At 64.9% G+C, this 114,095-nt stretch carries 105 protein-coding genes, 3 rRNA genes and 3 pseudogenes (2 of these 111 only partly in view); 42 read left to right on the top strand and 69 right to left on the bottom strand.

Annotation, left to right across the window (positions count from 1 at the left end):
• From ACF3NP_RS11345 to ACF3NP_RS11325, 5 genes are all read right to left on the bottom strand, one after another.
• A protein-coding gene (locus ACF3NP_RS11345; RefSeq protein WP_181889231.1) for an iron chelate uptake ABC transporter family permease subunit crosses the window boundary here: on the bottom strand, positions 1-893 show its 5' portion. The gene continues 106 nt to the left of window position 1, outside the view; the window shows 893 of its 999 coding nt (coding positions 1-893); its start codon is at positions 891-893; its stop codon lies off the left edge, out of view.
• Positions 890-1,909, bottom strand: a complete 1,020-nt coding sequence (locus ACF3NP_RS11340; protein ID WP_181889232.1) for a FecCD family ABC transporter permease — start codon at positions 1,907-1,909, stop codon at positions 890-892. Before ACF3NP_RS11340 ends, ACF3NP_RS11345 begins: the two co-directional genes overlap by 4 nt.
• Before the next feature lie 6 nt (positions 1,910-1,915).
• A complete protein-coding gene (locus tag ACF3NP_RS11335) occupies positions 1,916-2,818 on the bottom strand; it encodes a siderophore-interacting protein (RefSeq protein ID WP_181889233.1) in 903 nt (300 codons plus the stop codon).
• A 112-nt stretch (positions 2,819-2,930) separates the two neighbouring features.
• On the bottom strand, positions 2,931-4,151 hold the full coding sequence (locus ACF3NP_RS11330; RefSeq protein ID WP_181889234.1) for an ATP-binding protein: 1,221 nt from the start codon (positions 4,149-4,151) through the stop codon (positions 2,931-2,933).
• 153 nt (positions 4,152-4,304) lie between these two features.
• Positions 4,305-5,894 (bottom strand): cation:proton antiporter, encoded by a 1,590-nt coding sequence (locus ACF3NP_RS11325; protein ID WP_181889235.1) that lies wholly within the window; start codon positions 5,892-5,894, stop codon positions 4,305-4,307.
• Between the two features lie 173 nt (positions 5,895-6,067).
• Between ACF3NP_RS11325 and istA the strand changes: the two genes are divergently transcribed.
• Positions 6,068-7,711 carry an IS21 family transposase gene (gene istA / locus ACF3NP_RS11320; RefSeq protein ID WP_392398695.1) on the top strand — a complete coding sequence of 548 codons (1,644 nt, stop codon included), beginning with the start codon at positions 6,068-6,070 and terminating at the stop codon, positions 7,709-7,711.
• Positions 7,708-8,475, top strand: coding sequence for an ATP-binding protein (locus ACF3NP_RS11315; protein ID WP_271694435.1), 768 nt, complete (start codon positions 7,708-7,710; stop codon positions 8,473-8,475). Before istA ends, ACF3NP_RS11315 begins: the two co-directional genes overlap by 4 nt.
• 303 nt (positions 8,476-8,778) lie before the next feature.
• On the opposite strand, the gene ACF3NP_RS11310 is transcribed toward ACF3NP_RS11315, so the two are convergent.
• From ACF3NP_RS11310 to glf, 3 genes are all read right to left on the bottom strand, one after another.
• Positions 8,779-10,491 carry an RNA-binding domain-containing protein gene (locus ACF3NP_RS11310; protein WP_181889238.1) on the bottom strand — a complete coding sequence of 571 codons (1,713 nt, stop codon included), beginning with the start codon at positions 10,489-10,491 and terminating at the stop codon, positions 8,779-8,781.
• A 277-nt stretch (positions 10,492-10,768) separates the two neighbouring features.
• Positions 10,769-11,020: a hypothetical protein gene (locus ACF3NP_RS11305; protein ID WP_181889239.1), complete on the bottom strand. Its 252-nt coding sequence runs from the start codon at positions 11,018-11,020 to the stop codon at positions 10,769-10,771.
• A 9-nt stretch (positions 11,021-11,029) separates the two neighbouring features.
• Positions 11,030-12,220, bottom strand: a complete 1,191-nt coding sequence (gene glf, locus ACF3NP_RS11300; protein ID WP_181889240.1) for a UDP-galactopyranose mutase — start codon at positions 12,218-12,220, stop codon at positions 11,030-11,032.
• Positions 12,221-12,379: 159 nt separating this feature from the next.
• Between glf and ACF3NP_RS11295 the strand changes: the two genes are divergently transcribed.
• The gene (locus ACF3NP_RS11295) at positions 12,380-14,308 is read left to right on the top strand and encodes an N-acetylmuramoyl-L-alanine amidase (RefSeq protein WP_392398694.1); all 1,929 of its coding nucleotides are present in this window, start codon (positions 12,380-12,382) and stop codon (positions 14,306-14,308) included.
• An 18-nt stretch (positions 14,309-14,326) separates the two neighbouring features.
• On the opposite strand, the gene glpK is transcribed toward ACF3NP_RS11295, so the two are convergent.
• Complete coding sequence (glpK, locus tag ACF3NP_RS11290; protein ID WP_181889241.1) at positions 14,327-15,787, bottom strand: glycerol kinase GlpK; 1,461 nt, start codon at positions 15,785-15,787, stop codon at positions 14,327-14,329.
• Between the two features lie 313 nt (positions 15,788-16,100).
• On the opposite strand from glpK, the gene ACF3NP_RS11285 reads away from it, so the two are divergent.
• The gene (locus ACF3NP_RS11285; RefSeq protein WP_181889242.1) at positions 16,101-16,982 is read left to right on the top strand and encodes a hypothetical protein; all 882 of its coding nucleotides are present in this window, start codon (positions 16,101-16,103) and stop codon (positions 16,980-16,982) included.
• Here the strand turns inward: ACF3NP_RS11285 and ACF3NP_RS11280 are convergent.
• Genes ACF3NP_RS11280 through serS form a run of 3 tightly spaced genes read right to left on the bottom strand, consistent with a single transcriptional unit; the run spans position 16,979 to position 19,911 of the window.
• A complete protein-coding gene (locus ACF3NP_RS11280) occupies positions 16,979-17,818 on the bottom strand; it encodes an HAD family hydrolase (protein ID WP_181889243.1) in 840 nt (279 codons plus the stop codon). The two genes, ACF3NP_RS11285 and ACF3NP_RS11280, sit on opposite strands and share 4 nt — an antisense overlap.
• 6 nt (positions 17,819-17,824) lie before the next feature.
• Positions 17,825-18,658, bottom strand: a complete 834-nt coding sequence (locus ACF3NP_RS11275) for a lysophospholipid acyltransferase family protein (RefSeq protein ID WP_181889244.1) — start codon at positions 18,656-18,658, stop codon at positions 17,825-17,827.
• The gene (serS, locus tag ACF3NP_RS11270) at positions 18,658-19,911 is read right to left on the bottom strand and encodes a serine--tRNA ligase (RefSeq protein WP_181889245.1); all 1,254 of its coding nucleotides are present in this window, start codon (positions 19,909-19,911) and stop codon (positions 18,658-18,660) included. The genes ACF3NP_RS11275 and serS overlap by 1 nt, the downstream gene beginning before the upstream one ends.
• A gap of 104 nt (positions 19,912-20,015) precedes the next feature.
• Between serS and ACF3NP_RS11265 the strand changes: the two genes are divergently transcribed.
• The 3 genes from ACF3NP_RS11265 to ACF3NP_RS11255 are packed head-to-tail and all read left to right on the top strand — an operon-like array spanning position 20,016 to position 22,198.
• On the top strand, positions 20,016-20,744 hold the full coding sequence (locus tag ACF3NP_RS11265) for a GntR family transcriptional regulator (protein ID WP_181889246.1): 729 nt from the start codon (positions 20,016-20,018) through the stop codon (positions 20,742-20,744).
• 9 nt (positions 20,745-20,753) lie between these two features.
• The gene (locus ACF3NP_RS11260) at positions 20,754-21,848 is read left to right on the top strand and encodes a septum formation family protein (protein ID WP_181889247.1); all 1,095 of its coding nucleotides are present in this window, start codon (positions 20,754-20,756) and stop codon (positions 21,846-21,848) included.
• 2 nt (positions 21,849-21,850) lie between these two features.
• Positions 21,851-22,198 (top strand): metallopeptidase family protein, encoded by a 348-nt coding sequence (locus tag ACF3NP_RS11255; protein WP_181889248.1) that lies wholly within the window; start codon positions 21,851-21,853, stop codon positions 22,196-22,198.
• Here ACF3NP_RS11255 and ACF3NP_RS11250 read toward each other — a convergent pair.
• The 4 genes from ACF3NP_RS11250 to ACF3NP_RS11235 are packed head-to-tail and all read right to left on the bottom strand — an operon-like array spanning position 22,195 to position 25,252.
• Positions 22,195-22,611 (bottom strand): hypothetical protein, encoded by a 417-nt coding sequence (locus tag ACF3NP_RS11250; protein WP_181889249.1) that lies wholly within the window; start codon positions 22,609-22,611, stop codon positions 22,195-22,197. The two genes, ACF3NP_RS11255 and ACF3NP_RS11250, sit on opposite strands and share 4 nt — an antisense overlap.
• Positions 22,612-22,613: 2 nt before the next feature.
• Positions 22,614-23,441, bottom strand: a complete 828-nt coding sequence (gene pheA, locus ACF3NP_RS11245; protein ID WP_181889250.1) for a prephenate dehydratase — start codon at positions 23,439-23,441, stop codon at positions 22,614-22,616.
• Complete coding sequence (locus ACF3NP_RS11240; RefSeq protein WP_181889251.1) at positions 23,438-24,328, bottom strand: hypothetical protein; 891 nt, start codon at positions 24,326-24,328, stop codon at positions 23,438-23,440. The genes pheA and ACF3NP_RS11240 overlap by 4 nt, the downstream gene beginning before the upstream one ends.
• A 21-nt stretch (positions 24,329-24,349) precedes the next feature.
• Positions 24,350-25,252 carry a DUF2891 family protein gene (locus ACF3NP_RS11235; RefSeq protein ID WP_181889252.1) on the bottom strand — a complete coding sequence of 301 codons (903 nt, stop codon included), beginning with the start codon at positions 25,250-25,252 and terminating at the stop codon, positions 24,350-24,352.
• A 17-nt stretch (positions 25,253-25,269) separates the two neighbouring features.
• Here ACF3NP_RS11235 and ACF3NP_RS11230 point away from each other — a divergent pair, with 17 nt between their 5' ends.
• Together ACF3NP_RS11230 and ACF3NP_RS11225 are read left to right on the top strand one after the other, a co-directional pair.
• A complete protein-coding gene (locus ACF3NP_RS11230; RefSeq protein ID WP_181889253.1) occupies positions 25,270-25,968 on the top strand; it encodes a CPBP family intramembrane glutamic endopeptidase in 699 nt (232 codons plus the stop codon).
• Between the two features lie 31 nt (positions 25,969-25,999).
• Positions 26,000-27,274, top strand: a complete 1,275-nt coding sequence (locus tag ACF3NP_RS11225) for an LCP family protein (RefSeq protein ID WP_181889254.1) — start codon at positions 26,000-26,002, stop codon at positions 27,272-27,274.
• Between the two features lie 314 nt (positions 27,275-27,588).
• Here ACF3NP_RS11225 and ACF3NP_RS11220 read toward each other — a convergent pair whose 3' ends face one another.
• The 3 genes from ACF3NP_RS11220 to ACF3NP_RS11210 form a co-directional block, all read right to left on the bottom strand.
• A complete protein-coding gene (locus tag ACF3NP_RS11220; protein ID WP_269511641.1) occupies positions 27,589-27,930 on the bottom strand; it encodes a metal-sensitive transcriptional regulator in 342 nt (113 codons plus the stop codon).
• 290 nt (positions 27,931-28,220) lie between these two features.
• A complete protein-coding gene (locus tag ACF3NP_RS11215) occupies positions 28,221-30,557 on the bottom strand; it encodes a heavy metal translocating P-type ATPase (RefSeq protein ID WP_070471924.1) in 2,337 nt (778 codons plus the stop codon).
• A gap of 170 nt (positions 30,558-30,727) precedes the next feature.
• A complete protein-coding gene (locus ACF3NP_RS11210; protein ID WP_034997583.1) occupies positions 30,728-30,937 on the bottom strand; it encodes a heavy-metal-associated domain-containing protein in 210 nt (69 codons plus the stop codon).
• Positions 30,938-31,122: 185 nt separating this feature from the next.
• On the opposite strand from ACF3NP_RS11210, the gene ACF3NP_RS11205 reads away from it, so the two are divergent.
• A complete protein-coding gene (locus tag ACF3NP_RS11205) occupies positions 31,123-31,374 on the top strand; it encodes a type II toxin-antitoxin system prevent-host-death family antitoxin (protein WP_070471922.1) in 252 nt (83 codons plus the stop codon).
• Between the two features lie 241 nt (positions 31,375-31,615).
• A pseudogene (locus ACF3NP_RS11200) lies at positions 31,616-32,215 on the top strand (M23 family metallopeptidase); the annotation flags it as partial.
• 230 nt (positions 32,216-32,445) lie between these two features.
• Here ACF3NP_RS11200 and ACF3NP_RS11195 read toward each other — a convergent pair.
• The 5 genes and pseudogenes from ACF3NP_RS11195 to ACF3NP_RS11175 form a co-directional block, all read right to left on the bottom strand.
• On the bottom strand, positions 32,446-33,195 hold the full coding sequence (locus ACF3NP_RS11195) for an apolipoprotein N-acyltransferase (protein WP_235969955.1): 750 nt from the start codon (positions 33,193-33,195) through the stop codon (positions 32,446-32,448).
• 311 nt (positions 33,196-33,506) lie between these two features.
• Positions 33,507-33,806: pseudogene (locus ACF3NP_RS11190) on the bottom strand (apolipoprotein N-acyltransferase); the annotation flags it as partial.
• 16 nt (positions 33,807-33,822) lie between these two features.
• Positions 33,823-34,059, bottom strand: a pseudogene (locus ACF3NP_RS11185) (TlpA family protein disulfide reductase); the annotation flags it as partial.
• 79 nt (positions 34,060-34,138) lie between these two features.
• Positions 34,139-35,623 carry a multicopper oxidase family protein gene (locus tag ACF3NP_RS11180; protein WP_181889256.1) on the bottom strand — a complete coding sequence of 495 codons (1,485 nt, stop codon included), beginning with the start codon at positions 35,621-35,623 and terminating at the stop codon, positions 34,139-34,141.
• A 71-nt stretch (positions 35,624-35,694) separates the two neighbouring features.
• Entirely contained in the window at positions 35,695-36,270 is a 576-nt protein-coding gene (locus ACF3NP_RS11175; RefSeq protein WP_085957612.1) for a CueP family metal-binding protein, read from the bottom strand.
• 403 nt (positions 36,271-36,673) lie between these two features.
• On the opposite strand from ACF3NP_RS11175, the gene ACF3NP_RS11170 reads away from it, so the two are divergent.
• The 3 genes from ACF3NP_RS11170 (at position 36,674) to ACF3NP_RS11160 (ending at position 38,958) form a co-directional block, all read left to right on the top strand.
• Complete coding sequence (locus ACF3NP_RS11170) at positions 36,674-37,396, top strand: response regulator transcription factor (RefSeq protein WP_181889257.1); 723 nt, start codon at positions 36,674-36,676, stop codon at positions 37,394-37,396.
• Positions 37,393-38,520 (top strand): sensor histidine kinase, encoded by a 1,128-nt coding sequence (locus ACF3NP_RS11165; protein ID WP_181889258.1) that lies wholly within the window; start codon positions 37,393-37,395, stop codon positions 38,518-38,520. Before ACF3NP_RS11170 ends, ACF3NP_RS11165 begins: the two co-directional genes overlap by 4 nt.
• A gap of 111 nt (positions 38,521-38,631) precedes the next feature.
• Positions 38,632-38,958 (top strand): heavy-metal-associated domain-containing protein, encoded by a 327-nt coding sequence (locus ACF3NP_RS11160; protein WP_181889259.1) that lies wholly within the window; start codon positions 38,632-38,634, stop codon positions 38,956-38,958.
• Positions 38,959-39,147: 189 nt separating this feature from the next.
• Here ACF3NP_RS11160 and ACF3NP_RS11155 read toward each other — a convergent pair whose 3' ends face one another.
• Positions 39,148-40,701, bottom strand: a complete 1,554-nt coding sequence (locus ACF3NP_RS11155) for an amino acid carrier protein (protein WP_181889260.1) — start codon at positions 40,699-40,701, stop codon at positions 39,148-39,150.
• 190 nt (positions 40,702-40,891) lie between these two features.
• Here ACF3NP_RS11155 and ACF3NP_RS11150 point away from each other — a divergent pair, with 190 nt between their 5' ends.
• Positions 40,892-42,400 carry a YjiH family protein gene (locus ACF3NP_RS11150; RefSeq protein ID WP_181889261.1) on the top strand — a complete coding sequence of 503 codons (1,509 nt, stop codon included), beginning with the start codon at positions 40,892-40,894 and terminating at the stop codon, positions 42,398-42,400.
• 11 nt (positions 42,401-42,411) lie between these two features.
• On the opposite strand, the gene hutG is transcribed toward ACF3NP_RS11150, so the two are convergent.
• Entirely contained in the window at positions 42,412-43,362 is a 951-nt protein-coding gene (gene hutG / locus ACF3NP_RS11145) for a formimidoylglutamase (protein WP_181889262.1), read from the bottom strand.
• A 37-nt stretch (positions 43,363-43,399) separates the two neighbouring features.
• On the opposite strand from hutG, the gene ACF3NP_RS11140 reads away from it, so the two are divergent.
• The 8 genes from ACF3NP_RS11140 to ACF3NP_RS11105 all read left to right on the top strand — a co-directional run bounded on the left by ACF3NP_RS11140 (position 43,400) and on the right by ACF3NP_RS11105 (position 53,762).
• Positions 43,400-44,134: an IclR family transcriptional regulator gene (locus ACF3NP_RS11140; RefSeq protein ID WP_181889263.1), complete on the top strand. Its 735-nt coding sequence runs from the start codon at positions 43,400-43,402 to the stop codon at positions 44,132-44,134.
• 33 nt (positions 44,135-44,167) lie between these two features.
• Entirely contained in the window at positions 44,168-45,709 is a 1,542-nt protein-coding gene (gene hutH, locus ACF3NP_RS11135) for a histidine ammonia-lyase (RefSeq protein WP_181889264.1), read from the top strand.
• Between the two features lie 344 nt (positions 45,710-46,053).
• Complete coding sequence (locus ACF3NP_RS11130) at positions 46,054-47,220, top strand: acyl-CoA dehydrogenase family protein (protein WP_181889265.1); 1,167 nt, start codon at positions 46,054-46,056, stop codon at positions 47,218-47,220.
• 20 nt (positions 47,221-47,240) lie between these two features.
• Complete coding sequence (locus ACF3NP_RS11125; RefSeq protein ID WP_181889266.1) at positions 47,241-48,371, top strand: CaiB/BaiF CoA transferase family protein; 1,131 nt, start codon at positions 47,241-47,243, stop codon at positions 48,369-48,371.
• A gap of 21 nt (positions 48,372-48,392) precedes the next feature.
• Positions 48,393-49,793: a YjiH family protein gene (locus ACF3NP_RS11120; RefSeq protein ID WP_236883432.1), complete on the top strand. Its 1,401-nt coding sequence runs from the start codon at positions 48,393-48,395 to the stop codon at positions 49,791-49,793.
• 220 nt (positions 49,794-50,013) lie between these two features.
• On the top strand, positions 50,014-51,705 hold the full coding sequence (gene hutU, locus ACF3NP_RS11115; RefSeq protein ID WP_181889268.1) for a urocanate hydratase: 1,692 nt from the start codon (positions 50,014-50,016) through the stop codon (positions 51,703-51,705).
• 92 nt (positions 51,706-51,797) lie between these two features.
• On the top strand, positions 51,798-52,991 hold the full coding sequence (gene hutI, locus ACF3NP_RS11110; RefSeq protein ID WP_392398693.1) for an imidazolonepropionase: 1,194 nt from the start codon (positions 51,798-51,800) through the stop codon (positions 52,989-52,991).
• Complete coding sequence (locus tag ACF3NP_RS11105; protein WP_181889270.1) at positions 52,992-53,762, top strand: amidohydrolase family protein; 771 nt, start codon at positions 52,992-52,994, stop codon at positions 53,760-53,762. It abuts the gene before it with no gap.
• 93 nt (positions 53,763-53,855) lie between these two features.
• Here the strand turns inward: ACF3NP_RS11105 and ACF3NP_RS11100 are convergent, their stop codons facing one another.
• The 7 genes from ACF3NP_RS11100 to ACF3NP_RS11070 all read right to left on the bottom strand — a co-directional run bounded on the left by ACF3NP_RS11100 (position 53,856) and on the right by ACF3NP_RS11070 (position 60,953).
• A complete protein-coding gene (locus ACF3NP_RS11100) occupies positions 53,856-54,986 on the bottom strand; it encodes an ABC transporter ATP-binding protein (protein WP_181889271.1) in 1,131 nt (376 codons plus the stop codon).
• Between the two features lie 34 nt (positions 54,987-55,020).
• Positions 55,021-56,343: an ABC transporter substrate-binding protein gene (locus ACF3NP_RS11095; protein WP_181889272.1), complete on the bottom strand. Its 1,323-nt coding sequence runs from the start codon at positions 56,341-56,343 to the stop codon at positions 55,021-55,023.
• Positions 56,344-56,386: 43 nt separating this feature from the next.
• Positions 56,387-57,196, bottom strand: a complete 810-nt coding sequence (locus tag ACF3NP_RS11090) for a carbohydrate ABC transporter permease (protein WP_236883554.1) — start codon at positions 57,194-57,196, stop codon at positions 56,387-56,389.
• Between the two features lie 186 nt (positions 57,197-57,382).
• The gene (locus ACF3NP_RS11085; protein WP_181889274.1) at positions 57,383-58,336 is read right to left on the bottom strand and encodes a carbohydrate ABC transporter permease; all 954 of its coding nucleotides are present in this window, start codon (positions 58,334-58,336) and stop codon (positions 57,383-57,385) included.
• 201 nt (positions 58,337-58,537) lie between these two features.
• Entirely contained in the window at positions 58,538-59,461 is a 924-nt protein-coding gene (locus ACF3NP_RS11080) for a DUF5926 family protein (protein WP_181889275.1), read from the bottom strand.
• A gap of 37 nt (positions 59,462-59,498) precedes the next feature.
• A complete protein-coding gene (locus tag ACF3NP_RS11075; RefSeq protein WP_392398692.1) occupies positions 59,499-60,188 on the bottom strand; it encodes a glycerophosphodiester phosphodiesterase in 690 nt (229 codons plus the stop codon).
• 9 nt (positions 60,189-60,197) lie between these two features.
• A complete protein-coding gene (locus tag ACF3NP_RS11070; protein WP_338025182.1) occupies positions 60,198-60,953 on the bottom strand; it encodes a glycerophosphodiester phosphodiesterase in 756 nt (251 codons plus the stop codon).
• 64 nt (positions 60,954-61,017) lie between these two features.
• On the opposite strand from ACF3NP_RS11070, the gene ACF3NP_RS11065 reads away from it, so the two are divergent.
• Positions 61,018-62,937, top strand: a complete 1,920-nt coding sequence (locus ACF3NP_RS11065) for an alpha/beta-hydrolase family protein (RefSeq protein WP_392398691.1) — start codon at positions 61,018-61,020, stop codon at positions 62,935-62,937.
• Here the strand turns inward: ACF3NP_RS11065 and msrA are convergent.
• The gene (msrA, locus tag ACF3NP_RS11060) at positions 62,934-63,587 is read right to left on the bottom strand and encodes a peptide-methionine (S)-S-oxide reductase MsrA (protein WP_181889278.1); all 654 of its coding nucleotides are present in this window, start codon (positions 63,585-63,587) and stop codon (positions 62,934-62,936) included. The genes ACF3NP_RS11065 and msrA overlap by 4 nt on opposite strands.
• Positions 63,588-63,677: 90 nt before the next feature.
• Here msrA and ACF3NP_RS11055 point away from each other — a divergent pair, with 90 nt between their 5' ends.
• Together ACF3NP_RS11055 and ACF3NP_RS11050 are read left to right on the top strand one after the other, a co-directional pair.
• Complete coding sequence (locus tag ACF3NP_RS11055; RefSeq protein WP_181889279.1) at positions 63,678-64,280, top strand: superoxide dismutase; 603 nt, start codon at positions 63,678-63,680, stop codon at positions 64,278-64,280.
• Between the two features lie 180 nt (positions 64,281-64,460).
• On the top strand, positions 64,461-65,633 hold the full coding sequence (locus ACF3NP_RS11050) for an MFS transporter (protein WP_236883433.1): 1,173 nt from the start codon (positions 64,461-64,463) through the stop codon (positions 65,631-65,633).
• Between the two features lie 5 nt (positions 65,634-65,638).
• On the opposite strand, the gene ACF3NP_RS11045 is transcribed toward ACF3NP_RS11050, so the two are convergent.
• A complete protein-coding gene (locus ACF3NP_RS11045; RefSeq protein WP_338026621.1) occupies positions 65,639-67,114 on the bottom strand; it encodes a TM0106 family RecB-like putative nuclease in 1,476 nt (491 codons plus the stop codon).
• 88 nt (positions 67,115-67,202) lie between these two features.
• Between ACF3NP_RS11045 and ACF3NP_RS11040 the strand changes: the two genes are divergently transcribed.
• Complete coding sequence (locus tag ACF3NP_RS11040) at positions 67,203-67,838, top strand: DUF6474 family protein (RefSeq protein WP_181889281.1); 636 nt, start codon at positions 67,203-67,205, stop codon at positions 67,836-67,838.
• A gap of 4 nt (positions 67,839-67,842) precedes the next feature.
• Here ACF3NP_RS11040 and ACF3NP_RS11035 read toward each other — a convergent pair whose 3' ends face one another.
• Positions 67,843-68,481 carry a LuxR C-terminal-related transcriptional regulator gene (locus tag ACF3NP_RS11035; RefSeq protein WP_181889282.1) on the bottom strand — a complete coding sequence of 213 codons (639 nt, stop codon included), beginning with the start codon at positions 68,479-68,481 and terminating at the stop codon, positions 67,843-67,845.
• On the bottom strand, positions 68,459-69,736 hold the full coding sequence (locus tag ACF3NP_RS11030; protein WP_181889283.1) for a sensor histidine kinase: 1,278 nt from the start codon (positions 69,734-69,736) through the stop codon (positions 68,459-68,461). The genes ACF3NP_RS11035 and ACF3NP_RS11030 overlap by 23 nt, the downstream gene beginning before the upstream one ends.
• Here ACF3NP_RS11030 and ACF3NP_RS11025 point away from each other — a divergent pair.
• On the top strand, positions 69,735-70,280 hold the full coding sequence (locus tag ACF3NP_RS11025; RefSeq protein ID WP_392398690.1) for a DUF2020 domain-containing protein: 546 nt from the start codon (positions 69,735-69,737) through the stop codon (positions 70,278-70,280). The two genes, ACF3NP_RS11030 and ACF3NP_RS11025, sit on opposite strands and share 2 nt — an antisense overlap.
• On the top strand, positions 70,277-71,230 hold the full coding sequence (locus tag ACF3NP_RS11020) for a TIGR00730 family Rossman fold protein (protein ID WP_239356147.1): 954 nt from the start codon (positions 70,277-70,279) through the stop codon (positions 71,228-71,230). Before ACF3NP_RS11025 ends, ACF3NP_RS11020 begins: the two co-directional genes overlap by 4 nt.
• A 4-nt stretch (positions 71,231-71,234) precedes the next feature.
• Here ACF3NP_RS11020 and ACF3NP_RS11015 read toward each other — a convergent pair whose 3' ends face one another.
• The 6 genes from ACF3NP_RS11015 to ACF3NP_RS10990 form a co-directional block, all read right to left on the bottom strand.
• Entirely contained in the window at positions 71,235-71,387 is a 153-nt protein-coding gene (locus ACF3NP_RS11015; RefSeq protein WP_035000279.1) for a hypothetical protein, read from the bottom strand.
• A gap of 2 nt (positions 71,388-71,389) precedes the next feature.
• The gene (locus tag ACF3NP_RS11010) at positions 71,390-72,196 is read right to left on the bottom strand and encodes a class E sortase (RefSeq protein ID WP_181889285.1); all 807 of its coding nucleotides are present in this window, start codon (positions 72,194-72,196) and stop codon (positions 71,390-71,392) included.
• A 24-nt stretch (positions 72,197-72,220) separates the two neighbouring features.
• Complete coding sequence (locus ACF3NP_RS11005) at positions 72,221-72,847, bottom strand: TetR/AcrR family transcriptional regulator (RefSeq protein WP_070475886.1); 627 nt, start codon at positions 72,845-72,847, stop codon at positions 72,221-72,223.
• A 112-nt stretch (positions 72,848-72,959) separates the two neighbouring features.
• Positions 72,960-73,229 carry a GlsB/YeaQ/YmgE family stress response membrane protein gene (locus tag ACF3NP_RS11000; protein WP_181889286.1) on the bottom strand — a complete coding sequence of 90 codons (270 nt, stop codon included), beginning with the start codon at positions 73,227-73,229 and terminating at the stop codon, positions 72,960-72,962.
• 104 nt (positions 73,230-73,333) lie between these two features.
• A complete protein-coding gene (locus ACF3NP_RS10995) occupies positions 73,334-74,230 on the bottom strand; it encodes a universal stress protein (protein ID WP_181889287.1) in 897 nt (298 codons plus the stop codon).
• Positions 74,231-74,288: 58 nt separating this feature from the next.
• Complete coding sequence (locus tag ACF3NP_RS10990; protein WP_181889288.1) at positions 74,289-74,435, bottom strand: hypothetical protein; 147 nt, start codon at positions 74,433-74,435, stop codon at positions 74,289-74,291.
• 22 nt (positions 74,436-74,457) lie between these two features.
• Between ACF3NP_RS10990 and ACF3NP_RS10985 the strand changes: the two genes are divergently transcribed.
• Complete coding sequence (locus tag ACF3NP_RS10985) at positions 74,458-75,438, top strand: pseudouridine synthase (RefSeq protein WP_236883434.1); 981 nt, start codon at positions 74,458-74,460, stop codon at positions 75,436-75,438.
• Positions 75,439-76,384: 946 nt separating this feature from the next.
• Here ACF3NP_RS10985 and rrf read toward each other — a convergent pair.
• From rrf to ACF3NP_RS10955, 6 genes are all read right to left on the bottom strand, one after another.
• Positions 76,385-76,502: ribosomal RNA gene (gene rrf / locus ACF3NP_RS10980) — 5S ribosomal RNA — on the bottom strand.
• Between the two features lie 170 nt (positions 76,503-76,672).
• A 23S ribosomal RNA gene (locus ACF3NP_RS10975) occupies positions 76,673-79,759 on the bottom strand.
• A 403-nt stretch (positions 79,760-80,162) separates the two neighbouring features.
• Positions 80,163-81,678: ribosomal RNA gene (locus ACF3NP_RS10970) — 16S ribosomal RNA — on the bottom strand.
• The 16S, 23S and 5S rRNA genes sit together here, the layout of an rRNA operon.
• 563 nt (positions 81,679-82,241) lie before the next feature.
• Positions 82,242-83,240 (bottom strand): hypothetical protein, encoded by a 999-nt coding sequence (locus ACF3NP_RS10965; RefSeq protein ID WP_181889290.1) that lies wholly within the window; start codon positions 83,238-83,240, stop codon positions 82,242-82,244.
• Positions 83,240-83,998: an ATP-binding cassette domain-containing protein gene (locus ACF3NP_RS10960; protein ID WP_181889291.1), complete on the bottom strand. Its 759-nt coding sequence runs from the start codon at positions 83,996-83,998 to the stop codon at positions 83,240-83,242. The genes ACF3NP_RS10965 and ACF3NP_RS10960 overlap by 1 nt, the downstream gene beginning before the upstream one ends.
• Entirely contained in the window at positions 83,995-84,369 is a 375-nt protein-coding gene (locus ACF3NP_RS10955) for a GntR family transcriptional regulator (protein WP_181889292.1), read from the bottom strand. The genes ACF3NP_RS10960 and ACF3NP_RS10955 overlap by 4 nt, the downstream gene beginning before the upstream one ends.
• Before the next feature lie 183 nt (positions 84,370-84,552).
• Between ACF3NP_RS10955 and ACF3NP_RS10950 the strand changes: the two genes are divergently transcribed.
• The gene (locus ACF3NP_RS10950) at positions 84,553-85,959 is read left to right on the top strand and encodes an NYN domain-containing protein (RefSeq protein WP_392398689.1); all 1,407 of its coding nucleotides are present in this window, start codon (positions 84,553-84,555) and stop codon (positions 85,957-85,959) included.
• A 316-nt stretch (positions 85,960-86,275) separates the two neighbouring features.
• Here the strand turns inward: ACF3NP_RS10950 and ACF3NP_RS10945 are convergent, their stop codons facing one another.
• Both ACF3NP_RS10945 and ACF3NP_RS10940 read right to left on the bottom strand, forming a co-directional pair.
• Positions 86,276-87,241, bottom strand: coding sequence for a PspA/IM30 family protein (locus ACF3NP_RS10945; RefSeq protein WP_181889293.1), 966 nt, complete (start codon positions 87,239-87,241; stop codon positions 86,276-86,278).
• An 88-nt stretch (positions 87,242-87,329) separates the two neighbouring features.
• Entirely contained in the window at positions 87,330-87,701 is a 372-nt protein-coding gene (locus ACF3NP_RS10940; protein ID WP_181889294.1) for a thioredoxin family protein, read from the bottom strand.
• 121 nt (positions 87,702-87,822) lie between these two features.
• On the opposite strand from ACF3NP_RS10940, the gene ACF3NP_RS10935 reads away from it, so the two are divergent.
• Genes ACF3NP_RS10935 through ACF3NP_RS10920 form a run of 4 tightly spaced genes read left to right on the top strand, consistent with a single transcriptional unit; the run spans position 87,823 to position 91,893 of the window.
• The gene (locus ACF3NP_RS10935) at positions 87,823-88,023 is read left to right on the top strand and encodes a heavy-metal-associated domain-containing protein (protein WP_070472153.1); all 201 of its coding nucleotides are present in this window, start codon (positions 87,823-87,825) and stop codon (positions 88,021-88,023) included.
• A 12-nt stretch (positions 88,024-88,035) separates the two neighbouring features.
• Positions 88,036-88,236: a heavy-metal-associated domain-containing protein gene (locus ACF3NP_RS10930; RefSeq protein WP_181889295.1), complete on the top strand. Its 201-nt coding sequence runs from the start codon at positions 88,036-88,038 to the stop codon at positions 88,234-88,236.
• Between the two features lie 34 nt (positions 88,237-88,270).
• The gene (locus ACF3NP_RS10925) at positions 88,271-90,538 is read left to right on the top strand and encodes a heavy metal translocating P-type ATPase (RefSeq protein ID WP_181889296.1); all 2,268 of its coding nucleotides are present in this window, start codon (positions 88,271-88,273) and stop codon (positions 90,536-90,538) included.
• 41 nt (positions 90,539-90,579) lie between these two features.
• Entirely contained in the window at positions 90,580-91,893 is a 1,314-nt protein-coding gene (locus ACF3NP_RS10920; RefSeq protein WP_181889297.1) for an MFS transporter, read from the top strand.
• A 312-nt stretch (positions 91,894-92,205) separates the two neighbouring features.
• Here ACF3NP_RS10920 and dnaB read toward each other — a convergent pair whose 3' ends face one another.
• On the bottom strand, positions 92,206-93,723 hold the full coding sequence (gene dnaB / locus ACF3NP_RS10915) for a replicative DNA helicase (RefSeq protein WP_181889298.1): 1,518 nt from the start codon (positions 93,721-93,723) through the stop codon (positions 92,206-92,208).
• 587 nt (positions 93,724-94,310) lie between these two features.
• Between dnaB and ACF3NP_RS10910 the strand changes: the two genes are divergently transcribed.
• Positions 94,311-94,505 carry a hypothetical protein gene (locus tag ACF3NP_RS10910; RefSeq protein WP_269952892.1) on the top strand — a complete coding sequence of 65 codons (195 nt, stop codon included), beginning with the start codon at positions 94,311-94,313 and terminating at the stop codon, positions 94,503-94,505.
• Here ACF3NP_RS10910 and ACF3NP_RS10905 read toward each other — a convergent pair.
• Positions 94,494-96,554 carry a RecQ family ATP-dependent DNA helicase gene (locus tag ACF3NP_RS10905; RefSeq protein ID WP_181889300.1) on the bottom strand — a complete coding sequence of 687 codons (2,061 nt, stop codon included), beginning with the start codon at positions 96,552-96,554 and terminating at the stop codon, positions 94,494-94,496. The genes ACF3NP_RS10910 and ACF3NP_RS10905 overlap by 12 nt on opposite strands.
• A gap of 60 nt (positions 96,555-96,614) precedes the next feature.
• Here ACF3NP_RS10905 and ACF3NP_RS10900 point away from each other — a divergent pair, with 60 nt between their 5' ends.
• Positions 96,615-96,749, top strand: coding sequence for a hypothetical protein (locus ACF3NP_RS10900; protein ID WP_269508601.1), 135 nt, complete (start codon positions 96,615-96,617; stop codon positions 96,747-96,749).
• Here the strand turns inward: ACF3NP_RS10900 and ACF3NP_RS10895 are convergent, their stop codons facing one another.
• The 12 genes from ACF3NP_RS10895 to ACF3NP_RS10840 all read right to left on the bottom strand — a co-directional run bounded on the left by ACF3NP_RS10895 (position 96,750) and on the right by ACF3NP_RS10840 (position 106,143).
• A complete protein-coding gene (locus tag ACF3NP_RS10895; protein ID WP_181889301.1) occupies positions 96,750-97,424 on the bottom strand; it encodes an AAA family ATPase in 675 nt (224 codons plus the stop codon).
• A 163-nt stretch (positions 97,425-97,587) separates the two neighbouring features.
• Complete coding sequence (locus tag ACF3NP_RS10890) at positions 97,588-98,286, bottom strand: AAA family ATPase (protein ID WP_392398688.1); 699 nt, start codon at positions 98,284-98,286, stop codon at positions 97,588-97,590.
• Positions 98,277-98,675, bottom strand: a complete 399-nt coding sequence (locus tag ACF3NP_RS10885; RefSeq protein ID WP_181889303.1) for a type II toxin-antitoxin system VapC family toxin — start codon at positions 98,673-98,675, stop codon at positions 98,277-98,279. The genes ACF3NP_RS10890 and ACF3NP_RS10885 overlap by 10 nt, the downstream gene beginning before the upstream one ends.
• Positions 98,676-98,683: 8 nt before the next feature.
• Complete coding sequence (locus ACF3NP_RS10880) at positions 98,684-98,971, bottom strand: antitoxin (protein ID WP_181889304.1); 288 nt, start codon at positions 98,969-98,971, stop codon at positions 98,684-98,686.
• A 54-nt stretch (positions 98,972-99,025) separates the two neighbouring features.
• A complete protein-coding gene (locus tag ACF3NP_RS10875; protein ID WP_181889305.1) occupies positions 99,026-99,787 on the bottom strand; it encodes a chymotrypsin family serine protease in 762 nt (253 codons plus the stop codon).
• 127 nt (positions 99,788-99,914) lie between these two features.
• Positions 99,915-100,367, bottom strand: a complete 453-nt coding sequence (gene rplI, locus ACF3NP_RS10870) for a 50S ribosomal protein L9 (protein ID WP_181889306.1) — start codon at positions 100,365-100,367, stop codon at positions 99,915-99,917.
• A gap of 48 nt (positions 100,368-100,415) precedes the next feature.
• Positions 100,416-101,060 (bottom strand): single-stranded DNA-binding protein, encoded by a 645-nt coding sequence (locus ACF3NP_RS10865; RefSeq protein ID WP_181889307.1) that lies wholly within the window; start codon positions 101,058-101,060, stop codon positions 100,416-100,418.
• 51 nt (positions 101,061-101,111) lie between these two features.
• On the bottom strand, positions 101,112-101,408 hold the full coding sequence (gene rpsF / locus ACF3NP_RS10860; RefSeq protein ID WP_181889308.1) for a 30S ribosomal protein S6: 297 nt from the start codon (positions 101,406-101,408) through the stop codon (positions 101,112-101,114).
• A 286-nt stretch (positions 101,409-101,694) separates the two neighbouring features.
• Positions 101,695-101,883 carry a hypothetical protein gene (locus tag ACF3NP_RS10855; protein WP_259351729.1) on the bottom strand — a complete coding sequence of 63 codons (189 nt, stop codon included), beginning with the start codon at positions 101,881-101,883 and terminating at the stop codon, positions 101,695-101,697.
• A gap of 3 nt (positions 101,884-101,886) precedes the next feature.
• Complete coding sequence (locus tag ACF3NP_RS10850) at positions 101,887-103,416, bottom strand: glycosyltransferase family 87 protein (protein ID WP_392398687.1); 1,530 nt, start codon at positions 103,414-103,416, stop codon at positions 101,887-101,889.
• A complete protein-coding gene (locus ACF3NP_RS10845) occupies positions 103,417-105,678 on the bottom strand; it encodes a transglycosylase domain-containing protein (protein WP_392398686.1) in 2,262 nt (753 codons plus the stop codon).
• Between the two features lie 102 nt (positions 105,679-105,780).
• Entirely contained in the window at positions 105,781-106,143 is a 363-nt protein-coding gene (locus ACF3NP_RS10840) for a DUF5318 family protein (RefSeq protein WP_239307182.1), read from the bottom strand.
• A 67-nt stretch (positions 106,144-106,210) separates the two neighbouring features.
• Between ACF3NP_RS10840 and ACF3NP_RS10835 the strand changes: the two genes are divergently transcribed.
• The 3 genes from ACF3NP_RS10835 to ACF3NP_RS10825 all read left to right on the top strand — a co-directional run bounded on the left by ACF3NP_RS10835 (position 106,211) and on the right by ACF3NP_RS10825 (position 108,190).
• Positions 106,211-106,675 (top strand): MarR family winged helix-turn-helix transcriptional regulator, encoded by a 465-nt coding sequence (locus ACF3NP_RS10835; protein WP_311389932.1) that lies wholly within the window; start codon positions 106,211-106,213, stop codon positions 106,673-106,675.
• A gap of 71 nt (positions 106,676-106,746) precedes the next feature.
• Positions 106,747-107,721 (top strand): universal stress protein, encoded by a 975-nt coding sequence (locus ACF3NP_RS10830; RefSeq protein WP_269952725.1) that lies wholly within the window; start codon positions 106,747-106,749, stop codon positions 107,719-107,721.
• Positions 107,722-107,731: 10 nt separating this feature from the next.
• On the top strand, positions 107,732-108,190 hold the full coding sequence (locus tag ACF3NP_RS10825; RefSeq protein ID WP_181889313.1) for a hypothetical protein: 459 nt from the start codon (positions 107,732-107,734) through the stop codon (positions 108,188-108,190).
• On the opposite strand, the gene trhO is transcribed toward ACF3NP_RS10825, so the two are convergent.
• From trhO to ACF3NP_RS10805, 4 genes are read right to left on the bottom strand one after another with little or no spacing between them, the layout of a single operon-like run.
• A complete protein-coding gene (gene trhO / locus ACF3NP_RS10820) occupies positions 108,180-109,070 on the bottom strand; it encodes an oxygen-dependent tRNA uridine(34) hydroxylase TrhO (RefSeq protein ID WP_239307183.1) in 891 nt (296 codons plus the stop codon). The two genes, ACF3NP_RS10825 and trhO, sit on opposite strands and share 11 nt — an antisense overlap.
• 38 nt (positions 109,071-109,108) lie before the next feature.
• The gene (locus tag ACF3NP_RS10815) at positions 109,109-109,807 is read right to left on the bottom strand and encodes a PIG-L deacetylase family protein (RefSeq protein WP_239307184.1); all 699 of its coding nucleotides are present in this window, start codon (positions 109,805-109,807) and stop codon (positions 109,109-109,111) included.
• A 1-nt stretch (position 109,808) separates the two neighbouring features.
• Positions 109,809-110,144: a helix-turn-helix domain-containing protein gene (locus ACF3NP_RS10810; protein ID WP_181889315.1), complete on the bottom strand. Its 336-nt coding sequence runs from the start codon at positions 110,142-110,144 to the stop codon at positions 109,809-109,811.
• A gap of 54 nt (positions 110,145-110,198) precedes the next feature.
• A complete protein-coding gene (locus tag ACF3NP_RS10805) occupies positions 110,199-111,692 on the bottom strand; it encodes a DUF1846 domain-containing protein (protein ID WP_392398685.1) in 1,494 nt (497 codons plus the stop codon).
• A gap of 25 nt (positions 111,693-111,717) precedes the next feature.
• On the opposite strand from ACF3NP_RS10805, the gene ACF3NP_RS10800 reads away from it, so the two are divergent.
• Both ACF3NP_RS10800 and ACF3NP_RS10795 read left to right on the top strand, forming a co-directional pair.
• Positions 111,718-112,524: an Fpg/Nei family DNA glycosylase gene (locus tag ACF3NP_RS10800; protein WP_392398684.1), complete on the top strand. Its 807-nt coding sequence runs from the start codon at positions 111,718-111,720 to the stop codon at positions 112,522-112,524.
• 21 nt (positions 112,525-112,545) lie between these two features.
• Positions 112,546-114,095, top strand: the 5' portion of a protein-coding gene (locus ACF3NP_RS10795; protein ID WP_392398683.1) for a bifunctional ADP-dependent NAD(P)H-hydrate dehydratase/NAD(P)H-hydrate epimerase. 22 nt of this gene lie beyond the right edge of the window; 1,550 of the gene's 1,572 nt are visible here — the first part of the coding sequence; its start codon is at positions 112,546-112,548; its stop codon lies beyond the right edge, outside the window.

Below are 114,095 nucleotides of genomic sequence, written 5' to 3'. Positions count from 1 at the left end.
CGCACCGCGAGGTCCGCACCGGCGACGATCAGCGCGCCGGCAATCATGGCGGTGCCAAGTGGGGGCGTGGGGGCATGTGCTAATCGACGGCCCACGTGCGGCGCCACAAACGCCACAAAAGCAATCGGACCTGAAGCCGCCACCGCCGTCGATGTCAACGCCACGGCAAGCACCATGAGCACAAGCTGGGTGCGGCGCGGATCGACGCCCAGCCCCGCAGCCGTGTCGTCCCCGAGAGAGAGGGCCTCGAGCTGGAATGACGCCCAGCGCAGCAACGGCACAACCAGCGCAAGCGCCACCAACACAGCGGCGGCGTCACCCCAACCCGAGGATCCGACAGAGCCGGTCACCCACGCCTGGGCTTTGCCCACATCGCGGTAGTCGGCGCGGACGAGGAGGAACGAGTTGTACGCCACCGCTAGGGCGTTGAGGATGATGCCGGCGAAGATGAGCTGAAACGAACCCAGGCCGCCGGCGCGGCTGAGCCACCACATCGCCACGGAGACCGCTATCCCGCCAACAAACGCGCTCAGCGGCACCCCGAGCGCGCTGAGCAGCACCCCGGTACCGCCACCCGCGAGCAGCGCTGTAAGTGCGAACGCCGACGCACCTGAAACAACGCCCAGGATGTCTGGGCTGGCCAGCGGGTTACGAGTGATCGTCTGAAAGATCGCGCCCGCGAATCCGAGCGCGGCCCCCACCGCCAGCGCCGTGGCAACACGCGGCAGGCGCCACTCGACGACCACGGTGTGGGCCATTCCGGTGGACTGTCCGGTAAGGGCGGCGAGGACGTCGTGAAGCCCAAGCCCGAATTCACCCACCATGATGCCTCCGAGCGCGACGGCGAGCCCACACGCCGCGAGCACGACATTGACTGCGAACGTGCGGGTCACAGCTTCGCCCCCTTCCGCAGCAGGTACAGAGCGAACGGGGCGCCGACGAAAGCAAGGGTGATGCCAACTTGCAGCTCACCGGGGCGGGCGATGACTCGGCCGGCGACATCCGCGAAGAGCAGCAGCGTCGCACCGGCAAGCGCCGAGCACGGCAGCACCAGCCGGTAATCCGGCCCGGTCAGGGAGCGGACGATATGCGGTACGACCAAGCCGACAAACCCGATCGGGCCCGCCCCCGCCACAGCTGCACCGGCAAGCAGGGCGACCAGCAGGATCCCCACCGCGCGTGCAGCCGCGACGTTGACGCCGAGAGAGTGCGCGACGTCATCGCCCAGGTTCACCATGTTCACCCGGTTCGCCGTGGCGAACGCAGCCACCAGGCCGACCAGTATGACCGGGGCGACGGCGGCGACGATGTGCATGTCCCGGCCCGCGACGGAGCCCGCCGTCCAAAACCGCATGTCATTGAGACTTTGCGTGCTGGTGAGCACGATGCCGCTGGTCAGCGCGGAACACACCGCCCCGAGCGCGGACCCGCCGAGTACCACCGTGATCGGAGTGGAACCGCGGCTTCGCGCGCTCAATACGAAGACGAGCGCTACCGCCATTGTCGCGCCGAGGAAACCGACCCCCACCGCGACGAGCACCGGCAGCGAGCCGAAGACGGCGGTTGCTGCAGCCACCGCAAGCGCCGCCCCCGGGGCGATGCCCAGCAGGTTTGTGTCAGCCAGCGGGTTGCGCGTGTGCCCCTGGAGCAGAGCTCCCGCTGTGCCTAGCGCCGAGCCAGCGAGCAGGCCGAGCAGCGTGCGCGGTACCCGCAGTTGGGCAACCACTTGCGCTTCCTCACTGACCTGCCCAGATTCGGCGTGGAACGCGAGGGCAAGCCCGTCACGCACAGCGCTGACGCTTTCGGCCACGCTCATCTGCCGCGCGCCGACGGCGAGCGAGAGCAACACCGCGACGACAGCCGAAATCCCGAGCACAATGGCGAGTCCCGCGTGTCTAGTCGCACTCATGGTCTGTCACCGCCAATACCCCATGAACGAGACATGCTGGCGCGGCAACCCCGCCTCCTTAACCAACAGACGGCGCATCGCTTTCACCGAAGTGTTCTTGCCGGCGATCCAGTAGTAGGTGTGGCCGGACACGCCCGCCCCACCGTTGATGGGTTCCCCGCTTCCTGAATACGTCGGGGTTTCCCAGACATTGTCTCGCTGGTCCTCACCGTCGTTATCGGGCTCATCGGTGGTGGGAGCTACTGGGCCCCGCAGCGGCTCAATGTCCTGTTTGAGCTGCGTGTAGAGCATGTCCCCATGCCCGGCTTCGGGCTCGGTGCGGAAGTGCCAGCGGACGTCAACGTGGGCAGGCGCATCGATTTGGAGGCTGTTGCCCGCCGGCACCTCAATGTCGGCGGAACCGGCGAGGTTTTCGGGCCAGTCCTCCAGCACTCGGGAGATCGCCGGGAGAGCAGTTTCATCGCCGTACAGTCGAGCTGCCGCGGCAGCGCCGGGAGCGAATTCGATGCCGACACCGGACGCGTCATCGCGGGTCGGCCCGATGATCCACAGCGCCTGCCCGGGCAGTGCGCTTTCCGCCCACGCGGAGGCCGGCCCAGCGTTGTGGCCGTGCAGCACGAAATCCACATCGAGCTCGTCCGGGTCACCGTCGTTGCGCCGGAGGTCGCGAATGGAGTAGGTGCGGAGATGCCCGCGCGTGTGTTCCGGCATAGTGCGCCAGAGGTCCCACCATCCCTCGGCCGGCAAATCAACAAGCCCTGCCGCCGACGGGATGATGAGCTTGATCCGCAGATCCATGATGGGCACAGCGGGGCCCATTTCGTCGACACCGGTGAACGTCACACGTTGAAAATTCGGTGCGATGCGCTCGCTGCGCACGACTGTTGCAAGGAAGGGCCGGAAACTCACCGCACGGACTATATAGGATTGCCTAACTTAACAAAAGTGGGGGGCTTGTCGATTAGCAAAGGTTCTTACTGCTGCCACACAAATGGGCCACTCCTCCGAAACTAGCATTTAGCTACGGACCCAGAGCCCCAATAGGAATTACTGCCACACCGTCGTTGCGGCGTAGCGCGGGGCCTCCCGAGGTGATCACCACCAAGGCTGGGTCGTCACTAAGGTGCCCTGCGAACCGCTTGAGTGTGTCGGCCGCATGCTCAATCACCTCTGGGGTGTAGCCCAGTTTCACTTCGACTAGCACGTCCCGGCCGCCGACGTTCGCGACCGCGTCAACCTCCAGCTTCGTGTTAAGCCGGGCGTGGTACACCGTTCTGCCCGTGAGCGCACGTAGTTCGTGCACAACGAGTGACTCAAAAAGTTGGCCGAAATAAGCCGGGTCCCGAAGTAGATGCTCCGGCCCTCGATCCAGCGCTGCCATAGCAAAAGAGGGGTCAGCGAGATGGCGCTTCGGCGCTTTCCTCAGCGTCGCTTTAGAGCGCAGGTGCGTGAACCACGCAGGCTGGTCCACAGAGACGAAGATGCTCGCGAGAGCATCGAGATAGTCCCGGGTTGTTTCCCGCGAGGTATCGGCATCGGTCGCGATGGTTTGCAGCTCGAGCTCGGTACCCACGCCACGAGCTAACGAACGGATCATCCGCCTCACCCGCTCTGAATCACGATTCACTCTGCCAGGGGCGTGGACATCCACGGCCGCAACGGTTTGTACGTAGTCTCGGACGTTTTCAAGCGCATCTTCAAACGGGAGACCAACGTTGTAAGGAAGGCCACCCCGGCACACTCGTTCCGCCAGCTGCGGCAGTGTCAAGGCCGGTGTCGAAAACGGCAACGGGTCCCCTGCAACTGCCGCGGCAAGCGAAACCGACCCATCCGATTCTCCGGTTTCAAAAAGGGTCATCGTCGACATCGTCATTCGTGCGAACCGGCCGGCACCCGAGTGGCTCGTCGCGTCCGCCCCTGGGGCCGTAGAACCGGTGAAGATGAACTGCCCCTTCGCCTGACGCTCGTCAATGGCGTGCCGCGCGAAATCCCACAGTCTCGGCTGCAACTGCCATTCGTCGATGAGGCGCGGCGTGGCACCTTCGAGCAGCAGCCGCGGGTCATTATCCATAGCGAGAGTGACGCCAGGGTCCGTTTCTACGTTAAGAAAACTCGCAGCTTGCTGTTTTGCCGTCTCAGTTTTCCCGCAGCCTTTCGGCCCCTGAATAAGGACACCGCCCTGCCTGCGGAGCGATCGCTCTAATTCAGCATCCGCCAGTCGTGGAATATACCCATTTTCCATACCGCTGCATATTACCAGCTAAACGATCTAGGTTGTCGTTTTGAAAACGATTTGGTTGGCATTTTGAAAACGGTTTGCTTGGCGTTTTGAAAGCGATCTGCTTGGCATTTTGAAAACGGGGTGGGTCAGGGCTCGTCGATAGGCAAAAGCCCCTTACTTCGGCTCCCACAAGCTGCTCGGGCCGGTGAGAGCCTTGCGGTCGCGCGCGAGGATGAGGCGGTCCAGGTCGGCGAGCACCGCGTCGACATCGGACGGGTTGTAGCGGCGCTCGCGGCGCGCCTGCTGCAGTTCGCGGCTGGCGGCGCGCAGGGCAACCTCCTGCATCTGCACCGCCCCAGCGCGGGCCCGCAGAAACGCCTCCTTGCGTTCCTCAGAGCCCTCCGGATCCTGCAAGCGCTTCTCCGCAATCGAGTCCAGCCACTCCTGCACCATCTTGTACGCCTCGGGCTGGTACTCCTCGCCGTGCTCGCGCACCGCCTTACGCGCAGCCGCGTACGCCCGCTGGTTCAGCTCCTCGAGCGCCTTGTCGGCGCCAGGCCCGTTTTGCAGGTCAAGCTTGTCCACGAGCCACGGCAGCAACAACCCCGGCACCACCATCGTGCAAGTGAGCACGGTCAGCGCGATGACCGACAGTTCGTGGTGGTAGCTCGTCGCTGATGCCGGGATTGCCAGCACGAGCGCCAACGTGACCAGCCCGCGCATGCCTGCCCACGCCATGAGCAGAACCTCCTGCAGCCGCAGCGGAGAGACGTTCGTTCGGTGCTTTTTCTCGTTGAGCTTGTACAGCACCCACATCCACACGAAGCGCACAGCAAACGCGACGACGGACAGGACAACGCCCACCTGCACCGCCTGCCAGATGTGCGTGCCGGCGGTGTCCAGCGCGTCACGCACGCTCATGCCGATCAGGCCGAACGCCACGCCGGTAAACAGCAGCTCCACCGTCTCCCAGAAGAAGTGTCCGGTCAGGCGGTCCTCGGCGGTCATGGTGGAGCGCGAGGACATCTCCACCGCGGCGATGACAATCGCGATGACGCCGGAGGCTTCGATGGCCTCGCAGCCTGCGTAGATGGCGAACGGGAGTACCCAGGTAAACGCTGTGCGGATCACGGAATCGGGCACGGAGTTGGCGAAGACAGCGGCCAACCTGCCCACAACCAGGCCGATCAGCACCGCGGCGATGGCGGCGTAGAGGAACTGCAACACGCCCTTGCCAAAGTCGACCTCGCCGTTCGCGACCGCGGCCGCCATCGCGACGTTGAAGGTCACGATGGAGGCGGCGTCATTGAACAGCCCCTCCGTCTGCAGCGTGCCGGTGATGCGTTTCGGGATACCGGCCGGGCCAGCCACAGCGTCCACCGCCACCGGGTCCGGCGGAGCAATCGCGGCGGCGAGCACCATCGCGGTGGCCAGGCTAAGCCCGGGCAGCATCCACATCGCCGTGGCGGTCAGCGCGGCGATGGTGAGAAACACCAGGATGATCGACATGGTCAGCACCACGTTGAGCTGCGAGCCGATCTGCCCCCAGCTCGTGCGCCGGGCCAGCGACCACAGCAGCGGCGGCAGGAAGATCGGCAAGATCAAGTGCGGATCGATGGAGACGGTGTCGATGCCGGGGATGAAGATCACCGGTGCGACCACCACGGTCAGAAGCGCCGGCCACGGCAGGCCGGTGCGTTCACCGATCGCGGCGACGAGGACGGTGGCCAGCAGCAGGCCGATAAGTGCTATGAAAGTTCCCACGATGGGTCAGTGTACGGGGCACCACGGGTGTTGCGACCGGCTAGTTGGTAGCGGTGTGGTGACTTTCGGGTAGCGGTTCAGTGGGTTTCCGGTAGCGGGGTTGGCGGTGGCGGGTGATGCTTTCGGGTGGTTGCGCCACAGGGGTGTAGCCGGTTACCGGAAGGAGTCCGCTGATGACGGATTACCGGGCGGTGATGAAGCTGCTTGTGCAGCAGCGTTCGTACCGCCAGATTGAACAACAGCTCGGGTGCTCGCACCGCACGATTTCCCGGTCGAATCAGGTGCTTCGATCCCTTGGGATTCGCACCGTCGACCAGGTTTTGGCGTTGACGGATGATGAGCTCGACGAGTTATTCGTCGATGGGCGAAGCACCGGCCAGGGCGAATTCGTCCCTATCGATTTTGATGCGGTGGTCAAAGCCCGCACGGGGCGTGACAAGCAGACACTGCAAGTGCTGTGGGCGCGCTACACCACCACACCTGCTTTACCCGGCCAGCTCCATTACAGCTACGACCGGTTCCGCCAGTTGGTGGCGTCTCATGTCGATGCGGCCGGTTTGACCGCACGCATCACCCACACACCGGGGCACACCATGCAGGTGGATTGGGCAGGCACCAAGATGCGCCTGTTCGACCCTTATGGCGCACCGGGGGTAAAGGTCAGCGTGTTTGTCGCCTCAATGCCGTATTCAGGGATGATTTTTGCCCTCGCATGTCCGGATGAGCGCCAGCATTCCTGGCTTGATGCCCACCACCACGCGTTCGCCTACTTCGGGGGCGTGCCTGAGGTTGTGGTGCCGGATAATGCCTCGACTGCGTCGAACGCGATCAGCGCGGCGGATCGAAACCGCAAGGTCAACGACACCTACGAGCAGTTTTTGGAGCATTACAACACCGCAGCACTGCCCACGAGGGCGAAACGGCCGAAAGACAAAGCCAATGTCGAAGCCGCAGTCAAGATCGTCACCCACAAGGTCATCCACGCACTCGATGGCCACCAGTGCGTCGACCTTGACGAACTCAACTCGCGAATTCAGCAGCTGGTTGACCAGATCAACCAGGCGGTACCGTTTCGTCACCAGCAGTCAAGCCGCAAAGACATTTTCGATGCGCATGAAAGGCACCTGTTGACAGCACTTCCCGATACCCCGTGGCAGCGCACCGAGTGGAAACGCGCCAAGATCGCCCCAGATTTCCACATCACCGTAGCCAGCGTGCGGTACTCCGTGCCGCACCAGCTCGTTGGCCGCACTGTCGATGTGCGCATCACCGGGCAAGTGCTCACGGTCTTCGATGGTGGCCGTGCCGTTACAACCCACACGCTTGCCCACACCCGCGGGGCGTATGTCACCGATGCCGACCACATACCGGCGAACATGGATCACACCCAGGGCCTGTGGACGAGCGATTACTTCCTGCGCGAAGCCCAAAAAATCGGCCCGGCGACACGCACCGTCATCGAGGAAATGATCACGGCGAAAGCAATCCCGGCCCAGGCGTACCAATCGTGCAGGAACGTGCTGTCAATGGGCAAACACGCCAACAAGCCCGTGCTGGAAGAAGCATGCCAGCGTCTGCTCTCCTGCGACGGGACCCGCCGGGCGGTGTCCTACACCGCGGTCAAAAACATGATGGCCGCCGTACGCAAAGAAGCCGCAACCCGACCACACGGCTTCGACCAACCGGCACCGGCCACACCTGGGCATCCGGCCCACGCACCCGCCGCTGCCACACGCGACACCAGCGGCGCCTACCTCGGTGGCGCAGCACAGTTCAGCCTGGACAACCTCATCAAGAAAGGAACCACAACGCCATGACCCCACCGACCCCGCCTCAAGAGCGTTTCCTCGACGAATCCGTCCTCGCGGACTTCACAGCAATGCGCATGACAGCCTTCGGCAAAAGCGTCATCGACATCGCCAACGACCCAGCCTTCGACACGTGGACCTTCTCCCAAAAGGTGCTCTACGCACTCGACAAAGAAGTCGCGGCCAGACGCGAACGCCGCATCAACAAACTGCTCAAGGCATCACGATCGCCAAACCCCGATGCCTGCCTCGAAGACGTCGTCTACGCACCTGACCGCAACATCAACCCAGAACAAGTCAGCCGACTCGCTCACGGACAATGGTGCCACCTGGGCCAAAACATAGTCATCTTGGGCAAATCCTCAGTCGGCAAGACCTACCTCGCCCAAGCACTGATCACCGCAGCATGCCGCAACGACTACTCCGCCAGGTTCTACCGCACCGACATGCTTGCCGCGCACTTCGCAGTGATGCCACTCGACGACCCAGCCCGGCTCAAACTCACCCGCGAGTTGATCAGCGTCGACGTGTTAGTCCTCGACGACTTCCTCACCACCCCAGTCGACGCCGCCACCGCACACCTGCTCTTCAACATTCTCTCCGAACGAGAAGGCAACCGATCAACAATCGTGACCTCACAGTTCACCCCGCAAGACTGGTACAGATCCATCCCGGACGCAGTCATCGCCGAATCCATCCTCAACCGACTCATCGCCGGCGCCGAAATCATCACCCTCGAAGGACCAAACATGAGACTGGAAGCTAACCAGTAACACACAAAGCGCCTGAGCAGGGACCCGCTACCGGATCCCCACTCAAGCGCTACCACAAACTCACCACACCGCTTCCATTTCGATCTTCTAAACAACGGGCGGCAGCAGGTGTCGCCGAAGCTGATCCTCCATCTCAACGTTCGTCGACATCAACCGGTACCTCGTTTCGACCTTCGTCGCCCCGGCCCTGAGCGCCTAACCAACCCTTTTCGGAGTTGTTTGAAACAACTCCGAAACAACTCGCCGTAAAACTGACCCGAAATCAACCCATCTGAGCAGGTCAGGATAGTTGTTTGGAGTTGTTTAGAGGGAAACCCACCGAACACTCGGACCTCGAGTCGGGCTACCGTCGGCAATCTTCGCTTTACCCAAATCTCGAAGGTGGCGAAGGATTCGGCTCACTGATTCACGCTCTACGCCGAGTTCATTCGCAACCTCACGAGCGTTCAGGGACTGCCCCTCGCGCAACTGAGCAATGATCCAGTCCTCGGTAGTCACGGATGCAATCCCAGTAGATTCGTTCCCCTCAAAGGCCGTCCGAGCTCGAGCGGACAGTATCCACTCAGGAGCATCCCGCAAAGGTTCTAGGAAGCCCTGACTTGCGTACCACCCCAAGGTTTCTTGGGCCTGCGCTTCCGGGACTTGCATGAGTCGAGCTGCCGTGGACGTCATCAAAATCTGGTTGTTCGCTAGATGACGCGCAACCAAAAGCCCATCCACACTCTTGAAGATCGCTTCACCAAACTCAGTACGCAACAGGTACAGCGTCTTAATAAACGCCGAATCGACATTTCCGGCGGGCAACGTGACCTCAACAAACGGCCCATCGGCATTCAGACTGGGGGCTTGCCTACCACTAGCAAGCATGGAGACCCACATGCGATCGAAGCCTCGCGAAGATTCTTCAGCAAGTCCTAACTGTCGCAGTGCACCCATCAGAATCGGGTTGCGCGGAATCGATTGGGTGGTCAGAATCCTCTCCTCGGGCACGCCTACGGGGAGGCCACCAGGAGACCATACGGTCAGACTGGTCGGAGACTGATCAACGACGATTGCAGTGGTCGCTCCCCAGTCGCGGTGCGCGAATGCGTTAGAAACAATTTCATCTACAGCAGCCGCAGGAAACGCCGGAATGGGAAACTCTTGCCCGTTCGGGAGCTGCACTCGCGCAATCTCCTGCGACGTGTGAGCCTTAATCAACGCACGTAGCTGTTCTGACGCAGTAATCAACGGTGCGGAAATCTCGGTTACTTTCGGATCGCCACTGGGCACGTCGCGAAGCAAATGTCTCACGACCGTCCGGTTGTGCAGCGGCTGCATGAAGAGAATTTCTGCCGCAAATGTCAGCGCGCCATCGGCCGTAAGCAATCCCAACTCACTGCAGAGTTGAAGACTCGTCTGGGGTACAGGCGAGTCATCACCCAAGGCATGCTTCCGGTTGGCAAGGAGTGCTTTAGCCTGCTCGATTGCCTTAGGGTCGAGATCTTCAGGGCTTCGTCGAGACACAGTAGCGCTCAGGTCAGGGTTCGAACGGGACAGGTGAATACTGCGACGCTCATCCTCCCCTAAAGGAACACAGTTTTTCCCGACGCGTTTACTGGCCTGGCCTTTGGAACGCTGATACAACGCCATCCCCCGCGGGATGCGCAACGCAATCAAACGCTTGCCACAGCGCTCGATTTCAGAAGCTTCGACCTGAATATGAGGCTGCGTCTTGCTGTAAATCTTTTCCACCAACCAATCGCATGAGCGATCAGTACCAGTGAACGCAACAGGGCCTGCCTTCTTGTCATTGACGCCAAGGACAATGTAGGCAACTCCGCCGTCGGCGTTGGAGAAACAAATAACTTCGTCGATGAGAAACTCCACAAGACCCGCATCGGGGTTCTTGTTCATCGGGTGGACGGCAGGATCCTCCTTGAAATCCAGTACCTGGGATTCCCAGATATCAGCGCTATCTCCGGCCTCAATTGCCGACAGTGCTTCCTCCACACCCTCAAAACCCGAATCGAGCATGGGCTCAGAATAACAAAAGTTGTTTAAAAGTTGTTTGAAACAACTCCGAAACAACTTACCGCAAAAATCGCCTAAAATCAGTCCATCGACGCAGTTCAGGATAGTTGTTTGGAGTTGTTTCGAGTTGACTATAACTCGACCGGAGCTACCATTCTCGTTATAATCCCGTTCATCAGCTGGCCAGGAGGCGTGGTTATTTTCCACAACCTGGTCGGCGTTTTAATTGGTCGGCCGGGCAGCGGTGCCGGGCGGCCACGGCACCGCGCCGCCGTGGCCGCTACACCGCGTCGAAGAACTCCACCGTGGTGCCGTCGAGCACCTTCGAGGGCACCCCGATCTTGCCGGCGTCCCGAGCGGCGGCGTAACCGGACAGCCGGTCACGGTAGTGCAGGAAACGCTTCAGACTGCCGAGCTCGGTGACGTCGACAAGCTCCGCGTCGCCGAAGCTGTTCGGGTTGTCGTTATACTCGGCGATGACGCCCACGCAGTCCGGGCAGTCGGGGTGAACGAAAATCTCTTGCATTGCCATGCCGCCCCCCTAGTGCCCGCGCGGCTGGCTCAGCGGCTCGCCGTTTTCGAAGAACGGGCGCAGCTGGTTGTCAAACAGGGTCAGCGCTGCGGCGATAGCCATGTGCATGTCCAGGTACTGGTAGGTACCCAAGCGGCCGCCGAACAGGACGTTGTTTTGCTCGGCTTCGGTGGCGGCGAGGCGTCGATAGGCTTCGAGCTTCTGGCGGTCCTCGGGGGTGTTGATCGGGTAGTACACCTCGTCATCGTCAGAGGCGAAGCGGGAGTACTCCTTCACAATCACCGTCTTGTCGGTGGGGTACTCGGAGCGCTCCGGATGGAAGTGGCGGAACTCGTGGATGCGGGTGTACGGCACGTCGGCGTCGTTGTAGTTCATCACCGGGGTGCCCTGGAAGTCGCCGACCTCGAGGACTTCCTGCTCGAAGTCGAGGGTACGCCAGCCCAGGCGGCCCTCGGCGTAGTCGAAGTACTGGTCCAGCGGCCCGGTGTAGACCACGGGCGCGTCCGGGGATTCCGCACGGATCTCGTCAGCGACGGCGAACCAGTCGGTGTCCGTGCGGACGTCGATAAGCTCATGCTCCGCCATCTTCTCCAGCCAGACGGCGTAGCCGTCGACGGGCAGACCCTCGTAGGTGTCGTTGAAGTAGCGGTTGTTGAAGGTGTAGCGCACCGGCAGGCGCGAGATGATCTCCGGCGGCAGGTCGGTGGGGTCGGTCTGCCACTGCTTGGCGGTGTAGTGCTTCACAAACGCGTCGTAGAGCGGCTTGCCAATCAGCGCGATGCCGCGCTCCTCCAAGTTCGTCGCGGCCGTGGGGTCGAGGCCTTCGCGCTGCTCCTCGATGAGCTTCTTCGCCTCTTCCGGCGAGTAGTAGCGGCCGAAGAACTGGTTGATCAGGCCGAGCCCCATGGGGAACTGGTAGGCGGTGCCGTCGTGCATCGCGAAGACGCGGTGCTGGTAGTCCGTGAAGTCCGTGAAGCGGTTGACGTACTCCCACACCCGCTCGTTGGAGGTGTGGAACAGGTGCGCACCGTATTTGTGCACCTCAATGCCGGTTTCCGGCTCGTTTTCGCTGTACGCGTTGCCGCCGATGTGGCTGCGCTTTTCCACCACCAGCACGCGTTTGCCCAGCTCGCTCGCCGCCTGCTCGGCCACGGTGAGGCCGAAGAAACCCGATCCAACAACAATGAGGTCGTATGCCATGAGGCCTATTCTCGCACAGTTGCCTATCGACGGAGCTCCGCCACGACACGCCACAGAAGTCTCAAGTCTTTCTTGAGACTTGAACTTGCACTACACTTCGTTTCTGTCACATTTGCCACTGCTCTCGCAGCGAACCTCAAAAACCCCAGGAGTATTACTGTGCAGCAACGTCGCAGCATTCAGGGCGGCGCGGCCCGACCCGCCCGGGCCGCGATCATGCCCGTGATCGTGTCCGTCCTCCTCGTCACAGCACTTGTTGCCGCCAACGCGTTCAGCGGCAACCGCATCCTGCAGGTGCAGTCCCTCGGCGCAGGCGCCCCGGAGGTCTACACCACCACCTCGTCGTTCGCGGCCGGCGACAACATCACCGTCGACGACGCCGCCATCCGCACCCAGGGCGGCGAAGAAGATCACGTGCGCCGCGTGGTCAAGGAATTCTCCAACGACCGCGAGTTCTCCATCGTGGGCCTAACCTGGACCGGCGAACGCGACATCGCCGCGTACGTGCGCTCCCAGAAGGCCGATGGCGCCTGGTCCGAGTGGTTCGAGATGGACCCGGCAGACCCGCAGGCGGGCTCCGACAAGTTCGGCACCGAGCCGATCTACGTCGGCCGCACTAAGCGCATCCAGGTCTCCACCGGCAACGTGGACCTGCTCGAAGGCGGCCGCGCCGCCTCCGACGCCCCCACCACCGCCAACGACATTGAAGCCGTGTTCCTGGACGGCGGCACCGGCACCGCGCAAGGCGGCATCCAGCCGGTCGCCGATTCCTACACCCGCGGCATGCCCGAGGTGGTCACCCGCGCGCAGTGGGGCGCCGGCCGCAGCAGCACCCCGTACTACTCCGAGCCCACCACCGCCGCCACCGTGCACCACACGGCCGGTTCCAACAACTACTCCGAGGCCGAGGCACCGGGAATCGTGCGCGGCATCTGGAACTACCACACCAACAACCTGGGCTGGGGCGACATCGGCTACCACGCGCTCGTCGATAAGTACGGCAACATCTACGAAGGCCGCGCCGGCGGCATGGACCGCGGCCCGCAGGGCGCCCACGTCGGCTCCTTCAACCAAAACACCTGGGGCGTGTCCATGCTTGGCGACTACCAGACCGCCGAGCCCACCCCGGCCGCCCTTCGCGCCATGGGCGAGATCATCGGCTGGAAGGCCGCCGTCGCGGGCTTCGACCCCACCGGCTCCAGCTACCACTTCGCCGAGGGCAACTTCCGCGACTCCAAGTACGCAGCCGGCCAGGGCGCGATGTTTAACAACATCAACGCCCACCGCGACTTCCACTACAACACCTGCCCGGGCGACAACCTGTACTCCAAGCTGCCCGTGATCCGCGCGACCGCGGCCACGAAGTACCGCTCCCTGGGCGGCGGCCGCTCCGGCATCGGCTCCGTCTTGGACCGCTTGGGCAGCAACGACAACACGTCCACCACCACGACCCCTGCTGCAACGGCGACCGACGCCGCCACCGCGACGGCTACCGCCCCGGCGCCAACACCGAAGCACGAGGGCAGCCCAAGCAACGGCACCCCCGACGGCACCCTGGCCGCACTTTCCTCCGGCGACCCGAACACCATCGCCACCGTGGCAGGCACCGCCATCGGTTTGGTGCTGCTGTTCCTGGCCGCTCAGGACCAGCTGCCCACCGTCTCCAACGACGGCGACACCCAGGTCTTCGAGGGCTTGACGCTGGCGCAGGCAGCCAACCTGGCAAAGCAGATCAGCCCGGCCGTCGCGCCCACCCTCAACGCGTTCGGCTCCAGTGAGGCAGCCCAGGTCTGGACCACGCTCGAGCCCACCCTGGGCAAGCTCGTCGCCGGCGTCGGCGGCCCGACCGGCCCGGCCGTGGCGCTGTACTCCAACGGCATCGGCGCCCGCAACAACGAAGGCGAGATCATCGCACTGGTGGGCAAGATCGCGGAGGCCTGGCTGCAGCAGGGCTTGGACGCCGGCCCGCTGGGCATGCCGGTGACGCAGCAGTTCAACCCCACCGCCGACACCGTGCGCGTGGACTTCGAAGGCGGCTTCATCACCTACAACCCGTCCACCAACGCGGTGGACATCAACACGAACTAGGCCCTCGCAAGCTCGGGCCTAGGCAAGATCCAAACAGCGCGACACCGCGTCCTCCCACGCGGCGACAAGCCGGTCCCTTTCGGGGCCGGCCATTTCGCTTTCCCAGGTGGTTGCGGGGCCGAGCGTGAGCGGTTCGTCGATAAGCGAAATGCCCATGCCCGCCGCCGACGCCGCACCCATCACCGTGGTCTCCGTGTTCGCGGGGCGCTCGACGGTCAGGCCGAGGATGTCGGCCTGCATCTGCATGAGCAGGTCGTTCGTGGTCATCCCGCCGTCGACCTTCAGCGCTTTCGGCTCCCCGCCCATCGCGCCCACCACCTCGCGCGCCTGCAAACACGTCGCCTCGAGGGCGGCCCGGGCAATATGCCGCCTATCGACGAACCGGGTCAACCCCACGATCACCCCACGCGCATCAGGGCGCCACCTGGGCGCGAACAGGCCCGAAAACGCCGGGACGATCACCACTCCCCCGCTGTCCTCGACCTGGCTGGCCAGCGTTTCCGACTCCGCGGCGGTGCTCAGGATTCCCAGCTGGTCGCGCAGCCACTGGATCAGCGAACCGCCCACCGCCACCGAGCCCTCCTGTGCGTACACCGGCGGCTGGCCTTGGATCTGGTACGCCACGGTGGTGAGCAGGCCGTTCTCGCTGAACTTCGGCGTCGCACCAGAGTTGAGCAGCATGAATAGCCCCGTGCCGTAGGTCATCTTCGCGTCGTTTTCGCGGATGCCGCCCTGGCCGAACAGGGCGGCCTGCTGGTCGCCGAGCACGCCGGTAATCGGCACTCCTGCCAACGGACCGCGGGGGCGGATCTTGCCGAAGTTGCCCACCGACGGGCGGATCTCGGGGAGGATTTGCGGCGGGATGCGGAGCTCGTCGCAAAGCTGCATGTCCCACTGCAGCGTCTGCAAATCCATGAGCAGTGTGCGCGACGCGTTGGTCACGTCCGTCAAGTGCAGCGCGCGGTCCAAGTCCTTCGCGCCGCCGGTGAGGTTCCAGATCAGCCACGTGTCGATCGTGCCCGCGAGCAGCTCGCCGTTTTCCGCGCGCTGCCTTGCGTTTGGCACGTTGTCCAGGATCCACGCCCACTTCGGCGCCGCCGGGTACGAGTTGTGCAAAAGCCCCGTCTTGCGCAGATACTTCGCGGCGTCGCCGTCGTGGTTCGTGCGGGTGTCCTGCCAGACAATGGCGTTATAAATCGGCTTGCCGGTGGCCTTTTCCCAGATCACCGCCGTTTCTCGCTGGTTGGTCAGCCCGAGCGCGTCAATGTCCTGCTCGCTGATGTCCTCGTCCGCAAGCGCCTCGCTCAACGCCCGGCGCGTGTTGCGCCAGATCTCCATCGGATCGTGCTCCACCCAGCCCTTTTGCGGCATGTACTGGGTGTGCTCGAACTGCGACTGGGCAACAACCTTGCCGTCTGTGCGTGTGATGCACACGCGCGTCGACGTCGTGCCCTGGTCAATCGCCGCAATCAAAGCCATGCGCGCGATTTTACGGGTGGGGGTGGGGTGCGCTGGCTGTGGTGGGTGCTTGAGGGCAGGTTTCGCACCAAAACGTCTGCTCGGATCGTCTAGCAGCACGGATCGTCTAGCAACAGCCGCAGCTTGCTAGACGATCAGCGTACTACTGGCACTGATGTTCATTACGAACTGGGGAAACGCGTGCGTCAAAAGCGGATCGTCTAGCAGCAGTTCCCACCGTGCTAGACGATCCGTACATCACCACCCCAGACACCCCACTCGACCCACGGCGCTCGCGTGGACGAGCAGCACAGACCGTGCAATACTCCCTGCCATGGGGGGAATTCAAGAGAAACGTCAGGCTGAGCTGGATCTGATCAAGAAGGTCGCAGCACAGTGCAAAACCGCAGCAATCACGGGCCCGGCCGCTGCACGGTGGCTCGACCTTTCCACATACAAATGGGTGACCACGGTAGATCTTGCGATGCCTGGGTCGTCCCGGGCCTGGGGCAAGAAGTACCCGGACAGGATCTACCGCAGCGGCCTCCTCCGCGACGCGGAGTTCGTCGAGCACAACGGCATCCGCACCGCGACAGCGATCCGTGCCATGTTTGACTCGTTCCGCTACTACGGCGCGCTCGAGGCGCTGGTGCAGATCGAGTCCGCGCGGTTCAAGCACGAGCATCTCACCACGGACTACCTGCTGGAAAAGACCGAGATTCTCACTCGCGCCCGCGGCATGAAGGCCTTCCGCGAGCTCATCTGCCACTCCGCCGACACGTCCGCGAGTGCGTTGGAGACCATCGTGCGCGATGCGATTCTGCGCGCGATCGCCGACGGCCGCCTCACGGGCGTGGAGACCATCGAGTTCCAGGTGGGGTTCCGCATCACCGAAGCGGATGGATGGCCCACCGTTGCCTGGGCGGACGTGCTCATCAACGGCTTCCTCGTGCTCGAGGCGGACGGGCTGGAGAAGAACAGCGGGGTGTTCGGGGATGCAGCAGAAGCTTTACGACGTGAACGCCACCGCGAAACCCAACTCCAGAATCAAGGCGCCGTGGTGCGCAGGGTGGGGTGGGATAACGCGCGCACCGACGGGTTCATCGCGCAGATCCAGACCGCCATTGACCAGCGCCCGGGGGTGCACCAGCTGCCCAACCGGATTGCCACGCCGTACCGCACCTGGCTCGCGGGCCTGGAGCAGCAGGCGAGCTAGAACCAGCGCTCGAGCACTTGCGCGACACCGTATTCGTCGTTGGTGGCGGTGACGTGGTCGGCTGCGTCGTGAAGCATGGGCGCCGCGTTAGCCATGGCAACGCCGCGGCCGGCCCAGCGCAGAAGCTCCAGGTCGTTGGGCATGTCGCCGAATGCGATGGCGTCGGCGGCGGTGACGCCGTAGCGCTCGGCCAGGTAGCGCGCGCCGGCGGCCTTGTCCACGCCGGGGCAGGACACCTCGATCAGGCCTTCGTCCATGGAGTAGGTCACGTGCGCGAGCTCCGGGTCTACCTCTGGCGCGATGAGTTCGAACATCTGCGCTGAGGTCATGGACGAGCAGCGCACCAGCAGCTTCGCGGCGGGCTGGCTGATCAGGGTTTGGGTGTCGGTGACGCCGAATTGGCTGTCCCAGGCGTCCCGGTTGTACTCGGGGGTGATGATGAAGCACTCTTCTTCGGGGTCGAGCGCGGACGAGCCGACGCGCTCCACGCCGTAGCCGTGCGGCACATCGGCGAGGACGCGCTCCGCCGCCTCGACGACCTCGGCCATCGCGGACGGGGAGAGCTCAAAGGCGTGCAGCACCCGGTCTGTGGCTGGGTCGTAGACCACGGCCCCGTTGGCGCACACGCACACCGGTGCGAGCGGAAGTTGCTCCAGCACGGGGATGAGCCAGCGGTGCGGACGCCCCGTGGCCAGGCCGAAGTGGGCGCCGGTTTCGACGGCGCGCACGATCACTGCGCGCAGCCTGTCGGTGACGCGGCCGGCGGAGGTGATGAAGGTGCCGTCGATGTCGGAGATGATCAGGCGCGGGGCGTCACCGGTGGCGTCGACAGGCATGAAGCATCAAACCTTCTTGCGCTGCTTCTTCGCCTCACGCTCGGCACGTTCCCGAGCGTAGAGCTCCTCGGCCTCCTCCGGCGTGGGCGCGGTGCCGCCGAGGGCGACCGGCATCCATGCCTCGCCCGCGCCGTCGGTGTAGAGGGAGGCGTATTCGGACCGTGAGGCGTCGAGAAGCAATTGCATCTGTCGCTTCAGCTCGGCGGTGTCCGCCTCGGCATCGCCGGTGAGGTGGACGGGCTCGCCGTAACGCACGATGACGGGCACGTTGCGGAAGTGTTTCGGCAGATCCTTGGTCCAGATGCGCTGCGAGCCCCACATCACGCACGGCACGAGCGGCACCCCGGCCTGGTGGGCGATGCGGGCAGCGCCGGTTTTGAAGTTTGCCAGCTCAAACGACCGCGAGATGGTGGCCTCGGGGAAGATGCCCACGAGGTTGCCTTCGCGCAGCATCTCCACAGCCGGCGCGATGGAGGCGCCGCCGCGGGCGCGGTCCACCGGCACGTGCTTCATCAACTTGAGCAGCCAACCCAAAACGGGCACCTCGAAGACGGATTTTTTGGCCATGAACCGCACCAGCCGCTCGCCGTGCAGATACGGGCCAGTGCCGAGCAGGATGAAGTCGGCGTAGCCGGTGTGGTTGCCGGCGAGCATCGCGCCGCTTTCCGCAGGGATGTTTTCGGCGCCGATGACCGTGACGTCGATGTTCGTCGCGCGCATGACGCGGCGGGCGAACCGGACGAGGCCCTGGTAGAACTTCTCCACGGCCTCGTCGCGGTTGGCGGAGATGCCTTCGTAGAGCCGCGGGACGGTGAAGCCGCGGTATCGGCGCGTATCCATTACGGCGTGAGCACTTCCTTGCCCACCCACGGGCGCAGCGCCTCGGGCACGCGCACGGAGCCGTCGGCCTGCTGGTTGTTTTCCAGGATGGCCACCAGCCAGCGGGTGGTGGCCAGGGTGCCGTTGAGGGTGGCGGCGGTCTGGGTTTTGCCGTCGGCGTCGCGGTAGCGGGTGTGCAGGCGGCGGGCCTGGAAGGTGGTGCAGTTGGAGGTGGAGGTCAGCTCGCGGTACGTGCCTTGCGACGGCACCCACGCCTCCGTGTCGAACTTGCGGGCAGCGGAAGAGCCGAGGTCGCCGGCCGCGACGTCGATGATGCGGTAGGGCACCTCCACGGCGCCGAGCATCTCGCGCTCCAGACCGAGCAGCTTCTGGTGCATCTCCTCGGCGTCCTCGGGCTTGCAGTAGGCGAACATCTCCAGTTTGTCGAACTGGTGGACGCGCAGGATGCCCTTGGTGTCCTTGCCGTAGGAGCCGGCCTCGCGGCGGAAGCAGGAGGACCAGCCGGCGTAGAGCAGCGGGCCGTCGGACAGGTCGATGATCTCGTCCTGGTGCAGGCCGGCTAGCGCCACCTCGGAGGTGCCCACCAGGTACATGTCGTCACGCTCGAGGTAGTAGATCTCCTCGTCGTGCTCGTCCAGGAAGCCGGTGCCCTGCATGACCTCCGGGCGCACCAGCACCGGCGGGATCATCACCTTGAAGCCGGCTTCGCGCGCCTTCTGGGCGGCGAGCATGAGCATGCCCAGCTGCAGCCAGGCGCCGTCGCCCGCCAGGTAGTAGAAGCGCGCGCCGCCGACCTTGGTGCCACGCTTCATGTCGATGATGCCGAGCGCCTCGCCGAGATCCAGGTGGTCTTTGACCTCGAAGTCGAACTCGGGCACTTCGCCGACGTGCTCGATTACGACGAAGTCCTCCTCGCCGCCGGCCGGCGCACCCTCGATGATGTTGGCGATGGAGTATTGCAGCTTCTCCAGCTTCTCCTGCGCGGCGGCCTCCTCCGCCTCGGCCTCCTTCACGCGGGCCTTGAGCTCGTTGGAGCCTTCCAGCAGCGCCGGGCGGTCCTCGGGGGCGGCCTGGCCGATCTTCTTGCCAAACGCCTTCTGCTCGGAGCGCAGCTCGTCCGCCTTTTGGATGGCGGAGCGGCGGGCCTCGTCGGCGGCCAGCAGCTCGTCCACAAGCGCAGGGTCTTCGCCGCGGGCCCTTTGGGACTCGCGGACGGCCTCGGGGTTTTCGCGCACACGCTTCAGATCAATCACGCTTGTTCACCTTACATTGTCTGCCGACCCTGCAACCGACCCTGAAACCGACACTGCAACGGCACAACGGCGTCCGGTCATAACCAGTGCGCTATGGTGGGCGTATGACACTCCCGATCGCAGACGGCCCTGTGCCCAAGCACGAGCAGCTCCGCTCGCTTTTGGAGTCCCGCATTGCCGAGGAGTTCTCCCCCGGCGACCCGCTCCCGGGCGAGCGCGCGCTGGAGGAGGAGTACGGCGTCTCCCGCATCACGGTGCGCCGCGCGATCGGGGATTTGGTGGCGGCGGGCCGGCTGCGCCGCGTGCGCGGCAAGGGCACGTTCGTTGCTCCGGCGCCGTTGGTGTCGCGCCTGCACCTGGCAAGTTTCTCGGATGAGATGCGGGCGCAGCGCGTGGAGGCGTCGTCACGCATCTTGCTGTGCGAGCGCACCACCCCGCCGGAGGAGGTCGCGCAGTTTTTCGGCACCGCCCCCACCGCAACGCACATACGGTTGCGCAGGCTGAGGCTTGGCGACGGCGAACCGTACGCCGTGGACGACGCCTGGTACAACGCCACCCTGGTGCCGGACCTTCTGGAAAACGACGTCTACCACTCCGTCTACACCCTGCTGGACAAGCATTACGGCCTGGGCGTCACGGAGGCGGAGCAGACCGTCACCGCGGTCACCGCCGGTCCGGACAATGCCCCGCTGCTAGACGTCGAACCGGACACAGCCCTGCTGCACATCGTGCGTTTCGCCCGGTCAGGAACGCACAACGTGGAGTTTTGCTCCTCGGTGTACCGCACGGATCGCTACCGGCTGACTACTCGGGTAGCGCGAGAAGTGGAATAATGGGCCGCCATGGCTTCGAAACAGAGCGCGCTGCGTTCCTTCCTCATCGCCGCACTGGCGGGTGCCGTCGGCGCGGGCACGTACACGCTCGCCGCCGACCCCTCGGAGACTGACACTGGGGACCAGGCCTCCTCCACCACCGCCAGCTCCACCGTCTCGCCCGACCAGGCGGCGACGTTCACCACCGCCGACGCCGGGGCCTGCCTGACCTGGCAGGTGGCCGAAGACGGCACGATCACCGGCTTCGAGCAGGCGGACTGCGAGGGCGAGCACCGCTTCGAGGTGTCCCTGCGCCAGAACCTGGCCACCTACCCCACCTCCGAGTTCGGCCCGGAGGCGCCGATGCCGAACCCGACGCGCCAGGCCCAGCTGCGCGAGGAGCTGTGCGGCGCCGGCACGCTGCGTTATCTGGAAGGCAAGTACGACCCGAACGGCCGCTACTCCATCGCACCGATCCTGCCGCCGGCGGACGCGTGGGCCCGCGGGGACCGCACGATGCTGTGCGGGCTGCAGGAGACCGACCGCGCCGGCGCGCCGATCCTGACGTCTGGGCGTGTGGTGGACCAGGACCAGGCCCGCGTGTTCGAGCCCGGCCAGTGCGTGTCCATCGACGCGTCCAACACGCTCACCGCGGTCAAGTGCGCGGACCCGCACCAGCTGGAGATCACCAGCACGGTCTCGCTCGATGAGGTTTTCCCGGACCACACCCCGGCCGTTGAGGAGCAGGACAAGCACCTCCAGGACGTGTGCACCCAGGCCGCGCAGGAGTACCTCGGCAGCGAGGAGAACCTCTACCAGATCGCGCTGCGCCCGTTCTGGACCACGCAGTCCCCCGCCGCCTGGGAGGGCGGCTCTCACAGCGTCAACTGCGCGTTGATGTTCTCACGCCCGGAGGGTGGCTTTGCCAACCTCACCGGGTCTGCGACGCAGGGCCGTGGGCAGTTGCTTATCGACGACGCTCCGCCCCCCGAACGCCCCCAGCGCCGCCCCTTGAGGGACCAGCAGACCCCGGCTGCCCCAGCGCCCACCGCCGGCGCGGCGCAGGACCCCGCCCCCGCCAACGCTGGCGCTGCGCAGGACCCGGCACAGGCTCCGGTGCAGTAGCCATGCTCCCGGTCAGCGACGAGGCGTTCGAGGAGATGATCAACGACGCGTTGGACACCATCCCCGACAACTTCGCCCAGCACATGACAAACATGGTGATCCTGGCGCGGGACTACAACCCGGACAATCCGGCCCTGCTCGGCCTGTTCGAGGGCGTGCCGCTGACGAAGCAGCACTCGAACCACTCCGGGTTCTTGCCGGACGCGGTGTTCGTGTACAAAAACGCCCTCGAGGCGATCTGCGTGGATGAGGAGCAGCTGCGCCACGAGGTGAAGGTGACCGTGCTGCACGAGGTGGGCCACTACTTCGGGTTAGAAGAGCACGAGCTCCACGCCCTCGGCTGGGGCTAACTCTCCGAAGCGAGCCCGCCCATCTCCTTGGCCACCCGCTGCACCTCCAGCGCGCGCTCTTCATCTCCCATGGCGCCGAGGCCGTCGAGGCCCCGGTACTGGATCTCGTCCGCGTCCGGGTCGTAGTGCACTGCAAGGCCCCAGCACGGGTCCTCGTCCGGGCGGCGCTGAAGCAGCACCTCGTACATGAGGCGGTGCAGCTGCTCCTCAAAGTCGAGCTCCACCAGCCCCACCTGGCCGTCGCTTTCCCCGAGGACGAAGAAGAACACTTGCCCTCTCGGGTTGCACCCCATGAACAAGCTCAGCGGGAACTTCTCCGACACATAGTGCATCTGGCTGCGCACTTCGTACTCGAAGCGCTCAACCGCGTTACCCGCCCATGGGTACCTGTCCGTCGGCATAGTAAATGCCATAGCTATCGTCCCTCCCGCGGCCAGGTGCCTAGCGGCCGCATCTCGGTAGTGCGTTCGGCGCCGGCCTCAAGCGCCGCCGCCACCGCCGCGTCGCTTGCATGGCCCGCCAGGTCCACGAAGAAGTCGTAGGTGTTCGGCTCTTCGCGCGTGGGCCGCGACTCGATGCGCGTCATGTCCACCCCGCGCGCCGCGAATTCCTGCAGCACGCGCACCAGCGCGCCGGGCTCGTTCTTCGTGCGGAAGACAATCGCGGTGCGGTCGTTGCCGGTGGGTTGCGGCGAAGCAGCCTGCTTTGCGACGAGCACGAACCTGGTCCGCGCCGTCTCCGCGTCAGCGACACCGCGGGCGTGCACCTCCAACCCGTGCAGCTCCGCCGCCCGCTCCGGAGCAACGGCGACGTCGGCGGCGCCGTCAGCCACCATCTTCGCCGCGGCGGCGTTGGACGGCGCCGGGATGAACTCCGCTTTCGGTGCGTGCGCTCCGATCCAGCGCTTAACTTGTTGGTGGGCGACGGGGTGGGTGGCCAGCCGGAGGGCGTCGTCAAGCTTGTGCCCCTGCCTGGTCATTACCGCGAACGCGATCGCGAGCTCGGTCTCGCCCACGATGCGCGCGCTTTCGGTGGCGGCGAGCGCGTCCATGGTGGTGGTCACCGCGCCGTCGATGGAGTTCTCGATTGCGCACACCGCGTACTCCGCCTCGCCCGCGTCCAGGGCGGCGAGAGCCGCGGCCGGCGACTCGACGGGCACGTACTGCGCGCCCTCGATGCCGAAGCGGCGCGCGGCTTCTTCCGTGAACGTGCCCGCAGGGCCCAAATAGGCGACGCGGGTCATGGCTGCCTCTGCATCAGCGGGTGGGTGTCGTTGGCCACGTCTCTCCAGTTCTCTGCGGTCGTGCGGATGCGCTCGGCCCAATCGTCCCAGGACACGCTGCTCGTGAACTCGCCGTTCTGCCTGTTCACGGTGATCTGCACCTGCGCGTGGTGGAACGGTTTTCCGTCCGCCACCGCGTCGATGTAGGCGGTGGCGAAGGGCTCAAGCTCGGCGCGGGAGAACACACCGTAGATGTAGGAGAGGTTCTCCATGTAAAAAATCGCGTCCACCTGCTCGAGCTTCGTGCCGTCTGGACCGGAGGAAAGCGCGAAGAAGGCGTTCAGCGCGGCCCAATCTGCGCCGAAGTACTTCGCCTGCTCGTTGACTTCGTAGCCGAGCCGGGTGAACAGCTCCTCGGTGAGGTGGGCGCCCGAGGGGCGGTACGCGGGCTTCATGGCTGAGCGCTCCATGAGGTGGGCGTGCACCATTGTGTTGATGTGCGCCCCGTGAAGTCCCTGGGCGAAGCGCTGCAGCGCAGCTGCGTCCGGCACGCCCTGGGCTGGGTCGTACGGGTGGCTGCCGTGGTAGACAAACGAGTTGGACTTGGGCGCGAAGCTGGCGGCGTAGATCTGCGTCGGCCCGCCCTGGCCGGTCTCCGCGACCTCCTGCCAGAACACCTCGTAGAACAGCTCGCGGTGCTCGTTCTCGTAGTCGATCGTCGCGGTCTGCGGCGGTTGGCCCGCAAGCTGGACCATCGCGGCGACGTAGGTTTTGCCCTCGTGGGCGATCACGACGGAGTAGAACGCCTCCACCGGGACGTGGTTGGAAATCTGCTCGACAATGGTGCGCACCAGCTGCTGGTACGGCTCTTTCGGGCTGCCCGCCCGGGGGTTCTCACCGGCTCCCATAGCCACGTTTGTACACGAATGTCACGCTCCCGGCGCGTCTTCGGCGAGCAGCGCGTAGGTGATCAGCCAGTGCGTGGCCATGAAATTCTGGCCGGTCAGGTGGGGCGAAGCTGCGTCGATAAGCTGCTGTGTACCTTCCGGTTTCCCAATTTCGCGCAGCAGCCACGCGCGGGTGAGCATGAGCCCGATGAGGTGGGCCTGCTGGCCGTCCTCCGGGTCCGCGACCGGAATCGGCGCGGTGTAGAACGCGAACGCCTCTGGCGTGAGGAAGCCGTCTAGCCAGGCGGCGAACTCGCCGGCAGGCAGCACGCGGCGCATCAGGGCGGCCTCCGCCAGGCCGTTGGAGACAAAGTCGTGGCCCGAAACTTCCCAGGTGTGCGGGTAGGCGCGGTCGGCGCCGAACCAGGCACGGGCGGTGCGCTCCACCGGCTCGCGCAAGGCCGGTGCGGCGTCGTGGATGAGCAGCAGCGCCAGCGCCGAGTTCGAGTGCACGCCGTGGCGCACCGGCCACTGCTGTGTGCTCAGCCAGGCGGCGATGCTGCGCTCCAGCTGGGCCTCAAGCGGCGCGAGCGCGTCCTCCCACCTCGTGCCGCGGCACACCTTGACCAGCTGCATCGCCCACGCCCAGCCGTAGGGCCGCTCATAGACGGGGTGGGCGCGCAGATACTCGGCCTCGGCGGCGATGTTGTCTGCGGTCAGGCGGGCGTCGAGGAGGTCGGCGAGCCTTTGGTCGTCGATACGCACATGCAGCTTCACCGCGGTACAGAGCATGTGCACGCACGAGTGCCAGTCGTACGAGCCCCAGAACGCCGGATGCAGCACCCGCGGGTCGGGGTGGCCGGGGCCGGCCTGCTCATGGTGCATGGCGGCGGGGTACTCCTGGCCGACAACCTGCTCGATAGTGCGCGCCCACGAATCCTGCATGGCGTTAAAGTTAGCGCATGACTCGGCGCCTGAAGCTCGAAATCGTGCTCGTCCTCGCGGTCACCTTCGGCACCGCGGGGCTGCGCGCGGCGCTGCGGCTTGTGGACTCGCTGTTGCAAGCCCCACTGAACCAGCAGAGCACCACCATCCACGACGCGGCCTCGACAGTCCCCTGGCTGGACCTGGCACTGCAGGCGACTTCCGCGCTGACGCTGTTCGCGTGGGGCGGGCTGGCGTGGTTCCTCTTGGACGAGCGTTGGCGCTGGCCCCGCTGGGCCGACGCCGCGCGCGGGGTGGGGTTCGCCGCGCTGATCGGGCTGCCCGGCCTGGCGTTGTACGTCGCCGCGGTACACCTGGGGCTATCCAAGGTGGTGGTGCCGACCACCGCCGCGGTGCAGATCCCAACGTCGCTGCTGTGGTCCTTCGCCAACGGCTTCGGCGAGGAGATCGTGGTGGTGATGTACCTGGTCACGCGCTTGAAGCAGCTGGGGTGGAAACCGTGGCAGTTCATCGCGGCCTCGGCGGTGCTGCGCGGGTCCTACCACCTGTACCAGGGGGTCTCCGCAGGCTTCGGCAACATTGTCATGGGCGTGATCTTCGCCTGGTATTTCCATAAAACTGGCCGGGTGTGGCCGCTGATCCTGGCGCACTTTTTCATCGATGCCGTGGCGTTTATCGCCTATCCGCTGCTGGACCTGTCGTGGCTCGGAATCTAAACACTTCCGTCACACTGGTTACACTAAGCGCATGTCTACTACGCCCCATTCCAACGACCCCCGCGATAACGCGGGCGAGTTCGTGCTGGGCAAAGACGGCAAGCCCCTCGTGGACCGCTACGGCCGCCCCATTCGCCGTCGCACAACTGCTTCTCGACGCGATCCCGCTCCCCGCCACCCCGACGAATTCACGCGCGTAGAACCCCGTGCGCGCGGGGGTTCCCCGCGGGTCGAGCCGGGCCACACCGTTTACGAACCCCCGGCCGCGTACGAGCCACGGCGCGCGCCGGAGCACCCGCGCAGCCGGCCGGTGCAGCAGCGTCCCGTGCAGCAACGCCCTGCGCGGCCTGCCCCGGAGGACGTCCCGCTGCAGGTCTCGAGGGGGAGACGGCGGGGGCCGAAGGTGCGTCGCAAAGTAAAGCTCCCCGGCTGCGGCGCAGTGCTCGCCCTGATCATCGCCTTGCTGATCGGCTCGGTGCTGGTCGCGGACGCGCGCCTAAACCGCACTGCCGCCATGCCCGACCAGCAAATCTCGAACACCTCGGGGACAAACTGGCTGCTCGTGGGCTCCGACTCGCGCACGGGCCTGAGCGAAAAGGACGTCGAACGCCTCGGCACCGGCGGCGACCTGGGCACCGTGCGCACCGACACGATCATGCTCATGCACCTGCCGCTGCGCGGAAAGCCGACGCTGGTGTCCATCCCGCGCGACTCGTACGTGACCGTGCCCGGGTACGGCTACGACAAGGTCAACGCCGCGTTCTCCATCGGTGGGCCGCAGCTGCTGGTGGAGACCGTGGAGCAGAACACCGGGCTGCATGTGGACCGCTACGCGGAGATCGGCATGGGCGGCCTCGCCGGGGTGGTCGACGCAGCCGGTGGTGTGGAGATCTGCGTCGCCGAGCCTATCGACGACCCGCTGGCCAACATCAACCTCCAACCCGGCTGCCAGGAGATGGACGGCCCCACAGCACTGGGCTACGTGCGTACCCGCGCCACCGCCCAGGGCGACCTGGACCGAGTGGCGCGCCAGCGCGAGTTCATGACCAGGCTGGTCACGCGCGTGCTGTCCCCGTCCGTGTATTTGAACCCGTTCCGCATGGCGCGTCTGCTGTGGGTCACGCCCACCCTGCTGACGGTCAACTCCGACGACCACGCGTGGAACCTCGCCCGCATCGTCATCGCGCTGCGCGGCGGCCTAGAGACGGAAACCGTGCCCATCGGCGGCTTCGCCGACACCGAAGTGGGCAACGTGGTGCTCTGGGACGACACCGCGGCCGAAGCGCTGTTCGCTTCCCTGCGGTAGGGCGCCGAGCGGGGCGGTTGGCGCAACAAGCGTCCACAGGCGGAAAACCGGCTACCTAGATCCGGCTACCAACCGATTTGGGAGCGCGGACAAAAAGTTGGAGTGTTGGGGGCAGCACCGGTTGATGTTGCAGGTGGGGATGTGGTCAAGGTTGTTCAGTGGCGCGATCTTTTCGACCAGCAGCAACAGTGGCCATCAACCCGATCATGTCGCCGCCAGCAGCAGGACTCCGAAGCCTCCAGCCGGCAACAGGGGCGGTCAGAGTGGCCTGGCCGCCGTTCTCGACGGGGGTGTGGTGGCCGGGTCCCGGCCTGTCACCGGGCGAAACGGGCGATAGCGTCGGTGACTTCCTGGAACTTGGCGTCGGCCTCCTCTCCTCCTAACTTGGCGGCGTCACGGACGCAGTGTTTCATGTGGTCATCGAGTAGTCCCAGGGCAACGCTGCGTAGGGCAGCATTGACCGCGGAGATCTGGGTAAGGATGTCGATGCAGTACTGTTCCTCGTCGACCATGCTGTGCAGGCCCCGGGCCTGTCCCTCGATGCGCTTGAGGCGGGCGAGATAGCGATCCTTGTCGTTGATGTAGCCATGGGTGGTGTGACAGGTGTCGGCCCCACCCGAGGAAGAAGCGGCCTGATCAGGGGTGCGAGTATCCACAATGGTCTCCTTGCTGAAAAAAGGGGGCAGGTATGTCCTGAGTCAGTTGCGGGTCGATCAGGATGGAAAGCCCGAGGGCATGGAATGAGGCATGAGGACCTCATGGTCCCCACGCCCTGTGGCGTTATTCGGATAAGTAGTCGGCAGATTGTCGGCCCGGAGGGGCCTGCCGGGTGGGGCCGGGGAGAGGTCAGGAGCAGGTACTTGGGGACGGAGGTCTGAGTGTGATTGGAGGGACTCAGCCACAGGAGGGGGACACGGGGTTCCTTATCGCTAGAAAAGGATGTGGATTAGGCGGTGACCGGCTGCCGCACGGAGGGGCGAGCGGGCTGCGGTGAGGAACTTGTGTTGTCGTGGGAGGACTTGAATCTACGCAGCGTGAGGGAGTTGGAGACCACGAACACCGAGGAGAAGCCCATCGCAATGCCCGCCAACCCCGGGTTGAGGAAACCGATCGCGGCGACCGGGATCAGCACGACGTTATAGGCGAACGCCCAGAACAGGTTGCCCTTGATGGTGCCCAGCGTGCGACGTGACAGACGGATGGCATCGCCCGCGGAGCGCAGGTCGTTGTTCATTAAGGTGATATCGGAGGCCTCGATGGCCACATCCGTGCCCGCCCCCATGGCCAGACCCAGATCGGCCTGGGCCAGGGCGGCCGCGTCATTGACGCCGTCGCCGACCATGGCGACCTTCTTGCCCTCATGTTGTAGCTTCTCGATGACCGCGACCTTGTCCTGCGGCATGACCTCGGCACTCACGTTGGCCGCATCGATGCCCACCTCTTGGGCGACGGCGGCCGCGGCCTTCGCGTTATCGCCGGTGAGCAGGTACGGCCTCAACCCCAGCCTGCGGAACTGGGCGACCGCTTCCGCTGAGGAGTCTTTGATGACATCGCGCACCACGACCACACCGGCGGGCTGGTCATCGACGTAGACGGCCACCGGGGTCGCGCCCTGCGACTGTGCGTGGTCGAAGGCGGTGGTGAGGTCACGGGGCAGCTGGCCGGCGGGACGGCCCACGGTGACGACGTGACCCTTGACGGTGGCCGTGACGCCCCGGCCGGCGGTGCTGTCGAAGTCGGTGGCCTCCTGGATGTTCCCGGAGCGCTCGGCCTCGGTGACAATCGCCTTGGCGATGGGGTGCTCGGAACCTGCTTCGACGGCCGCCGACAAGGCGAGGACCTCGTTGTTGGTGTAGCCGTCGGCGGCGTGGACGCCGGTGACCGACATGACCCCGGAGGTGACGGTGCCGGTCTTGTCCATGACGATGGTGTCGACCTGGCGGGTGGATTCAAGGACCTCCGGGCCCCTGATCAACAAGCCCAGCTGCGCGCCCCGGGAGGTGCCCACCAGCAGGGCGGTCGGGGTGGCCAGTCCCAGGGCGCATGGGCAAGCGATGATCAGCACCGCGACTGCGGCGGAAAAGGCCCAGTTCGCCCCGCTGCCGGCGGCGAGGTGGACGATCAGGGTGATGATGGAGACGACAATGACCGTCGGGACGAAGACCGAGGAAATCTTATCCACCAGGCGCTGGACCGGGGCTTTTTTCGCCTGGGCGTCAGTGACCAGCTTGGCCATCTGGGACAGCGTGGTCTCCGAACCTGTGCGGGTGACTTCGACCAGCAGTCGACCGGAGGTGTTGATCGTCGCGCCCGTGACCGGGGTGCCGGGGGCGGCCTCGACGGGAACGGACTCGCCGGTCAGCATCGACTCGTCGATGGCCGAGGTGCCCTCGATGACACGACCGTCGGTGGCGATCTTCTCACCCGGGCGGACGACGAAGACGTCACCGACTGTCAGCTGGGAGACCGGGACGCGGACTTCCTCACCGTCGCGGATCACCGCGGCGTCTTTCGCACCCATGTCCAGCAGGGACTTCAGCGCCGCGGAGGACTGGCCCTTGGCGCGGACCTCAAACCACCGGCCGAGCAACAGGAAGGTGATGACTACGGCGATGGTCTCGAGGTAGATGTGGTCCATGCCGTCATCGCGGGGCAGCAGGCTCATCTCCATCACCATGCCGGGGTGCCCGGCGTTGCCGAAAAACAAGGCCCACAGCGACCACAGATACGCAGCGGTAGTGCCCAGAGACACGAGTGTGTCCATCGTGGTCGAGCCGTGACGCAGGTTGGTTAAGGTCGCCCGGTGGAACGGGGCGCCACCGTAGAAGTAGATCAGGGTGGACATGACGAGCAGGGCCCACTGCCAATTCATGAACTGCAGGGACGGGATCATCGAGATCGCGACCACCGGAACGGAGAGGATCGTCGACCCGATCAGACGCGTCTTCAGGTCTGTGGCCTCGGCCTCGCGGGCCTGTTCGTGGCGGTCACCGACCACCTCGGTGTCCTCCTCCGGACCGCTGTCCACGGCGGAGGCGTGTTGATCCCCCATGGTGAACGCGTCGTACCCGGCACCCCGCACGGTTTCGATCAGCCGATCGGCGTCGACTTTGGTGGGGTCGTAACTGACGGAGGCGGATTCGGTGGCGAAGTTAACGGTGGCCTCCACGCCATCGAGCTTGTTGAGCTTGCGTTCCACCCGCCCTGAGCACGACGTACAGGTCATGCCGGTGACGCCCAGATCGACCTGGAGTAGGTCAACCGACGGTTGAGTTTGAATCATCAGTGATCAGTCCTTCAGTAAACAGTCGTGAGGTGCATCTCCGAGGTCCCAAAAGGCCCGCCCACAGATGCACCGTCGGGGATATCGAACCGGCATGGCTGGGCCTGATGGGCATATCCAGCAGGGTTGGCCCGGCCGTGTCTACGCGAGGCGGGGACCGGGCCCAGGGATTAGGGCTTGACGGTGTAGCCGGCTGTCGTGACGGCGGCGACAACATCGTCGTCGGTGAAGTTTTCACCCGTGACGGTCACCTGCCCGGTATCCACGGTGGCCTCCACCATGGTCACACCGGCGACCTCGCCGATCTCCTCCTCCACGGAGGACTTGCAGTGTCCGCAGGTCATGCCTTCGATGATGTACTTCTTTGTTACGGCGCTCATCAGATGATCCTTTCCTTGATGTCCTGAAGGGCAGGAGTGGAGATGCCCAACAACCTTCAACCTATACCCATGGGGGGTATCAGTCAAGGAGGTGTCTGCCCCTAAGCGTCCCGTTCGGCGGGCAGGACTTCCGGAACGGCCGCGATCGTTGCTGCACTTCTTGTACAAAATGTACGTTAAAGGGTATGGGCATCACGGTCACCCTCAGTCAGTTCCGCAGCGAACAAAGCCACTATCTTGATGCCGCCCAAGGTGAACCGGTCACCATCTCCAGTCGCGGGCCCCGCCGCCGGGCGGTGGTGGTCTCCCCGGACTTCTACGACCGGGCGGTTCAGGCGCTGGAGGATGGCGAGGATATCCGTGCCGCAGCGGCTACCCGTCAGGAGGCGGGCGGTGTCTCCCACAAGGAGTTCACGTCCGACCCCAAACTGGACTGACCTGCCTGTCCATACCTGTGCCGCGGTATCTGATCATCGATAAGCTTTCAACTGCGACAGCCCTTCGCACGCTGGCCCGGCAATGGCAGCAGTGATTGCCACCGCCATCGACGCCCTGGCCCACGTTCCGCCGTCTCGGCGGAGTGGAAAAGTTGCGGGGCGACGACGGGGAGTGCTGTAGCTGGGTAGTCCACGGCCGTCAATGACGGTGAGCTGATCAGCGTCTCGGTTCCAAGCCCCGGCCGAGGTCGAGGCTCCGGTCTCCCCGGAGGCTGCCACCGTCGAGGTGGATTTGGCCACCAACGACACGGCCCTGTCCTCGAGTGGGACGCAGGCCGCACCGCAGATTCTCGCGATCTCCGAATTCAAGCCGGTCGCCAACATCGACGAGCAGCTGGACAAGGCCATCCAGTACAACGCCGAGCGGGCCGAGAAGGAGCGCGCTGCCCGCGCGCCCTCGGTGGTCAAGCCCGCTGAAGGCACCTTCACCTCCGGTTCCGGCGTGCACTGCGGAACCCTCCACGCGGGTATCGACATCGCCAACGTCGTAGGTACCCCGATCCTCGCGGCGATGGGCGGCACTGTCATTGACTCCGGCCCGGCCTCCGGTTTCGGGCAGTGGATCCGCATCCAGCACGATAATGGCTCGATTGCCGTCTCCGGTCATATGGAGACTTTCGACGTGACCGTTGGAAAACGCGTCACCGCTGGTCAGAGGATCGCTGGCATGGGCAACCGGGGGTTTTCCACCGGCTCTCACCTGCACCTCGAGCGTTACCCGACTGGCAGCGGGGCGGTCGACCCGTTGCCCTGGTTCGCCGAGCACGGCGTCACCTTCTAACCTTCCCGCACTCACCAGGACCGGCCCCGACACCGGAACCGGCGACAGTGACTGGGCGTGAGGCACCCGCCTCAGACCGCAGAGACGCTTCTCACTCATCGCCGACACAGCCCGGACTTGATAGCTTCTCCAGGCAGGCCAGACCGGGGCACAGGGGAGGCAGTCCGTGCTCGTCATATATGGGGGCGGCGAGCGTCCCGCCAACGAGGAGCAGGTGCCGTAATCCACGTTTAGTGGGATATTCCCGTAACCTGCCTTCTCCTGCGCCAGCTGACGAGGCCGGTAACCGCAGGCCATGCAAGAGCCAGCATCGCGAGAACCAACAGGGGTGTATCCCCCATGCGCGCATACGGCATCAAACCAGTATGAAGGGGAACGGTTGCCGTCAGCAGTTCGTTCGTGCCCAGGCCACTGAGTTGTGAGACTATGCCGTCGGGCTGGATAACTGCGGAGTATCCGGTGGGGGCAGCCTGGAGAACGGTGCGGCCAAACTCGCGGGCACGCATCCGGGATGCGGCCACTTCAATTGCAGGTACTTCCTCGGTCACAAAAGACGCGGCGTTGGTCGGTGCGAGGAGTAGCTGCCCACCATTGCGAACGGCATCAGCGACCCGGTCGGCGAAGAAGACCTCATAAGAAATGACGATCCCCAATCGTGGTGTCCCGCTGGGATCGAGCACCGCCGGTCCCTCTCCGGCAATGGCGTCGCGGGGGATGAACCGTGCGTCCTCGCTGAGTCGTTCAATCAGATTGCGCATAGGGATGTACTCGCCGAACGGCACACGATGATGCTTCTCATAGCGTCCTAACCGGGTCCCGTCCGGCCCCCACACTATGGATGCGTTCCTGAAATGTTGATCCTCAGATTCGGTAATTCCGACGACGATGTTCGTGTCGAGTTGCCTGGCCAGTTCAGCGAAAGCTGCATCAACGCGCGTCCCGTCGATTGAGCCGTCGATATTGACGACGTTTTCGGGCAGCAGAACCAGATCAGGGTCCCCGGTGATATCGTCGGCAGCCTGTAGGTGCCGGCGGGTCGTATCAAACGGATCGGTATTGACCGCGCGAAGCCCACGGGGCCTCCACCCTGCACGAGCACGACGTCAAGGCTGCCTTCTGCCGTATCATCTACGATCGTTGACGCGAACGCCGGTACCGCGAGTACCACGACCACTGCGACCACGGATGCTGCACGGGCTCGTCTCGGCCCGAAGATGACAGCGGTAACAACGGCCCCCGCAACTGCGGCCAACGCGGTCACCAGGAGAGTCCCTCCCAGGGGCGCTGCCGCCATGAAAGGACCATCGGTCTGGCTGTATCCGAAAGCGGACAACGGGAAACCGCCGAACGGGAACCGGTGCTGCACAGCCTCCAATAACACCAGGGCCGCAGGGGTGAGCAGCCACCAGCCCGACCAGCGGCTGCGAAAAGCCGCCTCGTTAGACGATACCGCGGCAACCAGCATTAACAGTAGCGCCTGAACGGCAACAACAGCAGCATACCCGGCAGTGTTGAAGTCGGTGAGCCAGCGCAGAGCAAGAGCGTAGTGCGCCACAGATACGCAGCCGCTGGGAAATATGTACGAGTACATCTCCATGATCTGCGTGGACAAGCTGCAGGTTATCGACTTCCGCCCGACACGGTGCACACCACTGGCCCCAAGCGTTGAGGACGACGACCTCGCCTTCAAAAACAGACAGGCTGATCTCCTCACCCTCCTCCATCAGCGACGGGCCGGAGAAGTCCGGCAGCGGGGCACGTTCCTCCTCTGCGTAGATAATCTCGGTTTTCCGGGGCGGTGGGGAAGAAGACGGTGTTCTGGTTGTCCCGGAAGACCACAACACCGAGGGAGGTCATCGTGCTGCCCGGTGGGTGGTCTGCAGCGACTCTGCCCACCTCGGCACTCCACCCCTGCTGTGGGGGTTATTCGTAGCGAAGCGAGCTGAGCATCCCGGTTTCCATGTGATAGGCGTTATGGCAGTGAAATGCCCACTCACCGGGGTTGTCAGCGATCAGGTCGGCGATCATGGTTTCACCGTGGCGGAGAAGGACAGTGTCCTTGCGTAGCCCGTCGCTGCCGGGTAGCGCCCACGTGTGGCCGTGGATGTGCATGGGATGGGGCATCATGGTCCTGTTGCGCATGACCATCCGCAGGCGCTGGCCCTCCTGCACGGTCGCGGAGGAGGATTGGCCGTCGGTGAGAATGCTCCATTCATACGGCATCATCTGCCCGCCCAGGTCGATGCTAACTTCTCGGTCTGGTGTGCCCTCGGGCAGGAGTGCACGGTCTGCTGGCTTTAGGGAGGACAGAAGCAGTCCGGTGGACGACAACTCGGGGAAGTCGACATCGGGGCGGGGGGCCTGGCCGCCGGCGGTGCGGATGACGGCGAAGGCGCGGTCGTCCTTACCCACCGCCAAAGCCGTGAGCGGGAAGATGCCGTCGCCGAGGATGACCTCGACGTCGACACGCTCGCCCATCGACAGGTAGATCGATTCGGTCTCCCAGGGCTGGACAGGGAAGCCGTCGGTGTGGGTGACGGTCATGCGGTGACCACCGAGAGCCACCTTGAAGATGGTGTCACCGCCGGAGTTGATAAACCGCAGGCGGGCCTTGTCGCCCGGGCGAGCCTCGAAGGTCCGGTGAGCACGGGGGATACGCCCGTTGATGAGGTAGTGCGGATACATCACATCGCCGGCATCCCCGCCCAGTACCCGGTCCGGGGTGCCGTGCATCATCTGGCCGTGACCTCCCATTCCCATCCTCCCGTCATGGTCGCCCGAACCCATTCCGGTGAGCTTGTCGAGCTCATCGTCGGGAGTGCTGCCGTCGATGCCATCGACCCAGTCGTCGAGCACGATGGTCCACTCGACGTCCTGATCCTCAGCGTCGTCCGGGTCGCGGACGATCAGAGGGGCGTGCAGACCCCGGTCGAGTTGCAGGCCGGTGTGGGAATGGTAGAAGTAGGTGCCACCGTGGGGGACTTCAAAAACATAGGAAAAAGACTCGCCAGGTTCAATGGGGTCCTGGGTCATGCCGGGCACACCGTCGGCTGCGTTGTGGAGTGCGATGCCATGCCAGTGGATGGAGGTGCTCTCAGGCAGTTCATTGGTGATATCGACCTGCAGGACGTCGCCGGCGGTGGCCTCAATGGCCGCATCCCCGGTGTCAGAGACGTATCCCCACGTCTTGGCTTCGATGCCGCCGATATCCAGGGAGAGGGGCCGGGCGGTCAGTGTCCGGCGCACCGTCGGCTCACCGAGCGCAGTGGGGGTGGGAGTGGGGCGAAGGGAGGGACCTGGTGCCGAGGCAGCGGGTCCAGGGTCGCTGGTGCAGGCGGCCACGGCCCCGGTGCCGGCGAGGACGAGCCCGCCGAGCAGAAACTGTCGTCGGGAAAACGCGTTCGTCATGATTTAACCTTCCTTGGTGCAAGATTTCAGTGATACGGGAGACAGTCGCAGGTGAGGATCCTGCTGAGCTATCACGTCAGGCGCAGGTCTGTGACACAGGTGGCACCGTCGTCGGTGGTGGAAAACTCCGTGGAGCCGGTATGCCCCTGGTAGCTGACCTCAATCAGGCCGGTGACATCATCGGGAAGCCAGAAGCCAATAAACCCGTTGTCGAAGGTGGTTGTCGCCTCGTCCACCAGTACCTCACCGGTCGCCTCATCGGTGATCGTGACCTGGATATCCTCATTGTCGAGTTCCCCCTGGCAGGTCGTGAGGCTGTGGTAGAAGCAGTCGTGGGTGGAGGTGAGATAGGGTGCGATCGAGACATACGTCTGATTGTCGGGAAGATCGAGCGCGACTTCCTGGTCATCGCTCGAGAGCAGTAGTTCATCGGCACGCACTGAGGCGATCAGATCCGTGGGACGCTCAGTGACCTTCTGCCGGTCGAGGTGATCAATGATCTCCACCGCGTCCATGTCGGCCAGGCCATGGGTAGTCAGGAATGTGTCCTGGGACTCCGTCCCGTCGGCGGTGGGTTCCGGGTCGGCGGCCGAACACCCCGTGAGGGCGAGGGCAAGGGCCGCGGCTGCGATCGCTGCTCGTTTCACGTCAATCTCCTTGGATCGTGGTAGGACCGTGAGAAGACACCGCCTCAAGGTCGATGCCATACCTTTATCTAGCACGGGTGCCTGACGGACTAGGATTCAAAAACCCTGCTCACAGCCTTATAACAGGGCGAAAAGGGGGTGAATTCGGTGGGCTGGGTCACCACCGGAACACCACCTCTCAGCCGTGGGCGATGTCGTTCTACCCGCCCCGGGTATGCGGTGCAGGCAGTGAAATCCCTGGTGGCGCCTGCTGAACCGACGAGGAGAGGCGATGCCGCCGGCCCGGGGTAGGGCACAGGGGTGACGGCGGTCGAAGGGTGATGTTTGAAGATTTGATGAAGATTTCCCCGCCGGGCACTGAGCGAGGGTGGTATTCCCCCTTGCCGGAGCGATACTGGGGTCTATGGCTGACCACACACCGACCACCGCCACGCCCCCGGGGCGGGTGCTGGTCGTCGATGATGAACAACCCCTGGCTCAGATGGTGGCCTCCTACCTCATCCGGGCCGGCTTCGATACCCGCCAGGCGTACACCGGCACCCAGGCCGTGGACGAGGCCCGTCGCTTTTCCCCCGATGTTGTGGTACTGGATCTGGGGCTGCCCGAACTCGACGGCCTGGAGGTATGCCGACGGATCCGCACCTTCTCGGACTGCTACATCCTCATGCTCACCGCGCGTGGCAGCGAGGACGACAAGATCAGCGGTTTGACCCTGGGGGCGGATGACTACATCACCAAACCTTTTAGCATCCGGGAACTGGTGACCCGGGTGCATGCGGTGCTGCGCCGCCCGCGCACCAGCACCACCCCACCGCAGGTGACCACCCCCTTGATCGTTGGTGACCTCATCCTTGACCCCGTCGCCCATCAGGTGCGGGTGGGGGAGACGACCGTGGAGCTCACCCGCACGGAGTTCGAGCTGCTGGTTGCCCTGGCCCTGCGCCCCGGCCAGGTGCTGACCCGCCACGACCTGGTCGCCGAGGTCTGGGACACCACCTGGGTCGGTGATGAACGCATCGTCGATGTCCACATCGGCAACTTGCGTCGCAAGCTCGGCACCGACACCCGGGGCCGGGGGTTTATTGACACCGTGCGTGGCGTGGGCTACCGGGTGGGGCAGCCATGAATCACGGACCCGGCCTGACCTTCCGCTTCCTGGCCGCCCAGGTGTTGGTCGTGGTGATTAGCCTGCTGGTGGCCGCGGCCGTGGCCACGGTGGTGGGCCCGACCCTGTTTCATGATCATATGTCGATGGCCGGCCGGGAGGACCCCTCGCTGGAGCTGTTCCATGCCGAGCAGGCCTACCGGGACGCCAACCTGATCACCCTGGCCGTCGCCCTGCCCACCGCCTTGATCAGCGCCCTGCTGGCTAGCCTGTGGTTATCGCGTCGCCTGCGCACCCCCCTGCAGGATCTCACCCGCGCCGCTACCAGCCTGGCGGCCGGCAACTATCGTATCCGCGTGCCCGCCGGAGAAGCAGGCCCCGAGGTCACCACCCTGGCGCATGCCTTCAACTCCATGGCCGACCGGCTGGAACACACCGAACAGGTCCGCCGCCAGATGCTCTCTGATCTGGCCCACGAAATGGGCACGCCCTTATCGGTGCTCACGGTCTACCTCGATGGTCTCCAGGACGGGGTCGTGGACTGGGATAATGCCACCCACGCGATCATGGCTGACCAACTCACCCGCCTGACCCGGTTGATGGAAGACATTGACGATGTCTCCCGGGCCCAGGAACACCGGATCGATTTGGACCTAGCGGAGGAGAGGCTCGGGGATCTGCTCCATACCGCCGCTGCTGCCGCGGGGGAAGCTTATGCCGACAAAGGCGTCGATTTACAGGTCGAGACCATTACGGACACCGCCCGGGTGCTCGTGGACCGGCAACGCTTCGGCCAGGTGATGAGCAATCTCCTGTCGAACGCGCTACGGCACACCCCGGCCGGCGGGCAGGTCCGGATCAGCGTCCACCGACAGGGGGCGTCCACCGCGCTCATCCACGTCGCCGATGACGGCGAGGGCATCCCACCTAGCCAGCTCGGACACATCTTCGAACGCTTCTACCGGGGGGATGCCGCCCGCAGCCGGGATAACGGCGGGGCCGGTATCGGTCTGACTATCTCCAGGGCATTGATCGAGGCCCACGGCGGCACTCTCACCGCCACCTCCCCCGGACCCGGTCGCGGAGCGGTGTTTGCCCTCCGCCTCCCGCTGTCCCCTCCCGACAGCGAGGAGGCTGCTCGGTGACCACACCCTGCCCCGCGTCAGGGCCGTGCCCTCCGCCCCTTGAAAATGTACCCCGGGGGGGTATATGCTAGCGAGCGTTACCGCATCCCACCGACCCATAGGAGCTTTCCCATGACCAACCCCCCGCCCCGCCTCTTGCCAATGGCCTCCCATGGCTGCAGCTGTTGCGGACCTGCCTCACATGTCGACACCGCCTCCATCCCTGCCGCCAGCGACTCGTCAGCAGGAGGATCCTCCCCTAGCTACCAGGTCACCGGCCTGACCTGCGGGCACTGCGCGAAAAGCGTGACCCAGGCCCTTCAGGCCCTCCCCCAGGTCGACGACGTCCAGATTGATCTCGTTGCTGGTGGTGTTTCCACCGTCACGGTCACCGGTGTCGTACCTCCGGAGATGGTTCGCCGGGCCATCGAAGAGGCCGGCTACACCGTCTTATCCTGATCAGTTTTACCCATCATCCCGACCCCGACCGGGTTGAGCGGAAGGAACGTCATGAGCACTCCCCACCATTCCGGTGATCACCATGGTGATCACCCCGCTCCGGAAACAGACCACACCCACCACCCGGATCATGCCAGCCACGACAGCCGGTTTGATTACGGCGGCAGTAGGTAGCCGGTTTGATTACGGCTAGATGTTGCGGGTCGTGGTGACAACCTTGCCCTCAACACCCGGCCAGGTGCCGGCCTCGATCATGCGGTTCTTGCGCTCCACCCAGAAGTCGGCGTTCTTGATGCCCAGCGCCTCGGGGTCGAAGTGCGGGTCAATGCCAGCTTTCTTCTGGCGGCGGTAGTCCCACAGGCACTTCAGCGCCGGGACCTGCAGGAAGATGATCGCCACGATGTTGAGCCACGCGGTCGCGCCGACGCCGATGTCGCCGAGCGCCCAGGCGGTGCCCGGGGTGGTGGTCGCACCGATGAAGACAGCCACGAGGATCAGGGCGCGCAGGATCCAGATGATGGCCTTACGTGCGCCTTCGTTCTTCACCCAGCGGTTCAGGTAGGTGAAGTTGGTCTCTGCCATGTAGTAGTACGCCAGCACGGTGGTGAAGGCGAAGAACATGATTGCCAGGGCGATAAACGACGGGCCGAGGCCGGCGGCAAAGGAGTTCAGGCCTTCTTGGACGTAGCCGGGGCCGACAGGGATGCCGTCGGTAAGCGAGCCCTCGTAGATCACCGCGCCGTCTTCGGACTGGCCCTCGAAGACTTGGTACATGTCGGTGGAGATGATGATGAAGGCGGTGGCGGAGCAGACGAACAGGGTGTCGATGTAGACGGCGAACGCCTGGACGAAGCCCTGCTTCGCCGGGTGAGAGACTTCGGCGGCGGCCGCGGACTGCGGGCCGGTGCCCTGGCCGGCCTCGTTGGAGTAAATGCCGCGCTTGACACCCCACATGATGGCGGCGCCGAGCATGCCGGAGAATGCGGCTTCCTTGTCGAAGGCGGCGCGGACGATGGTGCCGAAGACCTCGGGAATCTGGGAAGCGTTCGCGAACAGCACCACGATGGCAATGATGATGTAGATGCCGGCCATGAACGGCACCACCATGGAGGCGAAGTTCGCGATGCGCTTGATACCGCCGATGATGATGAACGCGAGCAGCACGGTCATGATCGTGGCGGAAACCCAGATATTGATGCCCCATGCATTATCGACGGCCGCAGCCACGCCGTTGGCCTGAATCCCTGGCAGGAAGTAGGACGTTGCCAGCAGCATGCACACCGCAAAGATAATGGCGTAGACCAGCATGAACGGGGCTGCGGCAGTGTGCTTGTACGCCTTCTCAATGTAGTAGGCGGGACCACCGCGGTACTCGCCGGTGTCGCGGTCGGTCTCCTTGTAAATCTGGGCGAGGCAGCACTCGATGAACGAGGTGGCGGAGCCGAGCAGGGCCACCAGCCACATCCAGAACACCGCGCCCGGGCCGCCGAACGCGATGGCGGTGGCCACGCCGGCGATGTTGCCCACACCGACGCGGCCGGCGAGCGAGATCATCAGGGATTGGAACGAGGAAATACCCTGCTCAGAGCTTTCTCCGGACTTGAGCTGGCGGATCATGTCCGGCAGGCAGCGGATCTGTAGGAACAGGGTGGCGAGCGTGAAGTACGCACCCGCGCCGAGACACAGATAGACGAGTGCGTTGGACCAAATCACACCGTTGAGGGAGTCGATAAAACCTTCCACGGGACCCTCCTAAAGGGGTATGCGCTGGGAGTTTTCAGGGAAACCTTGCAGGTAACTAGAGAACATAGGACATCTAGTTGTGCTTTGCGTCACTTTTCGTGTAAAAATTATGCGCCGACACCGAAAAATTCCGTTCTGCGCAATATCCGCAGGGTTTTGCGGTGCTAAACGCACGAGATGGAAGGACACCATGAACGAGACTGCGAAGCCGGTGAACTCTCGGCGCAGGTTTTCCCCCGCCTGGCCGGTGAAGAACTTGCCGGCGGGTGCGGAGGCGCTGATCCCGGAGCTGGACAATCCCCGCTTCGAGGGCATTGAGGACCCCACCGACAACACCGAACACATCACCCGCGCCGAAAACCAGGGCCAACCCGCACCACAGAGCACCGCGGACGAGGCTGACCCGAAACCGAAGGCGGTGTGGCGCTTCTTCGTCTACAGCGCCATCGGCATCTTCGCGTTCTTCGTGCCGTTTACCATCGGCGATTCCAAGTCCACGATCCTGCTCGACCACATCGTCAGCTGGATCACCACCACGCTCGGCGAGGGCACCCGCTACCTGGCGCTGTTCGCCATTATCGCGGGCACGATCTACCAGTTCGTCTCCGGGCGCTGGAAAGAGGATTACCCGCGCATGGTGTTCGCGGGGCTGTCAGTGCTGGCAATCGTGCTGTGCGCGATGCTCACGTTCGGCTTCGGCCCGGCGTGGCTGTTCAACCCTGACATCGGCCCGTTCATCCTGGACAAGCTGGTCATCTCTGTGGGCCTGCTCATCCCGGTGGGCGCGATCTTCCTCGGCCTGCTCGTCGGCTTCGGCCTGATGGAATTTATCGGCGTGATGGTGCAGCCGATCATGCGCCCGGTGTTCCGCACCCCGGGCAAGTCCGCGGTGGACGCGGTGGCGTCGTTTTTGGGCTCATACTCCCTGGGCCTGCTCATCACGGACCGCATGTACAAAAACGGCAGCTACAACGGCCGCGAGGCGTCGATTGTCGCGTCGGGATTTTCCACCGTGTCCGCGACGTTCATGGTCATCGTGGCGAAGACGCTGGACATGATGGAGCACTGGACGGCGTACTTCTTCATCACGTTCATCATCACCTTCATCGTCACCGCGATCGTGGTGCGCATCCTACCGATTACCCGCATCCCGGAGGACTACTACCCGGGCGCGCAGCCGCACCCGGAAAAGGAGATTCAGGGCAACCGTTTCAAGGCCGCGTGGCGCGAGGCGAAGCTGGAGCTCAACCGCGCCGAATCTCTGGGCAAGGTGCTGTGGGCGAACTTCCGCGACGGTTTGATCATGGCCGTGCAGGTCACCCCGGGCATCATGGCCGTGGGCACGATCGGCCTGGTGTTGGCCACCTACACCCCGGTGTTCAAGATCCTGGGCGTCGCGTTCTACCCGCTGGTGTGGGCGCTGCGCCTGCCGGATCCGTGGGCGACGTCGGGCGCGCTCGCGTCGGGTCTGGCGGAGATGTTCCTGCCGGCGACGCTCAGCGCAGGCTCGGATGACATGGTGCTGAAGTTCACCATGGCGGTGGTGTGCGTGAGCCAGATCTTCTTCTTCTCGGCGATGGTGCCGGCGGTGCTGGCCACCGACATCCCGCTGAGCATCTGGAAGATGGTGCAGATCTGGTTCATCCGCGTGGTGCTCACCGTGCTGATCACTGTGCCGGTGGCGCACCTGCTCTTCTAAGAAGCAGCTGCCTATCGACGCAGCTTCGCCCCCACAACCGCATCGTCAATCAGCCGCGCGGCAGCTTTGGCGGTGCGGTTGTCCACGTCGAAGTCGGGGTTAAGCTCTACGACGTCCAGAAGCGCGACGCGCCCCGTCGCAGCCACCGCGGCGACCATCGCGCGCAGCTTGGCGTACTCCACGCCGAACCCGGCGGGCGCGGACACGCCCGGCGCGACCGCCGCCGGCAGCACGTCCAGGTCGATGGAGAGATGAATCGGCTTGTCGCCGGCCACCGCCTCTACGGCGCGCTCGGCGGCTTCGCGCACGGTCATCTCCGCCAGCTCGGTGTCCAGCACGGTGGTCACGCCGAGCTCGTCGGCGGTGTCGAAGAGCACCTTGGTGTTGTTGGGCTTGGAGATGCCGAAGACGCTGTAGTCGAAGTCCTCGCCCACCAGGCCGGCGATCTGCTTGAACGGGGTGCCGGAGGTGGGGCGGGTTTCGGTGCGCAGATCGAAGTGGGCGTCGAAGTTGATCACCTGCATCGGCCCGATCGCCCCGTAGGCGCCGCGGTGGGTGGCAAAGGAGGTCTCGTGCCCGCCGCCGAGGACCACGGTCATCCCGTCTGCGCCCTGCGCCGCCACGAGGTCGCGCACCCGGTCGGACAGCTCGCGTTGGGAGCCTTCGAGGTCGGTGTCTTGGGTGGTCACGGTGCCGGCGTCGAGAAGCGATGTGCTCTCGTGAACCGCGAGCGAGCCGAGGGCCGCGCGCAACGCCTCCGGGCCTTTCGCCGCGCCCTGGCGGCCGCCGTTGCGTTCGACGCCTTCGTCGGAGGCGTAGCCGATCAGGTGCACGGCACCCTCGGTGGGCTGGGCAGTTGTGTCGATGACGCTGTGCCAACGGGCGTGCTCAGGGCCGGGGCCGTCGTTGCGGCCGGTCCAGTTGGAAGCGGGGGTGAAAAGCGGTGCAGTTACAGTGTTCATGCCCTCCGAGGGTAGCGCCGTGGGCATACTATGTGCGATGACTAAGCCGCAGGTTCCCGCCGCGCACAACGTGTTGCGCATCCTGGCGCTGTTGTCCACCACGGACGCGCCGATTTCCGCCACCCGCATCCAGCGCGAGCTGGACCTGCCGCGTTCCACCACCTACCACCTGCTGCGGGAGCTGGAGGATTCCGGGTTTGTGGTGCACCTGCGCAAGCCCGGCACGTACGGGCTGGGGCTGGCGTCGTACCGCATGGCGCAGGCTTACACCACGCAGCAGCCGCTGGTGCGACTGGCCACGAAGCCGCTGGCGCGGATCGCGCAGCTCGCGGGCGGTTCGGCGCACTTGACGCGCCTCGCCGGCCCGGAGATTGTGTACCTGCACGAGGTGCGCGCCCCCGGTGCGGTGTCGCTGGTCACGGAGGTGGGCGTGCGTTTGCCGTCGCTGAAGACCGCCTCGGGGCGCATCATGCTTGCGCAGCTGCCGGAGGCGGAGCTGCGCGCCGCGTACAACTCCTCGGGCGAGCGGCGCCGCTACAGCGAGGTCAAAGAGGAGCTTGCTGCCTATCGACGCCAAGGGTTCGCCACCGAGCGCGAAGCCATCTCCCGCGGCCAGGAGTCCGTGGCGGTGGCGGTGCTGGACCACCTTTCGCGCCCAGCGGCCGCGCTGGCGGTGACCTTCGCCGTGGACAGCGCGGACACGCAGCAGCTGGTCAGCGCGCTGCAGACCGCCGCCGAAGGGTTGCGCGCACAGTTCTTCGGAAACGTGTGACCGGACGCACTTTTGTGGGCTACTATCACGCCCATGACACACGCAGTTTCAGTTGGTATTGGGGCCCTGTCCGTCGAGGACGTTGTGGCCGTCGCCCGCCACGGAGCCGAGGTCGCCATCGACCAGGCCGCCCTGGGTGAGATCGCCGCGACCCGCGAGCGCGTCGAGGAGCTCGCCGCGGACCCGACACCGGTCTACGGCGTCTCCACCGGCTTCGGCGCCCTGGCTACCAAGCACATTCCGGAGGACATGCGGGCCCAGCTGCAGGTCTCCCTGGTCCGCTCCCATGCCGCGGGCACAGGCCCGGAGGTGGAAGAAGAGGTCATCCGCGCGCTGATGCTTTTGCGCCTGTCCACGCTGTGCACCGGCCGCACCGGCGTGCGCCCCGTGGTCGCGGAAACGTACGCCGCCGCACTCAACGCCGGGATCACCCCGGTGGTTCGCGAGTACGGCTCGCTCGGCTGCTCCGGCGACCTGGCGCCGCTGGCACACTGCGCGCTGGCGCTGCTCGGCGAGGGCGAGGTCCGCGTCCGCGGCGGCGAGATCGTCCCTGCGACTGAGGCGCTCTCCGCTGCCGGCATCGAGCCGCTGGTCCTGCGCGAAAAGGAGGGCCTGGCGCTGATCAACGGCACCGACGGCATGCTCGGCATGCTCTGCCTGGCCATCGCGGACCTGCGCGAGGCCGCCAAGGTTTCCGACATCGCCACCGCCATGAGCGTCGAGGGCCTGACCGGCACCCTGTCCGTCTTCGACGAGGACCTGCAGGAGCTGCGCCCCCACCCGGGCCAGGCCGATTCCGCGTACAACATCCGCACCGTCGCTGCCGACTCGCCGATCCTCGCCGCCGCCCTGGACAGCTTCAAGGCCAACGACGTGCAGGACGCCTACTCCATCCGCTGCACCCCGCAGGTCGCCGGCGGCTTCCGCGACACGCTCACCCACGTCACCACCGTGGCCAACCGGGAGCTCGCCGCCGCCAACGACAACCCCGTGGTGGCCAAGGACGGCCGCGTGGCCTCCAACGGCAACTTCCACGGCGCACCGGCGGCTTACGTGCTGGACTTTTTGGCGATTGTCGTGGCCGACCTGGCGTCGATTAGCGAAAGGCGCACCGACCGCTTCCTCGACCCCGCCCGCAACCGCGGCCTCAACGCCTTCCTCGCCGGCGACCCGGGCGTGGACTCCGGCCACATGATTGCGCAGTACGCGCAGGCCGGCATCGTCGGCGAGCTCAAGCGCAACGCTGTGCCGGCCTCCGCCGACTCGATCCCGTCCTCGGCGATGCAAGAAGACCACGTTTCTTTGGGCTGGTCCGCCGGCCGCAAGCTGCGCCGGAGCATCGACGGCCTGCAGCGCGTGCTCGCCGTGGAGATCCTCACCGCCGCCCGCGCTCTGGACATGCGCGACGGCGAGCCCTCCGCAGGCACCGGTGCGGCCGTGTCTGCGCTGCGCAAGCTTGTCGACGGCCCCGGCACCGACCGCTACCTCTCCCCCGAAATCGAGCACTCCGTGCAGCTGGTCAAGGGCGGCGACTACGTCGAGGCCGTCGAAGCCGCGGTGGGCCAGCTGCGGTAGGCGGTCTGGGCTCGCCCCTGGGGCCTGCCCGACACGCCCCCACGGCATGCCCCCGGAGCAATGTATTCACTCACCCGTGAACACATCCGGCGATCGGCTTTCCTGACCTGGGCAAAGTGAACAAATTACCCGCCCACCAGGAGGTTTGTTCACTCGGACTGTCCTGTCGGGTGAACAAACCCCCACAGCGCCGACACTTCGCGGCGCGCGCCACCCCACCGAACCCCACCCCGCAGTCTCGGATCCAAGACAACTCGCGCGGCAAGCCAGATGTGACCTCCCGAAACCTCCATACACTGTCGCGCACACCATAGTTTCGCGTCGATTGTGATTGGAGTCTCATCATGGCTGGACGGTACCCGAACGGCGATTTCTACGATTTTGAGTCCGAGCTGCCCGCGGAGGAAAAGGACATCCTCTACAACGTCCGCGATTGGGCTAACGAGAAGGTGTTGCCCATCGCCGTGGACTATTGGAACCGCTCGGAGTTCCCGCACGAGCTGCTGCCGTCGATAGGCGAGCTGAACATCATCAGCCTCGTGCGCGGCCAGGGTCGCTCCCGTCTGCTGGCCGGCCTGGTCGCGGCAGAGATCCACCGCGCGGACGGCTCCGTGGGCACGTTCTTCTCCGGCCAGGACGGCCTGTTCACCGGCAGCATCGAGCTGCTTGGCTCCGAGGAGCAGAAGGAGCGCTGGCTGCCGGATTTGTACGCGGTGCGCAAGACTGGCGTGCTGGCAATCACCGAGCCGGAGGCCGGTTCCGACGTCGCGCAGGGCATGCGAACCACCGCTACCAAGGTCGACGGCGGCTGGATCCTCAACGGCGCAAAGCGCTGGATCGGCAACGCCACCTTCTCCGACTACGTTGCCGTCTACGCCCGCGACCCGGAGGACGATCAGGTCAAGGGCTTCATCGTGGACACCACGGCGGAGGGCTACACCGCCACGCTGATGGAAAACCGCATCGCCATCCGCGCGGTGCAAAACGCCGACATCACCCTGGACAACGTTTTCGTCCCAGACAGCGACAAGCTCGAGGGCGCGAACTCGTTCAAGGACATCAACAAGGTGTTCAAGAGCGCCCGATCCACGGTGGGCTGGCAGGCCGTCGGCACGCAGATGGGTGCCCTCGACGTCGCGCTCGGCTACGCGGACGAGCGCATCCAGTTTGGCAAGAAGATCTCCTCGTTCCAGCTCAACCAGAACAAGCTGGCCACGATGCAGGGCAACCTGGTCGCCTCCGAGTCCATGATGGCGCAGCTCGCCCGCATGGAAGACCGCGGCTCCGCCCGCAACGAGCAGTCCGCGTTGGCCAAGGCGTTCACCTCGAAGCTCATGCGTGAGACGGTCGCGCTCGGCCGCGAGATCCTAGGCGGCAACGGCCTGATCTCGGACTACCGCATGGCCAAAATCTTCAACGACGCGGAGGCGATCTACTCCTACGAGGGCACCTACGACATCAACCAGCTCATCGTCGGCCGCTCCATCACGGGCGAGTCGGCGTTCGTGTAGTTCGGGCAGGAGGAAACACCATGCATGCACCACTTTCCGGTATCCGCGTCCTCGATCTATCCCGGGTGCTCGCGGGCCCGTTCTGCTCCATGATCCTGGCGGATCTCGGCGCCGAGGTGATCAAGGTGGAATCGCCCTGGGGTGATGATTCGCGCCAGTTCGGCCCGTTCGTGGACGGCACGTCCGCCTACTACCGCCTGTTCAACCGCTCAAAGATGGGCATCACGCTGGACTTCAAAAACGACGACGACAAAGAGGTGCTGCGCGACTTGGTCCGCCGCGCCGACGTGGTCGTGGAGAATTTCCGCCCGGGCGTGTTGGAGAAGCTCGGTTTGGGCCCCGAGGAGCTGTTGGAGGTCAACCCTCGGCTCGTCGTCACGAGCATCTCCGGCTTCGGCCAGACCGGGTCTTTGGCCAAGGAACCCGCGTACGACCTGGTCGCCCAGGCGATGAGCGGCCTCATGTCCATTACTGGCTGGCAGAACGGCAAGCCGACGCGCGTCGGCATCTCCCTGGGCGATCTCATCCCGGGCCTCTACGCCGCCATCGGCACCGTCTCCGCGCTCTACCAACGCGAATCCACCGGCCGCGGCCAGCATCTGGATCTTGCTATGTACGACTCACTCATCTCCGTCATGGAGTCCGTGGGCATGCGCGCGCTTTACGACGACGTCCCGCCCACCCGCATCGGCAACGACCACGGCCTGTCCGCGCCGTTTTCCACGTATGCGACCAAGGACGGCGACGTGGTCATCGCTATCACCACGAACCGGCTGTTCGAGCGCCTGGCAAACGCGCTGGACATCCCGGAGATGGCCACTGACCACCGCTTTGCCGAACCAGTGGCCCGCTCCGAGAACCGCGTCGCGCTGCGCGAGCTGATCGAGGAGGCGCTGAGCACCAAAACCCGCGCCGAGACAATCGCACTGTTTGAAGAGCACGGCGTGCCCACCGCCCGCGTCTACGACCTGGACGAGGCGCTGCGCAGCCCGTTCGCGGAGGAACGCGGCGTGATTGCTGAAGAAACGGATGGGTTCCGCACCCTCGCTTCCCCGCTCAAGCTGGCCGGCATGGAAGGGCCAACGCCGGCGCCGGAGCTGGGGCAACACAACGACCGCATCGAGTCTTGGCTGAGCGAAGACCCGCGCTAAGTTCCGCGAAGGAGCAGCACCATGGAGGACCCCCTCAACACCCGCCGCCGTGGCGGAAGCACCCGTTGGATCAAGGGCGAAGGCATCGCCCCCGTGCCCTCAATGCCCGAGCCGCACGAGGTTGACAGTATCGACCCAAAGCAGAAGTGGCGTTTCTTCGTCTACAGCGCCATCGGCTCGTTCGCATTCTTCGTCCCCTTCACAGTGGGCGAGAAGAACACGATTTTGCTGGACCACATCGTCGGCTGGCTGCAAGAAGGGCTCAGCGCCGCGCTGCCGTACATCACGCTGGTGATGATCACCGCCGGCGCCGTCTACCAGTTTGCCACCGGCAAGTGGCGCGAGGACCGGGCGCGCGCGGTGTTCGCGTTCCTCTCCGCGCTGGCCGTGCTGCTATGCGCGATGCTGGTCTTCGGCTTCGGCCCGGCCTTTCTTTTCGACGAACGCCTCGGCCCCTTCATCCTGAACAAACTCGTCATCCCCGTCGGCCTGCTCATCCCGGTGGGCGCAATCTTCCTCGGCCTTTTGGTCGGCTTCGGCCTGATGGAGTTCATCGGCGTGCTGGTGCAGCGCTTCATGCGGCCCGTCTACCACACGCCGGGCAAATCCGCTGTGGACGCGGTGGCGTCGTTTCTGGGCTCGTACTCGCTGGGCCTTTTGATCACTAACCGCGTGTACCGCACCGGCGGCTACACCGCCCGCGAAGCGTCCATCATCGCGGCCGGGTTCTCCACCGCCTCGGCAACGTTCATGGTTGTCGTCGCCCGCACCCTGGACCTGATGGACATCTGGGGCGTGTACTTCGCCGTGACGTTGATTGTCTGCTTTCTGGTCACCATCGTCGTGGTGCGTATCCCACCGCTTTCCACCATCCCGGACGAGTACTACCCGGGCGCCACCCCGCAACCGGAAGAGCAGGTGGGAGGCAACGTGTTCGCCGCCGCGTGGAAGGAAGCGATGGCGTTTTTGGCGCAGGCTGACTCGCTGTCGAAGACGCTGTGGCGCAACTTCAAAGACGGCGTGATCATGACCATCCAGGTCATCCCCGGCATCATGGCTGTGGGCATCATCGGCCTGGCGCTGGCCTTTTACACCCCAGCGTTCAAAATCCTCGGCGCGGTGTTCTACCCGCTCGTGCTGCTGTTCCAGCTTCCCGACCCGTGGCTGGCCTCTGAGGCCTTCGCCATCGGCCTGTCCGAACTGTTCCTGCCGGCAACTCTGGTATCCGGCCACGAGTCGGAGGTGCTGCGCTTCACCGTCGGAGTGGTCTCCATCAGCCAGGTGTTCTTCTTCTCCTCGATGATCCCGGCGGTGCTCGCCACGGACATCCCGCTGAAGATCAGCCACATGGTGATCATCTGGTTCCAGCGCGTGGTGCTGTCGATCATCCTGACGGTGCCGATCGCCTACCTGATCTTCTAGCGCCTGGTACATCAAACCCTGAGCAAGCGACCCAGATTTTGCCCCAAATCCGGGCATGCTCTGGGTCGCTTGCTCTGGGTTTGTGCTCGAGCACGAACGCCCCTCCCCCAAAAAGTCTCATATCCGAGACAAATCGCCCAAAACCGACCAACCCAATCCGTGTGACGGGCGTTACTGTCTATCCGATACCTCGATTGGGCAACAACAGAAAGGAATTCCCATGGCGAAGAACTGGTCCGAAGGCGCACGCGAGGTCCGCTCCCCGCGCGGCACTGAGATCTCGGCGAAGTCCTGGCAGACCGAGGCGCCGCTGCGCATGCTGCAGAACAACCTCGACCCGGAGGTTGCGGAGCGCCCGGACGACTTGGTCGTCTACGGCGGCACCGGTCGCGCTGCTCGCAGCTGGGAGGCCTTCGACGCGATCGTCGATACGCTCAAGGACCTCGAGTCCGACGAGACCCTGCTGGTGCAGTCCGGCAAGCCGGTCGGTGTGTGGAAGACCAACGAGTGGGCGCCGCGCGTGCTCATCGCCAACTCGAACCTGGTGGGCGACTGGGCGAACTGGGAGCATTTCCGCGAGCTCGAGGACGAGGGTCTGATGATGTACGGCCAGATGACGGCCGGTTCCTGGATCTACATCGCCACCCAGGGCATCCTGCAGGGCACCTACGAGACCTTCGCGGCTGTTGCGAAGAAGCGTTTCGACGGCACGCTGGCCGGCACCCTCACCCTGACCGGCGGCTGCGGCGGCATGGGCGGCGCGCAGCCGCTGTCCGTCACGCTCAACGGCGGCGCCTGCCTGATCGTGGATGTTGACGAGGGCCGCCTGAAGCGCCGCCAGGGCAAGCGCTACCTCGACGAGGTCACCACCGACCTCGAAGAGGCAATTAAGCTGGTCACCGAGGCGAAGGACGAGAAGCGCGCCCTGTCCGTGGGCCTGGTGGGCAACGCCGCTGAGGTGTTCCCGGAGATGCTGCGCCGCCACCGCGCCGGCGAGTTCACCGTGGACATCGTTACCGACCAGACCTCCGCGCACGACCCGCTGTCCTACCTGCCCACCGAGATCCCGTTCGAGAGCTGGCACAACGAGGCCGACGCGGATCCGACCACCTTCACCAAGAAGGCCCGTGAGGCCATGGCCGCGCAGGTCCAGGCGATGGTGGAGTTCCAGGACGAGGGCGCCGAGGTGTTCGACTACGGCAACTCCATCCGCGACGAGGCCCGCAAGGCCGGCTACACCCGCGCCTTCGAGTTCCCGGGCTTCGTCCCGGCCTACATCCGCCCGCTGTTCTGCGAGGGCCTCGGCCCCTTCCGCTGGGTTGCCCTGTCCGGCGACCCGGAGGACATCAAGGTCACCGACCAGGCCATCAAGGAGGCCTTCCCGGACAACGAGCACCTGCACCGCTGGCTGGACGCGGCCGAGGAGTACGTCGAGTTCGAGGGCCTGCCGGCGCGCATCTGCTGGCTTGGCTACGGCGAGCGCGCCAAGGCCGGCGTGATCTTCAACAACCTGGTCAAGGAAGGCAAGGTCAAGGCCCCGATCGTCATCGGCCGCGACCACCTGGACTCCGGCTCCGTGGCGTCGCCGTACCGCGAGACCGAGTCCATGCTCGACGGCACCGACGCTGTCGCGGACTGGCCGCTGCTCAACGCCATGACCGCTGTTTCCGGCGGCGCGACCTGGGTGTCCATCCACCACGGCGGCGGCGTGGGCATGGGCCGTTCCATCCACACCGGCCAGGTCACCGTGGCTGACGGCACTGAGCTCGCGGAGGCGAAGCTCAAGGCTGTGCTCACCAACGACCCGGGCATGGGTGTTATCCGCCACGTGGACGCCGGCTACACCCGCGCCAACGAGGTGGCCAAGGAGCGCGGCGTGCGCATCCCGATGGAGTTCAAGGCGCGCGACTAATCCACACCCCAAGCGCTGACGTTTCCCCCTCGTGGGCGCGTCAGCGCTTTTCATTACCCTGGGCCCTGCAAAATCCCCGAAGAAAGGCACTTATGAGCACCTTCATCACCGGTATTTCCGAGCTGCGCACCGTCTCCGAGCTCGGCACGATCAAAGACGCCGCAATGCTTATCGACGACGGCGTGGTCACCTGGGTCGGCCCCGCCAACGAGGCGCCGGCTGAGGCGGCGAAGGCGGAGGAAACTGTAGACGTCGAGAAGCGAGCTGTGCTCCCCGGCTGGGTGGACTCCCACTCGCACATGGTCTTCGACGGCAACCGCGCCGAGGAGTTCGAGGCGCGCATGGCCGGCAAAGGTTACGCCGCCGGCGGCATCGCCGTGACCATGGAAGCCACCCGCTCCGCCGGCGAGGAGCGCCTGGACAAGCTGGTGGCGGAGCGCATCGCCGCGGCGCAGGCGCTCGGCACCACCACGTTTGAGACCAAGACCGGCTACGGCCTGAACGTCGAATCCGAGGCAGAGGCGGCGCGCGTGGCAGCCCGCCACGTCGACGAGGTCACCTTCCTCGGCGCCCACCTCGTGCCGCCGGGGGCGGATGCCGAGGAGTACCTCGACGAGGTCGTCGGCCCGATGCTCGACGCGGTGAAGGACCACGTGCAGTGGATCGACGTGTTCTGCGAGCGTGGCGCGTTCAACGAGGAGCAGTCCCGCCGCGTCCTCGAGGCCGGCAAGGCGGCTGGACTGGGCGTTCGCGTGCACGGCAACCAGCTTGGGCAGGGCCCGGGTGTGAAGCTCGCCGTGGAGATGGGCGCGGCCAGCGTCGACCACGTGAACTACCTGTCCGATGAGGACTTCAAGCTGCTGGCGGAATCGGAAACCGTCGCAACGCTGCTGCCCGCCTGCGACCTGTCCACCCGCGAGGAGCTCGCCCCGGGCCGCAAGCTCATCGACGCCGGCGCCACCATCGCCATCGCCTCCAACCTGAACCCGGGCACCTCGTTTACGTCCTCGATGAACTTCTGCGTCACCACCGCGGTGCTGCAGCAGCGCCTCACCCTCGACGAGGCCATCGAAGCCGCCACCACCGGCGGCGCCAAAGCCTTGCGACGCCACAACGTCGGCGACGGCAAGGACCCCCAGGGCCGTCCGGCGAAGGGCACGCTGGTGCCGGGCGCGGCCGCCGACCTGCACATCCTCGACGCCGAAAACGCCATCAACCTGGCGTACCGCCCCGGCATGCCGATCACCTGGCAGACCTGGGTCGCCGGCAAGAAGGTCTACGGCTAAATGCCTCGCCCGCTTTTCGACGCGCACTTCCACGTCATCGACCCCACCCACTCGCTGGTGGAAAACAACGGGTTCATGCCGGATGCGTTCACGGCCCAGGACTACGTCGCCCGCGTCGACGGGCTGGGAGTGGGCGGAGGTGCGGTCGTCTCCGGTTCGTTCCAAGGGTTCGACCAGGGCTACCTCACCGAGGCGCTCGCGGTACTGGGCCCCAACTTCGTCGGTGTCACGCAGCTTCCGGCGGACGTTTCGTCGAAAAGCATTTCGGAGCTTGACCGCGCCGGTGTGCGCGCAGTGCGCTTCAACCTCAAACGCGGCGGCTCCGCGGGTGTGGACGACCTTGAGCTGCTGGCTAACCGCGTTTTCGACGTCGCCGGTTGGCACACCGAACTCTACGTCGATGCCCGGGAGCTTCCGGATCTCGAGCGGGTGCTGACCCGCCTCCCGCGGGTGAGCATCGACCACCTGGGCATGCACGAAGACGGGTTGAAGGCGCTGCTGCGCCTGGTGGAACACGGCGCGATGGTCAAGGCAACCGGGTTCGGCCGCGTTGAGCTCGATCCCGCCAGCGCCATGCGGGCGATCCTCCGAACCAACCCTGGTGCGCTTATGGTGGGCACGGATCTCCCGTCCACCCGGGCGCGCCGCCCCTTCGCGGTGGCCGACCTCGCCTTGGCCGAAGAAGTGGCTCTGGAATTGGGCGGCGAGCAACTTGCCGACGACGTGTTCTGGAACAACGCCGCTGGGTTGTACCGCTTGGCAGCGCAGTAACAGCGGAGCGTTCAGAGCGTCCGGAGCGTGAAGCGCGCCGCCAGCGCCCCGGCACCCCGCCTCAGCGCAGGCGCGGGTCCAGCGGTTCAGCTTCTACAGGTAGTCGTAGTTGATCTCGGTCTCCGGGTCGAAGAAGACGACGCCGCCTTCCATCGGGCGCAGGTAGATGGTGTCACCGTGATCGACATCGATGCCGCGGGGCACCTTCACCGTGATTCGGTCGCCGCGGACCGCGATCACTTCGTCGGCCTGCTCCTGACGGTGCCCGTAGACGTATAGGTCAGAGCCGAGATGCTCAACGATGTCTACCTGAACCGGCAGACCGTAGTGTTGGCCGGGCTGGTTCACACCCACGATCTCCCAGTTCTCCGGGCGCACACCGACGATCACGCGCTCGGACTCCACCTTGGCTGCTAGCTCGCGGGGGATGAAGTAGTCCATGGCGTGGCCCTTGCCGCCAACGACGTGGCCATCGATGAAAGGCACGTTCTCAATCAGCGTCATCGCGGGCGAGCCGATGAACGACGCCACAAACGTGTTGCCCGGATTGCTGTACAGGTTCGCCGGAGTGTCCACCTGTTGGAGAATGCCTTTCTTCAGCACACAGACGCGGTCGCCCATGGTCATCGCCTCAGTCTGGTCGTGGGTGACGTAGACCGTGGTTGTACCCAGCTTGCGCTGTAGCTGCAGAATCTGCGCACGGGTGGACACGCGCAGCTTGGCGTCCAGGTTGGACAGCGGCTCGTCCATAAGGAAAACTTTTGGCTCCCGCACGATGGCGCGGCCCATTGCGACGCGCTGACGCTGGCCACCGGACATAGCAGCCGGTTTCTTGTCCATGAGGTCTTCCAGCTCGAGCATCTTCGCCGCGAAGTCCACCCGCTCCTTGATGGTCGCCTTATCCACCTTCGCGTTTTCCAACGCGAAGGCCATATTCTGGCGGGCCGTCATGTTTGGGTAGAGCGCGTAGGACTGGAACACCATGGCAACGTCTCGGTCGCGCGGGCGCGTCTCGGTCACGTCTACGCCGTCGATGAAGATCTGGCCTTCATCCACCGGTTCCAGCCCAGCGAGCATGCGCAGCGTGGTCGACTTGCCGCAGCCGGACGGACCGACGAGAACAAGGAACTCGCCGTCGGCAATGTCGAGGCTGATGCGGCTAACCGCAGGTGGACGTGACGGGTCGTAGATGCGGGACGCTTGACGGAATTCAACTGGTGCCATGTGCGACTCCTTTTCGTGCTCGAGCCAGTCCGGGCTACTTATCCAGCTTCGGGGCGATGTCGCGGTCGATGACCTGCTGGGTTTCGGTGTCCAGGTCAGCGAAGACCTTTTCCACGTCCTGGCCACCAACGGTGATCTTGTCCAGTGCTCCGCCGATACGCTTGCCGCCACCCGGAACGAACACACGCGCGTAGTCCTGCGGCTTCGTGTTTTCGTTCAGCTGCTTGATTGCGGTCTCGGCGTTCGGATTCTCGTCCAGGAACTTGCGCTCCTCCGGGTTCTCCAGCGCGTCCTTACGCACCGGCATGTACCCGGTCTTCTGCGAGAACTTGATCGTGTTCTCGGTGTTGGTGATGAAGTCGATGAACTTCACCGCGTTCTTCTTGCGGGCATCCGAGATCCCGTTCGGCACGGCCAAGCCAGCGCCGCCGGTGGCCGCGGACGGGCCGGGGCCCGGCAGGTAGGTGGTGATGAACGGGATGGTCGCGGAGTCTTTCAGGCCGCCGAGGGAGCCAGTGGACTCCAGCAGCGCCGATGCATTGCCGTTGCCGAAAGCAACAGTTGGGTCGGTGCTGATCTCAATGTGGCCCTTCTGCACCTGGTCCTGGAGGAACTTCGCGGCCTCGATGGTCTTCGGGTCGGAGAACGTCGGCTCCCACTCATTGGAGTATGCGCCACCGAACGCCCACACCATGCCCTGGAAGTACCAGTCAAGGTAGCTGGAGCCATCCGGAATGGTCAGCGCCGGGTGGCCGGTCTTTTCCTTGAGTTTGCCCGCCCACTCATCGAACTCCTGCCAGGTCTCCGGGCCACGATCCGTCGGCAGACCCGCAGCAGCCAGGTCGTCGGTGTTCCAGTACATGAGGTTGGTGGAGCGGGAGTAGGGCACGCCGTAGTGCTTCCCGTCGTAGAGGTAGTCGTCGCGCAGGGTATCCACGTAGGAATCGGAGTCGATGTTTTCGGACTCCCACAGCTCGTCCAGTGGGGTCGTGGCGTCGTTCAGCGCAAAATTGAACCAGGTCACGTCCGAAGCGACGATGACGTCCGGCAGGTCATTGCCAGCAAGCGCGGCGTTGAACTTCTGCGCCAACTCCTCGTAGTTGGCACCACCGTCGACCAGCTCGACGGAAAGGTCCGGGTTTTCCTTCTCAAACGCGTCGATGAGCTCCTGCTCCAAATCACGGGACTTACCCGGGTGGTTGGACCAGAAGACAATCTTGTTCTCGTCGCCTGCAGCGTTTCCGCCTCCGTTGCCGCCATCGCTGGTAGACCCGCCTGCGCAAGCAGTGAGGGAAACAGCGGTCAGAGCAGCAAGAGCTGCGGCGCCGAGACGCTTCGTCAGGGAACTGGTGGACATGGGGTTCTCCATTCTTGAATTGGTACGGGGAGTTTGAAGCGGGTCAGCCCTTGACGGCGCCCGCGGTGAGGCCCTTGATCATCTGCTTCTGCAGGAGGATGAACACGATGATCATGGGAAGCGTGGTCAGCACCGTGCCAGCCATCACCGGCGCCCAGTTGGTCAAGCCTTCCGCGTCCTGCAGCCGGGTCAGGCCGACTGGCAGCGTGGCTGCGGCCGGAGTGTCAGTGATGAGGAACGGCCAGAGGTACTCGTTCCACTCGTTGACGACAGTAATGAGCAGGAACGCCGACAGAGTCGGCCAAGACATCGGCAGGACCACCTTGAACAGCCGGGTGAAAAAGTCGGCGCCGTCCATTTCTGCTGCTTCCATAATCTCGGCTGGCAGGGACTGGAAGTGGTTGCGCATGAGGAAACAGCCGAACGCCACACCAGCCAGAGGGACGATGACACCGGTCCAGGTGTCGCGCCACCCCAGCGAGGCAGCCAGGGCGTAGTTGGAAATGATGGTGATCTGGTTGGGCACCATCAGCGCAGCGATCACCAGAAGGAAGAGCAGATTTCGCCCCGGGAATCGCAGAAACGCGAAAGCGTAAGCCGACAGCACCCCGAGGACGACCTTGATCACGGTAAGGATGAGGGTGATGCCGATGGAGTTGCGCAGATACTGCGGGAACCCAGACGTCTCCCACACACGCGCGTAGTTTTCCGGCACCAGAGGGTTGGGCCAGAACGTGATCGGATCCGAGTAGACATCCTGGTAGGTCTTAAACGAGGTGATCACGATGAAGTACAGCGGCACCAAGATCATGAGCACCGTGAGCACCAAAGCGGCATACCCCAAAAACTTCATGCCTTTTGAGCTAGCTTCGGCTGGCGCGCCTTTACGCTTGCGCTGCGCATCGGTGATCACAGGTTCGCTAGACCCCTGGCTGCCGGGCACCGGCGGCAAGGAATCCTCATCGCGCACTATCGCCGCCGGGCGCTGCTGCGCCGGCTTCGCGGACTTGCTGGATTCAGCTGAGAACTGCGTCGACATCTACTTGTCCAACCTCTCCTGCAGCTTGATTTGGAGCACGGTGATAATCAGGACGACGAGGAACATGATCGTGGCTACCGCAGCGCCGTAACCTGCGCGGCCGTTCACGAAGGTTTCCGTATAGACCTGGAACACCATCGTCGTTGTGCCATAGGTGAATGGACCGCCCCTAGTCATCGCGTTGATGACATCGAAGACCTGGAACGAACTAAGCAGCACTGTGATAAGGAGGAAGAACGTGGTGCCTCGCAGCTGCGGCAGCACAACCCGAAAGAAGTGCCGCGACGCGGACGTGCCGTCAATCTCCGCCGCCTCATCAAGGTCGTGCCGGCGCCCCTGCAGCGCAGCCAAGTAGATGACAAAGACGTAGCCGACGTTCTTCCAGATGTAGGTCACCGTGATCATGAACAGCGCCCAACCGGAGTTCTGGTAGAAATTCGGCACCGGAATGTGCAGAAGGTTGAGGAAGTACTGGATCAATCCGTAGCGGGGATCGAACACAAACTGGAAAGCCACACCGATGGCTGCGCCTGCGATGACATACGGGGCGAACACCATGGAACGCACCGCCGCACGTCCGAACAGCTTCTGGTCCAGCAGCACCGCGAGCGCAAGCCCGATCACCATCGATCCCGCCACAGCGAAGAACGTAAAAATCAGTGTGTTCCAGACGATGGTCTTGGTCTCCGGGGCTTGGAACCAGTCGATGTAGTTCTGCAGCCCGACCCACGTCATCGACGGGGAGGAGATGTTCCAGTTGTAGAAAGAGATGCGGATGTTGTCCACCAAAGGGCGGTAGGTGAACAGAATCAACAACAGGAGGTTTGGGCCGACCAACAGCGTGGCCAGGCCTACCTGGCGCCAGTCAATCTTCCGGCGGCCTTTCCGACGGGATGCCGCGTACTCCGCGGAGACCTCTGGCTCCACGGAGATTGCCGGAATTGTCGTACTCATGGGGAGCACCGTAAGCCCCGTCCATGAACGCACAGTTAACTGAGAGTTGTATTAAAGAGAACGTTGCGCCAACGGATCGTGCGCGTCACAAACACCAATATCGTGCGACAACAGCACAATCCTGGCCGCCCCGTTTGGCGCTACATTCTCAGCCTGCGCAAAGAAAGCAGTCACCCGGGGCGTTCAAGAATCACGCACGCGCTAGATGGTCACCTGACGGGACCTGATGTTGTCCAGCTGCTTGCGCTCGTCGGCGGTCAACGCGGCGTCGTTGCTGTACTCGGCCTCGATCTGCCTGTTCAGCGCGGCCAGCGCCTCCTCGTAGGAGCCTGCGTCCACGGACGGGTCGAGGTCGAACACCGGCACGACCAGGCCGTGGGTGCGGAAGGCGCCGGCGAACTTGGTGCCTTCGCCCAGGTTCAGCTCGCCGCGCGCGGCGATGCGGGCCAGCGCGGAGAGCATCTGCGCCTCGTTGTCCTCGGTGCGCACCCAACGGATGTGCGCCTTGCCGCCGCCAGGGTTGACCCACCAGATCGCGCCCGGCAGGTCCACGCCGACCTTCTCGGACGGCAGGACAGCGTCGTTGGCCTGCTGTAGCGCCTGCTGGATCTGCGGCGGAACGGCGGCACCTTCGGGGAACCACCAGGCAAAATCGTCGTAGGTGGTGATGTCGGGCACCACGGAGGTGTCGATAAGCGAAGCGAGCTCCGGCTGCGAACCATCGGCGACGGTGGACTGCAGCGTCTCACCCGGCGCCGCATCGACGACCCAGTTCAGGGCGTACGCGAGGTCGCGGCCCGGGTTCTGGGAGTGGGAGGTGACCTGCAGGGCAACGAAGCGCTCGCCGCCCTCGGACTCCTCGCGCACCAGCGCGGCGCCGGCTCCCGGCAGCACGGTGACGATGTTCACCGGGGTGCCCTTGATGTCAAACTTAGCCACGGCGGACGGCACGAACTCCTGCAGCGCGACCAGGTCGGCCTCTGCGGCCAGGCCGCCGAACGGGCGGGGGTCCTTCTGCAGCTTCTCGCGCTCGGCTGCGCGGGCGGCCAGCTTGGCCTCGCGGCGGGACATGCCCTCGGGCAGGTCCTCGCGGTTCTTCTTCTTTTTCGGCTTGCGTTGCACCATGCGCGCAATCGTACCGGCCACGCTACGGCCGCGAACGCTACGCCAAGGTCTCTAACGCGATATGCGGCAGGTCGGTGCCGATCAGCGACGCGCCGTGTTGCTGCAGCCAGATCATGTCCTTAGGCAGATTCACGGTCCACACGTAGGTGCGGAATTCTCCGCCGAGCAGCTCGGGGTGGGCCTTCGCCATGCGTACGCTCGGCCCGGCGCCGCAAGCACCCACTGGTTCGAATGCCTCCTCAACAAGCAGAAACGTCTCAAGTTCCGGCAAGAGACGCTGGAAACGTTCGACCGCCTCCGGGTTGAAAGAGATCAGGTGGACGCGCGGATCACGTTCCATGCCTCGGGAGCGCAGCACGTCGGCCACGGCCTCTTCCAGCACCCCGCCGAACGGCGACGGGTGCTTCGTCTCAATGAGAATGTGCTTGCCGGGATACTGATTCAGCAAAGTCAACAGCTCGTCCAACAGCATGATCTGCTGCGGATCGTCCTCGGTGCCGATGTTGAGTTGGCGGAGCTCGTCGAGAGGCATCTGCGCCACCTCGCCAGAGCCGTCAGAGGTGTGGTCTACGGTCAAGTCGTGGATGACCACCACCTGTCCGTCTGCCGTCAGGTTTACGTCGCACTCGATGCCGGCGATGTCCAGCTTGAGCGCCTCCTCGAAGGAGCGAAGGGTGTTTTCCGGGTACAGGCCGTTGAAGCCGCGGTGCGCGATGATTCCAGTCATATTTCCTCCCTACCCCGCCACCGCCGCGGCCGGCACCTGCCCGTACGCGGCCAAAGCGACGTCCGGCAGGTCGGTGGCGATGACGTCGACGCCGTTGTCGGCGCACCAGCGCATTTGGCGCGGGGTATTCACGGTCCAGGTGTAGGTGCGCAACCCCCGGTAGCCCAGCAGCTCTTGGCGCAGTTGCAGGTGCTGCAGCGCAGGCCCGACGCCGTAGGGGCGGGAGAGCATGCGGCTCTTGCGGTTCCACCGCATCTCTTTCAGGCGGAACAGGTAGAAGGTTTCCAGCTCGGGCGCCATTTCGGTGAAGTAGCGCACGGCGCGGTGGGAAAAGGAGATCACGTGCACGTTTTCGGATTCGTGCAGCCCGGCGTAGCGCAACGTTCGCAAGGTCTGCTCGTCCACCTCGGGCCCGTAGATGGTGGGGTGCTTCGTTTCGATGTAGATGTGCTTGTCCGGGTAGTCCTGCATGAGTTCGAGCAGTTCTTCCAGGCACATGATCTGCTGCGGCTCGTCTTTGGTGCCGCAGTTGAGCTCCCGCAACGCCGAGAAGTCCAGGCAGTCCACGCGGCCGCGGCCGTCGGTGGTGCGGTTGACCGACGCGTCGTGGAAGACCACCACGCGCCCGTCGCGGCTGAGGCGCACGTCGCATTCGATGCCGTGGATGGGCAGCTTCAAAGCTTCTTCGAACGCCCGGCGCGTCAGCTCGGGGTGGTGTCCGGAGAATCCGCGGTGCGCAACAATCTTGGGCATCTTCTCGCTCACGGCTGCGAGGCTACCCGCGCGCAGCAGCCCCCGCGACCGGAACATTTTTGGAACAATCGCTTCCGTGCCTTCCAATTTCCTCGTCAAAGCCCGCACCGCTTTAGATCAGCTGCCGGACGCGCTGCAACGCGCGCGTTCGCGCTATTCCGTCAAGCGCGACGGTGTGCTGGCGTTGCCGATGGGCGTGTTGGAGGTGCTGGCTGACATCTCCCCGGGCGTGCGCATGGGTGGTCTGCGGCGCTTGCCTCCGAGTTTCCGCGCGGGGCTTGCGGGGGCTGAGGTGGCGACGTGGGGTGCGGTGTCGCCGTCGCTGCTGCCTCACAGCTGGTGGGCGACTGCCGCGAACGTCGGTGTGTTGCAGGGCCTGGGCCATGGCTTTGCGACGGTAGCTTCGCAGGCCCTCCGCCCCGTCCGCTCCGACGAACCGCAGAGCTTGCTTCCCGGCCCGGTGCGCCTGGCCATGACGGGTGTGACCGCCGGCGTGTTTGTCACGTCGCTGCACCGCCGCGCTCACCAGGAAAAGCTGGTGGAAAGCGACGAGAAGTTCAAGGTCAGCCCGCAGATCCTCGGCATCACGGTGGGCACGCTGGGCTACGGCGTGGTGCTGCTTGTCGGCGATGCGATCCAGACGTTCATCGACGCGATCAACGAGCTGCTGGGCAAGAAGCTGCCGCCGGTGGCGTCGTGGCCGCTGGCGATCGCGGGCGGCGGCGCGCTGCTGATTCTGGTTGGCGACCAGATGGTGGTGCGCCGCTTCGCGGTGCGCGTGAGCCGCCAGGCGCAGGAGCTGGACCGCGAGTTCATGCGCGGGGCGGACCAGCCGAAGCGGCCTGAGCGTTCCGGTTCGCCGGAGTCGCTGGTGGACTGGAACACGATGGGCCGCCAGGGCCGCGCGGTGGTGGCCGGCGGCCCCCGCAAGGAGGACATCGAGCGCCTCGTGGACGGCGGGGCGATGGAGCCGATCCGCATCTTCGTCGGCCTGGACACAGAGCGCGACCAGGCCCCGGACTTCGAGGAAATGGCCGCCGTCGCGGTCGAGGAGATGCACCGCACCGGCGCGTTCGAGCGCAGCCACATCGCGGTGATGTCGGCGGCGGGCACGGGCTGGATCAACGACTTTCACACCTCGGGTTTCGAGTTTGTCACCCGCGGCGACTCGGCCGTGGTGGCCATGCAGTACTCCTACCTGCCCTCGGCGTATTCCTATTTGGCGGACCGCAAGAACCCGGTGAACTCCTCGCGCGTGCTCATCGAGGCAATCCGCAGCGAGCTGGAACAACTCGACCCCGAAACACGCCCGAAGCTCTACGTCGGCGGAGAATCGCTGGGCGCGTACGGCGTGTCGGACGCGTTCGAGACCGTCGAGGAGTTCCTTGAGCAAACCTCAGGCGGCGTGTTCACGGGCACGCCCGGCTTCGCCAGCAACCACAGCTACCTCACCCGTCACCGCGAGAAGGGCTCCCCGCAGCGCCTCCCGCTTATCGACGGCGGCCGCCACGTCCGCTTCACCGCCCACCCCGCGCACCTGCGCCACGACTTCCGCGGCCATTCCTACGCCAACACCTGGGTCGAGCCCCGGTTCGTCTTCGCCCAGCATGCCTCTGACCCGGTGGTGTGGTGGGAGCCGTCCCTGGCGTGGAAGGCCCCGGACTGGCTGCGCGAACCCGGATCGCGTGGCGAGCCCGCCCCGCCCGCCCAGCACTTGGACGCGCTGGACACGATGCGCTGGATGCCGCTGGTGACGTACTGGCAGATCGGCATCGACCAGCTGCCGTCGAAGGACTACCCCTCACCCCACGGGCACAACTACCACGACGAAACCGTCGCCTACTGGAACGCGGTCATCCACGGCGCGGGCGACGACGCGGATGAGGCGGCGCTTTCCCGCCCGAGCTGGTGCGTGTGGCGCGCTGGATCCACAACGACGCCACGAAGACCCGCATGCCTAAAGGCGGGTTCCCCTCAAAGCACGGCTACTAGCTAGATCCCGCAGGCCACGCCGGTGGAGTGGTGCGGGCAGTATCCGTTGGGCACCTTGTGCAGGTACTGCTGGTGCTCCTCCTCAGCGAGGTAGTACTTCACGCCGTCGGCCTCCACGGATTTCACCTCGGTGGTGATGTCGCCGTACCCGGCGCTTTGCAGGTCCTGCTCGTACTGGCGGATCCACCCGCGGACCTGTTCGGCCTCCTCCTCGGTGTCGGTGTAGAAGGCGGAGCGGTACTGGGTGCCCACGTCGTTGCCCTGGCGGTAGCCCTGGGTCGGGTCGTGCGCCTCCAGCGCGGTCTTCACAATGTCTTTCAGCGTGATCACCTCCGGGTCGTAGACCACCTCCACCGTCTCAACGTGGTTGGTCTGCCCGGAGCACACCTCGCGGTACGTCGGGTTCGGCGTGACGCCGCCGGCGTAGCCCACCGAGGTGGAGTTCACGCCGTCGAGCTGCCAAAACATCTTCTCCGCGCCCCAGAAGCAGCCGATGCCCACGAGCACGCGTTTCTGGCCCTCGCGCCACGGCCCCGTGGTGGGCGTGCCCAGCACGGCGTGCTCGCGCGGGTTGGCCAGGACCGGCTCGGGGCGGCCGGGGAGGGCGGAGCTGACATCGACAAGCTTTGGCGAAGGTGCGAAAAGAAATCCCATGCCCTACACAACGACTTCGGCCACAACACTGTTCCCAAATTTTCTCTACCATGGGGTCCGCAACTGATTCGCAGACGAAAGGAATCAATCATGGCTGTTTACGAGCTTCCCGATCTCCCCTACGCATACGACGCGCTGGAGCCGCACATCTCCGAAGAGATTATGACGCTGCACCACGACAAGCACCACGCGACCTACGTCGCTGGCGCGAACGCCGCGCTCGAGGCCCTCGAGGCCGAGCGCAACGGTGAGGCGAACCCGGACCGCCTGCGCGCCCTGTCCAAGAACCTGGCGTTCAACCTTGGCGGCCACACCAACCACTCCATCTTCTGGAAGAACATGGCACCGAACGCCGGCGGCAACCCGACCGGTGAGATCGCTGAGGCCATCGACCGCGACTTCGGCTCCTTCGATGCCTTCAAGAAGCAGTTCGCTGGCGTGGCCACCGGCCTGCAGGGCTCCGGCTGGGCAGTGCTCGGCTACGACCACATCGCTGGCCGCCTGATCATCCAGCAGCTGACCGACCAGCAGGGCAACATCTCCGTGGACTTCACGCCGGTGCTCATGCTGGATATGTGGGAGCACGCGTTCTACCTGCAGTACAAGAACGTCAAGGCTGATTACGTCGAGGCTTGGTGGAACGTTGTCAACTGGGACGACGTCAACGAGCGCTACGCAAAGGCATCTGCCTAACGACGGCTCCGCCTCCCCTCACACCAGCGCCCGCCACCTCCGTTTTGGAGGCGGCGGGCGTTGGCTTTCCCTGTGATACGTCGAGTCCCTGCGAACTCAGAACTGATCCTAGGTTAGGCTTACCTTATCCCGCAAGAGGTTTTGCGAAATTCCTGCTGCGAATTTCCTAGCATGGTGGGCATGCAGAAAGGCAGCCTGGAATACCGTCGCGCAACGTGGGCCATGCTGGCGTTCGGACTAGCCATCTTCAACGCCTTGTACGCAACACAAGCACTGCTGCCCACCCTCACTACCGAACTGGCAGTGAGCCCGTCCACCGCTGCCCTGACCGTCTCCGCTGCCACCGGCGCCCTGGCGCTGTGCGTGGTGCCCGCCTCAATCCTGTCGGAGAAGTACGGGCGCGGACGAGTGCTGGTGGTCTCGGCGCTCGGCGCGACCGCGCTCGGCCTCGCGCTGCCGCTGGCGCAGACCGCGGGGCAGCTCATCGCCCTTCGCGCAGTGCAGGGCGCGCTCATCGCCGGCACCCCTGCGGTAGCCATGACCTGGCTGTCTGAAGAACTGGACCCGAACGATCTGCCCGGCGCGATGGGCCTGTACATCGCCGGTAACTCCATCGGTGGCTTGAGCGGGCGCCTTATCCCGGCCGGGCTTCTGGAGGTCACCTCCTGGCGCTGGGCCATGTTCGGCAGCGCCATGGTTGCCTTCACGCTGGCGGCGCTGGCGGCGTGGGCGTTGCCAGAGCAGCGCAATTTTGTGCCGAAGGCGTCGATACGCCCCAGCGTGGAGGTGCGCGCGATGCTGGGCCACCTGAAAAACCCGCGGCTGGTGGGGCTGTACGCCACCGCATTTATCGCCATGGGTGTGTTCGTCTCCATGTACAACTTCTTCGGCTTCCGCGCGGTGCTGGACTACGGGCTGCCCGCGGCGCTGTCGGGCCTGGTGTACGTGGTGTACCTGTCCGGCACGTGGTCGAGCGCGCGGGCCGGCGCATTCTCCAAGCGCTACGGCCGCGGCCTGGTGGTGCTCGCCTCCGCGCTGCTGATGCTGGCGGGCGCGCTCGCCGTGGCCGCACCCAGCCTGTGGGTCGCGCTCGCCGGACTGCTCGTGTTCACGGCGAGCTTCTTCGCGCTCCACTCGACGGCCTCCGGCTGGGTCGGACTCATCGCCGAGCACGACCGCGCGGAAGCGTCCAGCATGTACGTGTTCTGCTACTACATGGGCTCGTCGATCCTGGGGGCGGCGACCGGCTGGGCCTACGAGGGGCTGCCGTGGGCCGGGTTCGTCGCGGTGCTCGCCGCGATGCTCACTGCACTAGCGCTGGTGGCCGTGGCGCTTTGGAAGGCGGAGCGGTAGGGCCGCTACACCGCGCCGAACTCCGGCACGCCCGGCGCGCCGGCGGCGAGGAAGTCGCGCACGGCGCGGGTGGCTCGGCAGTCGTCCTCGTTGTAGCGCAGCAGCATGTCGCGGGCGGCCTGGTCCCCGAACCGGGCGGCGCGGCGCAGCGCGACGGAGCGCTCGCCGTCGACGTCGTCGTCCTCCCACTCAAAGCCCACGACCGGGCCCAGCGCCTTCAGCCCCAGCCCGTCGGTGCCCACTAGCGATCGGCGCACGTGCGCGAACACGTCCACCCACTCGTCGGAGGCGATGAACGCGGCCACCTCGGCCTCGTCCACCGAGCCGAACCGCCTCGCGGAGGAGCGCAGCCAGTGGTTCTCCCCGCCCGCGGCGTAGCAGTAGGCGCGGAAGGTCTTGCCCTCGGCGTGGGCGGCCGCCCGGCGCGCCATCAGCCAGGACCAGAACGCGGCGAAGTTCTCCTCCTCGGCGTCGCCGCCGACATCGTCCCAGGTGACAAACGCGCGGTAGTCGGCGCCGTCGAACGTGCCCCACAGGTAGGCCCCCTGGTCCAGGTAGGCCTCCATATCCACGTCGACCTCCACGTCGGCGCGGGGCGCGGGCGCGAAACCGGGGCGCCGCAGCACGGGGATGCCTGCGCGCCAGGCGCGGGCCAGGGCGGCGGGTTCGGGCGGAGCTTCGTCGATAAGCTGCTGCACCGTATCGATCCCGCGCTCGCGCCACACGTCGCCGCGGCCGCCCGGAAGCAGCAGCGAGATGTCGTCGAGCTCGACCAGGCGCGGCTCGCACAGCGGCCAGAAACGGCAGGTGGCGCACTGTTTCAGGCGCTTTGGCTCGGTCGGCAGCGGCGCCAGCAGCGCGGCCACGAGCGGCTCGATGTAGCGCGACGGGTCGCACAGGTACGCACGCGTTCGGTCCTGGCCGATGACCGCCCCGCGGCCGTCCGCGCGCCCGCCGAGCAGCAGGTGCGCCAGCGTGACGCGGTAGCCGTCCACGGTGTGGTGGCGCGCCTTCGCCCCCACCACAAGTGGCTTGCCCAGCCCGAGCCGGCCGGTGGGGATCATCTCCAGCTCGGCGCTCGGGTGCGAGCGGGCGACGCGGTGGTTGGAAATCACCACGGGCAGGTACCCGGCGTCGGTGCGCACGAGGATGTCCACATCGGCTTCCGCGTCCACGCCCTCCACCGCGCCGGTCAGGGTGGCGTTGGTGATCAGGTGCGCGCGGCGTCGTAAAGCATCCTGCGTTGCTGCCACACGGTCTGAGCCAGGGTCGATGTCCACCCGCACAAACGCCTTGCCAGCGCCGTCGCCCAGAGCGCGCTTGACGGGCAGCAGGTCGAACACGGCGGCGCGGGCGGCGTCGATCTGCGGCTGGCGCAGCAACGCCTCCGGCAATTCGGGTACGTCCGGGTGCGCGCGGCGCTGCCGCTGGCGGAAGCGGCAGCCCACAAGGTCCGAGGCGCGCACAGGTTCGTTACTCACAATGCCCCAAACGATACCTGGGCAGGGGTAGTGCCCCGGAAGGTAGAGTGAATGGGCGTTAGAGCGAACGATTAGAGGAGATACAACCATGGGTGTTTTCGAGGCCATCCGCAAGTCCCGCGCGAAGACGAAGGCCGAGGTCAAGGCGGCGCAGACGCACGCGCGCCAGCTGGCCAAGCAGGAGGCGAAGGCCGACGAGCGCGTGGCCAAGCTCCTGGACAAGGCGGAAAAGCGCCTGCTCAAGGAGGAGAAGAAGGGCCTGAAGCGTAAGCAGAAGCATGAGAAGGACCTGGCCAAGGCGCACCTGAAGCGCATCCAGGAGTCCGGCGTGACGCAGAAGAAGGCGAAGCAGTGGGTCTCCGCCGCGCGCATCCTGGTGCCGGTGCTGCTGCCGCTGGTGTACAAGGCGCTGACCTCGTTCCAGCAGGGCCAGGTGAACAACCGCGCCGCCGGTCTGGGTCTGACGTCGCAGGATCTCGCGCGCCACTCCGGCCGCGGCGCCGAGCTCAAGGCGCGTATCGACGCCGTCCGGCAGAACATCGACCAGACCGACAACCTCGGCGAGGGCTTCAAGGGCGACGCGCGCGTGCGTCTCGACGAGCTGGAGCAGGCCGTGCGCAACGCCGAGCACGCCAACCCGGAGCAGCGCCGCCTGGCGCACAACTCCATCGACGAGGACCTGAACAAGCTGGCGGCAGAGGTGCACGCCAAGCTGTCGAAGTAGCGCGCTACAGCACGCCTTGCTCGCGCGCGGACGCCACGGCGGAGGTGCGCGAGCGCACGCCCAGCTTGTCGTAGATGTGCACGAGGTGGGATTTCACGGTCGCCTCGGAGAGCATGAGCTGGCGGCCGATTTCGCGGTTGGAGGAACCGGCCGCGACTAGCTGGAGCACTTCCAGCTCGCGCGGGGTGAGCGAGGAGCGCGGGGTGCGTTCCCTGGATTCGAGCCGGTTGCGCACGACGGGGGACATGGTGGCGTCGCCGCGGGCAGTGGAGCGCACGGCTGCCACGAGTTCCTCCGGCGGCGCGTCTTTGAGCAGGTAGCCCACGGCGCCGGCTTCGATGGCGCCGAGGATGTCCGCGTCCGTGTCGTAGTTGGTCACCACCAGCACCTTGGGCGGGTTGGTCATGTTGGCCCGGATCGCGGCGGTGGCCTGGGCGCCTGTGGTCACGCGCTGGCCTTCCGCGCCGGCGCCGAAGCGCAGGTCCATGAGGATGACGTCGATGCCGCCGGCCTGCGCGGTGGCAATCGCGCCTTCGGCGGTGGCTACCTCGGCCACCACTTTGATGTCCTCGGCGGCTTCCAAAACGGAGCGCAGGCCGAGGCGGACAATCTCGTGGTCGTCAGCCAGCAGTACCCGGATCAACGTCGGTCTCCTCGTCAGAGTCAAGGTCAGTCTTTTGGTTGATACTAACCGGCACTGCCACGGTCAGCGCCGTCGGCCCGCCGGGCGCGGACTCAATCTCCAACTTTCCGCCCAGCTCCGCGGCCCGCGAGCGCATCGCGTCCAGCCCCAGGTGGCCCAGCCCGCTGGGTTTGAGCCCCTGCGCGTCCACGTCGAAGCCGCGGCCGTTGTCCACCACGTCCAGGCGCACTTCCTCCGGCGCGTAGGTCAGGGTGATGCGGGCGGCACTCGCCTCGGCGTGGTTGACCACGTTGGACACCGCGCCCTGGGCGATGCGCAGCAGCCCGGCCTCCACCCGCATGGGCAGCGGGACGGCCTCGCCGTCGACTTCCACCCCGATGTCCAGGCCGCCGGCCTCGCCGAAGTCCCCGGCCACCCGCGCCAGCGCGTCGCGCAGCGAGGACTCGGTCAGCGGCGCCGGCGCGAGCGCGGCGATCATCGCGCGGGTTTCCGCCAGGTTATTCGACGCCGCCCGGCGCGCCGTCTCCATCTTCCTCAGCGGCACTTGCGCAACCCCCTCCGGCAGCCCGCTTGCCCGCACGTCCTGCTCCGCCGAGTGCAGCAGCATCTGGATCGAGGAGAGGTTCTGCGCCACCGTGTCGTGCAGCTCGTGCGCGAGGCGTTCGCGCTCCTGGGCCACGCCGGCGGCGCGTTCGGTGTCGGCGAGGCGGTCGCGTGTGGCCAGCAGTTCGTCGATAAGCTGCTGCCTCTCACGGCTGACCCGGGTGATGGTGTCGAAGGCGTACGCGATCGCCACCACAACCACCGCGGACAGCGCCGGGCCCATAATCCCGCCCAGGGTCAGCCCCGCCGGGATCTGCATAGCGATAGAGATGCCCAGGCACGCCACCACCCACGCGTAGCCGACCCAGTTGTCGAAGGCGCGCAGCGCCACGAAGAACAGCACGAACACCCAGTACACGGCCACGGGCGAGACGGTCATGTCCGCCACCCACACCGCCGTCGCCCCCAGCATCCAGGCCACACGCCCCCACGCGCCCCAGCGGTACATCTCCACCATGCCGTAGAACAGCAGAAACGCGAACGCGGCGGTCAGCACAATGTGCAGCAGCGCCTCGTTGAGCGGCATGCGCGCGAGCGCACCGAAGGAGACGAGCATGAGGCACACCGCCAGCACCGTGATGCCCAAATCGAGCGCCCGGTAGTCCGCGGTCTTTCCGGGATGCTGCTCCAACAGCACTAATCTGGAGCTCATGCGTCTGAGAGTACCCACCGCCCTGTTCGTGCTCGCCCTCGCCGGGTGTTCGCAGGAGCCTTCGCCTATCGACGACCCTCCGGCCGCCCCCACACCCGAACCAGCCCTGCCAGTAGAAGCACTCCCCGACACCCCGCGCGACAGCTGGACCGAGTGCCCCTACCTGGACACCGACTGGGTCGCGCAAACCAACGGCCAGCGCGTCACCGGCGTGGGCACGGACACCCGCTTCGACCCGCCGGCGTGCCAGTTCTGGTCCTACCCCGAGGAGCCGCAGCTGACCGTGCTGGTGCGCCACATGGACTCCGTGGAAGACGCCCGCGCCGTGGTGGACTTCGTCGCCCCGGTGGACCTGACCCAGCCGGCGGCGCTGCCCGGCGGGTGGGACGGCGGCCGCCACGGCGGCGGCGATGTGCCCGGCCGCATCGGCGCAGCGTACGCCGTGGCCAAAGGCGCTACCGCGGTGGCGGTGTTCACTAACCAGCACGAGTCTGTCAAGGCCGAAACGGTGGCGAAGGAAGTAATCGCTAACCTGGCCCTGTGAATACTCCCGTGATGATCTCCGTAGCCGCCATCGTGTTCACCGACGAGCAGGGCCGCGTGCTGTGCGTGCGCAAACACACCAGCCCGCGCTTCCAGCTGCCGGGCGGCAAGCCGGAGCCCGGCGAGACGCTGGTGGACACCGCGCTGCGCGAGACCCGGGAGGAGGTTGGCCTGGACGTCGACGCGGAAGATCTGAGCTACCTGGGCCAGTTCAGCGCGCCGGCCTCCAACGAGCCGGGCTGCACCGTCACCTCGACAGTGTTTTTGCACCCCGGCGCCGGCCTGTCCCCCGCGCCGGCAGCGGAGATCGCCGAGGCCCGCTGGATCGACCCCACGGCCCCCGACGCCGAGCTCGCGCCGCTGCTGCGCGGCGAGATCTTCCCGGCGCTGAAGTCCCGCGAGATCGAAGCCATCGCGGTCTACGCCGGGGCGCGCGAGGGCACCAACCCCAACAACGCCGCGTTGGCCAGGTCATTCGGCGAGGCGTTGGCGGAGGCCGACATCACCTTGGTCTACGGCGGGTCCAAATTGGGGCTGATGGGCGAGGTGGCCGAGGGGGCGTCGACAAGCATTGGCATCCTCACTGAACACCTGGTCAACTACGAGCTACAGTACGAAGGCCTCGAGCGCCTCGAGGTGGTGACTACCATGTCCGAGCGCAAGGCCCGCATGAGCGAGCTTGCCGACGCCATCGTGGCCCTACCCGGCGGCGCCGGCACCCTGGACGAGCTGTTCGAGGAATGGACCAGCCAACAACTCGGCCTGCACAACAAACCGATCGGGCTGTTGGGCAGCGAGTTCTGGGCGCCGCTGGTGGCGATGATCGACCACATGGTGGAGCAGGGCTTCATGCGGCGCACAGACCGCGCGCACATGGTCGTCGCCGACGACCCGCAGGAACTCCTGGCCAAACTGCGCGCCTGGGCGCCGCCGGTGCCGCGCTGGCTCTAAGGGGTTACACCGCGACGTCGTTGTAGGGCATCATCGACGACACCCACGGGTAAACAACCTCCATGAGCAGGAAAAACACGCCCACCAGAATGATCAGGGTGAGCAGCCACTTCACCGGAGCGGGGCCGGGAAGCTTGCGCCACAGTGCCGCATACATCGCTATCGCACCTCTTTCTTGGCTTTCATGGCGGGCGGCAGCGCGCCCGACGGGTCCTTCGGCTGCACCTCCGTGCGCACCGCGTGGATGATCATGCGCTCCGCGTTGGAGAACTGCGGATGGCACGTGGTCAGCGTGATCAGGCCCTCCATGCCCGGCTCCACCTTCGTCGAGCGGTTGCCCGGGATGGGGTTGACCACCTCAATGTCACCCGGCAGCGTGATCTCGCGGCCTTTGACCTGCGCGTAGTCGCCTGCCGCGATGCGTTCGTTGAGCTCGCCGGGCAGGCAATCGATGCCTTCCCTGCGGCGCTCCCCCGGGTCTAGCGACATCGGCAGCACGCGGTAGGTCACCCACTCGGTCTGCGTTTCCACCACGATGGCGTCGCAAGCCTTCAGCGCACCTAAGTCGTTGAACGGGGCGCCCTTGCCCACGCGGTGCCCGGCCACGGCGAAGTTGCCGTCCTCGCCCGGCATCTGAGTGCCCGGGTAGCGGCCCGGGCCGGTGAGCAGCTGGTGCTCCTGGACGCCCTCGACGATGGCGAACTGGTAGTCCTGGCCGAACGCCGGGATGTACATGCGCGCGAACGCGTCGCCCAGCTCCGTGGCCTTGGCCTGGCGGGGGTTGACCCACTGCTCTTCCAGACGGGTCTGCACCTCGTCCTGCATTTTGGCCGAGGCGATGTTTGTCCAATAAGACTCGTAAAACGCGAACAACAGCAGTAACACGCCGAACGTGAGCAGCAACTCGCCAATCACCTGCGAAGCGGTAACGCGGCGCGGCTGCGTGTGCATGTGGGCCGTGGTCATGCGGCTCAGCGTAGCGCCGGCGCGCTAGATGGAGTAATCCGGCGGCGGCGCGCCCAGCGTGTTCTCCGCCAGGGCGCGGGCGGTGCGCAGCGGCTCGACGCTGTGCAGGATCCTCGCGCCGGACAGCCCGCCGTCGAGGAAGATCAGCAGCTCATCCGCCAGCGCGGAGGACTCGTAGCCGTTCTTCTCCGTCAACAGCGCGGTGATCGTTTCGTGCATCCAAGAGCGGTGCGCCATGCACGCCGCGATGATGCGCTCTTCCGACTCCACCTCGGGGCGCGGGTATTCGCCCGCGGCGTTGAGGAAGGGCGAACCGCGGAAGTCCTTGTCCGGCTCTTCGTCGATAGCCATGTCGAAGAATGCGAGGATCTTCGCGTCCGCGTCCGGCGCCTTCGCGGCCCGCTCGCCCCACCGGGCGCGGAACTGCTCGTCCAGCTGCTCCAGGTAGGCGATGACAAGGTTGTCCTTCGAGCCCAGCAGCGAATACAGCGAGGCCTTCGCCACGTCCGCCTCGCGCAGAATCCGGTCGATGCCGATGACGCGGATGCCTTCTTCGGTGAACAGTTTTGTTGCAGCGTCCAGCAGCCTTTGGCGCGGGCTCGGCCGGTCGCGGCGGCGTTGCGCTGGCTTCTTCTTGCTGGTGGTGGCCAAGGAATACTCCTTCTTGGGTTGGTCGCCTATCAATATAGACAAACCGGTACGTATATTCCACCGGGCACGAAAAAATCCCCCGGGTTCCACCCGAGGGATTTCGCGCTTGTGCCTATCGACGCTTGCTGGTCACCAAATTGATGATCCACAGCAAAATCACCGCGCCGAGCAAGCAGGTGAGGAAGCTGAAGAACAGCCCGCCGCCGGCGACGTCCACGCCGAACACGGACAGCAGCCAGCCGCCGAGCAGACCGCCGATAACGCCGACCACGATATTCAAGCCGATGCCCATCTGTGCGTCACGGTTCTGAATCTTGGAACCGATCCAGCCAGCAAGGCCGCCGATAACAATCCAACCGATAAGACCCATTGCAGGTGCCATAGTGTTTCAAACCCTTCTAATTGCTTTAATCATTACGGGAGCCATTATGCGCCTCTTATGATTTGGGCGAGCAACGCATCGCATGCAATTGCGTAACAATTCGCTTACGAATCTTGTGTACGCACGACCATCATCGGGCACGGCGCTTCCTGCAGCAGCGCGCGCGACGTGGAGCCCAGCAGCATGCCCTTGAAGCCGCCCCGGCCGTGGGAGCCGGTGACCAGCAGCTGCGCGCCTTCGGCGGCGCTGGCCAGCGCACGGACCGGGCGGTCGCGCGTGATGGTCTTCTTCACCACCACGTCCGGGTACTGCTCCGCGAGCTCGTTCAGGTAGCTGCCAAGCAGCTCTTCTTTCTCCGCCTGCACAGCCTTCCAGTGGTCCTCGGAGACCGCATATCCTGCGCCCGGGCCCTGGATTTGAGTGTCAACCCAGGTGTGCACCGCGTGCAGCTCAGCACCGCGCGCGGCCGCCTCCTCGAAGGCAACTTCGGTGGCGCGGCGGGACACCTCAGAGCCGTCCACGCCGACCACGACAGGGCCATACTTGTTCGCTTCAGTCACCGCGTTGTCTTCGCGAACAACCACCACCGGGCAGGACGCGTGCGAGACGACGGCGCCGGATACGGAGCCGAGCACCATGCCGGAAATGCCGCTCAGGCCGCGCGAGCCCATGACCACCATGGTGCATTCCTTCGACATCTCCAGCAGCATGTCAATCGGAGAGCCCTCCGCGACCGCGTGGCCGATGTGCAGGTCCGGCGCAACATCGAGCGCGATTTCGCGCGCGCGGTCAACGGTCTGCAGGGTCTCACGCTGCAGCTCGTCAAAGACCTCTTGTGGCGGCACCATGCCCTCCGCGTACAGGAACTGCGGCATGGAGTAGGCCGCCGCGAGCCGCAGCGGGATGTTGCGCTTCATCGCCGTATTTGCGGCCCACCGGACCGCATTGTCGGAGGCGGGGCTGTCGTCGACGGCAACAACAACGATATCTTCCTGGGTCATGTGCAAACCTTTCCTAGGATCGGCTGGTTATATCCCCATTCTAGTGCCGTCCGCGGGGTTAGCGCGGCAGTTCCTGCGGCGTCGCCGCCGGCGCGTTCGCGGGGAACAGCACCTGGTAGATCACGCTCAGAACGTCCATGATGGTCTTGCCGATGCCGTCCGAGAAGAACGCCACCAGCGGTTCAACCAATGCTCCAAAATCCATGGCGGCTAATCTACTACACAGCATGGCACGGAAGAAGACTCAGAAGACGGGGCCGCTGCCGCCCCGCGACGGCCTCGGCGCCTCCCGCGCGCGTGTGCCAGAAGGCCCAGGCATCACGGCCGCCGACTTCATCTGGGAACTGGTGTCCACCCAACGCCACCGCCACCCCGAGGACAACGTGGATGGGGTGCTGGCGAGGTTCACCGAAGGTCTCGTCGTAAAGCGAGATGGGTCCCCCATTGCAGCGGATGACCTGCTGGAACCGGGCACCGACGTGTTCTTCTACCGCCGCCCGGCCCCCGAAAAGCCCGTCCCCCACCAGATCACCACAGTGTTCGAGGACGACGACCTTCTCGTCGTGGACAAACCGCCATTCATCGCCACAATGCCCCGCGGCTCCCACATCACCGAAACCGCGACCGTGCGGCTGCGGCGCGCCACCGGGAACGAAGAGCTCACGCCCGCGCACCGCCTCGACCGCGCCACCTCAGGGCTCCTTCTCCTGACCAAACGCCGCGCCATCCGCGGCGCCTACCAGGAGCTCTTCGCGCGCCGCGAGGTACGCAAGGAGTACCAAGCAATCGCATTGCTTCACGACGTCCCTCCGGCCACCCCCTGGCACCACCACCTCACCAAACAGTCCGGCGAACCCGCAGCGAGGCTGGTGCCCGGCGAAGAACCCAACGCCACGACAGTGGTTGACAGCGTTTCCCGCCTCGACCCTGACCTGGAGGCGTCGTTGCAGAAGCGCTACGGGGTTGCAGGCGCCCTAGGGCGGTATGTTTTGCAGCCAGAAACCGGACGCACACATCAGCTACGCGTGCAAATGATGGCGGAGGCCGCCCCAATTCTTGGCGACCGCATCTACCCCACACTGTTGCCCGCCGACGACGAGGACTTCGCCGTACCGATGCTGCTCAGGTGCACCGGCCTAGAGTTCACCGACCCATTGAGCGGGTGCGTTCGGGACTTCAAGCTCAGCGACGACTGGCCTGTGCTGTAGCTGCGACTCCTCCGCGCCGGAAGTTTTGACTTGCGTTGGTGGGTGTCGACCCATTGTTGGTGGGGCCGTGGTTGTCCGCAATGCGGAAGTCCGCACGGCGGATTTCCCAGGGGCGCCGGCAGCCTGGGGGGTGGTCTCCGCTGCTCAGCTAAGGGGCCCCTGCGGCGACGTGCGGCGTACCGGTTGTGCACGAATCGACAGCGCTGCCACGTTTGCCCAGGTGAATTCTGGGGAGGCGGGTTGTTTCGTCGATTCGTACAATTCGTGGGTGCGGGCCAATGATGGGTGTGTGCGGGGTTGTCCGCAATGCGGAGTCCGCAATGGCGCCGGCAGCCTGGGGGTGGTCTCGTAGAAGTTGACGACCGGCCGGTATCCGGCGACCGTTTCCCCAGGTCGCAAATCGGTGTTGTCAGCTTTTGCGAAACCCCATCTACCGGACAGCAAGTTCGTTGGAGTGCACCCATAGTTGGCGGCACCGCCGTTGTCCGCAATGCGGAGTTTGGTGCCAATGATGGGTGCGGGTGTGGTTGTCCGCAATGCGGCGTCCGCAAGGGCGCCGGAAGAGGTGTCTCGCAGAAGTTGACGAGCGGCCGGTTTTCACCCCGTGTTTCTCCAGGTTGCAAAACGCTGTTGTCAGCTTTTACGAAACCCCGCCTACCGGACGGCAGGTCCGTTGGTGTCCACCCATTGTTGGCGGTGTCGCTGGTGTCCGCAATGCGAAGTTTGCTCGGGTACGGAAATTCGTGGGTTCCCGCCAATGATGGGTGCGGGCGGGGTTGTCCGCAATGCGTAAGTCCGCACGACACCGGGTGCTTGTGGGTGCACACCAATTGTTGGTGTCGGTCGTGTTGTCCGCAATGCGCAACCCCGCAAACATGCAACACCAAAAGAAGGCACCCGCCACACAAATGGTTGTGTGGCGGGTGCTTGTTGTGTGAAGTTGTTGGGTCGGCGGTAACCTACTCTCCCACTCCCTCCCGGGGGCAGTACCATCGGCGCGGGCGGGCTTAGCTTCCGGGTTCGGAATGGGACCGGGCGTTTCCCCGCCGCCATCAACCACCGACACACCTGTGGGGGCGTGTACGGCTGATCATGTCAGCAGTATGTAATTGTGTCGGCCAACACTGTGTGTGGTGTTGGTGTGTTGTGTCAGTGACTGCACAGTGGACGCGGAGCATGTTGCTCTTGCTTGTGTTTGTTTCGCGGTGTTCACACCCTTGGTTGGTGTGCGACGATGCGTGTGTTTATTGGTGTATTAGTACCGGTCGCCTCCACACATTACTGTGCTTCCAGGTCCGGCCTATCAACCCAGTCGTCTTCTGGGAACCTCAAATGAAACCTCATCTTAAAACAGGCTTCCCGCTTAGATGCTTTCAGCGGTTATCCCTTCCGTACGTAGCCAACCAGCCGTGCTCCTGGCGGAACAACTGGCACACTAGAGGTACGTCCGTCCCGGTCCTCTCGTACTAGGGACAGCCTTCTTCAAGTTTCAACGCGCGCGGCGGATAGAGACCGAACTGTCTCACGACGTTCTGAACCCAGCTCGCGTGCCGCTTTAATGGGCGAACAGCCCAACCCTTGGGACCTACTCCAGCCCCAGGATGCGACGAGCCGACATCGAGGTGCCAAACCATCCCGTCGATATGGACTCTTGGGGAAGATCAGCCTGTTATCCCCGGGGTACCTTTTATCCGTTGAGCGACACCACATCCACAAGTAGGTGCCGGATCACTAGTCCCGACTTTCGTCCCTGCTCGACTAGTCAGTCTCGCAGTCAAGCTCCCTTGTGCACTTACACTCTAGACACCTGATTGCCAACCAGGCTGAGGGAACCTTTGGGCGCCTCCGTTACATTTTGGGAGGCAACCGCCCCAGTTAAACTACCCACCAGGCACTGTCCCCAACCCAGATCATGGGCCAAGGTTAGATATCCACTACGGTCAGAGTGGTATTTCAACAACGACTCCACACACACTAGCGTGCATGCTTCACAGTCTCCCACCTATCCTACACAAACCGCACCGAATGCCAATACCAAGCTATAGTGAAGGTCCCGGGGTCTTTTCGTCCTGCCGCGCGAAACGAGCATCTTTACTCGTACTGCAATTTCACCGGGCCTGTGGTTGAGACAGCAGGGGAGTCGTTACGCCATTCGTGCAGGTCGGAACTTACCCGACAAGGAATTTCGCTACCTTAGGATGGTTATAGTTACCACCGCCGTTTACTGGGGCTTAAATTCTCCGCTTCGGACATGACGTCCTAACAGGTCCTCTTAACCTTCCAGCACCGGGCAGGCGTCAGTCCGTATACATCAACTTAACCGTCTTCGCACGGACCTGTGTTTTTGATAAACAGTCGCTCCCCTCTCTTCTCTGCGACCCACACCAGCTGCCGCACGTGAAGTGCTTGACTAGTGCAGGTCCCCCTTCTCCCGAAGTTACGGGGGCATTTTGCCGAGTTCCTTAACCACAGTTCACCCGCTCGCCTCAGTATTTTCTACCTGACCACCTGTGTCGGTTATGGGTACGGGCCGTATACGCACATCGCTAGAGGCTTTTCTCGGCAGTCCAGGATCACCAACATCACCCAAGCAAGGGCTACGCATCACGCCTCACACAAAAAACACCAGGATTTACCGTGGTGTCGTGCCACACGCTTGCACCGCAATCCAATCAGCGGCTCGGCTACCTCACTGCGTCACCCCATCACTGACCTACAACGGATCAGGCCCCACGCATCACCACCAACCAACCACTTCGAAAAGTGGCAACGGCTAGCGGGTCAGGGTGGTTAGTATCACCGCTTCGATACTGGGCGCGCATATACGGGTACGGGAATATCAACCCGTTAACCATCGACTACGCCTGTCGGCCTCGCCTTAGGACCCGACTCACCCTGGGAAGACGAACTTGACCCAGGAACCCTTAGTCATCCGGCGGGCAAGATTCTCACTTGCCATTCGTTACTCATGCCTGCATTCTCACTCGCATGCAGTCCACCGCTCCTTCCGGTACGGCTTCACCCCACACACGACGCTCCCCTACCCAAACAAAAATGTTTGCCGCGGCTTCGGCGGTGTGCTTGAGCCCCACTACATTGTCGGCGCGGAACCACTCGACCAGTGAGCTATTACGCACTCTTTCAAGGATGGCTGCTTCTAAGCCAACCTCCTGGCTGTCTTCGCGATCCCACATCCTTTTCCACTTAGCACACCCTTAGGGGCCTTAACCGGCGATCTGGGCTGTTTCCCTCTCGACTATGAAGCTTATCCCCCACAGTCTCACTGCAATGCACCACTATAAACCGGTATTCGGAGTTTGGCTGACGTCGCTAAGATGATAGTCCCGCTCAACCAACCAGTAGCTCTACCTCCGGCAAGCTCACATCACGCTGCACCTAAATGCATTTCGGGGAGAACCAGCTATCACGGAGTTTGATTGGCCTTTCACCCCTACCCACAGCTCATCCCCTCAGTTTTCAACCTAAGTGGGTTCGCGCCTCCACAACCTCTTACAGCTGCTTCACACTGGCCATGGGTAGATCACCCCGCTTCGGGTCCAGGACATGCCACTACAAACACCCTATTCGGATTCGCTTTCGCTACGACTACCCCACATAACGGGTTAACCTCGCGACATGCCGCTGACTCGCAGGCTCATTCTTCAAAAGGCACGCCATCACACACAAAAAAGTGCTCTGACGGATTGTAAGCGCATGGTTTCAGGAACTCTTTCACTCCCCTCCCGGGGTACTTTTCACCATTCCCTCACGGTACTTAATCCACTATCGGTCACACTGAGTATTTAGGCTTACCGGGTGGTCCCGGCAGATTCACAGCAGATTCCACGAGCCCGCTGCTACTCGGGGAAAACACAAACCACACAACCACACACACCTTCACGTACAGGACTTTTCACCTACTCCGGCGCACCATCCCAGATGCTTCCGCTGATATGTGCACATTGCGCGTGCAGTTGACAGCCTGCACCATTTGCGCCCCACAACACCGCACACGCAACCCCTGCCAGGTATCACACGCACACGGTTTAGCCTCATCCGCTATCGCTCGCCACTACACACGGAATCACAATTGTTTTCTTCTCCTACGGGTACTGAGATGTTTCACTTCCCCGCGTCAACCCCCACACAGACTATGTATTCACCTGCGGGTAACACCACACAACTGGTGCTGGGTTTCCCCATTCGGACATCCTCGGATCAACGCTTTGTTGGCAACTCCCCGAGGCATAACGCAGCCTCACACGTCCTTCATCGGCTCAGCATGCCAAGGCATCCACCATACGCCCGTAACAAAACACACGGACACACAAACAATCAAGGTACAAACACCAAAACACAAAAAAGAAAGATACTCGCGTCCACTATACAGTTCTCACACAACACAACCCCCACACACAACCAACCACAACACAGTGGCCGATCCACGCAAGGGCCCAACAGGAACAACCTTGTGCTGCCCCAGACACCCAACAGTGCACCAACGCATAATCTTTTGTCACGCAAACCGGATGCATCCACCCACCAGGCACCACGCGGCGCACAACCCCTTCACAGGCCAGCCGCACCACCATCCAGACGATGCCACCATGACCTTGAAGGTGTGTCTCCACCCGGCAAAAATACTTCCGTGGCAGTCGCACACTCGGCGACTCAACCACACACACTTGGCCCACAACTGCGGGCGAATAATAAAAGCTCCTTAGAAAGGAGGTGATCCAGCCGCACCTTCCGGTACGGCTACCTTGTTACGACTTCGTCCCAATCGCCGATCCCACCTTCGACAGCTCCCATGACAGGCCACTGGCTTCGGGTGTTACCAACTTTCATGACGTGACGGGCGGTGTGTACAAGGCCCGGGAACGTATTCACCGCAGCGTTGCTGATCTGCGATTACTAGCGACTCCGACTTCATGGGGTCGAGTTGCAGACCCCAATCCGAACTACGACCGGCTTTACAGCGATTAGCTCACCCTCACAGGCTTGCAGACGCGTTGTACCGACCATTGTAGCATGTGTGAAGCCCTGGACATAAGGGGCATGATGATTTGACGTCATCCCCACCTTCCTCCGAGTTAACCCCGGCAGTCTCTCACGAGTCCCCACCATAACGTGCTGGCAACATAAGACAAGGGTTGCGCTCGTTGCGGGACTTAACCCAACATCTCACGACACGAGCTGACGACAACCATGCACCACCTGTACACCAACCACAAAGGGAAACCGTATCTCTACGGCGATCTGGTGTATGTCAAGCCCAGGTAAGGTTCTTCGCGTTGCATCGAATTAATCCACATGCTCCGCCGCTTGTGCGGGCCCCCGTCAATTCCTTTGAGTTTTAGCCTTGCGGCCGTACTCCCCAGGCGGGGCGCTTAATGCGTTAGCTACGGCACGAACCCCGTGGAAGGGACTCACACCTAGCGCCCACCGTTTACGGCATGGACTACCAGGGTATCTAATCCTGTTCGCTACCCATGCTTTCGCTCCTCAGCGTCAGTTACTGCCCAGAGACCTGCCTTCGCCATCGGTGTTCCTCCTGATATCTGCGCATTCCACCGCTACACCAGGAATTCCAGTCTCCCCTACAGCACTCAAGTTATGCCCGTATCGCCTGCAGTCCCGCAGTTAAGCTGCGGGCTTACACAAACGACGCGACAAACCACCTACGAGCTCTTTACGCCCAGTAATTCCGGACAACGCTCGCACCCTACGTATTACCGCGGCTGCTGGCACGTAGTTAGCCGGTGCTTCTTCTCCAGGTACCGTCACTTGCGCTTCGTCCCTAGCGAAAGGAGTTTACAACCCGAAGGCCGTCATCCCCCACGCGGCGTCGCTGCATCAGGCTTGCGCCCATTGTGCAATATTCCCCACTGCTGCCTCCCGTAGGAGTCTGGGCCGTATCTCAGTCCCAATGTGGCCGTACACCCTCTCAGGCCGGCTACCCGTCGACGCCTTGGTAGGCCATTACCCCACCAACAAGCTGATAGGCCGCGAGCTCATCCCACACCGAAAAACTTTCCACAATGGCATCCAAACCATCGTCCTATCCGGTATTAGACCCAGTTTCCCAGGCTTATCCCGAAGTGCAGGGCAGATCACCCACGTGTTACTCACCCGTTCGCCACTCGAGTACCCCTGCAAGCAGGAGCCTTTCCGTTCGACTTGCATGTGTTAAGCACGCCGCCAGCGTTCATCCTGAGCCAGGATCAAACTCTCCACAAAAAGTTTCAGAAAGAAACAGGCCGTGAAAAGCCCAAACCCAACCAAAAACAAACCAAACACCCAACACCCAAAACCAGGGCATCAAGTGACTGGCAAAAATCCAAAAATTACAAAGGTTCAACAACCAACCCCCAACCCGACGGGGTCGAAAACACAGGGGTCGGCCAAAAATACGTGAAACATGTTCAACCACACCCCACGCACACTGAACCAAACAGATGACGCGATCCATCATTGGAATTCAACCACGCCACCACCGGCACACACCCACAACAGGGCGCACACCACACAGTGCACAAAACGAGGCAGGCAAACACACCCACGCAACAAAAGTACATTGGCACACTATCGAGTTCTCAAACAACACCAGCACACCCAAACCAACCCACACAACAGTGGACCAGCCTCAAGTGACTTTGGAATCTGCCAGCGATTGTTTTCCTGCCCGCCACACAAACCGGAAAGAATCTCACTTTCCAGCGGGGCGTTGTCGGTCTCGCTGACTCGATATAAGTTACACACACCCCACACACAACACAAACCCGCAGCGCACAGACTGTTTTCTACCTGTTCTTAAGCGCTTGTTTGGGGTTCATATAGCCACCCAAATACGCCACCTGCATCACTACACCAACCAACAACAGCGCTCCGGCGACGACAAGGACGTAAACGGTCTCACTGTCCGTGAAGCTTTCCACTTCAACGGCTCGCGAGATGGGGATAAATAGGAATATCGTTGGATACAGCCCCATTTCGCTGCGCCGGGCTTTCAAGACCGATCCCAGCACCGCGCAGGCGAACGCACCCGCCGCCCCGACCACCACCGCGGCCCAGCTCAAACTCGAGACAACACCAACAACGACCATATAAAGCAGCACTGAGACAACTGTTGCCGCGAGCGATACTCCAAGCCAGCGCCGACGTGGCACCCCGTAGCTGGCGCCCACGTCTGTTCCGGCGATTGCCGAGCCGTGCATGCAATACATGCCGTACCAAACCAGCAGCGGCAAAGCCCCAATCCACACTCTGAGCGGCTCCGAACCAATGAAGCTTGCCAGGTACAGCGTCACGCAATGCGCCGCCGCGATACCGAATGCCCAGAGCAGCTGAGGTGTCCACACCAGCTCCACAAGGAAGCCGCGCGAGCCTAAGCGCGGCCGAACACGCTCACTCGCTTCGGGCACCTCGCCGGTGACGTAGCGCTGCCCCATGAGCAGGCCCATCGCCACAGCCCCCAAGGCGCCCACAACTCCAAACCAATCAGGCCGCAGCAGCAACGCGACGGCCGCGCCAATCACCACCGCCGGCACCACCGACATCGCGGCCAGTCGTAGCCGTCGACCCCGCGGCATGCCGTAGGCCGCGTACGCCGTCTTTTCCATTGAGAGCGCGCCGATGACAAACAAGGTCACAAATGCAGGCGTCATCACCGCAGTAAGCGGGTGGTCCGTAATCGTCGCGCCGAGCGCGAACATCGCCGCCAGCGGCACCATCCACAGCAACCTGTACAGCGAGGGCGCGACGAACTGGTGGCGAAAGAATCCGGGCAAGGTCGTGTTCATCAGTACACCTCCAGGTAGTGCTCGATGAGGTCGTCGAAGCGGGCGGGGCGGGCGTGGCGCGGCGCGGCGTCGATAGGCAAAAGCTCCCCTCCCACAACCGCGAAGGCGTCGGCGACTTCAGGGGCACATTGCTTTGCGACGGCCCCCTCACGCCCCAGAATCACTGCCGTATCCAGCACCTTCGCGGCGTCTTCGATGTGATGGGTGGCCATGACGATGGTGCGGCCGGTGTCCGCCTGGTCCAGCAGGTGGCGGTAGAACACCTCGGTGTTGTGGGTGTCCAGGCCGACGTAGGGCTCGTCCAGGAGCAGAAGATCGGTGCCGGATGCCAAGCCGATGACGATGGCGACCATGGCCCGTTGGCCGCGGGAAAGTTTCTCGTAACGGGTTTCCAGTGCCTGGTCCATGGCGAAGTCGGCGGTCAGCGCGTCGGCAAGCTGCTGGTCCCAGGTGCGGTAGCGCAACCGCGCACCCTTGATCACGTCCGCGCCGGACCACGTGCCCGGGTAGGCGGTATCAACGCCGGTCAGGCACGTGTTGTCCATGACGAAGGCGTTGTCGAAGGGGCGCACGCCGAACACCTCGACGGTGCCGGAGGTGGGTTTGAGTTGACCGGAGAGGATGCGCAGCAGCGTAGATTTTCCCACGCCGTTGCGGCCGAGCAGGCCGTGGATGCCGGGGCCCAGATCCAGGTCGACGCCGGTGAGCACGTCCTTGGAACCGAAGCTGCGGGTCAGGTCGCGGGTGTGGATGGTCATTGGTACATGCCTCTGCTTTCTGCGACGCGGTCGATTAGGTCGTGGAGGTCGGAGCGGGTGTAGCCCAGGTGCAGGGCTTCGTCGATGAGCGGGGCGATGTAGTCGCCGGCGAAATCCTCGCGACGCTTCGCCAGGATCTGGTCGCGGGCCCCGTCGGTGACGAACATGCCCAGGCCGCGACGCTTTTCCAGCACGTGGTCGTCGACAAGCAATGCAAGGCCCTTGCGCGCCGTCGCGGGATTGATTTCGTGAAACTGGGCGAGCTGATTCGTCGACGGTGCTTGCTCGCCGGGCTGCAATGTGCCGTCGACGATGAGGTCGGCGACGAAGCTGGCGATCTGCACGAAGAGGGGCTCTGCTTCTGTGTTCATGCCCTGCCCTCCGGTTGATTGGTTAGTTACTCGAGTAACTAACTGACTATCACGCAGCCCGGGGGAGCGCAACCAGTTCGCAGGAAACCGTGACAAATACGACGTGGAATGACTGAGCTTTTTCAGGCAAGATGGTGCGTGTAACGCAACTTAGCAACGAAAAAGAATCGGAATTTAGGAGCCATGCTTGAACGCACACTTGTGTTCGTCGACACGTCATACCTTCTCGCGAGCTTTTACAACTCGTGGGAAATCGGCGCCCGCGCACAGTTAGAAATTGACCTGCCGGAGGTTGTGGCAACCCTCGGCAAAATGATCACCAACCAACTCAACCAACCCATCCACCGCCAGTTCTGGTACGACGGCATCCCCGACTCAGGCCCGCACCGCTACCAGCGCGCGCTGCGCACCTGCGACGGCGTGCAACTGCGCACCGGCCAACTCATCGAGTGGGGCGAGCGCCGCACCCAAAAAGGCGTGGACACCCGCCTCGTCGCCGACCTTGTGGTCAACGGCGTGAGCGAAAAATTCACCGATTTCGTGCTGGTCTCCGGCGACGCGGACATGATCCCCGGCGTCGAGGAAGTGACCAGCCGCGGCGCGCGCATGCACCTCTACGGCTTCGGCTGGGACTCCATGTCCTCCGCCCTGCGCCACGCCTGCGACAGCACCACCATCCTCGACCCGCGCGAAGACTTCGCCGACGCCATGCGCCTCCAGGTGCTCGAGGGCCCGCTCCCGCCCAGCATCAGGGAGCGCCCGCTTAACGACGCTGCTCCGCTCGAAGAGGCGGACGGCCCCACCGCGGTTCCAGGGCTGGGCCCCGACCCGCTCCGGCCGGACGCCGGCGCTGCGGGGGACAACTCGGATTCGGACGCTACTTCGGATGCCGCCTCTGCGGGTGCTTCGTCCGCCCCGAAGCCGGGACAGGCGCCTGCTGCCGCACCCGCCGCCCCTGCCGCCCCGAAGCCGTCGGACATCGTGGGCACCCCGACCTCGCAACAACGCACCCACCGCCCGGACGAACCAGAGATGGACGAGCCTTCCGAGGCACAGGTGGAGGCCAACAACGAGTCGAACAAGCCCGGCAACCAGAACGTCTCCAGCGAGCCCGACCGCCCGTCGGCGCCCGCCCCGTCGGCCCCGGCCCCGTCGGCACCCGCCGAAAGCGCGAAGCCGACGCCCGCGTCGCTCGCCGGCACCAACTCGGATGCGTCTGCGAGCGCGCCGAAGCCCGGCCCCAAGCCTGCGCCGAAGCCGTCGATGATGGCTCCGCGCCGCAAGCTGCGCTCCCGCTACGTGCCGCTTCCCGAAGAAGTGTGGACCTCCGCCGGCTTCCAAACCCCCTATGACGTGGGCCAGCAGTACGCCAACTGGTGGTTTGAAAACGCCGCCTCCAGCGAACAGCGCGACAACGCCCACCTCCTCTCCGGCGGCGGGCTGCCCCCGGAGATCGACCGGCCGCTGCTGCAGTTCGCCTGCGAAACCCTGCACGAGTACACCCTGTCCGAGACCCAGCGCGTCAATCTCCGCGACGGGTTCCACTCCGGCATCCGCGGCGTACTCATCAACATCCGCCGGGAGAGCTAGCGCGCGGTCCCGGCGTTTCTACGGCGCCCCCGGGGGCTTCGGCCCTTTGGGGCGCCTTTTCGCCCCTCTTGCAAGATAGTTCACTCGCTTGTGAACTAATCGGACTGCGGGCTTCCAGCGTCCTGGGGATATTGAATTATTCAACCGCCCAAGTGGAACTAATTCACCAAACCGCTCCCGGCGAGTGAACAAACTTGCCAGAGGGCGCCGACACTTCGTGGCGGAATCTGTCAGGCGGCCCCTCGACCCCCAGGTCAGCACAAACGGCCGCCGTAATCTGTCAGGCGGCCGTTTGTGATCTGCTAGTTGGAGGCGGTTAGTCCTCGTCGCGCATGTACTTCTCGGCGTCGGCGAGGATGTCGTCGGTGTTGTTGGCGTTGTCGGTGCTGGAGGTCTCCGGGGCGTCGGCGGCGACGCGGCGGGAGCTGCCGGACGGCTTCTGCTCGGCGGCCGAGTCGGTGGCCGAGTCGGCGCCCTCGCCCTGCGAGCCCTCGCCCTCACCAGAGCCCGCCTCGAGCTGGCGGTCCGCGTCACCGGCGCCCGCGCCGGAGCCGGCCTCGAGCTCGCCGGACATGGACGCGCGGATCTGGTCCAGACGGCTGGCGGCGGCAGCGTCGGTGGAGCCGGACTCGATCTCGGCCATGCGGTCGGTCATGGAGTCCTTCATCAGCTCCTGCTGGCCCAGGGCGTTGGCGTAGCGGCGCTCAATCTTGTCGCGCACACCGTCGAGGGTGGGCACGTTGTCGTCGTTGAACTGGTTCATCGAGTCCATGGTCTTGGCCGTCTGCTCCTGCATGCGGGCCTGGTTGAGCTGGGACTCGAGCTGAGAGACCTGGGAGAGCTGCTCCTTCAGGTGCGCCTCGGACTGCTGCTGCTTCTGCTGCGCTTCCTTGGCGGCGTGGTCGGCGGACGCGTAGGCCTGCTTGGTCTGCTCGAGCTCCTGCTCCACGGACACCAGCTGGGTGGCGATGACCTCGGCGGCGTTGTTGAACTGCTGCGCCTTCTCGGCGTCGCCGGCCGCCTCCGCCTTCTGCGCGGCCTGCAGGGCGGTGCGCGCCTTGTTCTGCAGATCCTCCTGGGACTTGATCAGGCGTTCCATCTTCATCTGCAGCTGGTTCCGGTTGCCGATGATGTTGGCCGCGTGCTCGGAGATCGCCTTGTGCTGCTCCTTCGCAGCAGCGACGGCTTGCTGGATCTGCACCTTCGGGTCTGCGTTCTGGTCGATCTTGGTGTCGAACGACTGCATGAGGTACTTCCAGCCCTTGCTAAACGGGTTCGCCATTGGAGTGTCCTTCCGGTGGTGGGGTTCGTCGTTAGGCAAGTGTACGCATGAAAAAAGCGCCCGTCTCGCGGGCGCTGAATAAAAAGGCCTACTGCTCGGAGGCGTTCTGCTCGGCAATCTGGCGGCGGACGTCATCCATGTCCAGGTCCTTGACCTGCTGGATAAGGTCGTCCAACGCGGCCGGCGGCAAGGCGCCAGCGTTCTGGTAAATCAGGATGCCGTCGCGGAACGCCATCAGCGTCGGGATCGCCCGGATGTCCAACCCCCTGGCCACCTGCTGGTTGGCCTCGGTGTCGAGCTTGGCAAAGGTGACATCGGTGTGCTTTTCAGAGGCCTTCTCGTAGGTCGGCGCGAACTGCTTGCACGGGCCGCACCAGTCCGCCCATGCGTCCACAAACACGATGCCGTCTTGGGTAACGGTGTCCTGGAAAGTGTCATCGGTTACATCGATCGTGCTCAAAGTACGCTCCCTAAAGCTTTTGGTTATTGTTGTAGAGATTGCAACGGGTACAACCCTAACAATGTCCGAGCTATTCCAAGCCGGGCTGGAACGAGTGGAAACCAGGAGGCGTGCAGCAGCCATGACGAAGACGTACCGGATCTCGGGCCCGAAGGACGAAGTCGCGGTCGATTCGCTCAAAGACGAGCTGTCGCTGGTGGACGGCACCCACGAGGTAGATGTGGACCTCGAGGCCGGGCACCTCACCGTTGTCGGCTTCACCTTCGCTGACGAAGATATTGTGCAGGCGGCGAAAAACGCCGGCTACGTAATCGAGATATAAGGAGGACACACCATGGCTGAACGCGAGTTCAACGTTGAGGGCATGACCTGCGGGCACTGCGAAATGAGCGTGCAGGAGGAGATCTCCGAGGTCGCCGGTGTGACCGCTGTGAAGGCGGACCACACCACCGGGACTGTCACCGTCGAGGGTGACGGTTTTTCCACCGACGACATCGCGGCCGCGGTGAAAGAAGCTGGTTACACACTGGCCTAACGCTTAGGCCCGGCCCGGGCCTAAAGTGGGGGTTATGACTGAAACCCCCATAGCATTGCAGCACGTCGAGCTAGGCGTGACGGGGATGACCTGCTCGTCGTGCTCTTCGCGCGTGCAGCGCAAACTGAACAAGCTCGACGGCGTGGACGCCACGGTGAACTACTCCACCGAGACGGCCGCCGTCGATTTCGATCCGGCGAAGGCGTCGTCGCAGTTGCTTATCGACGAAGTACGCTCCGCCGGGTACGACGCGTTTGAAATGACTGATGACGCGGTGGGGGGTGACGCGGCGGCGGCCGGAGGGGCGTCGACAAGCGAGAAGCTCGAAGGCGCGCGCCTGGAGGAAGCCGAGAAGCTGAAACGCACCACGATTTGGGCGGCGCTGGTCTCGCTGCCGGTGATGGTGGTGAGCATGGTGCCGGCGCTGCAGTTCACCAACTGGCAGTGGGCGGCGTTTGCGGCGGCGACGCTGGTGTTTTTCGCCGCGGGCAGCGTGTTTCACCGCGCGACCTGGGTGAACCTGAAGCACGGCGCGGCGACGATGGACACGCTGATCACGCTGGGCACGTCCGCGGCGTACCTGTGGTCCGTGTGGGCGCTGTTTTTCGGCAACGCGGGCGAGCCGGGGATGACCATGGAGATGTCCATCTTCCCGTCGCACGCGGGCATGGACGAGATCTACCTCGAGTCCGTGTGCGTGGTGATTACGTTCCTGCTGCTAGGCAGGTGGTTTGAAACGCGGGCGAAGGGGCAGTCCTCGGAGGCGCTGCGCGAGCTTTTGGACATGGGCGCCAAGGACGCCGCCGTGATCCGGGGCGGCAAGGAAGTGCGCGTGCCGATTGCCCAAGTGGCGGTGGGCGACACGTTCATCGTGCGCCCCGGCGAGAAGATCGCCACCGACGGCCGCGTGGTCTCCGGGCACTCCGCGGTGGACGAATCCATGCTCACCGGCGAGTCCGTGCCCGTGGAGGTCACCGAGGGCTCCGCGGTCACCGGCGCCACGCTGAACACTTCCGGGCGCCTGGTGGTGGAGGCCACCCGGGTCGGCGCCGAAACCACGCTCGCGCAGATGGGCAAGCTCGTGCGCGACGCGCAGGCCGGCAAGGCGCCGGTGGAGCGGCTGGTGGACAAGATCTCGCAGGTCTTCGTGCCCGTGGTGGTGCTGGTTGCGCTTGTGACGCTGGCCGGACACCTCCTGGTGGGCCATAGCGTTGCCCACGCGTTCACCGCGGCGGTGGCGGTGCTGATCATCGCCTGCCCGTGCGCGCTTGGGCTTGCCACCCCGACCGCGATCCTGGTGGGCACCGGCCGCGGCGCCCAGCTGGGGCTGCTGATCAAGGGCCCTGAAGTGCTCGAATCCACCCGCCAGGTGGACACGGTGGTCATGGACAAGACCGGCACGATCACGTCGGGCGAGATGGGGGTTGCGGACGTCGTCGCAGCGGACGGCTTCGATGCCGACGAGGTACTGCGGCTCGCCGCCGGCGTGGAGGCCGGCTCCGAGCACCCGATCGCCCGCGCGATCGTGGAGGCGGCCAGCGAGGTGCCGGCCTCGGAGAACTTCCAAAATGAGGTGGGCAAGGGAGCGTCCGCGCTTATCGACGGCCACCCGGTCCGCGTCGGCCGCCCCTCCGTGCCGCTTGGCGGTCTGGCCAGCGCCTTCGAAGACGCCGAACGTGCAGGGGCGACCCCGGTGGCCGTCGAGGTGGACGGCGCCCTGGCCGGGTTCGTCGCGGTGCGCGACACCGTGAAGGCAGATTCCGCCGACGCCGTGGCGCAGCTGCGGGAGCTGGGGCTGACGCCTCACCTGCTCACCGGCGACAACGCCGGCGCGGCAGAGGCCGTCGCGGCGGAAGTGGGCATCGACCCGGCTAACGTCACCGCGGGCGTCCTGCCGGAGGACAAGGTGGAGGTGGTCAAGCGCCTCCAGGCCGAGGGCAAACACGTGGCCATGGTCGGCGACGGTGTCAACGACGCCGCCGCGCTCGCCCAGGCGGACCTGGGCTTGGCCATGGGCGCGGGCACGGACGTGGCCATCGAGGCCGCGGACATCGCGCTGATGCGCAACTCGCTGACCTCGGCTGCGGACGCGATCAGGCTGTCGCGCAAGACCTTGAAGACGATCAAGGGCAACCTGTTCTGGGCGTTCGCCTACAACGTCATCCTCATCCCGGTGGCGGCGCTGGGCTTTCTCAACCCGATGCTCGCCGGCATCGCGATGGCGTTCAGCTCGGTGTTCGTGGTGTCGAACTCGCTGCGGCTGCGGGCGTTCAACTCCGTGTCGTCGGGAGCAGGTGAATAAAAACTGCCAACGCGCGGGCGAGCGCGCCCTACACTCCCCGCATGAACTCTTCTGCGCAGCTCACTCGCACTGAGCGACTGGACCGCCTGCCGGTCACCCCGAAACACAAGCGCCTGCTGGTCGGCTCCGGGATCGGCTGGGCCCTCGACGCGATGGACATCGGCCTCGTGTCCTTCATCCTCGCCGCGCTGGCCGCGCAGTGGAATTTGGACAACACCACCACGGGGTGGATTGCGTCGGTGGGGTTCGTGGGCATGGCCATCGGCGCGAGCCTGGGCGGGCTGCTCGCCGACAAGATCGGCCGCCGCCAAGTCTTCGCCGCAACGCTCTTGCTCTACGGGCTGGCCACCGGTGCCTCAGCGCTGGCGTGGTCCGTGGCGTCGCTGATGGTGTTCCGCTTCCTGGTGGGCCTTGGGCTTGGCGCGGAACTGCCGGTAGCCTCCACGCTGGTCAGCGAGTTTTCGCCGCGGAAGGTCCGGGGGCGCATGGTCGTGCTCTTAGAGGCGTTTTGGGCGGTGGGGTGGATCATGGCGGCCGTCATCGGCACCTTCGTGGTGGCGCAGAGCGACAACGGCTGGCGCTGGGGCTTCGCGCTCGGCGCGGTGCCAGCGATGTACGCCATCTACGTGCGCATGGGACTGCCGGAATCCGTTCGCTTCCTCGAGTCAGCGGGGCGGCACGACGAAGCCGAACGGATCGTCCGCGAGTTCGAGGCCGAGGCTGACCCCGCGCAGTACGACACCGCCGCGCCAGCCCAGGAACACCCCGTCGATGGCGGTATCTGGGGCCCGGAGCTGCGCGGGCGCACCGCCGCATTTTGGGCTATCTGGTTCTGCGTGTCGCTGTCCTACTACGGCGCGTTCATCTGGATCCCGTCCCTGCTGGTGGAGCAGGGTTTCTCCCTGGTTCGCTCGTTCACCTTCACGCTGATCATCACCCTGGCGCAGCTGCCCGGCTACGCCGCGGCCGCCTGGCTCATCGAGCGGTGGGGCCGCCGCACCACGCTGGCGAGTTTCCTCGCGGGCTCGGCGATTGCTGCGTTCGCGTACGGCATGGCCAGCACGGAGTGGCAGATCATCGCTGCGGGTTGCCTGCTCAGCTTCTTCAACCTTGGGGCGTGGGGTGCGCTGTACGCGATCGGCCCGGAGCTCTACCCCACCGCTATCCGCGCAACCGGCACGGGCGCGGGCGCGGCGTTCGGCCGCATCGGCTCAATTCTCGCGCCGCTGGTGGTTCCGCCGGTGCTCGCCTTCGGCGGCTCGACGGCGGTGTTCGGCGTGTTCGCCGCCGCCTTCGCGCTGGCCTGCGCGGCGGCGTTTACGCTGCCTGAGCAGCGTGGGGTGGCGATTGCGTAGTTCAGGCGGAGCCCGTCGCTAAGCAAAGAAGCGCGTGATGCGCGACAGCAGCGACTTGTCCTCCGTCGCCTTGTCGATCTCCTCGATGTTGCGCGGCAGGTTGAGCAGGAGCGTGTTCTCCCCGTCTTGGCGACGGTAATGCTCGGGTCGAGCTTGGCCACCGTGCTCGCGCAGGCGGCGGGGCCGTTCATGGAACGCACGGTCATGGCTTTCTCCTTTGCAGCTTTTGCGTTGTGCTGTTGAAGCATAAACGCGTTTCCGCAGCGTGTCACCGTTGGAAAGCCATGCCTAACTGTTCATAGGGCAGGTTAACTAGCCGTGCGCCATGTTGACGAAGCGCGAGTAGTGCAGCTGGTGCGCCACCGGAATGGTGTCGATCGGGCCGCCGCGGTGCTTCGCCACGATGATGTCCGCCTCGCCCGCGCGCTCGTCGTCGCGGTCCTGCGAGTCCGGGCGGTAGAGCAGAAACACCATGTCGGCGTCCTGCTCCAGCGAGCCTGACTCGCGCAGGTCAGCCAGCTGCGGGCGCTTGTCGGTGCGGGCCTCCGGGCCACGGTTGAGCTGAGAGATGGCGATCACCGGCACCTCGAGCTCTTTGGCGAGCAGCTTCAGGTGGCGGGAGAACTCCGAGACCTCCTGCTGGCGCGACTCGACCTTCTTGCCGGAGCTCATCAGCTGCAGGTAGTCCACCACAATCAGGTCCAGGCCGTGCTGCTGCTTCAGGCGGCGCGCCTTGGAGCGGATTTCCATCATGGTGAGGTTCGGCGAGTCGTCGATGAACAGCGGCGCGTCCTGGATCTCGGTGAGGCGGTGGGTGAGCTTCTCCCAGTCGCGCTCCTCCATCTGGCCCGAGCGCATCGCCGAGAGCTTGATCTCCGTCTCCGCGGACAGCATGCGCATGATGATCTCGGAGGCGCTCATCTCCAGCGAGAAGATCACGGACGTCTTGTTCTGGTGGATCGAGCACGAGCGCATGAAGTCCAGCGCGAGCGTGGATTTACCCACACCGGGACGCGCCGCGATGATGATCATCTGGCCGGCGTGCAGGCCGTTGGTGAGCTTGTCCAGGTCGATGAACCCGGTGGGCACGCCCGCCTCGAGCGCGCCGCCGGAGGCGATCATGGTCAGCTCGTCAATAGTGGGCTTGAGCAGTTCCGACAGCGGGCGGTAGTCCTCGCCCGACTGGTTGCGGGTGATGTTGAAGACCTTCTGCTGGGCATGGTCGACGATCGCGTCGACCTCCATGCCCTCCTCGCCCTCGTAGCCGAGCTGCACCACCTGCGTGCCGGCGTTGACCAGCTGGCGCAGGATCGACTTTTCCTCCACGATCTCCGCGTAGTAGCGGGCGTTCGCCGCCGTGGGAACCTCGGAGATCAGCGTGTGCAGATACGGCGCGCCGCCGACGCGCTCGAGCTCGTTGATGCGGTCCAGCCGCCCAGCGACAATGAGCACGTCGACGTTGCTGCCCTGCGCGAACAGGTCCAGGATGGCCTGGTAGATCAGCTGGTGCGCCGGAAAGTAAAAGTCGTCCGGGCGCAGGCTTTCCGCCACATCCAGGATGACGTCGGGGTTGAGCAGCATCGCGCCGATGACGGAGCGCTCCGCCAGCTCGTCGTGCGGCGGCGTGCGGTATTCCTGCAGCTCGTTGTTGCCGCGGTTGAAGTTGGAGTAGCGGTTGCTTCTCGACGAGCTACCGCCCCTCCCACCTTTCCCCCTCGAGTTACCGCTGTTGCCTTGGAACGCGTCAAAGTCGGAGTCGCTGAAGTCCCCGTAGTCCGCGGCCGGTTCCGGCGGCGGCACGTAGTCGTCGAAGCTGTCGTCTGCACCCATGGGCTCCCCTTTCGCTGTGTGTATGAGACTACCCCGTAATGCAAACCGCAAACCGAGTTATCCACAGGGGGTGTGGACAATTGGGGAATGTGCGGGTGAGTTTTCCACAGGGGTGGTGTTTGCGGTGTGGAATTCGTGTGGATTCGAGACTCCAAGCCACTGGAAAACGGTACATTTCCGCAGTTCACCCTGTATATTTTCAAACTCACGCCGAGTGACGTTTTAGGTGGATAACTCGGTTGACCACGGCGTTTGACAACCGCGAAATGTCCACTCGAGTGGACAATCTAACCCCTACCCAGGCTGTATAACCCACCACTTATCCACATTCCGTCACAGGGGCGCACCCGGTGTGTTTTTGTTACCGTCGTCGCATGTCCCCACGAGCAATTCTCTGGAGTTACCTCGTCTTTGCAGTGGCGTTTCCAGCAGTGTGCGTGGCTGGGATGCGAACGGTTGGCGGCAATCTCGACTTCGCGGCCTACCACCTTGCCTTCGCCGTCCTCGCCGTGCTTGCGGCAGCGGGAGCGGTCGGATGGGCTGCCACCTACACTGCGGCAGCGCGGCGGAGTGGCCCTGCGCACGGTGTGGCCGTCTGGATCGCCACAGCGTGCCTTGCCGTGGGCTTCGGCTCTGTCGCCGACTCGAGCTGGCAGGAATACCAGGCGGGCATGGATCTGCCCACCATCAACCTCTTCCTGTACCTTCTCCCGATCGGCCTGTTCATCCTGCTGGGCACGGCCGTTGCGCAGACCGTGGCGGCGAGGACCTCACGCGCGTGAGGCGAACGCCAGCGGTAGCACCTCCACACCGAAACGCTCGGCGATATCGGCTGCGGCGACGGTGACCGACCAGCCGGAGTCCACCTCGCCGGTAAGCAGCAGCACGGGTCCTTCGGCCATGGCAAGCCCCGAGTAGTCGAAGTACCTATCCAGCGCGTTGACACGGAAGGCGGAGTTGCGCGCCTCCACCTCTGCCCCGCCGGCCTGCACTGCCCCGCCGTAAGCCATTTGCCCCACGCGGGCGAGCGCCTCCGCAGTGGAGGCGACCATCTCCGCCCGTGCCGGGTCCGCCGAGCCGAGTGCCACCACTGTGGCCGGGCGCGTGTCCCAGTCCCAGTCCGCCAGCACGGCGACGAAGCGGGTCAGCCACTGGTCGTCGCGCCAATTCTCGGCGGGGCGGTAAGCGTTGTCGCGCAAGAGTTGGGCCAGGGCGGGGCCGCGGGCGACGTCGTTGAGCCGGCCCAGCGCCTTGCCGCCGAGTACGCCCTTGATTTTGCCGCGGCGCGCGGAGCCTGTCGGCCACATCTTGCGCTGGGAAAGCGGCACACCGGGGGCCTTCAGGCGGGCGTCGATGCGCTCGGCGAGCGCCGGGTCCACGTCGGTGGGCAGGTGGTTGCCGGTGCAGTTGTCGCAGCGCCCGCAGCGCTCCCCCTCCCCGATCGTCGGATCGTCCAGCTCGCTGCGCAAAAACACCATGCGGCAGGCGTCCGTGGACTCGTAGGCCAGCATGAGGTTTTGTTCGCGCTCGCGGGCGTCCGCCAGGCCGTCGTAACGCTTGTGGTCGTAGGCCCAAGACTCACCGGTAGCAACCCAGCCGCCCTTGACGCGTTGCACCGCGCCGTCAACGTCCAGCACTTTCAGCGCCTGGTCAATGCGTGTGCGCGACAAGTCCACGGCGTTTTCGAGTTTCGGGGTGGAGATTGGATCATCGCCGAGCGCGCCCAGCAGCTGCTGCACCACCGGCTCCTCCGGCATGGACACGGACGCGAAGTACTCCCACACGCGTTGATCCTCCGGGCCGGGCAACAGCACCACCTCGGCGTGGTCGGTGGCGCGCCCGGCGCGGCCGATCTGCTGGTAGTAGCTCACCGGGGAGCTCGGCGCGCCCAGGTGCACCACGAAGCCGAGGTCCGGCTTGTCAAAGCCCATGCCGAGCGCCGATGTGGCCACCAGGGCTTTGAGCTCGTTGTGGATCAGCGCCTGCTCGAGGCGCTCGCGTTCCTCCGCCTCCGTACGGCCGGTGTAGGCGGCCACGTTCCACCCAGCGGTCTCCAGCGCCTCCGCCAGGTCGTGCGCGGCAGCCACGGTGAGGCAGTAGATGATGCCGGAGCCTTCCACCTGCGCCAGGTACTGCGCGATCCAGGCGGCGCGCTGGGTGGGGTCACCCAAACGCACCACGTTCAGTGACAGGGATTCGCGGTCCAGCCCGCCGCGGAGCACGCCGGTGCCTTCGCCCAGCTGAGCAACAACGTCGGCCACCACGCGGTCGTTCGCCGTTGCGGTGGTGGCCAGGACGGGGGTGTTGGCCGGGAGGTCGTCGATAAGCAAAGAAATGCGCCGGTAATCCGGCCTAAAATCGTGCCCCCAGTCGGAGATGCAGTGGGCCTCGTCCACAACCAGCATGCCGACGGACCGCGCGAGCTGTGGCAGCACTTCCTCGCGAAAGCCCGGCGCGTTGAGGCGCTCCGGGCTGATCAGGAGCAGGTCCAGCTTGTCGACGTCTGCCTGGATCTCCTCCCACTGCGTCATGTTCGCGGAGTTGATCGTGGCCGCCCGGATGCCGGCGCGTGCGGCCGCTTCGACCTGGTTGCGCATGAGCGCGAGCAGCGGCGAGACGATAATCGACGGACCTTCGCCCGCCTCGCGCAACAGCTTCGCGGCGATAAAGTACACCGCCGATTTTCCCCAGCCCGTGCGCTGCGCCACTAGCATGCGTTTGCGCTGGTTAACGAGGGAATCGACGGCCGTCCACTGGTCGTCGCGCAGGGCGGCGTGGGGCCCCGCGATGCCCTTGAGAAGTTCGTCCGCTTGTTCGCGTGTCGCAGTCATGGCGCACACCATATACCACGGCCCCGACACGGGTGTTCGAACAGTGGTACCGTCCGCAACATGCCCGACAAAGAACCCGAAGAACCGCTGCAGGAGACCGTGGACTTCGAGTACACGCGCCACAGCGCAGAAGTGGAACTTGACCGGATTTATGCGCAACGGAAAGAACTCATGCGACGACTTGCAGAGTCCTAGCTAACCCAGCTCGTCCTCCGCCCAGTCCGCCATGTACTCGGCGATGCCGTGCGGGTCCGCCAGAAAGTCGCGCATCGCCCGGAACGCGAGTGTGTCTTCCACCGCCAGGCCGCGGTCCACGCCGTGCTCGCCGACCTCCACGATCTCCGCGCCAGGGATCCCGAGCACGATCGGCGAGTGCGTCACCGCGATCACCTGCGCGCTTTGCTCGCCGATTGCGTGCAGCTGCGCCACCAGCGCCATCTGCGCGACGGCGGACAGCCCCGATTCGGGCTCGTCCAGCAAGTACAGCGCATCTTTGGCAAACCGCGAGGTCAGCTCCAACACTGACTCCCCGTGCGACCGTTCGTCGAACTCCGTGACGCGCGTGTGCGTCTCGCCGCGCAGGAAATACCCGGCCTTGGCGCGCGCCCCGGTCCGAAGCCGCAGCGCGCCAAACATCGGGTCGTGGGCGTCAGGCTTATCGACGCCCCACGGCCCGCCCTCGACCTGAAACCCCCACGCGCGGGCAATCCCCTCCAACAGCGTGGACTTTCCCACGCCGTTGCCGCCGGTGATCAGCGTGACCGGGTGTGTCAGCGGGAAGCCGAACTCCGCGACGTGCTCGACCGCCGGCGCGTCGAGGGCCCACGGCGGGGCCTTCGACGCGTCGACGGAGACGTGCTGGATGAACATGGGGCTCATCCTACGGCGGGATCGATACGTTGAGGTCGATAGCCCCATGTCGATAGTTGCAGGTCAGCGCCTCTTGGCCTGCCGGGCCTCCAAAATCAGAAAACGCTGTAACCAGCGACTATCGACCTCGAGATATCGACATGGGCGCTCAGGGGCAGGCTCCCTAGCCGTCCACCAGGAATCTCGCCGTGCCGGCCGGGTCGTCGATGAACTCTCGGGTGGCGGTGACGGGCTCGCAGTCCTCGAAAGGCATGTGCTCCAGGGTGGGCACGGCGAGGATGCGGGCGTCGGGGACGGCGAGCAGCACCGGGGAGTGCGTGGCGATGAGCACTTGCGCGCCGCGGCGGGTCAGCACCGCGAGCAGGCCGAGCAGTTCGAGCTGGGAGAAGACCGAGAGGCCGTCTTCGGGCTCGTCCAGGATGATCAAAGAGTCCGGGCCGAAGCGTTCGTGGGCCATGCGCATGATGCCTTGGCCGTGGCTGCGGCGAGTGAGGTCTTGCAACGGGTCTTCGATTCCGAGGCTTTCATGGTATTCGGCGAGGTCGAGGTATGTTTCGCCGCGCAGGAAGTACACGTCGCTCGGGTTCGCGCGGCGGGTCAACGTGAGCGAGGCGTGGAGCCGGGAATGGTCCGCTGCCTGGAACTGGGCGTGGCGGGAACCGCCCGCGGCGTTGGCGCCGGCGGCCATAGCGATCGCCTCCACCAGCGTGGACTTCCCCGACCCGTTGTCGCCGGTGAGGATCGTGGTTTGCGCGAGCTCGAGGGGCTTTTCAGCCAAGCGACGCACCACCGGCAGGTCGCGGGCGTAGCCCTCCACCGGCGCGTCGATGCGGACCTGGGTGACGAACATGGCTACCGCCAATTCTCCAGCTTCAGGTTGGGCACGCGCGCAAACTCGCGCTCGTTTGCAGTCACAAGCACTAGATCATTTCGGATCGCCTGCGCCGCGATCCAGAGGTCGTTCGAGCCGATGACCTGCCCCCGATTCAGGAGATCAGACCGGAGCTTGCCGTATAGGCATGCGGACTCCCGATCGACCTCGAACACAGGGCAACCGTGCAGCAGGAGGTCGTACACCCGCCGCATAGCTTCTGGCCTGCGGGACCTCTCGATTCCGGCCTGAATTTCGCCAAGAACCACAGTTGATAAGCAAAGCTGCGCACTAGCTAGCTCAGAACTTTTGCGAACAACCTCTGGATGGTCACCACGTTCAATATCGATCCACACATTTGTATCAAGGAGGTACCGCACCGAATCTCCTATCGCTCGTCGCCGCGGTCAAGATCGGGGGGAAGGTCCTCCGGCAGATCATCAACTTCTTCGACCAGCCCAGGTTCAATACCGTTTACGCGCTGGAACTCGCGCAACCTCGCCACCACATGCCCGAACGATTCTTCCTCCGGCCGCAGCAGCAAACCTTCCGGCACACGTTCGATCATCACTCTGTCCGAATCAAAGCGCAGTGCCGCCGGAATCCTGACGGCCTGGCTGTTTCCCGACATGAACACTGTCGTGCGGACTGGCCCGTCCTGAATTGGTTCGGCCATAGCAATCACCCCTAGTTCAAGTGTATATCCGAGAGGATATACACACCCTGACAACTACCGCAATCCGGCGGGCAGCGGCAGCAGTCCGTCCACCGCGAGCAGCACGCCGAACGCCGTGCCGGAGACCACGCCGATGATGTTCGCGCTGCCATCCGGGTTGACGGTGTAGACCGGCCCGCCGGAATCGCCGTGCAACGCCAAGATCAGCACTGCCAGCTCGCCGGTGTCCGGGTTCACCTTCAACACCGGGCCGCAGGTGCGCGAGGTGCGCGCGCCGTCCTTGCACACAATCTGGCCCGGCTTCACCGCCGTCACCGGGTGGTAGCCCGCAACACGGCGGGTGGGGTTGATGCGCTGGACTGCGTCCGACAACGGATTGACCGCGCCGATGACCGGGATGTCGACGGCCCCACCGCGGGCGGCCGCGGCGTTGGTAACGCCGCCGGCCAGCGGGAACCAGGCGACGTCTCGGAGCGGGCTGCCCAGCGTATTGTCGCCGCGCATCTCGTAGCCCGAATCCCGCAGGTCGCCCGAGATCTTCGTGCGGCCATCCGCCGCGTACACCGCCACCGGCACCGCGCCACCAATCGGCGCCAGGCAGTGGCCCGCCGTCACGCCGTAAGCCTGCCCGTCGCGGTGCGCCACCGTATTCAGCGAACAGCCGTAACGGGAACCGTCGCTGTACGCGACGCGGATACTGTCGCCGGCGTACATCGCCACGGCCTGCGCCGGCATGGCGAACCCGGCCGCAGCAGCCGCCGCGAGCAGGAGGGACACAGCCAAAGTGCGCACGCGGCGCGCCACGGAAAACGTCATGGGCGGTATTGTATCGGCACACTAAAAGCGCGGGCCCCACTCCTCACAAGTGGGACCCGCGCTTTTAAATGCTGTTGTCGTTGGACTGCAGTTTTCCGTTCTCAGGCGGAGCAGTCGTCGATAAGCGTTATGCGCTTACGACCTCGAAGTTCACCTTGCCCTCCACGTCGTCGTGAAGGTTGACCTTGACCTGGTAGCCACCGGTCTTGGTAACAAGGCCCTTCGGCACGTTGATGCGGCGCTTATCCAAGTTCGGGCCGCCAGCGGCCTTCACAGCGTCGGCGATGTCGCCGGCCTTCACAGAGCCGAACAGCTTGCCGTTGTTAGCGGTGCGCACAGCAACCTTGACGCCCTTGAGCTGGTCGAGCTGGTCACGCAGTTCCTTCGCGTGATCCAGGTCGCGGACCTGGCGCTCAGCCTGGGCGCGCTTAATGTCTTCAATCTGCTTCTCTGCGCCGCGGGTAGCCGGGATAGCCAGGCCGCGCGGGAGCAGGAAGTTGCGTCCGTAACCGTCCTTGACCTCGACGACCTCTCCAGGCTCGCCAAGCTTCTCGACGGCAGCGGTGAGGATCAGCTTCATAATCCTAACCTTCCTTATGGTGAAAAATGCTTGATGTGTGGTTGTCGTTTAGAACGGTGGCTCATCGCCCGCGCCGCCGGAAAAACCGCCGGCATCCGGAGCGGAACCCCACGGATCATGTTGAGGCTGGGACTGGTTCGGGTTGCCCTGGGTCTGGCCCTGGCTTTGGCCGCCGAAGCCGCCGTTCGCCGGGTTGTAGCCGCCCTGGCCCTGATTCTGGCCCTGGCCGCCCTGGCCACCCTGGTCGAAACCGCCCTGGTTTCCACCAAAACCGCCGCGCTGGCCGCCCTGGTTGCCGCCGCCGTAGCCGCCCGCACCGCCCTCACGCGGATTGCGGGTGACAGACGCGCTGGCGTACTTCAGGGACGGGCCAACCTCGTCGACCTCGACCTCGAACACGGTGCGGTTTTCGCCCTCTTTGGTCTGGTAGGAACGCTGACGCAGCTTGCCGGTGACCACGACGCGCATGCCCTTGGTCAGGGACTCCGCGACGTTCTCCGCCATCTGGCGCCAGCAGTTGCAGGTGAGGAACAGGGCTTCGCCGTCTTCCCACTGGTTCGTTTCCCGGTTGAACGTGCGGGGCGTGGACGCGATGCGGAAATTCGCAACGGCAGCGCCGCTCGGGATGAAGCGCAGCTCCGGGTCCGCAACCAAGTTGCCGACAACGGTAATTGGGGTATCGCCTTGAGCCATGTCCTAAACCTTCCTACCTGCTGATCGTGTGGTTTCTGAGCCTACCGGTTCTTACTTGTCGGTACGCAGAACCTTGGTACGCAGAACGTTCTCGTTCAGGTTCAGCACGCGGTCGAGCTCCTTGACCGTGTCTGCCTCGCAGTCGAGGTTGACAACGGCGTAGATGCCCTCTTCCTTCTTGTTGATCGGGTAAGCAAGACGCTTCTTGCCCCACACATCAACGTTTTCCACCTTGCCGTTTTCCTTGCGGACGATCTCCAGGAACTTGTCCAGGGACGGGGCAACGGTGCGCTCATCCTGCTGCGGATCGAGGATGATCATTACTTCGTAGTGACGCACGGACCTCATCACCTCCTATGGTCTCGGTTGTTTTCGGCCATCACCCTTGTGGTCATGGCAGGAGGGTCGTTGCGTCAAGCAACCCGAACAGACTACCCCACGGTTTGACCAGCTCAAAACCTCGGGTTCCCGGTGCGCTCGGGCGAACAGTGTGCGGACTCCCCATTGCGGACAATCCGGCCGCCACCAACTATTGGTGCGGACCCACGTTGTGCACGAATCAACGCGGCAAAATGCCGACCTGGGCGTTTGCAACGCCAGAAGCGGCCGAAATGTCGATTCGTACAAAATCCGCCTAGTGCGGGTTCGGCACCGCCGAGAAGAGGGCGAGGGAGACAGGGATAACGGTCATGAAGAGGAAGGCGATCAAGCCGAAGCTTATCGACGCTTGCTTCCGCCCCTTCACCGCAAAATAGAACGAGGCGCTAAACAGGAAAAACGCCACCACGATGGAGGCAATGCCCAGGGTTGTGGTGGCGTTCATCGGCTAGGCCCTCACTGCCGTGGAGCCGGCCGGCTCGGCGTCCGTGGGTTCGGCCGGAGGGGCGTCGATAGGCAAAGGCTCCTTCCACTGGTACGGCAGCGACATGAGGGGGTCGTGGCCGTTGTGGGCGTCGCGGACCTTGTCGCGGCGCTTGCCCAGGATCTGCTGCACCACCAGCACCATGATGGCGATGATGAAAGCGTCGCGGGAGATGATCACGATGTTGAGGAACCAGCCCGGCACGCCCATGTTGTCCGCGCCCATCATGTGCCACATCAGCACCGGCCAGACGGCCATGTCCACGACCATCCAGGACAAAAGGAGGCGCCAGTACGGCAGCGCCAGCACCGCGGGGACGACAAACCAGAGGGAGTACTGCGGGCTCCACACTTTGTTGAAGATGAGGAACAGACCGACGATCAGCGCCACCAGCTCAGCGATGCGCGGGGTCTGCGGCGCCTTCAGGCCCAGGATGAGCACGCCCAGGCAGCCCAGCAGGAACAGGATCAGCGTCACGGCGTTGAGGATCACCGGGGCGCCCTCGCCGGAGTCGAAGCCGGTCCAGCCGGTCATGCGGGAGATGACCGCGTAGATGGTGGTCCACTCCCAGCCGCGGTCGGTGTTGAGGCGGTTGAACTCACCCCAGGCATCCGGGTTGCGCAGGTAGACCGGCACGTTGACCACGAGCCAGGACACCACCATGGCGGCGAGCATCTTGCCGAACGGGACGAGGTCGCGCTTGCGCAGCGCCACGGTGAGGTACGCGCCGAGCAGGAAGATCGGCCAGAGTTTGAACGCGGTGCCCAGGCCGATGAGCACGCCGGCGAGCCAGAATTTCCGGTTGCGGGCGGCCAGCATCGCGGCGACGGCGAAGAAGATGGACGGGATGTCCCAGTTGGTGAACGCGTGGACGATCAGCAGCGGAGAGCCGGCGACCAGGAGGGTGTCCCAGACACGGTTGCCCGCGAGCTCGGCGACCATGCGGATGGTGATCACCCAGATGATGGACATGAGCAGCGCGGTGACGTAGAAGTACCAGCCGGAATCCGGCACGAAGTTGTCCACCAGGAAGTAGGTGCTGCGCGACAGCCAGGCGGACAGCTGCTGGAACAGGCCGGCGAGTACCGGGTATTCCATGTAGCGGGTCAGGCCGTCTTCCACCCACGAGTAGTCGTAGACAAAACCGCCCTGGTCCAGGCCGCGGGCGCCGTAGAGCGGAATGATGTCGTTGTAGCAGGCGGCGGTGTACTGGCGGTTGCCGTCCCAGTTGAGCTGGATGATGCCGTTGTCGTCGGCCTTGCCGCCGGCGCAGTGCGCCTTCTGCAGCAGGCCGAAGGACAAGAAGACGTATGCGACGGCGAGGATGGAGCGCAGCGGCGTCCAGAACCGGGCGCGGCCGATCTGGGCGAAGCGGCCCATCGGCCCGCCGAGGAACTCCACCCAGCCGCGCGCGAGCGGCTCGGTGCGGCCGGGCTGGACACGGTCCGCCGGGTCCGGCCAGGTGACCTGCGTAGTCTGCGTCGGCTCAGTCATTTATTGGAACGCTCCCTGGAATTGATCGAGGACGTCGTTGATCGTGTCGTTGAGGTTCGGCGCTGGCGCCGGTGCCGGCGCGGGGGCTGGCGCGGGTGCCGGGGCTGGCGCCGGTGCGGGTGCGGGCGCCGGTGCCTCCTCCCCGCCCGGTGCCTCGGGCGCTGCTGGGGCCGACGGGTCCGCCGGTGCCGCGGAGCTCGGGGCGGACGGCGCCTGGCCGGTGCCGCCGGTGTAGCTCGGCGCCGGGTTGGAGTAGTAGCCGCCCAGGCCGACACCGCCGGAGTACGGGTTCACGCCCCAGTAGACGGGGTTGGCGTTGGGGAAGCTCATGAACTCCTGGCCCTCCAACTCGGTGTCCAGGAACTGCTTCCAGATTTGGGACGGGGTGTTGGAGCCGTACATGATGCCGCCCCACTCGTTAAAGATTGGCGAGGTGTTGTCGGCGGTGCCCACCCACACGGCCACGGCGAGCTGCGGGGTGGAGCCGACCATCCAGGCGTCCTTGTTGTTGCCGGTGTCGCCCATCTGGGCGGTGCCCGTCTTGGACGCGGACTGGCGGCCGCCGGCGAGGACGGCGTTGGAGTAGCCGGCCACGCCCTGCATGGCCTGGAGGGTGTTGTCGGCGACCTGCTCGGCGACACGACGCTCGGTGTAGTCGTTGTCCACCTGGTAGAGGACCTCGCCGTTGGCGTCCACGATCTTGTCCACGAAGTGGGTCGGGTGCATCAAGCCGCGGTTGGTCAGTGTGGACATGGCGGTGGCCATGTCCAGCACGCGGGACTGGTACTGGCCCAGCACGATGCCCTCGTAGGGCTGGCCGCCGTTTTCGCGCAGGGTCACCGGAATGCCGGGGATGGACTTGGCCACGCCCAGGGCGTGCGCCATGTCGGCGGTGTCCTGCGTGGTGTTGTCCAGTTCGTCTTGAATGCGCATGTAGGCGGTGTTGGAGGATACGCGGGTGGCCTCAGTCATGGACAGCATTCCGCCTCCGCCGCCGTCCCAGTTGGTCACGACGTGGTTGCCCGGCAGGGTCACCGGGGAAGAATCGAACATGGACGTCAGCGGGATGCCCTGCTGCAGCGCGGCTGCGAGGGCGAAGATCTTGAACGTCGAGCCCGTTTGCAGGCCGGCGTTGGCGTAGTCCCAGCCGGAGGGGTCGTCGCCGCCGTAGTACGCGCGCACTGCGCCTGTCGACGGATCCACGGCCACCGCGCCAGTGCGCGCGTCCTCCTGCAGGTTGGTCAGGCGCTCGCGTGCGATGCGCTCCATGTTGGCCTGGGAGGCGGCGTCGATGGTGGTGGTGATTTGCAGGCCGCGGTTGGTCAAGTCGCTTTCGGTGATGCCCAGTGCCTCGAGCTCCTGGATCACCTGGTTCTTGATCAGGCCGTTCGGGCCGGTGGCCTCGGTGTAGGCGGAGTAGGAGGCCGGGTCGCGCGTCTCCGGGTACACCATCCCGGCGCGCTGCTCCGGGGTGACCTTGCCCATCTCCACGAGGCCGTCCATGACGTAGTTCCAGCGCTGCTCCGCCGCCTCGCGGTTCGTCCACGGATCCAGCTCGCTAGGCAGCTGGATGGAGGCGGCCAGCACGCCGCCCTCCTCGACGGTGAGCTGGGACGCCGGCTTGTCAAAGAAGGCGTGCGCGGCGGCCTCGACGCCGTAGGCGTTGCGGCCGAAGTACACAGTGTTCAAGTAGGCGCGGAGGATGTCCTCCTTGGACCACTGGTTGGTCATCTTCACGGAGTAGACCAGCTCATTGGCCTTGCGCTCGTAGGAGTGCTCGTTGCCCACCAGCGCGTTCTTCACGTACTGCTGGGTGATGGTGGAGCCACCGCCTGCAGAGGTGTTGCCGGTGATCTGCCCCAGCGCCGCGCGGGCGAAACCGGTGGGCGAGAAGCCCGAGTTGGTCCAGAAGTCGCGGTCCTCCGCGGCCAGCACAGCATTCTGCACCTCCTCGGGCACAGATTCGAGGGGCACCTGCTCACGGTTGCCCTCGGGCGGCACGAGGCGGGCGAGCTCGTTTTCGCCGTCGTTGAAGTAGATCGAGGAGATCTGCGCCGTCTCAATCTCGCCTGGTTCCGGGACCTCGGCCTTGGAGTACTTCCACATAAACCAGCCGACCGGCACGCAGGCGAGCAGGAGGAGGAACAGCAAGAAGGCAAGCACCCACTGCCACGCGCGGGACTTCTTCTTTTTCTTCACGGCCGTGGTGCCGCTGGAGCCCTTCGCCTTCGCCGTATTCTTTTCAGCGCTCTGTTCAGTCACACGTTTTCCCTGCACAATTGCACCCGCCGCGCCCGCGGGGAGGGCAAACGGGCGAGCTACCTACTACATTCCTACCGGACACCCTACCTGCCCAGTTCGGATTCACACTACTGGTACGGCTGTGACTTCTTGTAACAGATGGTTCCACTTGCACGACGGGCACACCTCCACCACGTGGACGGTCAGCGCCCCCACCTCGCCCACGAGTCTGTCTATCTCCTCCTCGCTGCGCGCGGTGCCTGTGCGCCTGCCCAACTTTTCGGAGTAGACCCAGCGCACGTCACGCATCACTTCGCCGCACACGGGGCAGGGCCGGGCGGAATCCTCGCCGTGGTGCTGCGCGGCGGCGCGGAGCAGGAAGTCGGCGTCGCACACCTCGTCGATAGGCAAATGCCCCCGCTTGAGCTCGCGCAGCGTCTGGCGGCGCTGCCACTCGTGGGACACCTCGTGCTCGTACGTGAACATCCCGGCCATCATAACCCCAGTCCTTGCTGCTAAATTTTGAAAAGTACTTGGAAGAAAGAGGTGCACAGTGGCGGCGCACGACGAACCCTCCGCGGAAGCCATGCGGATCGCGGCGGACATCCGCCCCGCGATGACCAGCCTGTACGTGGCGTACTTCCGCAACGCGGAGGACTCGGACCTGACCGGCCCGCAACTGTCCGTGCTGCACAGGCTTGGCTTCAGCGGCCCCACGCGAATTAGCAGGCTGGCCGCCGAGGAAGGCGTGCGCCTGCCCACGGCCTCCAACACCGTCAACCAGCTGGAAAAGCGCAATTTGGTGCGGCGCGTGCGTTCGGTGGACGACCGCCGCGGCGTGTCCGTGGAGCTGACAGATTTCGGCCGCGCTGAGCTGGAGCGCGTCGGCGCAGAACGCACCCGCTCCCTCGCCCAGATGCTCAGCGCGCTGGATGCGGAGGCGCTGGAGAAGCTGGACTCGTTGACCGGGGTCCTCAACGACCTCGCCCGCGCGTACGCCACCGGTTCCGCGGACTAACCGCTTTCCGTCTCCAGGACGGCACATGTTTATGATGTCTGTATTATCTGAAAACTCGCGTATGCGGACATGTGTCAAGGAGGAAGGCCCTGAGCAGCTCCCCCAGCGCTGACAGCGCCCATCTTGCGGACCTTGCCTTTCCCCTGCGCGTGCTTGTGGGCTGGGACGTGGCAAACACCGAGGCAGTGGAGTTCGCCGCGTGGCTCGGCCGCTCGCTGCCGGTGACCGTGCAGGTGATGTCCAGCACCCAGTCCAAATGGACAAAATCCCTGGCCAACGCCACCAAGGGCCGCAAGAAGCGCATGAAGGAGGCGCAGGCCACCTTCGACTCCCGCGTGGAGAAGGCGCTGACGGAGCACATCCCGCGCGAGCAGTGGTCGAAGGACGTTTCCCGCCTCGTGGACAGCAAGGACAGGGTGCGCTCCCTGTACGAGACCGCGAAGGACTTCGGCGCGGACCTGATCCTGATGGGCTCTCGCGCGAAGACGCCGAAGGGCCGGTTCCGCCCGTCCAGCGTTGCGGACGAGATGATGCGCTCCTGCCCCGTCCCGCTGGGGCTTGCGCCACGCGGGGTGAAGCTCTCCAAGAAGGGCATCACCCGCGTGACGTACGCGATCGTGGCGGAGGACGACCCAGCTGAGCCGGAGTTTTCCGGCCTGGACTACGCCACCGCTCTGGCCTGCAAGTTGGGGCTGCCGCTGCGCATTATCGCGTTTTCCCCCACCGCCTACGAGAAGCACACGTCTACCTGGAACGAGCAGACGCTGGGCATGCTCGACCACGCCCGCGACTACGCGTGGGCGCTGGCGGCGGAGGTCGCGCCGGACGTGTGCGACACCTTCCACGTCACCAGCTCCGTCTCGGCGGCGAAGAGCTGGAAGCGCTCCATTGATTCGGTGAAGTGGAAAAAGGGCGACATCATGTTCCTGGGGACCCATCCGTCGCCCCAGTTCACCAGCGTGTTTGTGGGCACGCTGGAAGGCGAGTTCATCCGCTACGCCTCGGTGCCTGTGGTGGTGTGCCCGCACTCCCCGAAGGCGCAGTAGGTTGGGCTCCATGGAGCACCCGGAGAACGACCTTCACTCCCCCGCCGACCGTTTCTCGCGTATGCGGCCCGAGCCGCGCTCCTTCGACGAGCTCGCGGACCAGCCGGATCCGCTGGAGGTGGACCGGAAAAACCGCCGCTCCACCCGCCAGGCGATCACGTTCGCGATGAGCACGGTAGCCGTGACCCTACTGCTGGCGTTCATTCTTGCGGTGATCTCGCGCGCGCAGGGCGGTCCGCTTTGCGACGGCAGCTCCGCCTGGCTCTGCACCGAGTCCTGGCGCACGTGGTGGGCCGTGACCACCTCGATCCCGCCGGTGGTGGGGCTACTGACCTGCGCGGTGATCACCGTGCGCAAGCTCAACCGCTACGAACGCTGGATCCCCTGGATCGGCGTGTTCTGGATCCCGCTGGTGCCCTTCACCATGGCGTGGTTGATTATCACGCTGGGGATCTTGGCTACGCAGTAGCGCGCTGGGCGCACTCCCCGCAGTACGGGTTGTTTTCGCGGCAGTCCTCGCAGCTCAAGTACTGGCGGCGGCACTCCGGCTCGTTGGCGCAGTTGTAGAACTGGTTCGTGGCCGCGCCGCAGTGCACGCAGTGGCCGAGCTGCACGTAGTCCGGGTCGCCCGGCGCGCCGAACTCGGTGTGCATGCGGTCGTCGAAGACGTACAGCGAGCCCTCCCACAGCCCCGAGTTGCCGAACTTTTCGCCGTAGCGGACGATGCCGCCGTCGATTTGGTAGACCTCCTTGAACCCGCGGTTGATCATGAGGCTGGAGAGCACCTCGCAGCGGATCCCGCCGGTGCAGTACGAGATGACGGGCTTGTCCTTCATCCAGTCGTACTTGCCGGAGTCGAGCTCCTTGATGAAGTCGTGGGTGGTTTCCACGTCCGGCACCACCGCGCCTTTGAACCTGCCGATCTCTGCTTCGCGGGCGTTGCGGCCGTCGAAGAACACGGCCTCGGGGTTGTCGGCCACCAGCTCGTTGACCTGCTCCGGGGTGAGGTGCACTCCCCCGCCAACCACGCCATTGTCGTCCACCTTGAGCTCGCCCGGCGCGCCGAAGGAGACGATCTCCTCGCGGGCCTTGACGCTGAGCTTGGGAAAGTCTTCTGCCCCGCCTTCGGACCACTTGAACTCGATGCCCTTGAAGTACTCGCGGGTTTTCTTGGCGTAGGTCTTGCAGGCGCGGATGTCGCCGCCGACGGTGCCGTTGATGCCGTCCTTGGACACGATGATGCGCCCAGTCAGCCCCAGTCCTTCGCACAGGTCCCGCTGCCACAGGCGCACCGCGTCCGGGTCGGCGATGGGCTGGAACTTGTAGTAGAGCAGGATCTTGCTGGTCATGCCTGGCAGTCTATGTCCACCCAGGCCAGCGGGGAAAGTTAGAGGTCGAAGGCTTTGAACGCGATAGCCAGCGGCACTCCCAGCGCTTCCCCGCCCTGCGTGGCCGCCCCGCCGACGATCTCCGCGCCGCTGGGGTGGTCCGGTAGCGCCTGGAAGTACGCCTCGTGGGCGTCCAGCGACTGTGCGCCTTTCTCCACGTGCCGCTGCTCCACCGCCACCGCGACGTCCGGCTCGTGGGCTCCGGTGACCAGCAGCGTTTCCGCCTGGTGGCGCGGGCCCAGCTCCGGGAAGAGGAACTCGTTGCCAGCGTCGCGCGCGGCGTCCACCGCCGCTATGCCCGCCACCCGGTGGTCCGCCTGGTTCAGGCCCCACGGGGCGACAACGCTCCAGTCCTGGGTGAGCACCACGGTGGGTTTGAAGGTGCGGATCTTTCCGGCGATGGCCTTGCGCAGCTCAAGGGTGTGTTCCAGCAGGCCGTCGGTGAAGTCGAGCATCTCCAGCTCCCCTGCGCCGACGATGTCGCAGGCGCGGCGTTGCTCCTTCGCGCGGATCTCGCGCACCTGCACAGGATCCCCGCCCGCGATGCCGTGCTCGCCGTGCGTGAGCAGCAGGTACGCCACCTCGATACCGTCTTCGGCCCATTTGGCCACGGCGGCCGAGGCGCCGTACTCCATGTCGTCGGGGTGGGCGACGACGGCGAGGACGCGTGCGCCGTCGCTAAGCGAAAGCTCCCGCACCTTAACCCCGCTTTTCCTTGAACGCGTGGGCGTCGCGCGTGTACACGCGGCGGTGGGTGCCCACCTTGTGGCCGGGCAGCTTGCCGTCGTCAATGAGCTTGACCACGAACGGGCGCGAGACGCCGAGCAGGTTGGCCACCTGCTGGGTAGTCATCTCCTCGTCCGGTTCGGGCGGGCGCACCAGGCGGCCCTCCGCGAGGTCCTCGAGCAGGTCACGGACCCACACGGCGGTCTGTTTCGGCAGCGTGACGTGGTCTTCTGCGCGCGTGCGCGCCACGGCAAGGTTGTTGTTGAGCTCGGCTAGTGCGTCTTCCACCGGAGATTGCTGTTCCCGCATGCGCTCGACAATAAACCATAACCGAAACGAGCGCAATAGTTAGTATTGGAAAACTTAGCGCTTGTGGTACAGCGCCTTGCGCCAGTACTGCGGCTCCGAGGTGGCCAGCACGCCCAGGTTGCGGAAGATGCCCTCGTCCACGGACCCCAGGATGGTGGTGATGTGCGCGTCGCACCCGCGCAAACTGCGCAAATGCTCCAGCGCCAGCGCCGCGTCCGGGTTGCCGGACGCCGACACGGACAGCGCGATGAGCACCTCGTCGGTGTGCAGACGCGGGTTCACCGAGCCCAGGTGGCGGGTCTTCAGCGTCTGGATCGGCTCGATGGAATCGGGGGAGAGCAGGTGCACGTCGTCGTCGATGCCGGCCAGCAGCTTTAAGGCGTTGAGCAGCACCGCGGCGGACGGTCCGAGCAGGTCGGAGGTCTTGCCGGTGACGATGCGCCCGTCCGGCAGCTCCAGCGCCGCGCCCGGCTTGCCGGTGCGCTCCGCCACCTCGAGCGCGGGCGCGACCACCACGCGGTCCTCCACGGAAAGGTCCGCCTTGCGCATGACGTTGAGGTTGCGGTCGGAGATGGTGGAGTCGGCGTCGGCGCGGCGTTCGTCCACAAGCGCCGCGTAGTAGCGGCGGATGATCTCCTGCTCGGCGGCGTGGCGACACGCGGCGTCGTCGGAGATGCAGTAGCCCGCCATGTTCACGCCCATGTCGGTCGGCGACTGGTACGGGTCCGCGCCGGTGGCCTCCCGCAGCAGCGTCTTCAGCAGCGGGAAAACCTCGATGTCGCGGTTGTAGGAGGAGACCTTCTCCCCGTAGGCGTCCAGGTGGTACTGGTCGATGACGTTGATGTCGTCCAGGTCCGTCGTGGCGGCCTCGTACGCCAGGTTCACCGGGTGCGACAGCGGCAGGTTCCAGATGGGGAACGTCTCAAACTTGGCGTAACCAGCGTCGATGCCGCGTTTGTGCTCGTGGTACACCTGGGAAAGGCAGGTTGCCAGCTTGCCGGAACCGGGCCCCGGCGCGGTCATGACCACCAGGTCGCGGGAGGTTTCCACGTAGTCGTTGCGGCCGAAGCCTTCCTCGCTGACCACCTTCGCGGTGTCGTTCGGGTAGCCCGGGATCATGTAGTGGCGCGCCACCTTCAGCCCCAGCCGGCCCAGGCGCTCCACAAAGGCCTCCACGTTCTGGTTGTGGCCCTCCAGCTGCGTGACCACAACGTTTTCCACCAAAAATCCGCGGTCCCGGAACACGTCCACGAGCCGTAGCACGTCGTCTTCGTAGCTGATGCCCAGGTCAGCGCGCATCTTCTGGCGCACCACGTCGCCGGCGTTGAAGCAGATGACAATCTCCACTTCGTCCTTGATCCGGTCCAGCATGGCGATCTTGTTGTCGGGCGTGAATCCGGGCAGGACGCGGGAGGCGTGGTTGTCGTCGAAAAGCTTGCCGCCCATTTCCAGGTACAGCTTGCCGCCCACCTCCGCGCGCCGTTCCTGGATGTGCTCGGACTGCATTTGGATGTATTTTTCGCGGTCGAACCCGATCTCATACGACATGGGTGCAATAGTACAGTCAGCGACCGTGCCTGAGGGTCATGTCATTCACCGGCTTGCGCGCCGCTTCAACACGGATTTCCGCCCCGCGCCAGTTGCCGCGAGCTCCCCGCAGGGGCGCTTCGAGCCTTCGCTTATCGACGGCACTCCGCTCACCCACGCTGCAGCCCACGGAAAGCACCTGTTTTTGCAGTTCACGGACGCGATCGTGCACGTGCACCTGGGTCTGATCGGGAAGTTCTCCTTTGAGCCCGCCGACACGCTGCGCGGCCAGATCCGACTGCGGCTCGTGCCGGACGGGGGAGCAGGGGAGATAGCCGCCCACCTGCGCGGACCACAGACATGCGCCTACATCACCCCGGCGGAGCAGCAGGCGATTCTGGACGCCGCCGGCGAGGACCCGCTTTCCCCCGCCGCAGACCCGGACGCACTGTTCGAGCGGGTGCGGCGCTCCCGGCGCGCCATCGGCTCGCTGATGATGGACCAGGCCTACTTCGCCGGTGTGGGCAACATCTACCGGGCCGAGCCGCTGTTTCGCCAGGGCATCTCCCCGTTCACCCCGGGCCGGGAGCTGGGCCGTGAGCGTTTCGACGCCATCTGGGCCGACCTGGTCGCGCTCATGGCCGACGGGGTGGCCACCGGGCGCATCGACACAGTGCGCCCCGAACACTTGCCCGAGGCCATGTCGCGCGCCCCGCGGGAGGACGACCACGGGGGAGAGGTCTACGTCTACCGCCGCACCGGCGAGCCCTGCTACGTGTGCGGGCGCTCCGTCGAAAAGCAGCAGTTTGAGGGCCGCAACCTGTTCTTTTGCCCGTCCTGCCAGGCACTTTAGGGCGCGGGTAGGGTGGTGCGCATGCACGCCACGACTTTCACCGCAGACCAGGTCCGGGCCGCGGAAGCACCGTTGCTGGATTCCCAGTCGCACCCCGACGAGCTCATGCAGTCGGCGGCACACGCGGTGTTCGAGGCGGCGAAGGCGATGCTGGGGAACGGTGCAGGCGGCCGCGCTCTCGTGCTCGCCGGGCCGGGCGGCAACGGCGGCGACGCGCTCTACGCCGGTGCCGAGTTGCAGCTCGCCGGCCACAACGTGGATGCGTTGCTGACTGCCGGACACGCCCAAGAGCGGGCCCTTTCGGCGTTCACCAACGCCGGCGGCACTGTGCTGGAACGGCTGCCCGAAGGTTCCGCGGAATACGCCCTTGCCATCGACGGCATCACCGGCATCGGCGGATCCGGCGGGCTGCGCGGGGAACTCGCAGACGTGGTTGCATGGCTGCGGGGCGTGCAGGTTCTGGCTGTGGACGTTCCCTCCGGCGTGGATGCAAACACCGGCGTAGCGGGTGAGCTGCACGTTTCCGCCGATGCCACCGTCACGTTCGGCGGGTGGCGACGCGCCCACGCGCTTGCCCCGGAGTGCGGGGTGCAGCTGCTCGCGGACATCGGCCTGCCGGGGCGCCCGCTGCACAGTGCGCTGTTGGAAACCCTGCCCGAATGGGCGCATGAGGGACCCGCACTAGTGCTCGCCAACCGGGCCGTGCCAGGCCCCGGCCATTGGCCCAGTAGTCTCACCCCGCTCCGTGCCGCGTCGGTCCGCCCCGTCGAGCCGGGCCCTTACGACGACAAGTACAGCGGGGGAGTAGTGGGCGTCCGCGCAGGTAGTGACGGGTATCCGGGTGCCGCGCTACTCGCCGTGTCTGGTGCTGTACACGCCTCGCCGGCAATGGTGCGCTACGCCGGTCCGCAGGCCGCTGAGGTGGTGCGGGCACATCCGGAGGTCGTCGTCACGCAAACGCTCGAGGATGCGGGACGGGTGCAGGCCTGGGTGTTCGGCCCTGGCGCCGGCACCGACAAGGCGGCCGCCGCTGAGCTCTCCTGGATCTTGCGCCAGGAGGTGCCAGTGCTCATCGACGCCGACGGCCTCACCCTCCTCGCCGAACACCCTGACCTGCGCCAACAGGTGGCCAAACGGCAGCAGACTACAGTGCTCACGCCCCACGACGGCGAGTTCGCGCGCCTCCAGAAAGCGGCCGGAGTTGCCGCGGGAATCCGCTTCGAAGAGACACTCGCCCTCGCTGCAACGCTGTGCGCGACCATCGTGCGCAAGGGCCGAATCACCCTGGTCGCGCCGGAGGACGAGCCGCACCTGATCCACGCCGTCGACGCCGGCCATTCTTGGGCTGCGACACCCGGCTCCGGCGACGTGCTCGCTGGCATCATGGGTGCGCACCTGGCGCTGGCTGCGGCACGCACCCCATACGCCGACGCCGCCATAGCCGCCACAACCACCGGGGCGGTGACCGTCCACGCGCTCGCAGCGTCACTCGCCGCCGAGACCCCGTTCGGCCCCGCCACCGCGCCGGCTAGCCGCATCGCCGAATTTGTCCGCCCCGCGACCGCGCTATG

Source organism: Corynebacterium lehmanniae, assembly GCF_043161975.1.
GTDB lineage: Bacteria > Actinomycetota > Actinomycetes > Mycobacteriales > Mycobacteriaceae > Corynebacterium > Corynebacterium lehmanniae.
This window is presented reverse-complemented; position numbering and strand designations above follow the sequence as displayed.

Coding starts and splice junctions, on each gene's coding strand:
- ACF3NP_RS10995 (WP_181889287.1), bottom strand. CDS start 74,230: ATGACCCAGGAAGATATCGTTGTTGTTGCCGTCGACGACAGCCCCGCC.
- pheA (WP_181889250.1), bottom strand. CDS start 23,441: ATGACCCGCGTCGCCTATTTGGGCCCTGCGGGCACGTTCACGGAAGAA.
- ACF3NP_RS11170 (WP_181889257.1), top strand. CDS start 36,674: ATGGCTGACCACACACCGACCACCGCCACGCCCCCGGGGCGGGTGCTG.
- ACF3NP_RS11285 (WP_181889242.1), top strand. CDS start 16,101: ATGGGGGGAATTCAAGAGAAACGTCAGGCTGAGCTGGATCTGATCAAG.
- ACF3NP_RS11040 (WP_181889281.1), top strand. CDS start 67,203: ATGGGTGTTTTCGAGGCCATCCGCAAGTCCCGCGCGAAGACGAAGGCC.
- hutI (WP_392398693.1), top strand. CDS start 51,798: ATGAGCACCTTCATCACCGGTATTTCCGAGCTGCGCACCGTCTCCGAG.
- ACF3NP_RS11260 (WP_181889247.1), top strand. CDS start 20,754: ATGGCTTCGAAACAGAGCGCGCTGCGTTCCTTCCTCATCGCCGCACTG.
- ACF3NP_RS11100 (WP_181889271.1), bottom strand. CDS start 54,986: ATGGCACCAGTTGAATTCCGTCAAGCGTCCCGCATCTACGACCCGTCA.
- ACF3NP_RS10985 (WP_236883434.1), top strand. CDS start 74,458: ATGGCACGGAAGAAGACTCAGAAGACGGGGCCGCTGCCGCCCCGCGAC.
- ACF3NP_RS11215 (WP_070471924.1), bottom strand. CDS start 30,557: ATGATTCAAACTCAACCGTCGGTTGACCTACTCCAGGTCGATCTGGGC.
- trhO (WP_239307183.1), bottom strand. CDS start 109,070: ATGACCAGCAAGATCCTGCTCTACTACAAGTTCCAGCCCATCGCCGAC.
- rplI (WP_181889306.1), bottom strand. CDS start 100,367: ATGAAGCTGATCCTCACCGCTGCCGTCGAGAAGCTTGGCGAGCCTGGA.
- ACF3NP_RS10810 (WP_181889315.1), bottom strand. CDS start 110,144: ATGCGGGAACAGCAATCTCCGGTGGAAGACGCACTAGCCGAGCTCAAC.
- ACF3NP_RS10990 (WP_181889288.1), bottom strand. CDS start 74,435: ATGGATTTTGGAGCATTGGTTGAACCGCTGGTGGCGTTCTTCTCGGAC.
- ACF3NP_RS11315 (WP_271694435.1), top strand. CDS start 7,708: ATGACCCCACCGACCCCGCCTCAAGAGCGTTTCCTCGACGAATCCGTC.
- ACF3NP_RS11010 (WP_181889285.1), bottom strand. CDS start 72,196: ATGACCACGGCCCACATGCACACGCAGCCGCGCCGCGTTACCGCTTCG.
- ACF3NP_RS11030 (WP_181889283.1), bottom strand. CDS start 69,736: ATGAGCTCCAGATTAGTGCTGTTGGAGCAGCATCCCGGAAAGACCGCG.
- ACF3NP_RS11140 (WP_181889263.1), top strand. CDS start 43,400: ATGACTAAGCCGCAGGTTCCCGCCGCGCACAACGTGTTGCGCATCCTG.
- ACF3NP_RS11015 (WP_035000279.1), bottom strand. CDS start 71,387: ATGTATGCGGCACTGTGGCGCAAGCTTCCCGGCCCCGCTCCGGTGAAG.
- ACF3NP_RS11075 (WP_392398692.1), bottom strand. CDS start 60,188: ATGACTGGAATCATCGCGCACCGCGGCTTCAACGGCCTGTACCCGGAA.
- ACF3NP_RS11210 (WP_034997583.1), bottom strand. CDS start 30,937: ATGAGCGCCGTAACAAAGAAGTACATCATCGAAGGCATGACCTGCGGA.
- ACF3NP_RS11130 (WP_181889265.1), top strand. CDS start 46,054: ATGGCTGGACGGTACCCGAACGGCGATTTCTACGATTTTGAGTCCGAG.
- ACF3NP_RS11250 (WP_181889249.1), bottom strand. CDS start 22,611: ATGGCATTTACTATGCCGACGGACAGGTACCCATGGGCGGGTAACGCG.
- ACF3NP_RS10880 (WP_181889304.1), bottom strand. CDS start 98,971: ATGGCCGAACCAATTCAGGACGGGCCAGTCCGCACGACAGTGTTCATG.
- rpsF (WP_181889308.1), bottom strand. CDS start 101,408: ATGAGGTCCGTGCGTCACTACGAAGTAATGATCATCCTCGATCCGCAG.
- glf (WP_181889240.1), bottom strand. CDS start 12,220: ATGGCATACGACCTCATTGTTGTTGGATCGGGTTTCTTCGGCCTCACC.
- ACF3NP_RS10825 (WP_181889313.1), top strand. CDS start 107,732: ATGGAGCACCCGGAGAACGACCTTCACTCCCCCGCCGACCGTTTCTCG.
- ACF3NP_RS10850 (WP_392398687.1), bottom strand. CDS start 103,416: ATGACTGAGCCGACGCAGACTACGCAGGTCACCTGGCCGGACCCGGCG.
- istA (WP_392398695.1), top strand. CDS start 6,068: ATGACGGATTACCGGGCGGTGATGAAGCTGCTTGTGCAGCAGCGTTCG.
- ACF3NP_RS11230 (WP_181889253.1), top strand. CDS start 25,270: ATGACTCGGCGCCTGAAGCTCGAAATCGTGCTCGTCCTCGCGGTCACC.
- ACF3NP_RS10865 (WP_181889307.1), bottom strand. CDS start 101,060: ATGGCTCAAGGCGATACCCCAATTACCGTTGTCGGCAACTTGGTTGCG.
- ACF3NP_RS11310 (WP_181889238.1), bottom strand. CDS start 10,491: ATGCTCGATTCGGGTTTTGAGGGTGTGGAGGAAGCACTGTCGGCAATT.
- ACF3NP_RS11105 (WP_181889270.1), top strand. CDS start 52,992: ATGCCTCGCCCGCTTTTCGACGCGCACTTCCACGTCATCGACCCCACC.
- ACF3NP_RS11080 (WP_181889275.1), bottom strand. CDS start 59,461: ATGGTGCAACGCAAGCCGAAAAAGAAGAAGAACCGCGAGGACCTGCCC.
- ACF3NP_RS11330 (WP_181889234.1), bottom strand. CDS start 4,151: ATGGAAAATGGGTATATTCCACGACTGGCGGATGCTGAATTAGAGCGA.
- ACF3NP_RS11265 (WP_181889246.1), top strand. CDS start 20,016: ATGACACTCCCGATCGCAGACGGCCCTGTGCCCAAGCACGAGCAGCTC.
- ACF3NP_RS11180 (WP_181889256.1), bottom strand. CDS start 35,623: ATGACGAACGCGTTTTCCCGACGACAGTTTCTGCTCGGCGGGCTCGTC.
- ACF3NP_RS10855 (WP_259351729.1), bottom strand. CDS start 101,883: ATGAACGCCACCACAACCCTGGGCATTGCCTCCATCGTGGTGGCGTTT.
- ACF3NP_RS11085 (WP_181889274.1), bottom strand. CDS start 58,336: ATGAGTACGACAATTCCGGCAATCTCCGTGGAGCCAGAGGTCTCCGCG.
- ACF3NP_RS11235 (WP_181889252.1), bottom strand. CDS start 25,252: ATGCAGGATTCGTGGGCGCGCACTATCGAGCAGGTTGTCGGCCAGGAG.
- ACF3NP_RS11240 (WP_181889251.1), bottom strand. CDS start 24,328: ATGGGAGCCGGTGAGAACCCCCGGGCGGGCAGCCCGAAAGAGCCGTAC.
- ACF3NP_RS10895 (WP_181889301.1), bottom strand. CDS start 97,424: ATGTTCATCCAGCACGTCTCCGTCGACGCGTCGAAGGCCCCGCCGTGG.
- ACF3NP_RS11255 (WP_181889248.1), top strand. CDS start 21,851: ATGCTCCCGGTCAGCGACGAGGCGTTCGAGGAGATGATCAACGACGCG.
- dnaB (WP_181889298.1), bottom strand. CDS start 93,723: ATGGGTGCAGACGACAGCTTCGACGACTACGTGCCGCCGCCGGAACCG.
- ACF3NP_RS10925 (WP_181889296.1), top strand. CDS start 88,271: ATGACTGAAACCCCCATAGCATTGCAGCACGTCGAGCTAGGCGTGACG.
- ACF3NP_RS11340 (WP_181889232.1), bottom strand. CDS start 1,909: ATGAGTGCGACTAGACACGCGGGACTCGCCATTGTGCTCGGGATTTCG.
- ACF3NP_RS11120 (WP_236883432.1), top strand. CDS start 48,393: ATGGAGGACCCCCTCAACACCCGCCGCCGTGGCGGAAGCACCCGTTGG.
- ACF3NP_RS10900 (WP_269508601.1), top strand. CDS start 96,615: ATGCCCGACAAAGAACCCGAAGAACCGCTGCAGGAGACCGTGGACTTC.
- ACF3NP_RS10840 (WP_239307182.1), bottom strand. CDS start 106,143: ATGTTCACGTACGAGCACGAGGTGTCCCACGAGTGGCAGCGCCGCCAG.
- glpK (WP_181889241.1), bottom strand. CDS start 15,787: ATGGCTTTGATTGCGGCGATTGACCAGGGCACGACGTCGACGCGCGTG.
- ACF3NP_RS11205 (WP_070471922.1), top strand. CDS start 31,123: ATGGGCATCACGGTCACCCTCAGTCAGTTCCGCAGCGAACAAAGCCAC.
- ACF3NP_RS10955 (WP_181889292.1), bottom strand. CDS start 84,369: ATGAACACAGAAGCAGAGCCCCTCTTCGTGCAGATCGCCAGCTTCGTC.
- hutH (WP_181889264.1), top strand. CDS start 44,168: ATGACACACGCAGTTTCAGTTGGTATTGGGGCCCTGTCCGTCGAGGAC.
- ACF3NP_RS11090 (WP_236883554.1), bottom strand. CDS start 57,196: ATGAAGTTTTTGGGGTATGCCGCTTTGGTGCTCACGGTGCTCATGATC.
- ACF3NP_RS11050 (WP_236883433.1), top strand. CDS start 64,461: ATGCAGAAAGGCAGCCTGGAATACCGTCGCGCAACGTGGGCCATGCTG.
- ACF3NP_RS11165 (WP_181889258.1), top strand. CDS start 37,393: ATGAATCACGGACCCGGCCTGACCTTCCGCTTCCTGGCCGCCCAGGTG.
- msrA (WP_181889278.1), bottom strand. CDS start 63,587: ATGGGATTTCTTTTCGCACCTTCGCCAAAGCTTGTCGATGTCAGCTCC.
- ACF3NP_RS10960 (WP_181889291.1), bottom strand. CDS start 83,998: ATGACCATCCACACCCGCGACCTGACCCGCAGCTTCGGTTCCAAGGAC.
- ACF3NP_RS10805 (WP_392398685.1), bottom strand. CDS start 111,692: ATGTCGTATGAGATCGGGTTCGACCGCGAAAAATACATCCAAATGCAG.
- hutU (WP_181889268.1), top strand. CDS start 50,014: ATGGCGAAGAACTGGTCCGAAGGCGCACGCGAGGTCCGCTCCCCGCGC.
- ACF3NP_RS10965 (WP_181889290.1), bottom strand. CDS start 83,240: ATGAACACGACCTTGCCCGGATTCTTTCGCCACCAGTTCGTCGCGCCC.
- ACF3NP_RS10945 (WP_181889293.1), bottom strand. CDS start 87,241: ATGGCGAACCCGTTTAGCAAGGGCTGGAAGTACCTCATGCAGTCGTTC.
- ACF3NP_RS10905 (WP_181889300.1), bottom strand. CDS start 96,554: ATGACTGCGACACGCGAACAAGCGGACGAACTTCTCAAGGGCATCGCG.
- ACF3NP_RS11275 (WP_181889244.1), bottom strand. CDS start 18,658: ATGGATACGCGCCGATACCGCGGCTTCACCGTCCCGCGGCTCTACGAA.
- ACF3NP_RS11150 (WP_181889261.1), top strand. CDS start 40,892: ATGAACGAGACTGCGAAGCCGGTGAACTCTCGGCGCAGGTTTTCCCCC.
- ACF3NP_RS11125 (WP_181889266.1), top strand. CDS start 47,241: ATGCATGCACCACTTTCCGGTATCCGCGTCCTCGATCTATCCCGGGTG.
- ACF3NP_RS10930 (WP_181889295.1), top strand. CDS start 88,036: ATGGCTGAACGCGAGTTCAACGTTGAGGGCATGACCTGCGGGCACTGC.
- ACF3NP_RS11055 (WP_181889279.1), top strand. CDS start 63,678: ATGGCTGTTTACGAGCTTCCCGATCTCCCCTACGCATACGACGCGCTG.
- ACF3NP_RS11280 (WP_181889243.1), bottom strand. CDS start 17,818: ATGCCTGTCGACGCCACCGGTGACGCCCCGCGCCTGATCATCTCCGAC.
- ACF3NP_RS11305 (WP_181889239.1), bottom strand. CDS start 11,020: ATGGCAATGCAAGAGATTTTCGTTCACCCCGACTGCCCGGACTGCGTG.
- ACF3NP_RS11000 (WP_181889286.1), bottom strand. CDS start 73,229: ATGGCACCTGCAATGGGTCTTATCGGTTGGATTGTTATCGGCGGCCTT.
- ACF3NP_RS10950 (WP_392398689.1), top strand. CDS start 84,553: ATGCTTGAACGCACACTTGTGTTCGTCGACACGTCATACCTTCTCGCG.
- hutG (WP_181889262.1), bottom strand. CDS start 43,362: ATGAACACTGTAACTGCACCGCTTTTCACCCCCGCTTCCAACTGGACC.
- ACF3NP_RS11160 (WP_181889259.1), top strand. CDS start 38,632: ATGACCAACCCCCCGCCCCGCCTCTTGCCAATGGCCTCCCATGGCTGC.
- ACF3NP_RS10875 (WP_181889305.1), bottom strand. CDS start 99,787: ATGACGTTTTCCGTGGCGCGCCGCGTGCGCACTTTGGCTGTGTCCCTC.
- ACF3NP_RS10935 (WP_070472153.1), top strand. CDS start 87,823: ATGACGAAGACGTACCGGATCTCGGGCCCGAAGGACGAAGTCGCGGTC.
- ACF3NP_RS11025 (WP_392398690.1), top strand. CDS start 69,735: ATGCGTCTGAGAGTACCCACCGCCCTGTTCGTGCTCGCCCTCGCCGGG.
- ACF3NP_RS11095 (WP_181889272.1), bottom strand. CDS start 56,343: ATGTCCACCAGTTCCCTGACGAAGCGTCTCGGCGCCGCAGCTCTTGCT.
- ACF3NP_RS10920 (WP_181889297.1), top strand. CDS start 90,580: ATGAACTCTTCTGCGCAGCTCACTCGCACTGAGCGACTGGACCGCCTG.
- ACF3NP_RS11225 (WP_181889254.1), top strand. CDS start 26,000: ATGTCTACTACGCCCCATTCCAACGACCCCCGCGATAACGCGGGCGAG.